General features: G+C 63.6%; 116 protein-coding genes, 1 pseudogene and 1 riboswitch (2 of these 118 running past the window's edge). Of the genes and pseudogenes, 70 read left to right on the top strand and 47 right to left on the bottom strand.

The features are described 5' to 3' along the window. From AC1DPX_RS15105 to sbmA, 3 genes are all read left to right on the top strand, one after another. On the top strand, positions 1-141 hold the 3' portion of the coding sequence (locus tag AC1DPX_RS15105; protein ID WP_202355368.1) for a hypothetical protein. It extends 84 nt beyond the left edge of the window; only the last 141 of its 225 coding nucleotides appear in the window; its start codon lies off the left edge, out of view; it ends in the stop codon at positions 139-141. Between the two features lie 116 nt (positions 142-257). Further along, a complete protein-coding gene (locus AC1DPX_RS15100; RefSeq protein WP_202355367.1) occupies positions 258-1,418 on the top strand; it encodes a YbfB/YjiJ family MFS transporter in 1,161 nt (386 codons plus the stop codon). Positions 1,419-1,532: 114 nt separating this feature from the next. Further along, entirely contained in the window at positions 1,533-2,792 is a 1,260-nt protein-coding gene (gene sbmA, locus AC1DPX_RS15095) for a peptide antibiotic transporter SbmA (protein ID WP_202355366.1), read from the top strand. Positions 2,793-2,822: 30 nt separating this feature from the next. Here sbmA and AC1DPX_RS15090 read toward each other — a convergent pair whose 3' ends face one another. Beyond that, a complete protein-coding gene (locus AC1DPX_RS15090; RefSeq protein WP_477237729.1) occupies positions 2,823-3,824 on the bottom strand; it encodes a polysaccharide deacetylase family protein in 1,002 nt (333 codons plus the stop codon). Positions 3,825-4,064: 240 nt separating this feature from the next. On the opposite strand from AC1DPX_RS15090, the gene AC1DPX_RS15085 reads away from it, so the two are divergent. After that, positions 4,065-4,730: a tetratricopeptide repeat protein gene (locus AC1DPX_RS15085; protein ID WP_202355364.1), complete on the top strand. Its 666-nt coding sequence runs from the start codon at positions 4,065-4,067 to the stop codon at positions 4,728-4,730. A 63-nt stretch (positions 4,731-4,793) separates the two neighbouring features. Next, the gene (der, locus tag AC1DPX_RS15080; RefSeq protein ID WP_477237727.1) at positions 4,794-6,233 is read left to right on the top strand and encodes a ribosome biogenesis GTPase Der; all 1,440 of its coding nucleotides are present in this window, start codon (positions 4,794-4,796) and stop codon (positions 6,231-6,233) included. An 18-nt stretch (positions 6,234-6,251) separates the two neighbouring features. Here the strand turns inward: der and AC1DPX_RS15075 are convergent, their stop codons facing one another. Continuing rightward, the gene (locus tag AC1DPX_RS15075) at positions 6,252-7,169 is read right to left on the bottom strand and encodes a LysR substrate-binding domain-containing protein (RefSeq protein WP_477237725.1); all 918 of its coding nucleotides are present in this window, start codon (positions 7,167-7,169) and stop codon (positions 6,252-6,254) included. Positions 7,170-7,288: 119 nt separating this feature from the next. Between AC1DPX_RS15075 and AC1DPX_RS15070 the strand changes: the two genes are divergently transcribed. The 7 genes from AC1DPX_RS15070 to AC1DPX_RS15040 all read left to right on the top strand — a co-directional run bounded on the left by AC1DPX_RS15070 (position 7,289) and on the right by AC1DPX_RS15040 (position 12,892). Then, positions 7,289-8,581, top strand: coding sequence for an MFS transporter (locus AC1DPX_RS15070; protein WP_477237723.1), 1,293 nt, complete (start codon positions 7,289-7,291; stop codon positions 8,579-8,581). A gap of 144 nt (positions 8,582-8,725) precedes the next feature. Then, entirely contained in the window at positions 8,726-9,910 is a 1,185-nt protein-coding gene (locus tag AC1DPX_RS15065) for a cell wall hydrolase (protein ID WP_477237721.1), read from the top strand. A 256-nt stretch (positions 9,911-10,166) separates the two neighbouring features. Beyond that, positions 10,167-10,574: an AtpZ/AtpI family protein gene (locus AC1DPX_RS15060; RefSeq protein ID WP_202355359.1), complete on the top strand. Its 408-nt coding sequence runs from the start codon at positions 10,167-10,169 to the stop codon at positions 10,572-10,574. Positions 10,575-10,658: 84 nt separating this feature from the next. Beyond that, a complete protein-coding gene (locus AC1DPX_RS15055) occupies positions 10,659-11,417 on the top strand; it encodes a F0F1 ATP synthase subunit A (protein WP_019856924.1) in 759 nt (252 codons plus the stop codon). An 84-nt stretch (positions 11,418-11,501) separates the two neighbouring features. Continuing rightward, positions 11,502-11,726: a F0F1 ATP synthase subunit C gene (locus tag AC1DPX_RS15050; RefSeq protein ID WP_013896722.1), complete on the top strand. Its 225-nt coding sequence runs from the start codon at positions 11,502-11,504 to the stop codon at positions 11,724-11,726. Positions 11,727-11,793: 67 nt separating this feature from the next. Next, on the top strand, positions 11,794-12,390 hold the full coding sequence (locus AC1DPX_RS15045) for a F0F1 ATP synthase subunit B (protein WP_202355358.1): 597 nt from the start codon (positions 11,794-11,796) through the stop codon (positions 12,388-12,390). A 10-nt stretch (positions 12,391-12,400) separates the two neighbouring features. Beyond that, positions 12,401-12,892, top strand: coding sequence for a F0F1 ATP synthase subunit B (locus AC1DPX_RS15040; RefSeq protein WP_019856926.1), 492 nt, complete (start codon positions 12,401-12,403; stop codon positions 12,890-12,892). Between the two features lie 344 nt (positions 12,893-13,236). Here the strand turns inward: AC1DPX_RS15040 and AC1DPX_RS15035 are convergent, their stop codons facing one another. Together AC1DPX_RS15035 and AC1DPX_RS15030 are read right to left on the bottom strand one after the other, a co-directional pair. Continuing rightward, entirely contained in the window at positions 13,237-13,932 is a 696-nt protein-coding gene (locus tag AC1DPX_RS15035; RefSeq protein ID WP_202355357.1) for a ribonuclease HII, read from the bottom strand. A gap of 152 nt (positions 13,933-14,084) precedes the next feature. Next, a complete protein-coding gene (locus AC1DPX_RS15030; protein WP_477238259.1) occupies positions 14,085-15,239 on the bottom strand; it encodes a PA0069 family radical SAM protein in 1,155 nt (384 codons plus the stop codon). A 150-nt stretch (positions 15,240-15,389) separates the two neighbouring features. Here AC1DPX_RS15030 and AC1DPX_RS15025 point away from each other — a divergent pair, with 150 nt between their 5' ends. Together AC1DPX_RS15025 and AC1DPX_RS15020 are read left to right on the top strand one after the other, a co-directional pair. After that, positions 15,390-15,917 (top strand): glycosyltransferase, encoded by a 528-nt coding sequence (locus tag AC1DPX_RS15025; protein WP_202355356.1) that lies wholly within the window; start codon positions 15,390-15,392, stop codon positions 15,915-15,917. Positions 15,918-16,060: 143 nt separating this feature from the next. Then, positions 16,061-17,035 (top strand): hypothetical protein, encoded by a 975-nt coding sequence (locus tag AC1DPX_RS15020; protein ID WP_477237719.1) that lies wholly within the window; start codon positions 16,061-16,063, stop codon positions 17,033-17,035. On the opposite strand, the gene AC1DPX_RS15015 is transcribed toward AC1DPX_RS15020, so the two are convergent. The 7 genes from AC1DPX_RS15015 to AC1DPX_RS14985 all read right to left on the bottom strand — a co-directional run bounded on the left by AC1DPX_RS15015 (position 17,025) and on the right by AC1DPX_RS14985 (position 21,378). Further along, positions 17,025-17,486 carry a GFA family protein gene (locus tag AC1DPX_RS15015; RefSeq protein WP_477237717.1) on the bottom strand — a complete coding sequence of 154 codons (462 nt, stop codon included), beginning with the start codon at positions 17,484-17,486 and terminating at the stop codon, positions 17,025-17,027. The genes AC1DPX_RS15020 and AC1DPX_RS15015 overlap by 11 nt on opposite strands. A 115-nt stretch (positions 17,487-17,601) precedes the next feature. Then, complete coding sequence (gene moaB / locus AC1DPX_RS15010) at positions 17,602-18,156, bottom strand: molybdenum cofactor biosynthesis protein B (protein WP_477237715.1); 555 nt, start codon at positions 18,154-18,156, stop codon at positions 17,602-17,604. Position 18,157: 1 nt separating this feature from the next. Beyond that, positions 18,158-19,045 carry a 4-(cytidine 5'-diphospho)-2-C-methyl-D-erythritol kinase gene (locus AC1DPX_RS15005; RefSeq protein ID WP_477237713.1) on the bottom strand — a complete coding sequence of 296 codons (888 nt, stop codon included), beginning with the start codon at positions 19,043-19,045 and terminating at the stop codon, positions 18,158-18,160. Positions 19,046-19,071: 26 nt separating this feature from the next. Further along, entirely contained in the window at positions 19,072-19,257 is a 186-nt protein-coding gene (locus AC1DPX_RS15000) for a membrane protein (RefSeq protein WP_013896713.1), read from the bottom strand. Positions 19,258-19,397: 140 nt separating this feature from the next. Beyond that, complete coding sequence (locus AC1DPX_RS14995) at positions 19,398-20,258, bottom strand: S49 family peptidase (RefSeq protein ID WP_477237711.1); 861 nt, start codon at positions 20,256-20,258, stop codon at positions 19,398-19,400. An 80-nt stretch (positions 20,259-20,338) separates the two neighbouring features. Then, positions 20,339-21,154, bottom strand: a complete 816-nt coding sequence (locus tag AC1DPX_RS14990) for a tRNA1(Val) (adenine(37)-N6)-methyltransferase (protein WP_477237709.1) — start codon at positions 21,152-21,154, stop codon at positions 20,339-20,341. Further along, the gene (locus tag AC1DPX_RS14985) at positions 21,154-21,378 is read right to left on the bottom strand and encodes a putative signal transducing protein (RefSeq protein WP_202355349.1); all 225 of its coding nucleotides are present in this window, start codon (positions 21,376-21,378) and stop codon (positions 21,154-21,156) included. Before AC1DPX_RS14985 ends, AC1DPX_RS14990 begins: the two co-directional genes overlap by 1 nt. Positions 21,379-21,579: 201 nt before the next feature. Between AC1DPX_RS14985 and AC1DPX_RS14980 the strand changes: the two genes are divergently transcribed. From AC1DPX_RS14980 to AC1DPX_RS14960, 5 genes are all read left to right on the top strand, one after another. Next, positions 21,580-22,596, top strand: a complete 1,017-nt coding sequence (locus AC1DPX_RS14980) for a polyprenyl synthetase family protein (protein WP_019856937.1) — start codon at positions 21,580-21,582, stop codon at positions 22,594-22,596. A 108-nt stretch (positions 22,597-22,704) separates the two neighbouring features. Next, on the top strand, positions 22,705-23,373 hold the full coding sequence (locus AC1DPX_RS14975; RefSeq protein WP_477237707.1) for a GntR family transcriptional regulator: 669 nt from the start codon (positions 22,705-22,707) through the stop codon (positions 23,371-23,373). Between the two features lie 192 nt (positions 23,374-23,565). Then, the gene (locus tag AC1DPX_RS14970) at positions 23,566-24,159 is read left to right on the top strand and encodes a biotin transporter BioY (RefSeq protein WP_477237705.1); all 594 of its coding nucleotides are present in this window, start codon (positions 23,566-23,568) and stop codon (positions 24,157-24,159) included. After that, positions 24,156-24,593 (top strand): DUF1284 domain-containing protein, encoded by a 438-nt coding sequence (locus tag AC1DPX_RS14965; RefSeq protein ID WP_477237703.1) that lies wholly within the window; start codon positions 24,156-24,158, stop codon positions 24,591-24,593. Before AC1DPX_RS14970 ends, AC1DPX_RS14965 begins: the two co-directional genes overlap by 4 nt. Positions 24,594-24,776: 183 nt before the next feature. Next, positions 24,777-26,552 (top strand): tetratricopeptide repeat protein, encoded by a 1,776-nt coding sequence (locus tag AC1DPX_RS14960; RefSeq protein ID WP_477237701.1) that lies wholly within the window; start codon positions 24,777-24,779, stop codon positions 26,550-26,552. Positions 26,553-26,616: 64 nt separating this feature from the next. Here the strand turns inward: AC1DPX_RS14960 and AC1DPX_RS14955 are convergent, their stop codons facing one another. Next, positions 26,617-27,078, bottom strand: a complete 462-nt coding sequence (locus AC1DPX_RS14955; RefSeq protein ID WP_202355344.1) for a GNAT family N-acetyltransferase — start codon at positions 27,076-27,078, stop codon at positions 26,617-26,619. A gap of 267 nt (positions 27,079-27,345) precedes the next feature. Here AC1DPX_RS14955 and AC1DPX_RS14950 point away from each other — a divergent pair, with 267 nt between their 5' ends. Beyond that, complete coding sequence (locus AC1DPX_RS14950; protein ID WP_202355343.1) at positions 27,346-28,290, top strand: glycine--tRNA ligase subunit alpha; 945 nt, start codon at positions 27,346-27,348, stop codon at positions 28,288-28,290. Here AC1DPX_RS14950 and AC1DPX_RS14945 read toward each other — a convergent pair. After that, the gene (locus tag AC1DPX_RS14945; RefSeq protein WP_477237699.1) at positions 28,287-28,466 is read right to left on the bottom strand and encodes a hypothetical protein; all 180 of its coding nucleotides are present in this window, start codon (positions 28,464-28,466) and stop codon (positions 28,287-28,289) included. The genes AC1DPX_RS14950 and AC1DPX_RS14945 overlap by 4 nt on opposite strands. Positions 28,467-28,655: 189 nt before the next feature. On the opposite strand from AC1DPX_RS14945, the gene glyS reads away from it, so the two are divergent. Together glyS and AC1DPX_RS14935 are read left to right on the top strand one after the other, a co-directional pair. After that, complete coding sequence (glyS, locus tag AC1DPX_RS14940; RefSeq protein WP_477237697.1) at positions 28,656-30,812, top strand: glycine--tRNA ligase subunit beta; 2,157 nt, start codon at positions 28,656-28,658, stop codon at positions 30,810-30,812. Between the two features lie 176 nt (positions 30,813-30,988). Continuing rightward, entirely contained in the window at positions 30,989-31,327 is a 339-nt protein-coding gene (locus AC1DPX_RS14935) for an ATPase (protein WP_477237695.1), read from the top strand. 73 nt (positions 31,328-31,400) lie between these two features. On the opposite strand, the gene AC1DPX_RS14930 is transcribed toward AC1DPX_RS14935, so the two are convergent. Next, on the bottom strand, positions 31,401-31,790 hold the full coding sequence (locus tag AC1DPX_RS14930; protein WP_202355339.1) for a hypothetical protein: 390 nt from the start codon (positions 31,788-31,790) through the stop codon (positions 31,401-31,403). Between the two features lie 175 nt (positions 31,791-31,965). Further along, positions 31,966-32,379: a hypothetical protein gene (locus AC1DPX_RS14925; protein ID WP_477237694.1), complete on the bottom strand. Its 414-nt coding sequence runs from the start codon at positions 32,377-32,379 to the stop codon at positions 31,966-31,968. 216 nt (positions 32,380-32,595) lie between these two features. Here AC1DPX_RS14925 and AC1DPX_RS14920 point away from each other — a divergent pair, with 216 nt between their 5' ends. The 3 genes from AC1DPX_RS14920 to AC1DPX_RS14910 all read left to right on the top strand — a co-directional run bounded on the left by AC1DPX_RS14920 (position 32,596) and on the right by AC1DPX_RS14910 (position 35,761). Beyond that, positions 32,596-33,570 carry an L-threonylcarbamoyladenylate synthase gene (locus AC1DPX_RS14920; protein ID WP_477237692.1) on the top strand — a complete coding sequence of 325 codons (975 nt, stop codon included), beginning with the start codon at positions 32,596-32,598 and terminating at the stop codon, positions 33,568-33,570. A 9-nt stretch (positions 33,571-33,579) separates the two neighbouring features. Continuing rightward, positions 33,580-35,010 carry an FAD-binding oxidoreductase gene (locus tag AC1DPX_RS14915; protein ID WP_477237690.1) on the top strand — a complete coding sequence of 477 codons (1,431 nt, stop codon included), beginning with the start codon at positions 33,580-33,582 and terminating at the stop codon, positions 35,008-35,010. A gap of 184 nt (positions 35,011-35,194) precedes the next feature. Next, positions 35,195-35,761 (top strand): DUF6101 family protein, encoded by a 567-nt coding sequence (locus tag AC1DPX_RS14910; protein WP_010914851.1) that lies wholly within the window; start codon positions 35,195-35,197, stop codon positions 35,759-35,761. Positions 35,762-36,009: 248 nt separating this feature from the next. Here AC1DPX_RS14910 and ubiA read toward each other — a convergent pair whose 3' ends face one another. After that, a complete protein-coding gene (gene ubiA, locus AC1DPX_RS14905; RefSeq protein ID WP_477237688.1) occupies positions 36,010-36,993 on the bottom strand; it encodes a 4-hydroxybenzoate octaprenyltransferase in 984 nt (327 codons plus the stop codon). 68 nt (positions 36,994-37,061) lie between these two features. After that, positions 37,062-37,973: a LysR family transcriptional regulator gene (locus AC1DPX_RS14900; protein ID WP_477237686.1), complete on the bottom strand. Its 912-nt coding sequence runs from the start codon at positions 37,971-37,973 to the stop codon at positions 37,062-37,064. Between the two features lie 89 nt (positions 37,974-38,062). Here AC1DPX_RS14900 and AC1DPX_RS14895 point away from each other — a divergent pair, with 89 nt between their 5' ends. Then, positions 38,063-38,884, top strand: a complete 822-nt coding sequence (locus AC1DPX_RS14895; RefSeq protein WP_202355333.1) for a phytanoyl-CoA dioxygenase family protein — start codon at positions 38,063-38,065, stop codon at positions 38,882-38,884. 155 nt (positions 38,885-39,039) lie between these two features. Then, complete coding sequence (purD, locus tag AC1DPX_RS14890; protein WP_477237684.1) at positions 39,040-40,317, top strand: phosphoribosylamine--glycine ligase; 1,278 nt, start codon at positions 39,040-39,042, stop codon at positions 40,315-40,317. Between the two features lie 9 nt (positions 40,318-40,326). On the opposite strand, the gene AC1DPX_RS14885 is transcribed toward purD, so the two are convergent. Then, a complete protein-coding gene (locus AC1DPX_RS14885) occupies positions 40,327-41,439 on the bottom strand; it encodes a glycoside hydrolase family 25 protein (protein WP_202359474.1) in 1,113 nt (370 codons plus the stop codon). Positions 41,440-41,568: 129 nt separating this feature from the next. Next, positions 41,569-41,805 carry a hypothetical protein gene (locus AC1DPX_RS14880; RefSeq protein ID WP_202355331.1) on the bottom strand — a complete coding sequence of 79 codons (237 nt, stop codon included), beginning with the start codon at positions 41,803-41,805 and terminating at the stop codon, positions 41,569-41,571. A gap of 212 nt (positions 41,806-42,017) precedes the next feature. Here AC1DPX_RS14880 and AC1DPX_RS14875 point away from each other — a divergent pair, with 212 nt between their 5' ends. After that, complete coding sequence (locus tag AC1DPX_RS14875) at positions 42,018-43,787, top strand: acyl-CoA dehydrogenase (protein WP_477237682.1); 1,770 nt, start codon at positions 42,018-42,020, stop codon at positions 43,785-43,787. A gap of 31 nt (positions 43,788-43,818) precedes the next feature. Beyond that, on the top strand, positions 43,819-44,568 hold the full coding sequence (locus tag AC1DPX_RS14870; protein ID WP_477237680.1) for a crotonase/enoyl-CoA hydratase family protein: 750 nt from the start codon (positions 43,819-43,821) through the stop codon (positions 44,566-44,568). A gap of 94 nt (positions 44,569-44,662) precedes the next feature. On the opposite strand, the gene pdxH is transcribed toward AC1DPX_RS14870, so the two are convergent. Continuing rightward, positions 44,663-45,280: a pyridoxamine 5'-phosphate oxidase gene (pdxH, locus tag AC1DPX_RS14865; protein ID WP_477237678.1), complete on the bottom strand. Its 618-nt coding sequence runs from the start codon at positions 45,278-45,280 to the stop codon at positions 44,663-44,665. A 40-nt stretch (positions 45,281-45,320) separates the two neighbouring features. Here pdxH and AC1DPX_RS14860 point away from each other — a divergent pair, with 40 nt between their 5' ends. From AC1DPX_RS14860 to AC1DPX_RS14845, 4 genes are all read left to right on the top strand, one after another. Beyond that, the gene (locus AC1DPX_RS14860; protein WP_199644985.1) at positions 45,321-45,782 is read left to right on the top strand and encodes an RT0821/Lpp0805 family surface protein; all 462 of its coding nucleotides are present in this window, start codon (positions 45,321-45,323) and stop codon (positions 45,780-45,782) included. 99 nt (positions 45,783-45,881) lie between these two features. Continuing rightward, positions 45,882-46,805, top strand: a complete 924-nt coding sequence (locus AC1DPX_RS14855) for a DnaJ C-terminal domain-containing protein (RefSeq protein ID WP_202355327.1) — start codon at positions 45,882-45,884, stop codon at positions 46,803-46,805. A 105-nt stretch (positions 46,806-46,910) separates the two neighbouring features. Then, on the top strand, positions 46,911-47,729 hold the full coding sequence (gene fabI, locus AC1DPX_RS14850; protein ID WP_202355326.1) for an enoyl-ACP reductase FabI: 819 nt from the start codon (positions 46,911-46,913) through the stop codon (positions 47,727-47,729). Positions 47,730-47,780: 51 nt separating this feature from the next. Continuing rightward, on the top strand, positions 47,781-48,368 hold the full coding sequence (locus tag AC1DPX_RS14845; protein WP_477237676.1) for a histidine phosphatase family protein: 588 nt from the start codon (positions 47,781-47,783) through the stop codon (positions 48,366-48,368). 27 nt (positions 48,369-48,395) lie between these two features. Here the strand turns inward: AC1DPX_RS14845 and AC1DPX_RS14840 are convergent, their stop codons facing one another. Continuing rightward, on the bottom strand, positions 48,396-48,656 hold the full coding sequence (locus AC1DPX_RS14840; RefSeq protein WP_095771047.1) for a DUF1344 domain-containing protein: 261 nt from the start codon (positions 48,654-48,656) through the stop codon (positions 48,396-48,398). A 184-nt stretch (positions 48,657-48,840) separates the two neighbouring features. Here AC1DPX_RS14840 and aroC point away from each other — a divergent pair, with 184 nt between their 5' ends. Continuing rightward, the gene (gene aroC, locus AC1DPX_RS14835) at positions 48,841-49,959 is read left to right on the top strand and encodes a chorismate synthase (RefSeq protein ID WP_477237674.1); all 1,119 of its coding nucleotides are present in this window, start codon (positions 48,841-48,843) and stop codon (positions 49,957-49,959) included. A 101-nt stretch (positions 49,960-50,060) separates the two neighbouring features. Continuing rightward, positions 50,061-51,161, top strand: a complete 1,101-nt coding sequence (gene ribB, locus AC1DPX_RS14830) for a 3,4-dihydroxy-2-butanone-4-phosphate synthase (protein ID WP_010914867.1) — start codon at positions 50,061-50,063, stop codon at positions 51,159-51,161. A gap of 60 nt (positions 51,162-51,221) precedes the next feature. Here ribB and AC1DPX_RS14825 read toward each other — a convergent pair whose 3' ends face one another. Next, positions 51,222-52,445 (bottom strand): MFS transporter, encoded by a 1,224-nt coding sequence (locus AC1DPX_RS14825; protein WP_477237672.1) that lies wholly within the window; start codon positions 52,443-52,445, stop codon positions 51,222-51,224. A gap of 120 nt (positions 52,446-52,565) precedes the next feature. On the opposite strand from AC1DPX_RS14825, the gene AC1DPX_RS14820 reads away from it, so the two are divergent. Together AC1DPX_RS14820 and AC1DPX_RS14815 are read left to right on the top strand one after the other, a co-directional pair. After that, positions 52,566-53,174 (top strand): TetR/AcrR family transcriptional regulator, encoded by a 609-nt coding sequence (locus AC1DPX_RS14820; protein WP_477237670.1) that lies wholly within the window; start codon positions 52,566-52,568, stop codon positions 53,172-53,174. 96 nt (positions 53,175-53,270) lie between these two features. Beyond that, positions 53,271-54,254, top strand: a complete 984-nt coding sequence (locus tag AC1DPX_RS14815) for a hypothetical protein (RefSeq protein ID WP_477237668.1) — start codon at positions 53,271-53,273, stop codon at positions 54,252-54,254. A 116-nt stretch (positions 54,255-54,370) separates the two neighbouring features. On the opposite strand, the pseudogene bluB reads toward AC1DPX_RS14815, so the two are convergent. After that, positions 54,371-54,955, bottom strand: a pseudogene (gene bluB / locus AC1DPX_RS14810) (5,6-dimethylbenzimidazole synthase); the annotation flags it as partial. Positions 54,956-55,048: 93 nt separating this feature from the next. Next, a riboswitch (cobalamin riboswitch) is annotated at positions 55,049-55,229 on the bottom strand. Positions 55,230-55,407: 178 nt separating this feature from the next. Between bluB and AC1DPX_RS14805 the strand changes: the two are divergent. The 6 genes from AC1DPX_RS14805 (at position 55,408) to AC1DPX_RS14780 (ending at position 60,455) form a co-directional block, all read left to right on the top strand. Next, complete coding sequence (locus tag AC1DPX_RS14805; RefSeq protein WP_202355321.1) at positions 55,408-56,334, top strand: histone deacetylase family protein; 927 nt, start codon at positions 55,408-55,410, stop codon at positions 56,332-56,334. Between the two features lie 3 nt (positions 56,335-56,337). Then, a complete protein-coding gene (locus tag AC1DPX_RS14800) occupies positions 56,338-56,589 on the top strand; it encodes an exodeoxyribonuclease VII small subunit (protein ID WP_013532792.1) in 252 nt (83 codons plus the stop codon). Between the two features lie 99 nt (positions 56,590-56,688). Next, positions 56,689-56,955: a DUF2277 domain-containing protein gene (locus AC1DPX_RS14795; protein ID WP_010914875.1), complete on the top strand. Its 267-nt coding sequence runs from the start codon at positions 56,689-56,691 to the stop codon at positions 56,953-56,955. A 40-nt stretch (positions 56,956-56,995) separates the two neighbouring features. Next, a complete protein-coding gene (locus AC1DPX_RS14790; protein ID WP_202355319.1) occupies positions 56,996-57,916 on the top strand; it encodes a pirin family protein in 921 nt (306 codons plus the stop codon). Positions 57,917-58,099: 183 nt separating this feature from the next. Continuing rightward, positions 58,100-60,013: a 1-deoxy-D-xylulose-5-phosphate synthase gene (gene dxs / locus AC1DPX_RS14785; RefSeq protein ID WP_477237666.1), complete on the top strand. Its 1,914-nt coding sequence runs from the start codon at positions 58,100-58,102 to the stop codon at positions 60,011-60,013. Between the two features lie 148 nt (positions 60,014-60,161). Beyond that, complete coding sequence (locus AC1DPX_RS14780; RefSeq protein WP_477237664.1) at positions 60,162-60,455, top strand: hypothetical protein; 294 nt, start codon at positions 60,162-60,164, stop codon at positions 60,453-60,455. Here AC1DPX_RS14780 and AC1DPX_RS14775 read toward each other — a convergent pair. Next, the gene (locus AC1DPX_RS14775) at positions 60,452-60,853 is read right to left on the bottom strand and encodes a GFA family protein (RefSeq protein ID WP_477237662.1); all 402 of its coding nucleotides are present in this window, start codon (positions 60,851-60,853) and stop codon (positions 60,452-60,454) included. The genes AC1DPX_RS14780 and AC1DPX_RS14775 overlap by 4 nt on opposite strands. Positions 60,854-61,015: 162 nt before the next feature. Here AC1DPX_RS14775 and AC1DPX_RS14770 point away from each other — a divergent pair, with 162 nt between their 5' ends. The 4 genes from AC1DPX_RS14770 (at position 61,016) to AC1DPX_RS14755 (ending at position 66,118) form a co-directional block, all read left to right on the top strand. Next, positions 61,016-61,780: a TlyA family RNA methyltransferase gene (locus AC1DPX_RS14770; RefSeq protein ID WP_477237660.1), complete on the top strand. Its 765-nt coding sequence runs from the start codon at positions 61,016-61,018 to the stop codon at positions 61,778-61,780. Then, complete coding sequence (locus tag AC1DPX_RS14765; RefSeq protein ID WP_477237658.1) at positions 61,777-63,015, top strand: class I SAM-dependent RNA methyltransferase; 1,239 nt, start codon at positions 61,777-61,779, stop codon at positions 63,013-63,015. Before AC1DPX_RS14770 ends, AC1DPX_RS14765 begins: the two co-directional genes overlap by 4 nt. Before the next feature lie 141 nt (positions 63,016-63,156). Continuing rightward, positions 63,157-65,715: a caspase family protein gene (locus AC1DPX_RS14760; RefSeq protein ID WP_477237656.1), complete on the top strand. Its 2,559-nt coding sequence runs from the start codon at positions 63,157-63,159 to the stop codon at positions 65,713-65,715. Between the two features lie 136 nt (positions 65,716-65,851). After that, positions 65,852-66,118 carry a PsiF family protein gene (locus AC1DPX_RS14755; protein ID WP_477237654.1) on the top strand — a complete coding sequence of 89 codons (267 nt, stop codon included), beginning with the start codon at positions 65,852-65,854 and terminating at the stop codon, positions 66,116-66,118. Positions 66,119-66,328: 210 nt separating this feature from the next. Here the strand turns inward: AC1DPX_RS14755 and AC1DPX_RS14750 are convergent, their stop codons facing one another. From AC1DPX_RS14750 to AC1DPX_RS14730, 5 genes are all read right to left on the bottom strand, one after another. After that, positions 66,329-67,045, bottom strand: a complete 717-nt coding sequence (locus AC1DPX_RS14750; protein ID WP_477238257.1) for a transglutaminase-like cysteine peptidase — start codon at positions 67,043-67,045, stop codon at positions 66,329-66,331. 192 nt (positions 67,046-67,237) lie between these two features. Further along, entirely contained in the window at positions 67,238-67,492 is a 255-nt protein-coding gene (locus AC1DPX_RS14745; RefSeq protein ID WP_477238255.1) for an AbrB/MazE/SpoVT family DNA-binding domain-containing protein, read from the bottom strand. 46 nt (positions 67,493-67,538) lie between these two features. Then, positions 67,539-68,951 carry a metalloprotease TldD gene (gene tldD / locus AC1DPX_RS14740; protein ID WP_183457445.1) on the bottom strand — a complete coding sequence of 471 codons (1,413 nt, stop codon included), beginning with the start codon at positions 68,949-68,951 and terminating at the stop codon, positions 67,539-67,541. 118 nt (positions 68,952-69,069) lie between these two features. Next, positions 69,070-69,537, bottom strand: a complete 468-nt coding sequence (locus AC1DPX_RS14735) for a YbjN domain-containing protein (RefSeq protein WP_202355311.1) — start codon at positions 69,535-69,537, stop codon at positions 69,070-69,072. Between the two features lie 74 nt (positions 69,538-69,611). After that, entirely contained in the window at positions 69,612-70,172 is a 561-nt protein-coding gene (locus tag AC1DPX_RS14730) for an invasion associated locus B family protein (RefSeq protein ID WP_477237652.1), read from the bottom strand. Between the two features lie 376 nt (positions 70,173-70,548). On the opposite strand from AC1DPX_RS14730, the gene coxB reads away from it, so the two are divergent. From coxB to AC1DPX_RS14665, 13 genes are all read left to right on the top strand, one after another. Continuing rightward, positions 70,549-71,433 (top strand): cytochrome c oxidase subunit II, encoded by an 885-nt coding sequence (gene coxB, locus AC1DPX_RS14725; protein WP_244730448.1) that lies wholly within the window; start codon positions 70,549-70,551, stop codon positions 71,431-71,433. Positions 71,434-71,471: 38 nt separating this feature from the next. After that, entirely contained in the window at positions 71,472-73,124 is a 1,653-nt protein-coding gene (ctaD, locus tag AC1DPX_RS14720; protein ID WP_202355308.1) for a cytochrome c oxidase subunit I, read from the top strand. A gap of 74 nt (positions 73,125-73,198) precedes the next feature. Then, a complete protein-coding gene (locus AC1DPX_RS14715; protein WP_477237650.1) occupies positions 73,199-74,143 on the top strand; it encodes a heme o synthase in 945 nt (314 codons plus the stop codon). A gap of 2 nt (positions 74,144-74,145) precedes the next feature. After that, positions 74,146-74,304 (top strand): hypothetical protein, encoded by a 159-nt coding sequence (locus AC1DPX_RS14710; protein WP_202359565.1) that lies wholly within the window; start codon positions 74,146-74,148, stop codon positions 74,302-74,304. Further along, positions 74,304-74,936 carry a cytochrome c oxidase assembly protein gene (locus tag AC1DPX_RS14705; RefSeq protein ID WP_202355306.1) on the top strand — a complete coding sequence of 211 codons (633 nt, stop codon included), beginning with the start codon at positions 74,304-74,306 and terminating at the stop codon, positions 74,934-74,936. Before AC1DPX_RS14710 ends, AC1DPX_RS14705 begins: the two co-directional genes overlap by 1 nt. A 1-nt stretch (position 74,937) precedes the next feature. Beyond that, complete coding sequence (locus AC1DPX_RS14700) at positions 74,938-75,816, top strand: cytochrome c oxidase subunit 3 (RefSeq protein WP_202355305.1); 879 nt, start codon at positions 74,938-74,940, stop codon at positions 75,814-75,816. Between the two features lie 92 nt (positions 75,817-75,908). Then, positions 75,909-76,400 carry a L,D-transpeptidase family protein gene (locus AC1DPX_RS14695; RefSeq protein ID WP_477237648.1) on the top strand — a complete coding sequence of 164 codons (492 nt, stop codon included), beginning with the start codon at positions 75,909-75,911 and terminating at the stop codon, positions 76,398-76,400. A 21-nt stretch (positions 76,401-76,421) separates the two neighbouring features. After that, positions 76,422-76,808, top strand: coding sequence for a DUF983 domain-containing protein (locus AC1DPX_RS14690; protein ID WP_095771026.1), 387 nt, complete (start codon positions 76,422-76,424; stop codon positions 76,806-76,808). Next, on the top strand, positions 76,805-77,560 hold the full coding sequence (locus AC1DPX_RS14685) for an SURF1 family protein (protein WP_477237646.1): 756 nt from the start codon (positions 76,805-76,807) through the stop codon (positions 77,558-77,560). Before AC1DPX_RS14690 ends, AC1DPX_RS14685 begins: the two co-directional genes overlap by 4 nt. A 105-nt stretch (positions 77,561-77,665) precedes the next feature. Further along, positions 77,666-78,676, top strand: a complete 1,011-nt coding sequence (gene ispH, locus AC1DPX_RS14680) for a 4-hydroxy-3-methylbut-2-enyl diphosphate reductase (RefSeq protein WP_202355302.1) — start codon at positions 77,666-77,668, stop codon at positions 78,674-78,676. Positions 78,677-78,681: 5 nt separating this feature from the next. Next, the gene (locus AC1DPX_RS14675) at positions 78,682-79,659 is read left to right on the top strand and encodes a homoserine kinase (RefSeq protein ID WP_477237644.1); all 978 of its coding nucleotides are present in this window, start codon (positions 78,682-78,684) and stop codon (positions 79,657-79,659) included. Further along, positions 79,656-80,189 (top strand): ribonuclease HI, encoded by a 534-nt coding sequence (gene rnhA / locus AC1DPX_RS14670; protein ID WP_202355300.1) that lies wholly within the window; start codon positions 79,656-79,658, stop codon positions 80,187-80,189. The genes AC1DPX_RS14675 and rnhA overlap by 4 nt, the downstream gene beginning before the upstream one ends. Positions 80,190-80,228: 39 nt before the next feature. Then, positions 80,229-80,813, top strand: a complete 585-nt coding sequence (locus AC1DPX_RS14665; protein WP_202355299.1) for a histidine phosphatase family protein — start codon at positions 80,229-80,231, stop codon at positions 80,811-80,813. Between the two features lie 4 nt (positions 80,814-80,817). On the opposite strand, the gene AC1DPX_RS14660 is transcribed toward AC1DPX_RS14665, so the two are convergent. The 3 genes from AC1DPX_RS14660 to AC1DPX_RS14650 all read right to left on the bottom strand — a co-directional run bounded on the left by AC1DPX_RS14660 (position 80,818) and on the right by AC1DPX_RS14650 (position 82,759). Continuing rightward, entirely contained in the window at positions 80,818-81,294 is a 477-nt protein-coding gene (locus AC1DPX_RS14660; protein WP_477237642.1) for a DUF2938 domain-containing protein, read from the bottom strand. Positions 81,295-81,386: 92 nt separating this feature from the next. Beyond that, positions 81,387-81,869, bottom strand: a complete 483-nt coding sequence (locus AC1DPX_RS14655) for a redoxin family protein (RefSeq protein ID WP_477237640.1) — start codon at positions 81,867-81,869, stop codon at positions 81,387-81,389. Positions 81,870-81,952: 83 nt separating this feature from the next. Further along, positions 81,953-82,759 carry a protein-disulfide reductase DsbD domain-containing protein gene (locus AC1DPX_RS14650; RefSeq protein ID WP_202355296.1) on the bottom strand — a complete coding sequence of 269 codons (807 nt, stop codon included), beginning with the start codon at positions 82,757-82,759 and terminating at the stop codon, positions 81,953-81,955. Between the two features lie 171 nt (positions 82,760-82,930). On the opposite strand from AC1DPX_RS14650, the gene AC1DPX_RS14645 reads away from it, so the two are divergent. After that, positions 82,931-83,539 (top strand): YqgE/AlgH family protein, encoded by a 609-nt coding sequence (locus AC1DPX_RS14645; RefSeq protein WP_477237638.1) that lies wholly within the window; start codon positions 82,931-82,933, stop codon positions 83,537-83,539. A gap of 24 nt (positions 83,540-83,563) precedes the next feature. Here the strand turns inward: AC1DPX_RS14645 and AC1DPX_RS14640 are convergent, their stop codons facing one another. From AC1DPX_RS14640 to thrC, 4 genes are read right to left on the bottom strand one after another with little or no spacing between them, the layout of a single operon-like run. After that, positions 83,564-86,452, bottom strand: a complete 2,889-nt coding sequence (locus tag AC1DPX_RS14640) for an EAL domain-containing protein (protein ID WP_477237636.1) — start codon at positions 86,450-86,452, stop codon at positions 83,564-83,566. A gap of 3 nt (positions 86,453-86,455) precedes the next feature. Beyond that, positions 86,456-87,052 carry a GNAT family N-acetyltransferase gene (locus tag AC1DPX_RS14635; RefSeq protein WP_202355295.1) on the bottom strand — a complete coding sequence of 199 codons (597 nt, stop codon included), beginning with the start codon at positions 87,050-87,052 and terminating at the stop codon, positions 86,456-86,458. 13 nt (positions 87,053-87,065) lie between these two features. Beyond that, positions 87,066-88,358, bottom strand: a complete 1,293-nt coding sequence (locus AC1DPX_RS14630; protein WP_202355294.1) for a M16 family metallopeptidase — start codon at positions 88,356-88,358, stop codon at positions 87,066-87,068. A 14-nt stretch (positions 88,359-88,372) separates the two neighbouring features. Then, on the bottom strand, positions 88,373-89,770 hold the full coding sequence (thrC, locus tag AC1DPX_RS14625) for a threonine synthase (RefSeq protein ID WP_477237634.1): 1,398 nt from the start codon (positions 89,768-89,770) through the stop codon (positions 88,373-88,375). A 130-nt stretch (positions 89,771-89,900) separates the two neighbouring features. On the opposite strand from thrC, the gene AC1DPX_RS14620 reads away from it, so the two are divergent. Continuing rightward, complete coding sequence (locus tag AC1DPX_RS14620) at positions 89,901-90,662, top strand: hypothetical protein (protein WP_477237632.1); 762 nt, start codon at positions 89,901-89,903, stop codon at positions 90,660-90,662. Between the two features lie 40 nt (positions 90,663-90,702). On the opposite strand, the gene AC1DPX_RS14615 is transcribed toward AC1DPX_RS14620, so the two are convergent. Next, entirely contained in the window at positions 90,703-91,392 is a 690-nt protein-coding gene (locus AC1DPX_RS14615; protein ID WP_477237630.1) for an HAD family hydrolase, read from the bottom strand. Positions 91,393-91,568: 176 nt separating this feature from the next. On the opposite strand from AC1DPX_RS14615, the gene AC1DPX_RS14610 reads away from it, so the two are divergent. After that, positions 91,569-92,702 (top strand): DNA methyltransferase, encoded by a 1,134-nt coding sequence (locus tag AC1DPX_RS14610; protein ID WP_477237628.1) that lies wholly within the window; start codon positions 91,569-91,571, stop codon positions 92,700-92,702. A 39-nt stretch (positions 92,703-92,741) separates the two neighbouring features. On the opposite strand, the gene AC1DPX_RS14605 is transcribed toward AC1DPX_RS14610, so the two are convergent. Then, complete coding sequence (locus AC1DPX_RS14605; RefSeq protein ID WP_477237626.1) at positions 92,742-93,380, bottom strand: HAD family hydrolase; 639 nt, start codon at positions 93,378-93,380, stop codon at positions 92,742-92,744. Between the two features lie 10 nt (positions 93,381-93,390). Beyond that, a complete protein-coding gene (mutY, locus tag AC1DPX_RS14600) occupies positions 93,391-94,464 on the bottom strand; it encodes an A/G-specific adenine glycosylase (RefSeq protein WP_477237624.1) in 1,074 nt (357 codons plus the stop codon). 115 nt (positions 94,465-94,579) lie between these two features. Between mutY and AC1DPX_RS14595 the strand changes: the two genes are divergently transcribed. From AC1DPX_RS14595 to smc, 3 genes are all read left to right on the top strand, one after another. Next, on the top strand, positions 94,580-95,089 hold the full coding sequence (locus AC1DPX_RS14595) for a DUF721 domain-containing protein (protein ID WP_477238253.1): 510 nt from the start codon (positions 94,580-94,582) through the stop codon (positions 95,087-95,089). 154 nt (positions 95,090-95,243) lie between these two features. Beyond that, positions 95,244-95,987, top strand: coding sequence for a DsbA family protein (locus AC1DPX_RS14590; RefSeq protein ID WP_027046623.1), 744 nt, complete (start codon positions 95,244-95,246; stop codon positions 95,985-95,987). A gap of 60 nt (positions 95,988-96,047) precedes the next feature. Next, entirely contained in the window at positions 96,048-99,506 is a 3,459-nt protein-coding gene (smc, locus tag AC1DPX_RS14585; RefSeq protein WP_477237622.1) for a chromosome segregation protein SMC, read from the top strand. Positions 99,507-99,555: 49 nt separating this feature from the next. Here smc and AC1DPX_RS14580 read toward each other — a convergent pair whose 3' ends face one another. Next, entirely contained in the window at positions 99,556-99,924 is a 369-nt protein-coding gene (locus tag AC1DPX_RS14580; protein ID WP_477237620.1) for a VanZ family protein, read from the bottom strand. Between the two features lie 396 nt (positions 99,925-100,320). Between AC1DPX_RS14580 and AC1DPX_RS14575 the strand changes: the two genes are divergently transcribed. Both AC1DPX_RS14575 and AC1DPX_RS14570 read left to right on the top strand, forming a co-directional pair. Further along, the gene (locus tag AC1DPX_RS14575; RefSeq protein ID WP_477237618.1) at positions 100,321-101,322 is read left to right on the top strand and encodes a class I SAM-dependent methyltransferase; all 1,002 of its coding nucleotides are present in this window, start codon (positions 100,321-100,323) and stop codon (positions 101,320-101,322) included. Beyond that, entirely contained in the window at positions 101,319-102,134 is an 816-nt protein-coding gene (locus tag AC1DPX_RS14570) for a phytanoyl-CoA dioxygenase family protein (RefSeq protein WP_477237616.1), read from the top strand. The genes AC1DPX_RS14575 and AC1DPX_RS14570 overlap by 4 nt, the downstream gene beginning before the upstream one ends. 19 nt (positions 102,135-102,153) lie before the next feature. On the opposite strand, the gene AC1DPX_RS14565 is transcribed toward AC1DPX_RS14570, so the two are convergent. Further along, on the bottom strand, positions 102,154-104,238 hold the full coding sequence (locus AC1DPX_RS14565; protein ID WP_477237614.1) for a hypothetical protein: 2,085 nt from the start codon (positions 104,236-104,238) through the stop codon (positions 102,154-102,156). Between the two features lie 208 nt (positions 104,239-104,446). On the opposite strand from AC1DPX_RS14565, the gene AC1DPX_RS14560 reads away from it, so the two are divergent. Then, on the top strand, positions 104,447-104,884 hold the full coding sequence (locus tag AC1DPX_RS14560; protein WP_477237612.1) for a DMT family transporter: 438 nt from the start codon (positions 104,447-104,449) through the stop codon (positions 104,882-104,884). Between the two features lie 84 nt (positions 104,885-104,968). On the opposite strand, the gene AC1DPX_RS14555 is transcribed toward AC1DPX_RS14560, so the two are convergent. The 6 genes from AC1DPX_RS14555 to AC1DPX_RS14530 all read right to left on the bottom strand — a co-directional run bounded on the left by AC1DPX_RS14555 (position 104,969) and on the right by AC1DPX_RS14530 (position 110,275). Continuing rightward, positions 104,969-105,724: a class I SAM-dependent methyltransferase gene (locus tag AC1DPX_RS14555; protein ID WP_477237610.1), complete on the bottom strand. Its 756-nt coding sequence runs from the start codon at positions 105,722-105,724 to the stop codon at positions 104,969-104,971. Between the two features lie 127 nt (positions 105,725-105,851). Further along, positions 105,852-106,682, bottom strand: a complete 831-nt coding sequence (locus AC1DPX_RS14550) for a glycoside hydrolase family protein (protein WP_477237608.1) — start codon at positions 106,680-106,682, stop codon at positions 105,852-105,854. 119 nt (positions 106,683-106,801) lie between these two features. Then, positions 106,802-107,728: a glycoside hydrolase family protein gene (locus AC1DPX_RS14545; protein ID WP_477237606.1), complete on the bottom strand. Its 927-nt coding sequence runs from the start codon at positions 107,726-107,728 to the stop codon at positions 106,802-106,804. Beyond that, complete coding sequence (locus tag AC1DPX_RS14540) at positions 107,725-108,390, bottom strand: acetyltransferase (protein WP_477237604.1); 666 nt, start codon at positions 108,388-108,390, stop codon at positions 107,725-107,727. Before AC1DPX_RS14540 ends, AC1DPX_RS14545 begins: the two co-directional genes overlap by 4 nt. After that, positions 108,387-109,070, bottom strand: a complete 684-nt coding sequence (locus AC1DPX_RS14535; RefSeq protein WP_477237602.1) for a class I SAM-dependent methyltransferase — start codon at positions 109,068-109,070, stop codon at positions 108,387-108,389. Before AC1DPX_RS14535 ends, AC1DPX_RS14540 begins: the two co-directional genes overlap by 4 nt. A 200-nt stretch (positions 109,071-109,270) precedes the next feature. After that, on the bottom strand, positions 109,271-110,275 hold the full coding sequence (locus AC1DPX_RS14530) for a glycosyltransferase family 2 protein (protein ID WP_477237600.1): 1,005 nt from the start codon (positions 110,273-110,275) through the stop codon (positions 109,271-109,273). 254 nt (positions 110,276-110,529) lie between these two features. On the opposite strand from AC1DPX_RS14530, the gene rffA reads away from it, so the two are divergent. Further along, positions 110,530-110,910, top strand: the 5' portion of a protein-coding gene (gene rffA / locus AC1DPX_RS14525; protein ID WP_477237598.1) for a dTDP-4-amino-4,6-dideoxygalactose transaminase. It continues 792 nt past the right edge of the window; only the first 381 of its 1,173 coding nucleotides appear in the window; the start codon lies at positions 110,530-110,532; the stop codon falls past the right edge of the window.

Here is a 110,910-nt window from a genome sequence, read left to right as displayed (position 1 = left end):
TGGCTGACCGATCCGCTGTCGCATCCCGTGCTGAACACCATGTCGGAACGTGAGCTTGGCGACGTGCCGTTCAGGCTGACGGCGCGGCGAACGGTGTACGAGACGGCTTCATTGCATGCCGGTTTCGGCGGGCGCTGCTGAGCCGAGCAGGCGCCTTCGGTTCCAGTATAAGTCGAACCTGTCGCGGGTCTCTGCGCTCCGCTGGCCCAACAGATAGCGGATTGTTTCAGCGACCCCCGCATTTATTGTGCGCTGCAATGAGATCCGCCACCTCAACAGCGCTGCGCTTCACCGTCGCCGGCATGATTGCGATGGCGGTGGCCATGGGCATCGGCCGCTTCGTCTACACGCCGATCCTGCCCGGCATGATGGAAGAACTGCATCTGTCGCCGGCCAATGCCGGATGGATCGCGTCGGCCAATTATCTCGGCTACCTCGTCGGCGCGTTTGCGGCGGCGGGCGGCTGGGCGCAGGGCCGCGAGCGTCTGCTGATGCTCACTGGACTTGGCGCCAGCACCATCCTTGCGGCGTTGATGGGGTTGACCGACGCCATGGTCGCCTTTCTCGTCATCCGCTTTCTGGCCGGCCTGGCCAGCGCTTTCGTCATGGTGTTCATGGCCAGCATCGTTTTCAGCCATATCAATGCCGCTGGTCGTGGCGACCTGCAGGCATGGCATTTCGGCGGTGTTGGTCTCGGTATCGCGATCTCCGCGGCGATGATGGCGGTGCTGGTGACCGAGCACGCCGGCTGGGCCGCGGGCTGGTTGTGGTCGGCGGCGATTTCGGCTTGTGGTTTCGCGGCTGTGGCGCTTCTGGCGAACGAAGGCCCGCTCGCCAATGGTCAAGCCGTCCGTGAGCCGGCCCTGCCGAAAGACCGGTCGCTGATGAAGATCATCATCGCCTACGGCCTGTTCGGCTTTGGCTATGTGGTGACGGCGACGTTCCTGGTCGCCATCGTTCGCCAGGGCGGCGGCAGCCGCGTTTTCGAGGCCATGGTCTGGTTGGTCGCTGGTCTTGCCGGTTTTCCCTCGACCTGGCTCTGGCAGAAGATCGCTGGGCGGATCGGGCTCCATGCCGCCTATGCGCTGGCATGTTTCATAGAGGTGATCGGCGTCACCGCCAGCGTGGCCCTTGGCGGATATCCGGGACCACTGCTTGGCGGTCTGCTGCTTGGCGGCACCTTCATCGCCATCACCGCGCTTGGCCTGCAGGCCGCCCGCCAGCAGGCGCCACAGGCGCCCCGGCGCATCTTTGCCTCGATGACGGCGTCGTTCGGCCTTGGCCAGATCATCGGCCCGATCGCCGCCGGCCTTCTGGCGCAGATGTCGGGCGATTTCTTCCTCGCTTCGATCGTCGCCGCGGCCATGCTGGTGGTCTCCGGCGTCATCACATGGTCGGCCGCGCCAAAATCGCCATGATTTGTGGTCTTGCTCTGCGCCGGGTGTCGGGCAGGCATTTTCTTTCCCCCTAATGTGTGACTTTATGCCCGCCGAAGTCAGCTGATTTGCCCATCGAGCAAGGAATTCGCCACAGTGTTCGTATCCTTCTTTCCGCAGCCGAAGCTCTTTTTCTCTTCGGCCGCCATCTGGAGCCTTGCGGCAATCCTGTTCTGGTTTTTCGGTGGCGAGCAACTGGGCGCCTTTTTCGGCCTGCCGGCCGCCGCCGCCGACGCGCCGCCGATCATCGGCATCGCCGTGCTGGTGTCGAAGCCGTTTCTCTGGTTCTACATCTACTTCGTGGCCTGCGTGGCCATCTTCTACGCATTCTGGAGTTGGTATTCGCCGCACCCGTGGCAGCGCTGGTCGATCCTGATGACGGCGGTGATCCTGTTCTTCATCTATTTCAATGTGCAGGTCAGCGTCGCCGTAAACGCCTGGTACGGGCCTTTCTTCGACTACGTGCAAGGCCTGATGTCAGGCACCGGAAAATCGACCAACGGCGAATTTTATACCGGGCTGGCCGACTTTTCCTGGCTGGCGCTGGTCGGCATGAATGTGCAGGTGGTCAATGCCTTCATCGTCAGCCACTGGATATTCCGCTGGCGCACGGCGATGAACAACTACTTCATCGAAAACTGGTCCAGGCTGCGCCATATCGAGGGCGCCTCGCAGCGTATCCAGGAAGACACGATGCGGTTCTCGCAGATCATGGAAGATCTCGGCTCCAGCTTCGTCCAGTCGATCATGACCCTGATCGCCTTCCTGCCGGTGATGATCCAACTGCAGGCTCATATCAGCGAGTTGCCGATCATCGGCGCGATCCCGCAGCCTCTGGTGGTCGCGGCACTCGCTTGGTGTCTGTTCGGAACGATCTCGGTGATGATTGCCGGCCTGAAGCTTCCGGGGCTGCAGTTCCGCAACCAGCGCGTCGAAGCCGCTTATCGCAAGGAGCTGGTTTACGGCGAAGACCATGCGGACAGGGCGCAACCCGCCACCACCGCCGAGTTGTTCGCCAATGTCCGCCACAATTATTTCAGGCTCTATTTCCACTACATCTATTTCAACGTCGTCCGGTACACCTACCTTCAGGCCGACAACATCTTCTCGCTGCTGATCCTGGGTCCGTCGCTGGTCGCGCACAAGATAACGTTCGGCGCGCTGAACCAGATCTCGAATGCCTTCGGCAAGGTGACGGGTTCGCTGCAGTTCCTGCTGACCTCGTGGTCGACCATTGTCGAACTGCAATCGGTCCACAAGCGCCTGCGCGCCTTCGAGGCGACGCTGCTGGGCGAGCCGCTGCCCGATATCGACCAGCGCTATCTGGCAAGGCAGGGCGCCGAAGATCCGGCATAGTAAGGGTTTGATGCGAAGCGCGTTGGCGGCTCAGCCGCCAACCGAGGCCTGTTTCTGAGCCTGTCGCGAAACATAATCGCGAAAACTGATGCATTCGACATCGGATTTGACGCAGACCTCGCCGGCGAAGCGCTCCAGCGCGTTCCAGTACGCGCCGTCATTCATCAGCGTGAAGTGGAAGCCGAGTTCCAGCGGAATGCGCTTGCCCCGATACTGCGCGTCGAAAGCGGCGCGGAACGCCTGATAGGTCCGGTCGGCGAATTCGCTGGCCTTGCTCGGCCGTTCGAAGCCGCCGGAATGCCTGACATAGAGATTGTAGTCCATGGCGATCACCGGCCGCGATTTCGGTCCTTCCGGGATCTGCGGCAGTGAAAAGCGGGTGATGCCGCCGACGAGCGGCGGCAGGGCGGGGCCTTGCGAAACGCCGCTGGCGTCGAACTGGTAGCCGGCGGCGGACAGTGCCTCGTAGAGCGCCTTGCCGGCCGACAGATAGGGCGCGCGGAAACCGATCACGGCATGCCGGGCGAAATCGCGCCAGCCGGCGGGTTCGGGCGCAATGCCGTTGATCGCATAGGCATTCTCGAGAATGTGCTCGAACGAGGCGAATTCGGTCAGCCAGTCGGCCTTGCTCCAGTCCTTGCCGTCGAAATGGCCGCAGGCGTGGCTGGCGATGTCGTGGCCTTCATGCGCGGCAAGGCCGATCTGCTCCAGCCGTTCGGCCACTTCCTGTTTGGAAGCGGCAAAGCCGATGTTGGATTTGCCTGATGTTTTGCCGGGCGCGGTGTATTCCTTGCGCGTCTCCGGCGACAGCAGGAAGACGCAGGAGAGAAAATAGGTGAAATGCGCGCCGGTGCGCTGCGCCAGCGCCCGGCTGCGCTTCCACTGCGAAATGTCGCGGGCGCTGTCGAACGAGATGATCACCACCTGCTTCGGCTTTGCCTGGATTGGCGGCGCGGGCGGATCGGCCACGGCCGCGCCGGCAGAGGCGAGGGAGGCAAGCGCGAACGCGGCAACGCGGGACAAACTAGGCATCGGCAAACTTACAGGCTCCGGGCGGTCACAAAGCCGGCTATCCCCGAAATGTGGCGTGGGTGCGATTGGGTTTTTTGCCGGTCTGCCCCGGGGGCAAACATCGGCTTGCCCCGGACAAACATCCGTTTGACCCGGGGGGAATGGGCGATTTTCCGGCCGAACCCCTTCCATGCCGACAAAATTTCGCTAAAACGCGGGCTCATGAACCGCCCCGGCCCGGGGCAAAAGTGGTTTTGATTGATGTCCGACGACAGTTTTATCCGTGAAGTCAACGACGAGATGCGTCGCGAGCAGGCGCAGAAGCTGTGGGACCGTTTCGGCCCGGCCTTGCTCGGCATCGCGATCCTCGTGGTGCTCGGCACCGCTGCCTTCGTCGGCTATCGCTATTGGGACGAGACGCGTGCCAACCGCTCCGGCGATGCCTTCTCGCAGGCGCTGAAGCTTGCCAATGACGGCAAGAATGACGAAGCGCTGGCCGCGCTCGACCAGCTGGAGAAGGACGGCTACGGCGCCTACCCGCTGCTTGCCCGCATGCGCGCCGCCACCGTCAAGGCGAGCAAGGGCGACACCAATGCCGCCGTCAAGGATTTCGACGATGTCGCAGCCGACACCGCCATCCCCCAGGGCATTCGCGACATGGCGCGGCTCAGGGCAGCGCTGCTGCTCGTCGATCACGGTTCCTTCGCCGACGTCTCCAGCCGCGTCGAGGCGTTGACATCGGACACCAACACGCTGCGCCACACGGCGCGCGAGGCGCTCGGCCTTGCCGCGTGGAAGGAAGGCAAGACGCAGGACGCGTTGAAGCTGTTCGACCAGATCGCCGCCGATGACGGTGCCCCGCGCAACACCCGCGAGCGGGCAACGCTGATGTCCGAGCTGATCCGCGGCTCGGGCAATGCCTCGTAAATGCATGTCGCCCAAAAGTGTGCAGCGGTTTTGGGACAACGACATGCATGATTGTAGGACCGTATGACCTTCAAAGTCGCCATTATCGGCAGACCTAACGTCGGCAAATCGACCCTTTTCAATCGGCTGGTGGGAAGGAAGCTGGCGCTTGTCGACGACACGCCGGGCGTCACCCGCGACCGTCGCGTTCATGCCGCCAAGCTTTACGACCTGCATTTCGACGTCATCGACACAGCCGGTTTCGAGGACGCGGGTGCCTCGACCTTGCCCGGCCGCATGCGGGCGCAGACCGAGATCGCCATCCGCGAAGCCGACCTGATCTTCTTTACCATCGACGCCAAGTCCGGTCTGCTGCCGGACGACAGGACCTTCGCCGAAATCGTGCGCAGGTCCGGCAAGCCGGTCGTGCTGGTCGCCAACAAGGCCGAGGCCAAGGGCGCGCAGGGCGGCATGCTGGAAGCCTGGGAACTGGGCCTTGGCGAGCCGATCCCGGTTTCCGCCGAACATGGCCAGGGCATGCCCGATCTGCGCGATGCGGTGATCGCGGCCCTTGGCGAGGCGCGCGCCTTCGGCGAGGACGAAGACGGCGAAGACGACGAGATCGCCACCACCGAGGTGCTGATCGGCGAGGATATCGCCGACCCTGACGCCGAGGATGCGCATAGCTACGACGATACCAAGCCGATGCGCATTGCCGTCGTCGGCCGCCCGAACGCCGGCAAGTCGACGCTGATCAACGCGTTGATCGGCGAGGAGCGGCTGCTGACCGGGCCGGAAGCCGGCATCACACGCGATTCGATCTCGGTCGACTGGGATTGGCATGGCCGTCGGCTGAAACTGTTCGACACGGCCGGCATGCGCCGCAAGGCCAGGATCCACGAGAAGCTGGAAGTGATGTCGGTGCAGGACGGCTTGCGCGCCATCCGTTTCGCCGAGATCGTCATTATCGTGCTCGACGCCACCATTCCTTTCGAGAAGCAGGACCTGCAGATCGCCGATTTGATCATCCGCGAGGGCAGGGCGCCGGTGATCGCTTTCAACAAATGGGACCTGATCGATCATCCGCAAGAGCTTCTGGCGGAACTGCGCGAGAAGACCGAGCGGCTGCTGCCGCAGGTGCGCGGCATCCAGGCCGTGCCGGTCTCGGCCGAGACCGGGCGCGGCCTCGACAAGTTGATGGATGCGGTGCTCAAGACCCACAAGGTGTGGAACAGCCGCGTCTCGACCGGCAAGCTCAACCGCTGGCTGGAAGCCATCCTCGCGCATCATCCGCCGCCCGCCGTCGCCGGGCGCCGTCTGAAGGTCAAATACGTCACGCAGGCCAAGACCCGACCGCCGGGTTTCGTGGTCCAGTGCTCGCGTCCGGATGCGATGCCGCAATCCTATGTGCGCTATCTCTCCAACAGCCTGCGCGAAGCCTTCGACATGCCGGGCGTGCCGATCCGCATCGCGCTGCGCACCTCGGACAATCCGTTCGCCGGCCGGGCCAAGAAGCGCGGCTGAGCGTTAGCGCTCGTCTGATCAGGCGACCGCACGCAAGCCGGCAGTCCGGGCATTGCCTGGCAAGGCCTGTCGTGCCGCTTCCAGCAATATGTCTCCCAGGCGGGCCGCCACCGGCTCGGGTTCGGCATCCCGGCGATGCAGAAAGAGCGCCATCTTGGGCAGCGCCGGCAAGCCGGCGATCTCCGGCGTCATCGCGCTGACGCTCGCCGGCAGACCGATATCGGTGCGGATCGTCAGCCCAAGTCCCGCAGCCACGGCCGCCCAGATGCCGCCAAGGCTCGGGCTGGAGAAGGCCATGCGCCAGGACAGGCCGGCGCGGTCGAGTGTTTCCGTCGCCACCGTGCGCAAAAGGCATGGCGCTTCGAGCGCCACCAGCGGCAGCGGTTCGCCGTCGCGCAGGCTGGTCTCGATCCGCTTTGCCGGGCCGATCCAGCGCATGGGAACATCCGCGACATGCTCGCTGTAGGGCAGCGTCTGGCCGCTGTGCCAGGCGAGCGCGATGTCGAGGCTGCCTGACATCACCCTTTCGGCAAGGTCGTGGCTGCGCGCGATCCTGGCCTCGATCTTGACCTTGGGGTGGGCGCGGGCGAAACGGCCGAGCACGTCGGGCAGCACCGCCTCGCCAAAATCCTCCTGCAGGCCAAGCCGCACCCAGCCTTCCAGTTCGACATCATGGATCGCCGCCGCGGCCTCGTCGTTCAGTTCGAGCAATCGCCGCGCATAGCCGAGCATGGTCTCGCCGGCCTCCGTCAAGGCCAGCCCGCGCCCCGATTTGCGGAAGATCGGCGTCGCTGCCTGGTCTTCCAGCTTCTTCAATTGCGCGCTGACCGCCGAGGTCGAGCGGCCCAACCGGTCGGCGGCCTTGGCAAAGCTGCCGAGCTCCATACCGGTGACGAAACTGCGCAGAACATCGAGGTCGAAGTTTACGCGTTGCATCAGAATGTCCTGTTTTTCAGGAGTGACAGTCAAAAAATTCCTGATTTTAAGGATGAAGTTATGGCGCTAGGGAGATGCCGTCAAGGTCCAGGCGACTGGACCACCACGGGAATGAAACGATGTCCGCCATTGTCGACTGCACCGACCCACAGCCAACACAAATCCTGAAGGACAGGGCTGGCGGTCCTGCCGAGAGGGTATTCAGTCCCGGCCACCGCTGGAAGGTCCTTGGCATCGGTGTTGCCGCCAACGCCAGTTTCTCGGCCACCTTCTCCGGCATACCGGCTACGGCGGTGGTGCTTCGCCAGGGCTATCATCTGAGCAATGCCGAGCTTGGCGTCGCGCTCGGCGTCCTCGGCCTGGGCGTTGCGCTCAGCGAATTGCCCTGGGGCCTGCTTACCGATCGCTGGGGCGATCGCCGCGTGCTGCTGATCGGGCTTGGTGCGACGGCCGCCTGGCTTCTTGCCATGGCCATGCTCGTCGTGCCGACAAGGTCGGGCATTCCCGATGTCGCGCTCCTGTCGGCAAGCCTGCTCGTCACCGGTCTGCTTGGCGGCAGCGTCAACGGCTCGAGCGGCCGCGCCATCATGGGCTGGTTTCGGGAAAACGAGCGCGGCTTTGCCATGAGCATAAGGCAAACGGCGGTGCCGCTCGGCGGCGGCCTCGGCGCGCTGGTCCTACCTTCGCTCGCCTTGGCTTTCGGCTTTTCCGCGGTGTTCGGGCTGCTGGCGGGCGCCTCCGCACTCTCCGCGCTGTTCGCCTGGCGTTGGCTGCACGAACCGCCGACGGCGGGCCACGTCGCTGCGTCCGCCGTGGCCGGACCGGCGCCGCTGCGCAACATCGAGGTCTGGCGCATCGCGACCGCCATCGGCCTGCTCTGCTTCCCGCAGGTGGCGGTGCTCACCTTCGCGTCGGTGTTCCTGCACGACTTCGCCGGGCTGGGGACGGCGGCGATCAGCGCGAGCCTTGCCGCGGTGCAGACCGGCGCCATGGTCATGCGTGTCTGGAGCGGCCGCTTCACCGACCGCCATGGCAATCGCCGCCAGTTTCTGCGCTGGTGCAGTGCGCTCAGCGGGTCGGCCTTTGTGGTGCTTTGGCTGTTGGTCCTGGCCAGTCCCGCAATGCCGGGCGACCAGTCCTTCCCGATCGCTGTGCTTCCCCTGGTGCTGATTGTCGCGGGCATCTCGGTGTCCGCCTGGCACGGCGTCGCCTATACCGAGCTTGCCACGCTTGCCGGCGCCGACCATGTCGGAACCGCGCTCAGCCTGGCCAACACCTTTGTCTTCGTAGGCTTCTTCCTTGTGCCGGTGGCCATTCCCGGGCTGCTGCATCTCTGGTCCTGGCCCGCCGTATGGCTGTCGGCCGCCATCTGCGCGCTGATCGCCTGGCCGATCTTCCTGCGACCGGCCTGAACGCCCGGCCGCAAAACCGCCCGACTTCCAAACCACGACCTTGAGCCGACTGAGAAAACCCGATCGATCCCGTTAACGTCCCATCAAGGTTAATGCATCATTTTGCTCTCCAGTGGGGTCAGTAGCGTTCCTGGAGAGAGTTCCGTGCATCGACGCGTGTTGAAGCGGCTTGCTGCCGCCGCCGGTGAGAAGAAACGCAGTTTTGTGTCTCCTTTCATCATCGGCCTCGGCATCTGGATCGGCTTCCCGACCGTTGCCGCCTACCAGGACATGACCAGCCTTGTGTCCGGCCTCGAATCGCCGACCGCGCGCTGGAATTCCTATGTCGAGAGATCCGTCGCCGGTTCGACCCATGCCGCCGAGATGCCCTTCGTCGATTCCGACGTCACCGGCTCGATCTCCGGATCGGGTATTCACCTGGCCGGCGTCGGCAACGTCTCGTTTCGCGGCAAGGGTGGCAAGGTCAGCGGCTCACCCGACGAGGATCGCGTGGTGCGCGCCGACAAGAAGGGCCGCATCGTCCAGGTGTCTCCCGTCGCGCCGCCAAAGAACTTCAACGCCGGTTCGATCTTCCAGCGCACCTCCTCCCTGATGCGGCCGAGCATGGACGGCGACCTCAAGATGGCTTTCGCCAAGCCGCAGATCAAAGGCAAGGAAATCCAGATCGCCGCGGAATTCCATGCGCGTGAGGAAAAGAAGCCGGATCCCGGCGTGCCGGCCATGCTTGCCGCTTTGGTCAACAACGATCATCCCGATGTGCTGGCGACGGCCTATGCGCAATCCGAGCCGGACTACGCCAAGGCCTCGCCCTTCGAGGCTCTGCTGCAGGACGAGCAGCCCAACAGCGGCCGCTTCATTCCACCGATGRCCAAGGGTGACCATTGGTGGATCCAGAACCCGCTGCCGGCCAGCGTCTTCTCCAAGCCCGAGCAAAAGTGCCTGGCCAATGGCATCTATTTCGAGGCGCGGAGCGAATCCGTGCGCGGCCAGGCGGCCGTTGCCCAGGTCATCCTCAACCGCGTCCGCAACCCCGCCTATCCCAATTCGATCTGCGGTGTCGTCTACCAGAACGACAGCTGGTTCAACCGTTGCCAATTCTCCTTCGCTTGCGACGGCAGGAAGAAACGCATCGACAGCCCGGCGGCCTACAAGACCGCGCAGGACATTGCCATGGCCGTCACCGCCGGCAAGATCTTCATCCCCGAGGTCGGATCGTCGACCCACTACTACGCCCAATATGTCCATCCGGGCTGGGCGCGCACGATGCAGAAGATGACCAAGATCGGCCTGCATATCTTCTACCGCACCTATGGCGGCGGCTGGAGCTGAGAGCTCGCCAGCCGCGGGTCTTTTCCACCAGCCACGGGCTCGATCAGGGAGCCATTGCCGGGGGGATTCGCGCAGCGCATCCCCATCATGGCGGCGGGCACGATGTCGCACCTCTCTAATTATTTGATTTTATTGCCTAAAATACATGGCAATGATCTTCCGCCCGTGGCTTGACGGGCGCAAACCCTCTAACTATGTTGCCGGCGACTTTAGAAGCGGACGGACGGTGACGGTCTGACCGGGCAGGGGGGTTGCGATGGCCGACAAGAATGGGCCAGACGGAACCGGAGAAACCGGCCGCGGCAAGCAGCATGAATCCGGCATCCGTGACGACGATCTTGAGCGACGTCGGCGTGAACTTGAAGCATCGCTTGCGACAAGGCTGCCGAACCGGCTCGAGGGGAAAGACGACGCGAAAGCGGGCAGTGCGGCCGGTTATGGCCAGGCGGTCAAACTCTCCAGTGAATTTATCGCTGGCGTGGTGGTGGGCGCCGGCATCGGCTGGATCATCGATCGTATGGCGGGGACATCGCCGTGGGGTCTGATCGTTTTCCTGCTGCTTGGTTTTGGCGCCGGCGTGCTCAATGTCATGCGTTCGGCAGGCGTTGTGGCAGAATTCGGACAGGGCGATAAATCGCGCTCTGGCCGGGATGACAGGAAATGACCGCCTTTCAGGCGGCATTTGGAAATAGCCGCCCTTACGCGGCAATGGTAATTTGGCCGTACGCGGCATTGACGGGGTTAGAACGTGGCAGCTGACAAGGTCGATCCGATCCACCAGTTCCATATCATCAAGCTGGTTCCGATTAACATCGGCGGCTACGACCTGTCCTTCACGAATTCGGCACTGTTCATGGTCGCGACCGTTGTTGTCGCCGCCGCGTTCCTGTTCCTGACGACGTCGAGCCGCAGCCTGGTTCCCGGCCGGCTGCAGTCGATCTCCGAAATGGCCTATGAATTCGTCGGCAACATGTTGCGCGATGCAGCCGGCACGCAGGGCATGAAGTTCTTCCCCTTCGTGTTCTCGCTGTTCATGTTCGTGCTTGTCGCCAACCTGCTCGGCCTGTTCCCCTATTTCTTTACTGTCACCAGCCACATCATCGTCACCTTCGGCCTCGCCGCCCTGGTGATCGGAACCGTGGTGGTCTACGGCTTCATGAAGCATGGTCTTGGTTTCCTGAAACTGTTCGTGCCGCATGGTGTGCCGGTGTTCCTGCTGCCGCTGGTGGTGCTGATCGAAGTCATCTCCTTCGTCTCGCGCCCGGTCAGCCTCTCGGTTCGTCTGTTCGCCAACATGCTCGCCGGCCACATCACGCTGAAGGTGTTTTCTGGCTTCGTCGTCAGCCTCTCGGCGCTGGGCGCGGTCGGCGTCGCGGGCTCGGTCCTGCCGCTGGCCATGGCGGTGGCGCTGACGGCGCTTGAATTGCTGGTCGCCTTCCTGCAGGCCTACGTCTTCGCGGTGTTGACCTGCATGTATCTCAACGACGCCCTGCATCCCGGGCACTAGGTCTAAGAGTTTTCGGCCCAAGGTTTCCAACATTGGCGCCGGATGGAATACCAACGGAATTTCAGATCCAAAGGAGTTGAACAAATGGACGCAGAAGCAGCAAAGTACATCGGCGCCGGCATCGCTTGCCTGGGCATGGGTGGCGCGGGCATTGGCCTGGGCAACATCTTCGGCAGCTACCTCTCGGGCGCGCTGCGCAACCCGTCGGCTGCTGATGGCCAGTTCGGCCGCCTGATCTTCGGCTTCGCCGTGACCGAAGCTCTGGGCATCTTCTCGCTTCTCATCGCGCTGCTGGCCCTGTTCGGCTGAGCCAGGCTTTGGGAAGATTGGACAGGCCGGCCGCGCGAGCGGCGGGCCTGATATCTGGGGATAGTCCATGTTCGTGACATCTGCCTTCGCGCAAGAGTCCGCGCCAGCAGCCGATACCAGCCATGCCGCGACCGGAGGCGACACGCACTCCGCCACCGGCGTGCCTGAGGCGCATGGCGCATTTCCGCCGTTCGATCCTGCGACCTTCCCGTCGCAGCTTCTGTGGCTGGCGATCACTTTCGGGCTGTTCTACCTCTTCCTGAAGCGGGTCGTGGTGCCGCGCGTCGGCGGCATCATCGATGTTCGCAACGATCGCATCAGCCAGGATCTCGATCAGGCGTCGAAGTTGAAGGGCGAGGCCGACGCCGCCGTTGCTGCTTACGAGCAGGAACTGGCCGAAGCCAAGAAGAACGCCAACTCGATCGGCCAGCAGGCCGCCGAAGCGGCCAAGGCGGAAGCCGAGACCGCACGCAAGAAGATCGAATCCGCTCTCGACGAGAAGCTTGGCGAGGCCGAGGCGCGCATTTCTTCCATCAAGGCCAACGCCATGAAGGAAGTCGGCAGCATTGCCGAGGACACCGCTTCGGCGATCGTCGAGGCCCTGGTCGGCGGCAAGGCCAGCAAGGCCGAGATCGCGGCCGCGGTCAAATCCGTGGCCCGGTGAGGAGCGCATCATGGACGCTACATCTCTCGCAACGCTCTGGGCCACGATTGCCCTGATCATCTTCCTGGGCGTCGCCATCTACATCAAGGTGCCCGGCCTGATCGCCAAGGCGCTCGACGCCCGCGCCGCCAGGATCAGCAGCGAGCTCGACGAGGCACGCAAGCTGCGTGACGAGGCCCAGCAGTTGCTTGGCCAGTACAAGAAGAAGCGCAAGGAAGCCGAGCAGGAGGCTGCCGACATCGTCGCGGCCGCCAAGCGCGAAGCCGAAATGCTCGCCACCGAAGCGCACAAGAAGACCGAGGACTACGTCGCCAGGCGCACCGCGCTTGCCGAGCAGAAGATCGGTCAGGCCGAGCGTGATGCGGTCGCCGAGGTGCGCGCCAGCGCCGTCGACATCGCCGTCGAAGCCGCCCGCGCGCTGCTCGCCGCCAAGGTCGACGTCAAGGCTGGAGCCGACCTGTTCAAGGCTTCGCTCGCTGATGTGAAGGCCAAGCTGAACTGAGCCCGCAACATTTGGAAATCAAAAAGCCGCCCGGGCAACCTGGCGGCTTTTTTGTTGGCGGTGCGCTGAAGCTGCCAACTTCCCCCCCCGTTGGGGGTTGAGGAGCGGACCGCGCAGCGGACGGAAAGCCAACTGCTTGGCTTTCCGAGCGACGAACGCCCGGCAGGGCAGAGGGGGCGTGAAGGAATGCCGGCCTTGGTTGCCTCTGGCTGGGCATGTTCAGAAAGTCGAGGCATCGATCGATACGCCGGCGGGACAGCGCCCCCCCCCCCCCTCTGGCGTGCCGGACATCTCCCCCACTGGGTTCCCACAAGGGGGAGAGCAGCTGTCATTGCTTGCCAATCTCAATCCAGGCCGTCGAAGCTCTCTTCCTCAGCCACTTCCGCACCGCCCAGCCTGAATGGCGCGAACGACACGCGGTGCAGTCTTGCGACCGGGCCATGCGTCTCGATCGCCGTGCGGTGGCGTGCGGTAGCGTAGCCCATATGGACTTCGAAGCCGTAGCGGTCGTGGTGGCTGCCGCAGCCGCACATCATGCGGTCGCGCATCACCTTGGCGACGATCGAGGCGGCGGCGATGGACTGCGAGCGCTGGTCGCCCTTGATCAGCGCGCGGCCGTCGCACGGCAACCCTGGCGGCACGTCGCGGCCGTCGGCAAGCGCGAGCTTTGGCCGAACCGACAGCCCGACCAGAGCGCGGCGCATTGCCTCGAGGCTGGCCTTCAGGATGTTGCTGCCGTCGATGCCTTCGGCGCTGATCGAGGCCATCGAAACCGCCTGCGCCGAGCCGAGAATGCGCAGGAACAACGCTTCGCGCTGCAAATGGCTGAGCCGTTTGGAATCATCTAGGCCTTCGGGGATGTTGGCGGGGTCGAGCACGACCGCCGCGGCGACCACAGGTCCGGCCAGCGGTCCGCGGCCGGCCTCGTCCATCCCGGCCACCGGCCACAGGCCGTCAGCCATCGCCTTCGTCTCGAAGGAGAAATCGGGTTTCTCGACGATTTCGAAGAGAAGCGGAGAATCGGAACGCGCGCGAGCCATGTTGCGGCGAGGTTCGCATCGGCTCCGATTCTCCGCAAGTCCCTCCGGGTCGGGTGGGGCGCCGGACCGGGAGGGCACCGTCTGCAGGCCGGGGCGGGCCGGACGGGATTTTGTGCGCCGTGGCAGGTCAAACCGCCGCGGCGAATTGCAATTCAGAGCAGCATCAGCTGCTCCTGGTCTTTTCCGGCAGCGACGAACTGGTCGGTGCGCAGCGTGCGCCGTTCGGCATTGAGGCCGAGCCGTTTGGCGGTGATCTCGAAGCGCCGGCCGATCTGCCAGGCGTAGGGACCGGCGCCCCTCATGCGCTTGCCCCATTCCGAATCGTAGTCCTTGCCGTCGCGCATCGACCGGATCAGCGACATCACGTGGCGGTAGCGGTCGGGATAGTGGCGCAGCAGCCAGTCCTTGAAGATCGGACTGACCTCCAGCGGCAGGCGCAGCACGACGTAGCCCGCCTCGCGCGCACCGGCGGCGTATGCCGAATCGAGGATCCGCTCCATCTTCTGGTCGGTGAGGCCGGGGATGATCGGCGCCACCATGACAGAAGCCGGAATGCCGGCATCCGATAGCTGCCGGATCGCCTCCAGCCGCTTGGTCGGCGTCGACGCGCGGGGCTCCATCGTCCTGGCCAGCATGCGGTCCATCGTCGTCACCGACAGCGCCACCTTGGCCAGTCCGCGTTCGGCCATGCGAGACAGGATGTCGATGTCGCGCGTCACCAGAGCCGATTTGGTGACGATGCCGACCGGATGGCCGCGCGCTTCCAGCACTTCGAGGATCTCGCGCATGATGCGGTACTGTTTTTCGATCGGCTGGTAGGGATCGGTGTTGGTGCCGATGGCGATGGTGCGCGGCTGGTAGCCGTCCTTCGACAGTTCCTTGTCGAGCAACCGCGCCGCATCCGGCTTGGCAAACAGCTTGGATTCGAAATCCAGCCCCGGCGACAGGCCCATGAATGCGTGTGTCGGCCGCGCGAAGCAATAGACGCAGCCATGTTCGCAGCCGCGGTACGGGTTGATCGAGCGGTCGAAGGAAATGTCGGGCGATTCGTTGCGGGTGATGATGGTGCGCGGCTTTTCCACCTGCACCTCGGTCTTGAACGGCGGCAGCTCCTCCAGCGAACTCCAGCCATCGTCGAAGACATGCCGGCTGATCGGCTCGAAGCGGCCGGACGGATTGATGCCCGCCGATCGGCCGCGGTTGCGGTCCGGACGGATGCGCATGCCGCTCTGCTCGATCATCGCATTGGCCATTTCGGCTCGTCCTGCTCCGAAAGCTGCAATGTCGGCTCGCACGATCGGTTCCATCTTGGCCCGCTCCCAGGGACTGTCCATGTTGTGTCGAATCGCTCTGTTCATGAAATTATTCCTATTTGGCGAATGAGAACAAAGCAAGAACTTTTTATGTTGCGCTGCAAAAACTGGCGCTGTGCGCGGCTTTCCGCTATTCGGCTAAACATGCTCAGTGTTCTTATCGAAACGCGCAATGACGAGGAGGCTCTCGCCCGCACGCTCGCCTCGCTGATTGGTGGCGCGGTGGAGGGCGTGGTGCGCGAGGTCGTCGTGTGCGACGCCGGCTCCACCGACCAGACGCATCATGTCGCCGAGCATGCCGGCTGCCACTATGTGGCGAGCGGCGGCATTGCCGCCGGGATCAGGCAGGCCAAGGGTGACTGGCTGCTGCTGCTGGAGCCGGGCGCGCGGCTGGTGGAAGGCTGGATCGAAGCGGTCGTCGCCCACACGGCTAGGCAAACCATGGCGGCGCGGTTTTCGCGCGCGCGCGGCAGCCGCACGCCGTTCCTGGCCCGGGTCTTTTCGGGAAATCGTGCGCTCGCCGACGGGCTGGTGATCAGCAAGCGCCAGGCCGCATCGCTGTCAAAGAGCGCCGGCAGCGCCGAGGCGCTGGCGCGCGGCCTGGCGACAAAGAAGCTCGAGGCCGAGATCTGGGTGGCGCCGCCGAAGCAGCAGCACCGCGCGCCGAAGTGATTTTTGCATCCGCTCTGCTTATTGTGCATTGCACAAGATCTGACGTGAGATTAGCTTTCGTTCGAAGCGGGTGAATTGGGTTGGGTCATGCGAGTGGTGGGCACCGATGCGGCATCGGTGTCACCCTCATGGACGAGGACCCGATGACCCTTTCAACGTCAGATAAATCCGGTGCCGCCAGTCTCGAGGCCATTGCGCGCAATGGCAGCCTGCTGCGGCGCATCGCCGTGCGCATTCCGACCTACCTCAAGGACTTGCGCGAAAACCCCGCCTGGTTACCTATGTTCATGCTGGCGCGCACTATGGCTGGGCGCCGGATGCATTGGCTGGGCGCAAAACGCGCCCGCCCCGCCGACAATGTCGGCGACACGATGTTTTCCGGTGTCGAGCGGGCGTCGGTTGTCGATGCACTGCGTTCCGACGGCCTGTTCTCAGGCCTGGTCCTGCCATCGGACATCCATGAAGAGATCGCGAATTTTACGTGGCGCACACCTTGCTTCGGCAATTTCGACCGGCGTCTCGAATTCATGCCGGGCGAGCATGCGCAGGCCGAGAAACGCCTGGGCCGCTCGCTGCTCAGCGGACACTATTTCGAACGCATCCTCGACTGCCCGGCCGCACTCGCCATACAGCGCGATCCGCTGCTTCTCGACATTGCCGCGCACTATCTCGGCGGCCAGGCCAAACTGATCACGACACGCGTCTGGTGGAGCTTTCCGACCGGCGACGCCTCGGACGCTGACAAGAACCTTGCCTCGCTCGGCAAGTATCATTTCGACCTCGACGACTGGCGCATGTTGAAATTCTTCTTCTACCTCAAGCCTGTCGACGCCGACACCGGTCCGCATGTCTATGTCAGGGGCAGCCACAAGCGCCGCGCCATCAAGCATCAGCTCACCCTGTTGGTCGGCCATCCCGCCCAGGAGGTGCTGGACGTCTATGGCGAGCAAAGCCCGGTGACGCTGACCGGCGAAGCCGGCCTCGGCTTCGTCGAGGACCCGTTCGGCTTCCACATGGGCACCGTGCCGGCGCGCACCCCGCGCCTCATGATGGAAGTCGGCTTCGGCGTCTCACGCCCCTCGCGCCGACGTTTTCATGGCGAGCCGGTCATCCGGTAAAGGCGGGCCGGATCTCCACCGGCATCCAGCGCGCCTGTCGCCGGGCAATGCGGCTTTCCCTGCACTCGGCATCATAGTCCACGGCGACGGGTTCGCGGCTGAACTGCAACCGGTCGTCCAGGGCATTGACGATGATGATCGCCCTTGGATCCCCGTCATCGGTGGTGACCGCCGCGACGTAGACACCGCAGCCCCGGCAGATCAAATACTCGGCTGTACGCAGGCCGAACCGGTATCTGTGCAATCGGGCTTCGTCCCCGACCGAGACGGTCAGCCTGCCGTCGGGATCGGCGACGGCGCGCGAGCCATGCTTGATGCAGAACGAACATTGGCAGGCGCGGACTTCGATCTGCGAAGGATCGAGCTTGGTTGAAAATCGAAGGCGTATGTTGCCGCAATGGCATCCGCCGGCATGCTCGTTCATCGCATCGTCCCCGTCGTGGTCGGCCATGGCCCTCCCACGAGAAGGTACTTTCTCCGGCATCCGGTTTGGAATGGCGTTTCGAAGGCGCAGACGCCGTTCCACCTGCCAAACACGGCGTGAAACCGGGGCTTGCCCTCGGCTTTTACGGAGCCGACTTCCCGCGCCGCAGATGTTCGTCCAGGCGCGGCATGATCTCGACGAAGTTGCAGGGCATGTGCCGGTAGTCGAGCTGCGCCTTGAGGATGCCGTCCCATGCGTCCTTGCAGGCGCCGGGCGAGCCCGGCAGCACGAAGACGAAGGTGGCGTTGACGACACCGCCGGTCGCCCGGCTCTGGATCGTCGATGTGCCGATCTTGTCATAGGAAATGCGGTGGAACACTTCGGAAAAGCCGTCCATGCGCTTTTCGAAGATCGGCTCCAGCGCCTCCGGCGTCACGTCGCGCCCGGTGAAGCCGGTGCCGCCGGTGGTGATGACGACATCGATGTTCTTGTCCCGCGACCACGCCAGAACCGTGTCGCGGATCTTGTCACGGTCATCGGTGACGATATCGCGGGCGGCCAGGATGTGGCCGGCCTCGGTGATGCGGTCGGCCAGCGTCTGGCCGGATTTGTCGTCGGCAAGGCCGCGCGTGTCGGAAACCGTCAGCACCGCGATGCGCACCGGAACGAACGAACGGCTCTCGTTGATCCCAGCCATCTCACTCAGCCTCCGAGGACATGCTGCGCGTCGCCGCGACGAACCAGTCGGGCTGGCGGCCGCGGATCTCGGCCGCCGCGCGCTTGGCGACATTGCCGGTCTCGAACAGGCCGAAACAGGTCGCGCCCGATCCCGACATGCGTGAAAACCCCGACCCGGCCTTATCGAGCCACGAAAGCGCCCGGCCTATGGCGGGCTGCAGCGCGAGTGCGGCCGGTTCGAGATCGTTGCGGGTGACCTCCAGCCAGTTGCGCAGGCTGTGAAAATCGATGCTGCGCGGCAGCGGCGGCAGGGGCTCGTTGTCGCGGCTGGACAGGGCCGCGAAGACATCCGCCGTCAAGACCGGCGTGCCAGGATTGACCAGCACCAGTCCCAGCGCCGAAAAGTCCGGCACCATCGACAGCTCGTCACCAATGCCGCGCGCCACCAGAGGCTTTGCCGCCAGGCACATCGGCACGTCGGCGCCAAGCGAGAGACCGATCCGCGCCAGCTCGGCGTCATCCATGTCCAAGGCCCATGTCCGCGCCAGTCCGCGCAGCACGGCCGCCGCGTCGCTCGACCCGCCGCCGACGCCGGAGGCGACCGGCAGGTTCTTTTCCAACTTTATCGAGACAGGCGGGGTCCGCGAAGGGCCGGCCTCCCGCCGCAAAGCATCGCGCGCCTTGAGCACAAGATTGCCGGCGTCGAGGGGAACCGCCGCCGCGTAGCGGCCGGACACGGTGAAGTCGTCACCGTCGGCGGGCGCGATCTCGACCCGGTCGCCAAAGCGCGTGAACACCGCCAGGCTTTCGATGAGGTGATAGCCGTCAGGGCGCCTGCCGGTGACATGCAGCGCCAGATTGATCTTGGCATGCGCGTGCCAGGTGCGCGAACCGATCTCGGTGTCCACGGCGTCAGTCGTAAGGGGGATGATGCTCAGTCCTTGGCCAGCCGATATTCGCCGGTCTTCGGATCCTTGACCAGCGTGCCCATCGCGCCATTGGCCGCCTGCTTTTCGGTGCGCCGCACCTTGGCGGTCACGCGCTCGGCCTCGCGCACGAAGGTGCGATAGCCGAAATAGGCGGCGACGCCAACGACGGTGAAGAAAATGATCTGCGGCATGTCACAACTCCTACCACGCTGGGCCGGCGAAGGCGGCCGGTCGGGTCGGTCAATGCGTGTCGCCCAAAACTGTGTCCGGTTTTGGGAAAACGGCATGCATAGGACTTCAAACCCTCATGCTAAACGGTTTTGCGCGGTTTTCAAAGCCCGAAGCGAGCCCACAGCGCGCGCTCTTCCGCCGCATCCATGACGCCGCTGGCGGCAGCGGCGGCGATATCGGGCGCTGAAAAGCCCTTGCTGGAGCCGAACAGGCCAAAGCGGCTGAGGAAACCGCGTGGCGCCGTGACCAATCTCAGCTGGGTCTTCGCCCCGAACCGGGTCTTCAGCACCGTGCGCATGTCGCCGAGCGCATCGACGAGGCCGAGCTCCAGCCCCTTTTTGCCCGTCCAGAACAGGCCCGTGAACAGATCCGGATCGTCCTTAAGCTTGCTGCCGCGCCGCTCCTTGACGAGATCGATGAAGGTGTCGTGCACCTCGAGTTGCAAAGCCTTCAGCCGCTCGACATCTTCCTTCTTCTCGGGCTTGAACGGATCGAGCACAGCCTTGTTCTGGCCGGCGGTGTGGACACGGCGCTCGACCCCGATCTTCTTCATCAGTTCCGGGAAACCGAACGAAGCCGAGACCACGCCGATCGAACCGACGATGGAGGACGGATCGGCAAAAATCTCGTCGCCGGCAACCGCGATCATGTAGCCGCCCGAGGCGGCGACATCCTCGACAAAGACCAGCACCTTTTTGTTCTTTTCAACCGCCAGGTCGCGGATGCGCTTGAAGATCAGCCGCGACTGTACTGGCGACCCGCCGGGCGAATTGATCGAAATGGCAACCGCCGGCGCGTCGAAGGAAAATGCCTTCTCGATGAGGCCTGCGGTGGAGGCCAGCGACAGGTTCTGCCGGAACTGGCCGCCCGACATGATCGTGCCGTGCAGCCGGATGACCGGAATGGTGACGACGGTGGAGCGCCAGGATTTCGGCAGCAGGCGGTTGAAAAGGCGTTTCACGAGGGCGCGGTCTCCGGTCGATTGCGTTGCAGGCATGTAGGGATTTCCCGGCCAACGGCAATGCGGCGGCCAGGAATAGCTCAATCTCCAAACAGCGAGGCGAGACCGTTGGCAATCATTTCGCTGCGCTCGTCGGGGCCGTTGCCCGATTGCGCGTGAAGCATCAAAGGCGGGCGGATGGCAAGTTTTCCGCGCGCACCGAGCGCTGCCCGCACGACAATGCGGATCGCCGCCGCGTCGGGGCGAGGGTGCACGGCCAGCATCTCGGCATCACCGAAACGGCCTGACATCGCATCGAGAATAGCGCCGAGCTGTTCGGGCCGCGCGATGACGGCAAGCCCGCCACGCGGCCTGACCACCGCCGCCGCGCTGCGGATCCAGCTTTCAAACAGCCCGTCCTCCATGACATGGGCTTCCTTTCGCAGCCTGTCCGGCGTGGCGCGGTCCCTGGCTGCGTTGAAGGGCGGATTCATGATGACATAGTCGAAGTCGTTGTCGGCCAGACCTGTCGCCACCCGGGCCTGGCCTGAGGCCGTGACGTCGGCGACGAGCACGGAGGCACGATCGCTGAGATGCGCATTGCCGGGGTGAGCAAGGGTGGCCGATGCGAAGGCGGCCATTTCGGGCGCGCGTTCGACCAGAACGGCCCTGGCGGCCGGGCAGCGCGACAGCACCGCCAGGCCGGCAGCACCGGCGCCGGCGCCGAAGTCGGTGAGACGTCCGGAAAAGACGGACGGCACCGACGCCGCCAGCATCATCGCATCCATGCCGGCGCGATGGCCGCCATGCTTGGGCTGCACGAGCCAGAACCGGCCGCGATGGAAGGCATCGACCGTATGGGCCGGCGTGTCCGGGCCAAGGGTGTCGAGGGCAGGGGCGGCTGGCGCGGCCGACATTATTCTGTGCGGATCTCGTTGGCGATGCCGGCATCCCTGAGGATGCGACGAGCGGCATCGGCCTGGTCGGCGTCGACCATGACGCGCTTCTGCAAAAGACCGATCGACCCTTCGAGAATGCTCATATTCTGATCGGCGACAAAGCAGGCGATGCCGGCGTCGCGCATCAGCGATTCGACGAAGGAGATGATCACGGCATCGTTGGTGCGGACAAGCTCTATCATCGCATGAAACTCGCAGTTTGCGCCATTGATGTAAACGGGCAGGGATTTCCGTGGCGGAGCCTCGGCCCCCGCGCTGGTTAACAGCCTGTCACCAACGCCGCGCCAATTCGCCACTTGCCGTGGCCGTGTCCGCCGCCCTAGAGTCCGTATCGGGATTAAGGGTGCCGTCGCACGCGTTATAACAAGACGGGAGTGATTGTCGTGGGTGTCGTTCTCAACATCGAAAACGGGAAGCGGGAACCCGCCTCCATCAAGGATCTGATCGATCTGACGGCGGCCGATATGGGACGCGTCAACGAATTGATCCTGTCCAAGGCCGGCTCCGACGTCGAGATGATCCCGGAAGTCGCCAACCATTTGATCTCGTCAGGCGGCAAACGGCTCAGGCCGATGCTGACGCTCGCCGCCGCGCAGATGTTCGGCTATGCCGGCGAAGGTCACGTCAAGCTCGCCACCTCGGTCGAGTTCATGCACACCGCGACTTTGCTGCACGACGACGTCGTCGACGAGAGCGGCATGCGCCGCGGCAAGAAGACCGCCCGCATGATCTGGGGCAACCAGGCGAGCGTGCTGGTCGGCGATTTCCTGCTCGGCCAGGCCTTCCGCATGATGGTCGATGTCGGCTCGCTCGAAGCGCTCGACATCCTGTCGAGCGCCGCCTCGATCATCGCCGAGGGCGAGGTCATGCAGCTTGCCGCCGCCAAGAACCTCGAAACCACCGAGGACGAGCACTTTGCGGTCATCAAGGCCAAGACCGCGGCCCTTTTTTCGGCGGCCGCCGAGGTCGGGCCCGTCATCGCCCAGGCGACGCGCAACGATCGCGCCGCACTGCGCTCCTACGGCATGAACCTCGGCCTTGCCTTCCAGCTTATCGACGATGCGCTGGACTATGGCGGCACCAGCAAGGATCTGGGCAAGAATGTCGGCGACGATTTCCGTGAGGGCAAGGTGACCTTGCCGGTCATCCTCGCCTACCGGCGCGGCACCAAGGCCGAGCGCACCTTCTGGAAGCGCGCCATCGAGGATAATGTCGTCGACGATGCCGGCCTGGAAAAGGCGATCGGCCTGATGACCCGCCACGGCGCCATCGCCGACACGATCGGCCGCGCCCGGCATTTCGGCGAGATCGCCCGCGACGCGCTGGCGCCGCTGGAAGAAACGCCGCAGAAATCGGCGCTGATCGACGTCATCGATTTCTGCATCAGCCGGGTGAACTGAGCAGGCCGACCTTTGTCGGAGTTTTCCCTCGCTTTGTACTGGGGAGAACGTTGGCGAACACCACCCGCCGTCTCGACAAGCTGCCTTGCCGCAAATTATCTATAAAACATGGCAAAGGGCACGGACGACACCATCGCGGTGCGCATCAGCAAGGCGCTGGCGGACCGCATCATCTCGGGCGCGATCGAGCCTGGTGCCCGGTTGCGCCAGGATCACGTCGCCGAGGAATTCAACACCAGTCATGTTCCGGTGCGCGAGGCCTTCCGCCGCCTGGAGGCGCAAGGCCTGGCCGTCAGCGAGCCGCGCCGTGGCGTGCGCGTCGCGGCTTTTGATCTCGGCGAGGTCAAGGAAGTCGCCGAAATGCGGGCCGCGCTCGAAGTGCTGGCGCTGCGCCATGCCGCGCCGCATCTGACGTCAGCCATTCTCGATCTCGCCGAGGAGGCGACCAAGGCCGGTGACAAATCCCGCGATGTCCGGTCCTGGGAGGAAGCCAACCGCGCCTTTCACCGGTTGATCCTGGCGCCGTGCGGCATGCCGCGCCTGCTCGCCACCATCGACGATCTGCACGCCGCCAGCGCCCGCTTCCTGTTCGCGGCGTGGCGCTCGGAGTGGGAAACGCGCACCGACCAGGATCATCGGGCAATCCTGACCGCCTTGCGGCAGGGAAACACCGAATCGGCCGCGGCAACGCTCGGGCGGCATGTCCAATGGATCGGCCGCAAGCCGGTCAAGACCGCGTCCGGCGCGACGCGTGAAGCCTTCGCGATCGTTGGCTGATATCTGTCGCCCGGAAGTGGCCCTCCGATTTTGGGCGCACGACATGCATGAAGCAACGATCTGAAGCACGTCGCGACGCAGTTCGGACGGCCTTTGACGTGGGAGGGCTTGCTATGTCGCGAGAAATATGGATTCGATAATAGATCGAAAGCAGAAATTATCTATAATTTTAAATCGACCGAAGGGATCCCTATGACCGATATCGCATTCACGTCCAGCAAGCCGTCCTTCAGCCCGCTCCGGCTGCAGGATCGCTCGCTCGCCTGGCAGGTCGGCGCCGTCGTGCTCGGCACGCTGTTCCTGGCGCTGTCCTCCTACATCGAAGTGCCGATGGTGCCGGTTCCCATCACCATGCAGACCTTTGCCGTGACGCTGATCGGCGCGCTCTATGGCTGGCGCCTTGGCGCGGTCACCATCGCCGCATGGCTGGTCGAAGGTGCGGTCGGCTTTCCGGTTCTGGCCGGCGGCGCGGCCGGTGCGTCCTATTTCGTCGGGCCGACCGGCGGTTATCTCTTCGCCTTCCCGGTTGTCGGCGCGCTCGTCGGCTGGCTGGCCGAACGCGGCTGGAACGGCAACAGGGTGGTGCTTGCCTTTGGCGCCATGCTGCTCGGCAATCTTGCCTGCCTGGTGCTCGGCACGGCATGGCTTGCCGTCATGATCGGCGCCGAACAAGCCATTACCTACGGCTTCCTGCCATTCATCGTCGGCGGCTTGCTGAAGTCGGCGCTTGGTGCCGCGACACTGATGGCGCTCCCCCGCGGCAAGGCAAAGCCGGCCAATCCGTGACGATCAGGCTGCGCGCCCATCACCTCCTTTGCCTGCTCACCTATGTGGGCAAGGGATACAGCCCCGCTTTCACCGCCAATTATGATGCGATCGCGGAGCGCCTGAGCCGGGGCGAGGACATCCTCCTCGTCTCCGGTCCGGACGATGTGTGCGCGCCGTTGCTCGACGGGCCGGAGCCGCATTGTCTGGGCGAGAGCGTCGCCGAACGGGACCGGCTTGCCGCGCGCGATGTCGCGGATCTGCTGGCCCTGCCAATCCAGCCCGGCGTCCGCGTCGATCTCGACGCGGCAATCCTGGCGCGGCTGCGGCAGGCGTTTTCCGTTGGTGGCGTACGGAAGGCTTGCGGCGGCTGCGAATGGAACGAGTTGTGCGGCGCGATAGCGGCCGGCGGCTTTGCCGAGACGAAGGTGCAGCGATCCGTCGTGCCGCGCTGACCTTGACGCCGGCCTTTCCTCGGTCGAAAATCCACTCCAGCCATGGTTTGTTAATCGGCTGACCCGATTGTGAATTTCAGGCGGATTGAAGCGCGACCCCAAAAAGGCCATGCTTTGCCCGGAAAGATCGAGTCTACGTCGATCCCGCTGACGCGGAGATGGCGCCTGGCTGAAAGGGATACGATGCAGCAAGGACGTGCGCGCTGGCTGACAAGGCTGGCAATTGTGACGGGCATGGCGATTTCGGCTCTGCCGGCCTATGCCAAGCAATCCACCGAACCGGTCAAGATCTCGTCGTTCTCTGGCGCCTATCTGGCAGCCCGGATCGCCGAAGGCGACAACGACCTCGACAGCGCCATCGCCTACTACAAGCAGGCCCTGGCCTTCGATCCGAGCGACACCGGCCTGCAGCAGAGCCTGATGCTGTCGCTGATCGCGCAGGGCCGATTCGACGAATCCCTGGTCTATGCCGACAAACTCAAGGAAGTGCCCGATGTCGAGCGCTTCTCGCGCCTGGCGCTGGCGGTCGATTCCTTCCACAAGAAGGATTTCACCAAGGCGCAGTACTGGCTCAAGCTGTCGCTGGAATCCGACCTCGACAGGCTGATCTCCGGCGTGATGTCGGGCTGGGCTGAACAGGGGGCTGGCCACGCAAGCGATGCAATGGCTTCGATCGACAAGCTGCAAGGACCGGACTGGTTCGGCCTGTTCAAATCCTTCCACCGCGCCCTGGTCGCCGATGCCTCCAACATGCCCGACAAGGCCGAGGCGATCTACGCCGCGACCATGCAGGATACCGCCGCCGGCGGTGCCGCGCCCGAAACCTGGATGCGCAATGCGCAGGCCTATGCCTCGTTCCTGGCCCGCAAGGGCGACAAGGCCAAGGCGATCTCGGTGCTCGACCAGGCCGAGGCGTTTTCGCCGGGTAAGCTCGAAATCGTCGCTTTGCGCGACAGGATCGCCAAGGGCGACAAGATCGCGCCCTTCGTTTCCGGTCCCTCCGACGGCGCATCCGAAATCCTGCTCGACCTCGCCACCGCGCTCAATCGGGGCGGCGGCGAGCCGTTCGTTCGCCTTTACCTGCAATATGCGCTGGCACTGCGGCCCGACAGCGACGCGGCCCTGGTGCAGCTCGCCGCCGTCGCCGAACAGCTGAAGGACGGCGAGGGCGCCATCGCGCTCTATCGGCGCATCCCCGATTCGTCGCCGCTGAAGGAGCTTTCGGACCTGCAGCTTGGCCTCAACCTTGCCGATCTCGACCGCCATGAAGAGGCGATCACGCATCTGAAGGCTTTCGTCGAGGCGCATCCCAACGACATGCGCGCCTATCTTGCGCTTGGCGGGGTCTATTCCTCCAAGGAGGATTTCCGCTCGGCCGCCAATCTCTACGACAAGGCCGTCGAAGTGCTGAAGACGCCGACCGCGGCCAACTGGAACATCTTCTACCAGCGCGGCATCGCCTATGAGCGGCTGAAGGAATGGCCGAAGGCCGAGCCGAATTTCCGCAAGGCGCTGGAACTGCAGCCGGACCAGCCGCAGGTGCTGAACTATCTCGGCTATTCCTGGGTCGACATGAACACCAACCTGAAGGAAGGCCTGGCGATGATCCAGAAGGCCGTCGATCTCAGGCCGAGCGATGGTTACATCGTCGATTCCCTGGGCTGGGCCTATTTCCGCCTCGGCCGCTTCGATGACGCGGTGCGCGAGATGGAGCGCGCCGTATCGCTGAAGCCGGAAGATCCGGTTCTCAACGACCATCTCGGCGACGCCTACTGGCGCGTCGGCCGCAAGCTGGAAGCCACCTTCCAGTGGAACCAGGCCCGCGACCTGAAGCCCGATCCCGATGTGCTGGCCACCTTGCAGCAGAAGCTGATGAAGGGCCTGCCGCCGATCGAGTCCAACACGGCGCAGGAGACCCCCAAGGTCAAGCCGGAGCCGGTCCCCGCCCCGAAGGGGTGAGATCTGCTATGTGAATACGAACGGGGCTCTTTTCAGGGCCCCGTTTTTGTTTGAAGTGGCGTCCTCAGAACAGTTTGCGATAGACGACGAAGCCGGAGCGCTCGCCGATCTTATCATAGAGCTTCATGGCGGTTTGGTTGGTTTCGTGCGTCAGCCAGTACACCCGGCCTGAGCCGGCGGCTTGGGCGCGCTCGTAGACGCCTTCGATCAGCGCCCGGCCGATGCCTTTTCCACGCGAAGCCTGGGTGGTGAAAAGATCCTGCAAATAGCAGTTCGGCGCGATCGCCGTCGTGCTGCGATGAAAGAGATAGTGCACGAGGCCGAGGAGCTGTCCCTCGCTTTCGGCCACCAGCGCATGGACCGGTTCGTAGGCGTCGAAGAAGCGCGACCATGTCATCGCGGTGATCTCGCTTGCCAGCGCCGTCTCGCCCGAGCGGCCATAAAACGCGTTGTAGCCATCCCAGAGCGGCAGCCACCGGTCGAAATCCTGCCGCGTGACCGGGCGGACGATGATGGAACTGGGCATGGCTGGACCTGTCGTCGTTGCTGTGGGCTATAGGGGACGAAACAGAACCCAGGCTCCCGAGGCCGGCAATAGGCCAGTCCTCGGCAAAGCCTTCAACACCGCGCGGCATACTCATGGCGATCCGCATCCGGCTCGCCCCTTGCTTGACGCTTCGCCGCCGTGTCTCTAGGACGTGCCGGCAAGAGCATGATCCCGAAAAGCGGATACCGGTTTTCGGAGAAGATCATGCTCAAGGACAGGCTCTAGCCTTTGCTGTCGAGGCCACCCGTGACGATTGAAATTCCCGCCCATATGCATCCCAGCCGCTCGTTCCAGGGGCTGATCCTGACCTTGCACAATTACTGGGCGGCCTATGGTTGCGTCATCCTCCAGCCCTACGACATGGAGGTCGGCGCCGGCACGTTTCATCCGGCAACGACGCTGCGCGCGCTTGGGCCGAAGCGCTGGAACGCCGCCTATGTCCAGCCCTCGCGCCGTCCCAAGGATGGCCGCTATGGCGAGAACCCGAACCGGCTGCAGCATTATTACCAGTACCAGGTGATCCTGAAGCCGAACCCGCCGAACCTGCAGGAGCTCTATCTCGGCTCGCTTCAGGCGATCGGCGTCGACCCGCTGCTGCATGACATCCGCTTCGTCGAGGACGACTGGGAAAGCCCGACGCTCGGCGCCTGGGGGCTTGGCTGGGAATGCTGGTGCGACGGCATGGAAGTCTCGCAATTCACCTATTTCCAGCAGGTCTGCGGCATCGAATGCGCGCCGGTGGCGGGCGAACTGACCTACGGGCTGGAGCGGCTAGCCATGTATGTGCAGGGCGTCGACAATGTCTACGACCTCAACTTCAACGGCCGCGAGGGCGCCGACAAGGTGACCTATGGCGATGTCTTCCTGCAGGCCGAGCAGGAATATTCGCGCCACAATTTCGAATACGCCAACACGGCGATGCTGCTCAGGCACTTCGAAGATGCCGAGGCCGAATGCAAGGCGCTGCTCGAGGCCGGCGCGCCGGCTTCGAACGACAATCTGCCGATGCACAAGATGGTCTTCCCGGCCTACGACCAGTGCATCAAGGCCAGCCATGTCTTCAACCTGCTCGACGCGCGCGGCGTGATCTCGGTGACCGAGCGGCAAAGCTACATCCTGCGCGTGCGTAATCTGGCGAAAGCCTGCGGCGAGGCGTTTTTGAAGACGCAGGCCGGTGGTTTGGCGGCCTAACCTGCTGCTTTCGAGAGGGCGGCGGACGCGCTGATCGGCGGAACGTGCTGACCGGTGGCACCGTCGATCGTCCTTAACGCCTGCCGCACGCCCGGCATTGAGAAGGCGCCATGGACCTGCGCGGTGAAGCAGGCGCTGAGCGCGAGGATCTGCAGAAGTCTGGATGCCGTTTCCATGGTCGTTCAGCCAATAGTTTCCTGCCTGAGCGTGGGTCGCTTCAGCGCCGCGTTCGGTTCATGGGAATCTTTGATCCAAGGACGGGCCGGATCGCCTTGTCCCGACAGGGCGGTCAAAATTTCTGGAAAGGGTGACAGCGGCCAGCCGAGTTGCTATGCCGCGCTCACCATTGCTGCGTGAGCCTCCATATGCCTGACCTGCTTCTAGAACTTCGCTCCGAGGAAATCCCCGCGCGCATGCAGCGCAAGGCGGCGGGTGATCTCAAGAAGATGCTGACCGACGGTCTGGTCGAGGCGGGTCTGACCTATGAGGCGGCGCGCGAATACTGGACGCCGCGGCGCCTGACGCTCGACATCAGGGGCCTGACGGCGCGCTCGAAGGATATACGCGAAGAGATCAAGGGGCCGTCGACGACGGCGCCCGAGCAAGCGGTCCAGGGGTTCCTGCGCAAGGCAGGGCTGTCCTCGGTCGCCGAGGCGCACGTCCATTCCGACCCGAAGAAGGGCGACTTCTATGTTGCCCATATTTCGAAGCCGGGCAGGGCGGCCGAAGAGATCATCGCCGACCTTGTGCCGGGCATCATCCGCAATTTCCCCTGGCCGAAATCGATGCGCTGGGGGCCGGCCTCGGCCAAGCCGGGCTCGCTGCGATGGGTGCGACCGCTGCAATCGATCCTGTGCACCTTCGGCCCGGAGACCGAGGAGCCTGTCGTGGTCGATTTCGCGATCGACGGCATTCGCTCCGGCAACACCACTTACGGCCACCGTTTCATGGCGCCGGGCGAAATCACCGTGCGCCGCTTCGACGACTATGTGAGCAAGCTGGAGGCGGCCAAGGTCGTGCTCGACGCCGACCGGCGCAAGGAGATCATCCTTGCCGATGCCCGCAACCTCGCTTTCGCCAACGGGCTCGATCTGGTCGAGGACGAAGGCTTGCTTGAAGAGGTATCAGGCCTGGTCGAATGGCCTGTCGTGCTGATGGGCGAGTTCGAGCAGGATTTCCTGGCCATTCCGGCCGAAGTGATCCGCCTGACCATCCGCGCCAACCAGAAGTGCTTTGTCACGCGCCCGCAAGGGGAAGGCGAGGCGCTTTACAACCGCTTCATCCTCACCTCCAACATCGAGGCCAGGGACGGCGGCAGGGAGATCGCGCACGGCAACGGCAAGGTGGTGCGCGCCCGTCTGTCCGACGCGCTCTATTTCTGGACGACTGACCAGGGCGATCTGCCCGATCTCGGCGAACTTGACGCATCGACGAAGAAGTTCGGGCTCGATCTGAAAAAGCCGCTCGACCAGCGCATGGCCCGCCTCGACCATCTCGGCGTCACCTTCCACGCCAAGCTAGGCACGCAGGGCGAGCGGGTGGGGCGGATCAGGCGGCTCGCAGAGGAACTGGCGCCGACCGTCGGTGCTGACCCGACGCTCGCCGCTCGCGCCGCCGTTCTCGCCAAGGCCGATCTCACCACTGAAGTCGTCGGCGAGTTTCCGGAACTGCAGGGCGCCATGGGCCGCAAATATGCGTTGCTCCAGGGCGAACACCCATCCGTGGCCGCGGCCATCGAGGAACATTACAAGCCGCAAGGCCCGTCCGATTATGTGCCGAGCGATCCGGTTTCGGTCGCGGTCGCGCTTGCCGACAAGCTGGATACGCTGGTCGGCTTCTGGGCCATCGATGAAAAGCCGACGGGGTCGAAGGATCCGTATGCGCTGCGTCGCGCTGCGCTCGGTGTAGTCAGAATCCTGGTTGAAGACCGAATTCAATTGCGGCTGTCTTCGCTCTTCGCGAGCGCCGGCGCGCGCTACGCAGGCAGTGGCGCGGACCAGATACGAGACCTCCTGGCGTTCTTCCACGACCGCCTGAAGGTCTACCTTCGCGACCAGGGCGCCCGCCACGATCTCATCGACGCCGTCATCACGCCGCAGTCCGACGACCTGCTGCAGATCGTGCGCCGCGTGGAAGCGCTCGGCTCCTTCCTTGACACCGAGGACGGCAAGAACCTGCTTGCCGGCACCAAGCGTGCGGCCAACATCCTGGCTGCCGAGGAGAAGAAGAAAACGGCGGTCGCCGAAACCGTTGAGCCGGCTTTGTTCAAGGAGAATGCCGAGAAATCGCTGTTTGCAGCGGTGAATCAGGCCGAGAAGCAAGCCGGCGAAGCGATTCAAAACGAAGACTTTTCCGCCGCCATGCTGGCGCTTAGCGCGTTGCGCGAACCCGTTGATTCATTCTTTGAAGGTGTTCTCGTGAATGATGAGGACTTGTCCGTACGTGCCAACCGTCTGGCGCTGCTCACGCGCATCCGCGCGGCCACGGGTCAGGTCGCGGATTTCTCGAAAATCGCCGGTTGAGCAGCATGATCCCGAAAAGTGGGCACCGGTTTTCGGATAAGATCATGCTCAGACAAAAGAGGCCGCAGGCCCAGGAAAAATATCTTCCAGCCGGCCGTTCGAGCCGGCTTACAGTCATATGACGATGATCTCTCCGTGGCAAAAGGGACATGTTCCCCAACCCAACGGAGGCTTCCATGAATTCCGATCACGACATCGAAGTGACTGAAGAAACCTCGGCCGCCGCCGAGGCGCTTGAATCCGCTTCCGAAACCGCCCTCGATCATGCCGCTGCCACGGCTGTCGAAGCCGCTGATCTGTCTGATGACGAAGAAGAAGGCGACGACGAAGACGGCGAAGAGTCCGACGAAGACGGCGCTGAAGCCGCCACGCTCTCGGGCGATGACGATGAAGACGAAGATGAGGACGAGGACGACGCCGATGAAGCCGTGAAGGCCGAAGGCGATGAGGGCGAAGAAGAATCCGAAGACGACGAGTCCGAGGAAAACGACGACGACAAGGAAGAAGCGGCCTGAGATTTTCGGTTCTGTCGAGAAGAGGGGGCGGCGCATCGGCGCCGCCCTTTTTGTTCATCTTCCCGGACGCTTGTCAGTTCTCCAGGATGCTGACGCGCACGCTGTTTTCGTAGACGTCGACCTGGATCAGCGGTTCGCCATTGACGATGGCGCGCTTGGTCGACGAACTCATCGCGCCGGGGCGCTCCAACATGCGCTGCAGGTCAGCGCGCTGGTCGTTGGTCCTGAACCAGGCATCACCCTCATCGTCGCTGTCGCGGCGATGGAATTTGTGCCAGTTGGCGCGGTCCTGCCGCACCATCTGCGCGGCGCTGTCCAACGCATAGCCGTCGCTCGCCTGATGATCCCGATCGGAAATGCGCGCGACATAGGATCCCAGCATGTCATCGGCTTGCGCTGCGCCGGCGCCCAGCAGCGACGCCAGCAGAAGCCCTGCCACGGTAACGGTCTTGGATAGTCTCATGATCAACCCCCTTTGAAACGACGAAGCTCGTCTGCCGTCTTTTGCCTCGATCGCTTGACCAAATTCAGGCGGCGGCATCCAGCGACCAGATACGCCAGGACGAACTCGCTCGGCAATGGTGCGCAGGGCGCCGTCAAGCTGTCAACGATCCGGCCAGCCCAGCAATTCGTGGCCGCTACTTGACCTTGCCGACCCCGGGAACGGGCGGCGATGCGGCTGCCGGTGCGGCAGGCTTCTTCTGCGTGCCCGACGCCGGAGCCGCCGAGGCGGTTGCCTGGGCCGGAGCGGGAGCGGGAGCGGGAGCGGCGGCGGTGGTCGCGGCTGGCGCCTTGGCTTGCGCCGGTGTCGAGAAGTCGCCGCCGACGACGCCGCCGCGAATGATCATCGGGCTTGACATGAAGCCGTGCCGCGCCTCGGACGCGTCGGGGATAGCCGCCACCTTCTCATAGGTGACGTCGGGCTCGCCGAGCGCGACGACGGACACCACATCGCTTGCCTTGATGTCGGCTGTCTTCAGGGTCAGGATGGAGGGCGTCGCGGCCGGCGCGCCGGGAAAGACCAGCGACGAGGCCTGAGCTCCGCTGGCCATCGTGGCCAGAGTTATTCCCAGCAATACGCGCACAGACACTGATATAGCTCCCCTTCGCCCAGAAGCTGCTCAATAGCAGGCCGGAATTGATGCCGGCTTTCCCACAAACATAGCATTTTAGGGATTGATAAATCGCCAAGACCCTCTCTTGCCGAACTGCCGCTTGCCCAACAGCCGCCATCGTACTACGCAGCCGGCATCTGCGAGGTGACGAGAGTGGCTGAGATACTTGCCGTCGGCGAGGCGTTGGAGCGGGCGCTGGCTTTGCTCGAGGGCGGCGATGTCGTCGCCATCCCGACCGAGACCGTCTACGGGCTTGCCGGCGACGCCACCAACGGGATTGGCGTGGCGCGCATCTTCGAAGCCAAGGGGCGGCCGCGCTTCAACCCGCTGATCGCCCATGTCGCCGACATGGCGATGGCCGAGCGCATCGCCGTGTTCGATCCGCTGTCGAAGAAACTCGCACAGGCGTTCTGGCCGGGTCCGCTGACCCTGGTGCTGCCGCAGCGGCCTGGCAACGGCATCCATCCGCTGGTCACGGCCGGGCTCGACACCATCGCCTTGCGCATGCCGAGGGGCTTTGGCGGCGACCTCATCGCAAAACTTGGCCGCCCGCTTGCCGCGCCCAGCGCCAATTCCTCCGGCAGGATCAGCGCGACGACGGCGGCAGCGGTGGCGGCCGATCTTGGCGCGCGCATCAAGCTGGTGGTCGATGGCGGCGCGACGCCCGTCGGGCTGGAATCGACCATCGTCAAGGCCGAAGGGGAAAGGCTGCGCCTGCTCCGGCCCGGTGGCATTGCCGCCGAGGAGATCGAGGCGGCGATCGGTATGGAGCTGTTGCGCGGTGGAGGGGCGGGCGTCGAGGCGCCGGGCATGCTTGCCTCGCACTATGCGCCGGGTGCCGCCATGCGGCTCAATGCCGGAAGGGTCGGCGAGGGCGAAGCGTTGCTCGGCTTCGGCGGCCAGCGGGCCGAAGGCTGGCGCCATGCGGCAGCCTTCCTGAACCTGTCCGCGTCTGGTGACCTGCGCGAAGCGGCGAGCAATCTTTTCGCCTACATGCAGGAACTCGATCGCAGCGGCGCGCGCACCATCGCCGTGGAGACCATTCCGTTCGTTGGGCTGGGGGAAGCCATCAACGACCGGCTCTCGCGTGCAGCCGCCCCCCGTGACAACGCACAGCCCACACCGTAGTTTTCCCGCATGACCGAAATCGCAACGACACTCGACCCCGCTATCATCGACCGCTTCGCGGCCATAGTCGGCGACAAATACGCGCTGCGCGACGAGCAGGACATCGCGCCTTACCTCGTCGAGCGGCGCGGGCTCTGGCACGGCGCGACGTCGCTGGTGCTGCGGCCGGGCAGTGTCGACGAGGTCAGCCGCATCATGCGGCTGGCGACCGAGACGGGAACGCCGGTCGTGCCGCAAAGCGGCAACACCGGGCTGGTCGGCGCCCAGGTGCCGGACAAGTCCGGCCGCGAGATCATCCTGTCGCTGTCGCGGCTGAACCGCGTCCGCGAAATCGACGTCCTGTCTAATACGGTAACGGCGGAGGCCGGCGTCATCCTGCAGACGCTGCAGGAAGCGGCCGATGCCGCCGACCGGCTGTTTCCGCTGTCGCTCGCAGCACAAGGCTCCTGCCAGATCGGCGGCAACCTGTCTTCCAACGCTGGCGGCACCGGCGTGCTGGCCTACGGCAATGCGCGTGAACTCTGTCTCGGCGTCGAGGTGGTGCTGCCGACGGGCGAGGTGTTCGACGACCTGCGCAAGCTGAAGAAGGACAACACCGGCTACGATCTGAAGGACCTGTTCGTCGGTGCCGAAGGCACGCTCGGGGTCATCACCGCCGCCGTGCTGAAACTGTTCCCGAAGCCGAAGGGGCGCGAGGTCGCGTTCGTCGGCCTGTCGTCTGCCGAAGCGGCACTGTCGCTGTTCAGCCTCGCGATGGACCGCGCCGGCGCTTCGCTCACCGCCTTCGAACTGATYGGCAAGAGACCCTACGATTTCACGCTGAGCCATGGTCAAGGTGTCGTGCGGCCGCTGGCCGATGACTGGCCCTGGTATGTCTTGATGCAGGTTTCCTCCGGCCGCTCGGAAGACGACGGCCGGGCGCTGATCGAAGAGGTGCTGGCGGATGGTCTCGAGCAAGGCATCGTTGGCGATGCGGTGGTCGCGGCAAGCCTTGCCCAGGGCGACGCTTTCTGGAATTTCCGCGAGACGCTGCCCGAATGCCAGAAGCCGGAGGGCGCTTCGATCAAGCACGACATTTCGGTGCCGATCGCATCGATCCCGCGCTTCATCGAAGAGGCGGCCGGCGCGGTGGCGTCGGTCAGTGCCGGTGCCCGCGTGGTCTGCTTCGGCCATATGGGCGACGGCAACCTCCACTATAACATCTCGCGGCCCGTCGATGGCGACGACGAGGCGTTTCTCGCCCTCTACCATCCCATGAACAAGGCCGTGCACGATGTCGTGCGCTCCTTCCACGGCTCGATCTCGGCCGAGCATGGCATCGGCCAGCTGAAGCGCGACGAACTGATCGCCACCGCGCCGCCGATGGCCATCGATCTGATGCGCCGGGTGAAAGCTGCCTTCGACCCCGCCGGCATCATGAATCCCGGTAAGGTTATCTGATCCTTTCAACATCTAGTGGTCAGTGGCATTCCGATAACCATCCCCGAGATCAGCAAAATTTAACCGACTTTCTTAAGCGCGGCGGTAAGGACCCCACGCTACTGTTTCCCCATAACGAGGCCGGGAAAACTGGCCCGGAGAGAACCGGACACCGGCTCTCAGGAGACAGACAGGAAGGCACTCTATGAACACCGGACTGAAGCCAGTCTGGGCGGGACGCAACATGCGCCTCGACCCATTCCGACTGCCCCAGATGGTCAGCTACGCCACGCGCGACGATTATGGCGACGTGACGTTCACCATCGACCACCGTGGCGCCGTGATCCGCCGCATGCTCGAGATGAGCGGCGTGCCGGCGATCATCGCCCTTCCGGCCAATGCGTTCCGCGGCGTTGCCGCCCGCGCAATGGAGGATCCGGAGGGCAATGTCACGGTGACCCTGGAACTCCTGCACAATGATCCGATGCTGTCGGTGCCGCTTTTGGTGGCCGACGATCTCGACGATGTCGCCGCCGACTGGCGCGCCTGGGCCGATGCCTACCGCCTGCCGATGYTGTTGATCGAATCGGACGGCGTCGCCCGCACGCTGGAAGAATCGCTCGGCGCCGCCATCAAGACGCTGCCGCCGCAGGATCGCCGCAAGGGCCGCGTTTCCAATACGCGCCGTCCGCGCTTCCTTGCCCGCCGCAGGGCCGGCAACCTCGGTCTCAGGCTGGTCATCGACGGCCAGGAGATCATTTCGCGCGATTAGCCTTCTTCTCCCCGTCACTATACGGGGAGTTGAGGAGCGGTCCGCGAAGCGGACCAAAAGCCAACTGCTTGGCTTTTCGAGTGACGAACGCCCGGCAGGGCGATGAGGGGCGGCGCTGACCTAAGTGTTCGGCCACCATCTTAATTGAGTGTGCGCTGGTTCGCCGCTGAACCTCGCTTCACGGTTGGCGCTGCCCCTCATCCGGCTGCCGCCACCTTCTCCCCGTATAGTGACGGGGAGAAGGAAGACTACACCAGCGGCTTCAGCGCCACCCATACTGCACCGCCGATCAGGCCGAGGAAGATCAGCCAGCCGACCTGGTTGTTCGACCGGAACAGCCGCAGGCATTGGTCCGGATCGTTGATATCCAGCACGGCGATCTGCCGGGCCATATGGGCGCCGGCGGCGATCAATCCGGCGAGCGCCACGACCGGCGCCTGCGCCGAGGCGAAGGCGATCGCGAAGCAGATCAGTGTGCCGCCGTAAAGCCCGGCCAGCCACGATTTGGTGTTGTCGCCGAACAGCCGCGCCGTCGAGCGCACGCCGACAATGGCGTCGTCTTCCTTGTCCTGATGCGCATAGATCGTGTCGTAGCCGATCACCCACAGGATCGAGCCGATATAGAGCATGATGGCGGGGCCATCGAGATCGCCGAACTCGACCGCCCATCCCATCAGCGCGCCCCAGGAAAAGGCAAGGCCGAGAAACAGTTGCGGCCAGTTGGTTATCCGCTTCATGAATGGATAGATGGCCACGACCACCAGCGAGCAGATGCCGAGCAGGATGGCGAAGCTGTTGAACTGCAGGAGCACGACAAGGCCGACCAGGGCCTGCAGGACAAGAAACACCCAGGCCCGCCGGCGCGTGGTCTGGCCCGACGGCAGCGGGCGCGAGCGGGTGCGCTCCACCTGGTTGTCGATGTTCTCGTCGACGATGTCGTTGTAGGTGCAGCCGGCTCCGCGCATGGCGATGGCGCCGACCAGGAACAGCACGAGATACAATGGCGCCGGCAGCAGCGAGAGCAGCGGGTCGCCGGGACGCGGATAGGCGCTCGCGGCAAGTGCTGCCGACCACCAGCACGGCCACAAAAGCAACTGCCAGCCGATAGGCCTGTCCCATCGCGCAAGCTGCGCATAAGGCCAAACCGCGCGCGGCAGCACGTGGTAGACCCAATGGCCGTTCGGCGCATCGGCAACACGGCCTTGGGCCGCTTTCGACTGGATGGTTTCCATACCTATGGAGTGGCAGCAGCCGCGGAAACCGTCAAGCGGGAAGCGGGCGACGGGCGGCCGTCAACCTGTCACGACGCGAAGATGTCGCGCGTCGAAAACCAGACCTTCGCCGTCTCGACGAATGCCAATACCGCATTCGACACGCGCTGGTGTGTGTCATAGGTGAGGATGATGCGCTGCATCGGCAGCGGATCCGACAGCGGCTTGCAGATCAAGGGCAGGCCGTCATAGCTGCGGTCGCCTTGCGGGCGGGTGTAGCTGACGGCGACACCAAAACCATTCGCCACCATGCTGCGCTGGAGTTCGAACGAACTTGTCGCCCTGTCGGCGACCGGCGAGAGGCCGCGACTGCGGAACAGGTCGAGCATGTGCTGCCAGCTTTGCGGTTGGTCCGTCGTGATCAGCGGATAGGCGGCCAGGTCCGCCAGGCTGACCTCGGCGCGGTCCGCCAGCTTATGGCCGGCCGGCAACAGCGCATGCGGCCGCAACTCGTGCAGCAGGATGCGGGCGAAATGCGCGGGCAGGCCGAGATCGTAGCTGAGGCCGAGATCGAGGGCGGCATCCGCCAGACGCCGCCCGAGCGTCTCGAACGTCTCGTCGCGAACGATGACATCGACATTTGGATGGCGTTCGGAGAAAGCGCGGATGAGACCCGGCGCGAAATACGGCGCCAGATCCTCGAAACATCCAAGCACCAGCTCGCCGCCGACAGCTGAATTGCCCGAGCCCAGGCTCATCAACTCATCCGTCTCGGCAAGAACCTGTTTTGCCTTGGCCACGACGACGCGGCCGAAGGAGGTCAGCGAAACGCCGCTTCCGCGCTGGCGCACGAACAGTTTCTGGCCGAAATTCTTTTCGATCGCGTCGATCGCCACCGAAATCGAGGGCTGGGAGATGTTCAGAGTTTTGGCCGCGCTGGTTACGCTGCCGTGGCGGGCGACGGCGACCAGGTAGCGCAGTTGAATGAGGGTGAGGTTCATAGTTTTGTTCTATGTGTCAGATGAGAAGTTATTATTTTACTGAATGAATTGATGTTGCGATAGTCGGTTCATCCCAAGAGGAGAACGCCATGGCTTCCCTGACTGCCGCCCGCGCCATCGACACCGGCCTGATCGATGCGGACACCATTGCCGACTACCAGCGTGACGGCGCCGTCTGCATCCGCGGCGCCTTCAAGGGCTGGGTCGATACGATTGCCGCCGGCATCGAGCGCAATATGCAGAACCGCAGCGCCACCGCGTCCGACATCGCCAATGGCCGTGGCAGTTTCTTCGACGATTACTGCAACTGGGAGCGCATTCCCGAATTCGTCGAGGTGGTGCGGAAGTCGCCGGCCGCCGAACTGGCGGCGGCGGTGATGCAGTCGCGCACCGCGCAGTTCTTCCACGATCATGTGCTGGTCAAGGAGCCGGGCACGCAGAAGCCGACGCCCTGGCATCAGGACATCCCCTATTATTTCGTCGATGGCCAGCAGACGGTCAGTTTCTGGATCCCCATCGATCCGGTGAAGGAGGCGACGCTGCGCCTGATCGCCGGCTCGCACAAATGGGACAAGATGATCCTGCCGGTGCGCTGGCTCGACGACAGCAATTTTTATGCCGGTGAGGGCGACTACCTGCCGGTGCCCGATCCCGACAACGATCCGTCGATGAAGGTGCTTGAATGGGAGATGGAGCCGGGCGACGCCATCCTGTTCGATTTCCGCACCGCGCACGGCGCGCGCGGCAATCTGACAGCGGCCCGGCGCCGGGCGCTGTCGCTGCGCTGGGTCGGCGACGATGCCCATTATGTCGAGCGGCCGGGCCGCACCTCGCCGCCCTATCACGGCCATGGCATGCAGCCGGGCCAGAAACTGCGTGAGGACTGGTTCCCGGTCGTTTTTCCCGGCTGAGTCGAATTGCCAGAAAATCGGCGGCGATGGCCGCCGCCGATTTTCTGCTGGATAACGTTCCCGTGCGCAATTCGGATCAAAACACCCTGATGCCTTGACCCGTCGCCCGGAGAGCAATAGCGGGTGCTCTCCAGGGTTTGCATCAAGAGGTGGCCATGAACGTTCTTCTTCTGGGCTCCGGCGGCCGCGAACATGCGCTTGCCTGGAAGATCGCCGCCTCGCCGCTGCTGACCAAGCTCTACGCGGCTCCCGGCAATCCCGGCATCGGCGCCGAGGCTGAACTGGTAAAGCTGGACGTTGCGGATCACGCCGCCGTCGCCGCCTTCTGCCGCGAGAAAAAGATCGACCTCGTCGTGGTCGGTCCGGAAGGGCCGCTGGTCGCCGGCATCGCGGACGATCTGCGCGCTGAAAACATCCGCGTCTTCGGCCCTTCGAAGGCCGCCGCGCGGCTAGAAGGGTCGAAGGGTTTCACCAAGGACCTTTGCGCCCGATACGACATCCCCACCGCCGCCTATGGCCGTTTCAACGATCTGGCCTCGGCCAAGGCCTATGTCGAAAAGACGGGCGCGCCGATCGTCATCAAGGCCGATGGGCTCGCCGCCGGCAAGGGTGTCACCGTCGCAATGACCCTGGACGAGGCGAGGGCGGCCCTCGATGCCTGTTTCGAGGGTTCCTTCGGCGCTGCCGGCGCGGAGGTGGTGGTCGAAGAATTCATGACTGGCGAGGAGGCGAGTTTCTTCTGCCTTTGCGACGGCACCACAGCGCTGCCCTTCGGCACCGCGCAGGACCACAAGCGTGTCGGCGACGGCGACACCGGCCCCAACACCGGCGGCATGGGCGCCTATTCGCCGGCTCCGGTGATGACGCCGGAGATGGTCGAGCGCACCATGCGCGAGATCGTCGAACCGACCATGCGCGGCATGGCCGAGCTTGGCGCGCCCTTCGCCGGCATCCTGTTCGCCGGGCTGATGATCACGGACAGGGGACCGAAGCTGATCGAATACAACACCCGCTTCGGCGACCCGGAATGCCAGGTGCTGATGATGCGGCTGAAGGACGACCTGCTTGTGCTGCTCAACGCCGCCGTCGACGGTCAGCTGGCGCACACGTCGATACGCTGGCGCGACGAGGCAGCGCTCACCGTGGTGATGGCGGCGCGGGGCTATCCCGGCACGCCGGAAAAAGGCTCGGTCATCCGCGGCGTCGAGGACGCGGCTGGCGACGGCGTCCAGATCTTCCACGCCGGCACCGCCATCAATGGCGGCGCGCTGGTTGCCAATGGCGGCCGTGTCCTCAATGTGACGGCGACCGGGACCACGGTCGGCGAGGCGCAGAAGCGGGCCTATGCCGCGCTCGACCGGATCGACTGGCCGGATGGCTTCTGCCGCCGCGACATCGGCTGGCAGGCCGTGGCGCGCGAGAGGGCGAGCTGAGATTTCGGTTTACGGCTGACCGCGATCGATTTCGGTCGAACCGGTGCTGACCGGGTCGGCCGCGGCGAAGGCTGCGTTCAACTGCTCGGGTGAGCGTTGTCCGGTCCGCTTCCAGGCGACATATTGGACGATGCCGAAACCCGGCCTGCGCGGCACCGTCTTCACGACCGGCATATGGAACCCCTCGCGGAATTTCGACCAGCGCGAGCCGAGCACCGAGACCATTTCCTCGAAGGTCGGCGGCGTTGCCACATCGGCGTAAATGAGGGTGGTCTTGCCGGCGAGCGCGGCTTCGCGCGAGAGCGGCACCGGCACGCTGGCAAGATAGTCGGATGGCACGTCGATCAGCCCGCCAAAGGGCCATTGCTGGCGCAGCGTAGCGGCATCCGTCGGCACGACGTTGACGTCGATATTGTTGGGCGTGCCGGCAACCCTGTAGGGGCAACGGAAGCGGCCGCAATTGGCCTGCGCCGAAAATTGCCAGAGCGCGTAGCCCTGCCAGTTGCCCATCGGGAAATGCACGTCGATATCAGGTTTGTAGCGTGCGTACCAAAGCGGCAGCCGCGACAGGAGCCGGTATTTGTAACGATTGTCGGCGATGTACTGCGCGGTCTTGCCGTTGGTGTAGAGCACCGGGAAACGGCCGACGCGCCGGTGCACCTGGCGCACGAACTCCTCCGCATCGTCAAGCGACATCCATTGCGAGGGATCGATGCCTTCGATGTCGAGCGCCATGAGATCGTCCGGCGCGGGATCGGCGAAATCGAGGAAATTATTGGCCTGCTCGACCGGATTGCCGGGCCGGGCAAGATGATAGGCCCCCCATTTCATGCCGAGCGCCTTGGCCACGACCCGGCGCGTCTGGAACAGTTCGCGCGTCACCGCATGGCGCTTCCACAGCGCCTTGCACAGCTTCACGTCGGTGTCGCTGCCGAAACAGAAATAGGGCGGCGGCATGCCGTCGGAGGCCTTGTTGATGAAGGCGGCGATGCGCTTGTCGGTGGCAAGCTGCCCCCAGTCGATGGGATTGTACTCGTAGGCGTCGATGACTAGAGCGCGGTCGGCGTTCTTCCATGGCTCGGAGAAGTCCGAGGCCGTTGCCGCCGATATCAGCGCCATCATCGCCGCAAGAGCGATCGCTGAGCGGCGAAGAAGATGCGCCGGCGTTTTCAAACAGGGGGTCCCCGTTGATCAAACACCGATGGTGAACCGCTATGGTTAAGGAATGCTTCTCTATGCAGGGGCGTAGGGCTAGCGCCGGCTGAACGGCTGGAATTCGAACGGGTCGGGCGCGGGCTCTTGCTGGAGCGTGCCTTCGGCGACGCGCTTGCGGTGGTGGGCGAGCGAACATTGCGGCGAGCACAATATGCCGCGATCCGACCAGTAGGCCGCGCCGTGCTCCAACTGGCCGCCGTGATGCCAGAATCCCGTCGCGCGGTAGGGCAAGCCGCATTCGATGCAGCGATAGGCGTCGGGTCTGGCGAGCATGGACGGTTCCGGTCGGCTGGTTCTGGTCTGTCGGGGGTCGGCTTGATACGGCGTCCGTTGAATTTAATACAGGCCGGCGCGATTGCAAAATCCACGTGACAAAATTTGACGTTTACGTAAAAAGAAACCGGGAGACCGCCCAAAGGCGGATGGTTTTACGGCCGCACCGGCTCTAGGTTGGCGAGGCCGATGCATCAGGAGGATCGAGCGGCATGTATCGGGCACCGGTCGAGGATATCGCGTTCACGCTGAAGCATGTGGCGGGTATGAAGTCCGCTCTCGATGCCGGCACGTTCGGCGATCTCGTTGAGGATCTGGTCGATGCCGTCCTTGGCGAGGCCGGCCGTTTCGCCACCGAGGAGGTGGCGCCCCTCTACAAGATCGGCGACGAACACGGTGCCGTGCTGAAAGACGCCGCCGTCACCACGCCGCCCGGCTGGAAGGACCTTTATCGCCGCTGGATCGATGGCGGCTGGAACGCGCTGTCCGGCCCTGAAGACTATGGCGGCCAGGCGCTGCCGACCATGCTGGGCGTCGCGGCGCTCGAAATGTGGAACTCCGCCGCCATGGCCTTCGGCATTGGCCCGACGCTGACCATGGGCGCGGTGGAAGCGCTCGACAAGCATGCCTCCGAGGCGCTCAAGGCGAAATATCTGGCAAAGCTCGTCTCCGGCGAGTGGATGGGCACGATGAACCTGACCGAACCGCAGGCGGGCTCGGATCTCGCCGCCTTGCGTTCGCGCGCCGAGCCCGCCGGCGACGGCACCTATCGCATCTTCGGCCAGAAGATATTCATCACCTATGGCGAGCACGATTTCACCGACAACATCATCCATCTGGTGCTGGCGCGGCTGCCGGACGCACCGGCCGGCACGCGCGGCATCTCGCTGTTCCTGGTGCCGAAATTCTTCGTCAACGATGATGGCTCGCTCGGCGGCCGCAACGACGTGTTCTGTTCCGGCCTCGAGCACAAGCTCGGCATCCATGCCTCGCCGACCTGCACCATGATCTATGGCGACGGGTTCCAGGGCGCCAGGCCCGGCGCCGTTGGCTGGCTGATCGGCGAGGAGGACAAGGGCCTCGCCTGCATGTTCACCATGATGAACAATGCGCGGCTTTGCGTCGGCATGCAGGGCGTCGCGGTCGCGGAAGCCGCGACGCAGAAGGCGATCGCCTATGCCAATGAGCGCCGCCAGGGCAAGGCGGCGGACTATGCCGGCGCCGGCATGGCGCCGATCGTCCATCACCCCGACGTGCAGCGCAATCTCCTGACCATGAAGGCGCTGACGCAGACGGCGCGGGCGATCAGCTATTCCTGCGCCCACGCCATCGACATGGCCCGGGTCTCGGATGGCGATCAAGCGGCACACTGGCGCGACCGCGCCAACCTGCTCACCCCGCTGGCCAAGGCATTTTCGACCGATGTCGGCGTCGAAGTGGCTTCGCTCGGTGTGCAGGTGCATGGCGGCATGGGCTTCATCGAGGAAACCGGCGCGGCGGCCTTCTACCGCGACGCGCGCATCGCGCCGATCTACGAGGGCACCAACGGCATCCAGGCGATCGACCTGGTGACTCGCAAGCTGCCGCTCGGCGGTGGCGAGCATGTCCATGGCTTCATCAGCGAACTGGCCGCCGTCTTCAATGCCGTGCGCACTTCCAACCTGCAAGGTTTCGGCCGCACCGCCGATGCGCTTGATGCTGCACTCAGCGACCTGACGCAGGCGACGCGCTTCCTGCAGAAACTGTCGACCGACGGCCGGCTGGAGGAGGCGCTGGCGGGCGCGACGCCGTATCTCAGGCTGTTTTCGCTTGCCGCCGGCGGTGCCTATCTGGCGCGCGGCGCTCTTGCCGACCAGGGCCGGATCGCGCTGTGCCGCTTCTTCGCTGAAAACCTGCTCGGCGAGGCGCGCACCTTGAAGGACCGTGTCATCGACGGCGCGGAGAGCCTCGCTGCCGCCGGCAAGACGCTGATATCAGCTTGAATTCTCACAGCGCTCACCAGGGAAAAAGACCGTGACAGACCATATCCTCGTCGAGCGCCAGGGCGCGATCCAGATCATCCGCATGAACCGCCCCGACAAGAAGAACGCCCTGACGCGTGCCATGTACGCGAAGATGTCGGCCGCCCTTGCCGAGGGCGACGCCGATCCGGCAATCCGTGTCCACGTCTTCCTCGGCGTGCCCGGCGCCTTCTCCTCCGGCAATGACCTTGCCGATTTCATGGTTGTCGCCACCGGCGGTGACGGCGGCACGGAAGTCTGGGATTTCCTGATGGCTCTGGCCAGGGTCGAAAAACCCATCGTCTCCGGCGTCGACGGCATCGCGGTCGGCATCGGCACCACGATCAACCTGCATTGCGATCTGACCTTCGCCACGCCGCGCACCGTGTTCAGGACGCCTTTCGTCGATCTTGGCTTGGTGCCCGAGGCGGGATCGAGCCTGCTGGCGCCGCGCATTCTGGGGCAGCAGGGCGCTTTTGCGCTGCTCGGCCTTGGCGAAGGGTTTTCCGCCGAGCGCGCGAAGGCCGCCGGCCTGATCTACGATGTGGTCGAGGAGGGCGCGTTGGAGGCCTCGGTCCTTGCGGCCGCCGGCCAGATCGCCGCCAAGCCGCCGCAGGCGCTGAAGATCGCACGCGATCTCATGCGCGGCTCGCGCGACGACCTCGTCGCCCGCATCGGTGAGGAAAGCGAACACTTCCGCGAGCGGTTGAAGTCGGACGAGGCGCGCGCCGCGCTCACCGCGTTCATGACCAGAAAGAAATAGCTCGACCTTCTACCTCCCCTCGATGGGGAGGTCGGCCCGCAGGGCCGGGTAGGTGAAGCGCCGATCTGTCCGGCTGAAATCTATTTTCACAACCTCAGGGATAAAGCCGCGCCTTGTCCCAGCCGCCTTTCGCGTTACGGGAAAAAACCACCCGATCGTGCAGCCGGAACGGACGGTCGTGCCAGAACTCGATCGTCTTCGGCATGATCCGGAACCCCGACCAGTGTTTCGGCCGCGGGATCTCGCCGATGGCGTAGCGCGCCGTGTATTCGGCGACAGCCTTCTCCAGCGCAAAGCGGCTTTCCAGCGGCCTCGATTGTTTCGACGCCCAGGCGCCGATGCGGCTGCCGCGTGGGCGTGTCGCGTAGTAGGCGTCGGCTTCGGCGTCGCTGACGATCTCGACCGGGCCGCGAATCCGCACCTGGCGGCGTAGCGATTTCCAGTGGAAACACATCGCCGCCTTCATGCTGCCAAGAATCTCCTGGCCCTTCGCGCTCTCGAAATTCGTGTAGAAAACAAAGCCGCCTTCATCGAACCCCTTCAGCAGCACCATCCGCACATCCGGCATGCCTTCGGCGTCAACGGTCGCCAGCGCCACGCCGTTGGCATCGTTGATCTCACTCTTGGTGGCGTCATCAAGCCATGCGGCAAAAAGGCGAAACGGCTCGGCCGCTTGGGTAAAGTCACCGGTTGTTAACTCTGTGTCACTCATAGTTTTTCTCAAATTGTCACGAAATCAGGGAGGTTGCCGATTGTCGCGTATCGCGCAAGCTTTTGACAGCAGGCAATGGGGCGTTATCGCTTCGGCCAGCGCGAAAGCGGCGATCGTGGCGGCGGCCTTGCCGCTTGCCGCCTGCGGCGCGGGTGGCTTCAGCCTGGAAAAAGCCGAAGTCGACCGCTCGATCCTGACCAGCAGCACGCAGGCTTCATCGGTGCCGGCCGATTCGGATCGCGACTCCGACCAGACGACGATCGGCAACGCGGTGTCATCCGCTGACATCGAACAGCTCGGCGGCCAGGCCGTGCCGTGGGCGAATGCCGGCACCGGCTCACGCGGCTCCATCACCGAACTGGCGGAATTGAAGGACAGGGGCCAGACCTGCCGCCGCTTCAAGGCTTCGCGAGAAAGCTTTGACGGCGTTGCCATGTTCGAGGGTGAACTCTGCCTTGCCAGCGCCGGCGGCTGGCGCATGCAGGGCTTCAAGGCGCTCTAATTTCCGCCTTTGATATGACGCTCCACTACTGGAATTTCTTCCTATGCGAGCGCATATAGGGGGCAAGTATGGACTCAACTCATTTCCAGGGCAGGAAGCATGCGCGACCCGTATGAGGTCCTGGGCGTTGCAAAGAACGCATCGGCCAAGGACATAAAATCGGCGTACCGGAAACTCGCCAAGAAACATCATCCGGACCAGAATCCGAATGATCCCAAGGCGAAGGACCGTTTTGCCGCGGCCAACCAGGCCTATGAGATCGTCGGCGACGAGAAGAATCGTGCCGCTTTCGATCGCGGCGAGATCGACGCCGACGGCAAGCCGCGCTTCCAGGGTTTTGAGGGTGCCGCCGGTGGCGGCGACCCCTTTGCCGGGTTTCGCCGCCAGCAAGGGGCCGGCGGTTCGCGATTCGAATTCCGTTCGGGGCGCCCGGGCGGCGATCCGTTCGACGGCAACAGCGATATTTTCAGCCAGATTTTCGGCGACGCCTTTTCCGGCGCGCGCGGCGCTGGCGACCGCCGCCAGCCGGCGACGGCGGCCGATCTGAACGTCACGCTCGACGTCACCATCGAGGAAGCGGCCACCGCCGAAAAGGTGACGGCGATGTTCCCGGATGGCCGCAAGGTGGCGGTCAAACTGCCGGCCTTTGTCGAGGATGGCCAGACCATCCGGTTGAAGGGGCAGGGCGAGCAGGGGCCGGGCCAGCCCGGCGACGCGCTGGTCAAGATCCATATCCGCCGGCATCCGCGCTACCGCATCGAGGGCCGCGACCTGCATGCCGATCTGCCGGTGTCGCTGGCGGATGCGGTGCTGGGCGCCAAGGTGCCGGTCGAGACGCCGACCGGCAGGCTCGCGGTCAACGTTCCCGCCTGGTCGAGTTCGGACAAGGTGCTGCGGCTCAAGGGCAGGGGTCTGCCGGAAAAGGCCGGCGGCCATGGCGACCTCTACGCCCATGTCCGCATCATGCTGCCGGAGGGCGGCGACAGCGCTCTCGAAGCGTTGATGCGTGGTCAAAAAGGCTGATCCAGCGCTCTTGTCCCCCGAACTGTCCGGTTTGAGCGCTTGAAGGGGCTGTGTGCCTGTGCGATAGGCACTCCACAAAGCACAAACCTTGCGGAGAGCGCTCACATGGCGGGTGGACAGGGCCTGATGGCCGGCAAGCGCGGCCTTATTCTTGGCGTCGCGAACAACAGGTCGATTGCCTATGGCATTGCCAAGGCATGCGTCGACCATGGCGCCGAGATCGCGCTGACCTATCAGGGCGAGGCGTTCAAGAAGCGCGTCGAGCCGTTGGCGGCTGAACTGGGCGCCTTTGTCGCCGGCCATTGCGATGTCACCGATCCGGCGAGCCTCGACGAAGTCTTCGCCAATGTCGCCAGGCACTGGGGCAAGCTCGACTTCCTCGTCCACGCCATCGCTTTCTCCGACAAGGACGAGCTGACCGGCCGCTACGTCGAGACGACGCGCGACAATTTCCTGCGCACCATGGACATTTCGGTGTTTTCCTTCACCACCATCGCCAAGCGCGCCGAGGCGCTGATGACCGATGGCGGCTCGCTGCTGACGCTGACCTATTATGGCGCCGAGAAGGTGATGCCGCACTACAACGTCATGGGTGTCGCCAAGGCCGCGCTCGAAGCCAGCGTGCGTTACCTCGCCGTCGATCTCGGCGGCAAGAAGATCCGCGTCAACGCCATCTCCGCCGGCCCGATCAAGACGCTGGCCGCCTCGGGTATTGGCGACTTCCGCTACATACTGAAGTGGAACGAATACAATTCGCCGCTGAAGCAGACGGTCACGCAGGAAGAGGTCGGCGATTCCGGCGTCTATTTCCTGTCCGACCTGTCGCGTGGCGTCACCGGTGAAGTGCACCATGTCGATTCCGGCTATCACGTGGTCGGCATGAAGGCGGTCGACGCGCCTGACATTTCGACCGTCAAGGAATAGCCCCTCCGTTCATCCTCCGCCCAGGCCCTGGCCCGACCTCCGGAAGACCTGATGTACCCGCTGGTTTATATCGTGCGCCACGGCCAGACCGCGTGGAACGCCGAATTCCGGCTTCAGGGCCAAGCCGACACCGACCTCAATGCCCTTGGCCGCGAGCAGGCGACCGGAAACGGGCGTCGGCTGGCCCAACTTGTCGGTGATCCCGAGGATTTCGATTTCGTCGCCAGCCCGATGCGGCGGACGCGCGAAACGATGGAACGTATCCGCGCCGCGATGAAGCTCGATCCGCTGGCCTATCGAACCGATGTCAGGCTGATCGAGGTCAATTTCGGCGACTGGCAGAGCTTTACCTTTGCCGAGCTCGAGACGCAGTCTCCCGGGGCAAGTCGGTCCCGCGCACTGGACAAATGGAATTTTCAGCCACCCGGCGAGGGGGCGGAGAGCTACCAGATGCTGCTCGAACGGGTGAAACCCTGCTTCGACGAGATCGACCGCAAGACGATCTGCGTGACGCATGGCGGCGTCATGCGCACCCTGTTCCGCATCGTGCTTGACATGGCCGAGGACGAGGCCGCGAACCTGGAGATACCGCAGGATCGCGTGCTCAAACTCGAAGGCCAGAGCCTGGAATGGCTTTAGGCCGGCCTGGGGCGGAACAAATATTCCCTAGTTCGTGTCGCTGTCAGGCAGCTGCATATCGGTCACGACATTCTCGCCATTGGTCACGTCGTAGGCGATGACGATGTCCATGCCCGGCTTCAGCGAGTCGAGATCGGTTTCGGCGTTCAGCTTGTAGGATTTGCCGTCGTCCAGCGTCAGGGTCAGCGCGTCCTTGTCGATCTTCTTGATCAGGCCTTCGGTCTGTCCGGCAAAGGCGGCGGTGGAATAGAGCAGGGCGGCGGCAACAGCGCCAATCAGGGTACGCATGATCGTCCTCTTTGGTCATTGCGCCGGCACTGTGGCGGCGGATCCTCAACGGCGGATGGAAGAAAGCAGAAACCAGCCGAATGTGTCAAAACTTAAACGGCGGGGATGACAGTTTGACCACCGCAAAAAACGCCAATAGAAGGCAGGCTTCAACCGGCTCCGCTGCCGGGCAGGGCACTTTTCCATGTCTCACAACACGTTCGGCCACCTTTTCCGCGTCACCACCTGGGGCGAAAGCCATGGCGCAGCGCTTGGCTGCGTGGTCGACGGCTGTCCGCCCGGCATCCGCTTCACGCGCGACGAAATCCAGGCAGAACTGGACAAGCGCCGGCCGGGACAGTCGCGCTTCGTCACGCAGCGCCGCGAGCCGGACGAGGTGAAGGTGCTGTCGGGTTTCGTCCTCGACGAGGACGGCGAGACGATGATCACCACCGGCACGCCGGTCTCGATGCTGATCGAGAATGTCGACCAGCGCTCGAAGGATTATGGCGAGATCGCCCGCCAGTACCGGCCGGGCCATGCCGACTACACCTATGACGTCAAATACGGCATACGCGACTATCGCGGCGGCGGCCGTTCCTCGGCCCGCGAGACGGCGGCACGGGTAGCGGCGGGTGCCTTGGCGCGCAAAGTGGTGCCGGGCATGGTGGTGCGCGGCGCGCTGGTGTCGATGGGCGAAAAATCGATCGACCGCGCCAACTGGAACTGGAATTTCATCGGCGACGCCGAAAATCCGTTCTTCACGCCCGATCCCGCTTCCGTTCCCGTCTTCACCCAGTATCTCGACGGCATCCGCAAGTCAGGCTCCTCGGTCGGCGCTGTGATCGAGATCGTCGCCGACGGCGTTCCGCCGGGGCTTGGCGCGCCGATCTATGCCAAGCTCGACCAGGACATTGCGTCGGGGCTGATGTCGATCAACGCCGTCAAGGGCGTCGAGATCGGCAATGGCTTCGAGGCCGCGCGCATCACCGGCGAACAGAATGCCGACGAGATGCGCATCGGCAATGACGGCAAGCCGGTGTTCCTGTCCAACAATGCCGGCGGCATCCTTGGCGGCATCTCGACCGGCCAGGCGATCATTGCGCGCTTCGCCGTCAAGCCGACATCGTCGATCCTGACGGCGCGAAAGTCGATCGACAAGGATGGCAACGACGTCGAGGTGATGACCAAAGGCCGGCACGACCCCTGCGTCGGCATCCGCGCCGTGCCGATCGGCGAGGCGATGGTTGCCTGCGCGATCGCCGATCACTATCTGCGGCATAGGGGACAGACGGGCCAGGGGAGTAGGGCAGTAGGGCAGTAGGGCGGCATGCTACCCCCAGCGCCCAGACAGCCAAATTTTTGCTTTCCCCTACTGCCTTACTGCCCTATTCCCCTACTGCCCTGCGAGCAAAGCGAGCGTCCATGCCTTACGACCAGAAAAAGATTGTCGAAGCCATCCGCGCTTTCGAACGCGGCGAGATCGTCGTCGTCATGGATGATGACGGGCGCGAGAACGAGGGTGACCTGATCGTCGCCGCGGTTCACTGCACGCCGGAAAAGATGGCCTTCATCGTGCGCAACACCTCCGGCATCGTCTGCACGCCGATGCCGCGCGAGGAAGCCAAGCGGCTCAATTTGCAGCCGATGGTCGCCGACAATGATTCAGCCCACACCACCGCTTTCACCGTCAGCGTCGATTTCAAGCATGGTACGACGACAGGCATTTCGGCCGACGACCGCACGCTCACCGTGCGCAACCTTGCCAATGGCAATGTCGGCGCTTCCGATTTCGTCCGTCCCGGTCACATCTTCCCGCTGATCGCGCGCGAGGGCGGCGTCCTGATGCGTTCGGGCCATACCGAAGCGGCGGTCGATCTCTGCAAGCTCGCCGGCCTGCCGCCGATCGGGGTCATTTCCGAACTGGTCAATGACGACGGCACCGTCAAGCGCGGCCCTCAGGTGCAGGCTTTCGCCGAAGAGCATGGCCTGAAGCAGGTGTCGGTCGCCGACCTCATCGCCTACCGCCAGCGCAAGGAGACGCTGGTCGAGCGCGTCGCATGCTCCGATATCGACACGCTCGGCGGCAAGGCGCAGGTCTTCACCTACACGCTGCCCTGGGACACGATGCATCACGTCGCTGTCGTCTTCGGCGACATCCGCGATGGCGAGGAGGTGCCGGTGCGGCTGCATTCCGAGGATGTAGTGACCGATGTCTTCGGCACCAGCCATCGGCTGGACGGCATCATGAAGGCGATGGGCGAACGCAAGCGTGGCGTCATCGTCTATCTCAGGGAGGGCTCCGTCGGCGTCGCGCACCAGGAGCGCAAGCGCCCGCTGAGCGGTGACCGCGAGGATCACGAAGAGGCCCGCCGCCGCGAGAACGAATGGCGCGAAATCGGCCTCGGCGCGCAGATACTGAAGGATCTCGGCATTTCCTCGATCAACCTGATCGCCTCGCGCGAGCGCCATTATGTCGGCCTCGAAGGCTTTGGCATCCACATCGCCAAGACCGAGATTCTCTAGGATATGTCGATATTGAGATGAGGCCGGTCGGCCTCATCTCAATTGCACATCTCCTGGCCGTCACTCTGCCGGAACGGCGGCGGCTTCGCACCCGTCCAGCTCGCATCTATGGGTGGCCAGGACGCGCTGGCCGGCGAGCACGGTGGCCAGCGCGATCGTGCCTGATGCCACGGAGACCCAGAACCCGTTCTGCGCGCCGAACGCATCCACCACCGCGCCGGCGGCGAAGGAGCCCAGCGCCATGCCGATGCCGATCCCGGTGGTCACCCAGGTGATGCCTTCGGTCAGCGTCGCTTCAGGCACATGCCGCTCGATCAGGCCAAAGGCCGTGATGAAGGTCGGCGAGATCGCCACGCCGCTGAGGAAGACAGTCAGCGCCAGAAGCGGCACGCTGCCGGCGGTGAGCGGCAGCAGCGTGCCGAGCGCAACCAGGGCGACCGCGATGGCGAGTTGGCGCTGCAGCGGTGCCTTCAGGTTGAGTGCGCCGACAATGATGCCGAGCACGAACGACCCCAGCGCGTAGACACCGATGACGAGGCTGGCGGCGCCGGGCTGGCCAAGCTCCTTGGTGATGGCCACGGTGCTCACTTCGGTCGTTGCGAAGGTGGCGCCGATGAAGATCAGGGCAAAGGTGATGATCTGCACTGGCCGCAGGCGGATCGCCGAGCCGCTCGAGCCATGGTCCACCGCTCGCACTTGCGGTTCGGTCGAGCGCTGCAGGATGAAGGCCGTCGAGCCCAGGGCAAGGAACAGCGTGCTCGCCAGCATGCCCGCCTCCGGAAACAGGGCGGCGCTCAGGCCGACCGACAGCGATGCGCCGGCGATATAGACCAGCTCATCCGCCGCCGATTCGAAGGCGAAGGCGGTGTTCATCTCGGGCCGTCCCCGGAAAAGCTCGGTCCAGCGCGCGCGCACCATGGCCGGCATGCTGGGCATGGCCGCCGCCAGCAGCGAAGACACGAACAGCGTCCAGACCGGCCAGTCCTGATTGGCGGCCGCAACCAGCGTGATGAAGGCGAGCACGGAGACGATTGTCGTGGGCACGACGATCCGCGTCTGGCCAAGGCGGTCGACCAGTCTTGATATCTGCGGCGCCAGGAATGCGTTGGCCAGCGCGAATGTCGCCGAGACCGCGCCCGCCAGCCAGTATTCGCCGCGCGTCTGCGACAGCATCRCCACGATGCCGATCGGCGCCATGGCGATCGGCAGGCGCGCCATGAAGCCGGCGGTTGCAAATCCCTTGGCTCCTGGGGCGCGGAAAATTTCCGAATAGGGGTTTTGCATGATGGTTCCTCGACAAAGACCGGTTTGACAATTACATACGAAGCGTATGAGAAATAGATAGAGCATACGCGGCGTATGTCAATTGGCATACGAAACGTATGTGAATAGGACCAGGCGGAAATGCACAGACCCCGCAAGGAAATGATCGCCGAGACGCGTGCAAAGCTGATCGCCGCGGCCCGCCAGGCCTTTGGCACGATCGGTTATGCCGAGGCGTCGATGGATGATTTCACCGCATCCGCCGGGCTGACCCGCGGCGCGCTCTATCACCACTTCGGCGACAAGAAGGGCCTGCTGCAGGCGGTTATCGCCGAAATCGACGGCGAGATGGCGGCTCGGGTGAATGAGGTCGCGTCGCGAGCGCCGAACCGCTGGCAGCAATTCGTCGACGAGTGCACGACCTATATCGAAATGGCGCTCGAGCCGGAAATCCAGCGCATCATGTTCCGCGACGGTCCGGCCGTGCTGGGTGATCCAGCACTTTGGTCGAATGCCAATGCCTGCGTTGGTTCAATGACCGATCATCTGACCGCGCTGCAGGGGGAAGGGGTAGTCGTCCCGGACGTCGACCCCGAGACCGCCGCGCGGCTGATCAATGGGGCGAGCAGCCAGGCGGCGCAGCGGATCGCCAATTCGAACGACCCAGAGGCGACGTCGAAGATGGTGGTTGCAGCGTTCAAGCAACTGCTCGAGGGACTGCTCAGGAAACCGGCTTCGCAGCAGGGCTAAATCCCCTTTGCGCGCGCCGCTGTCCACCGCCCGCGATTGACAATCCCCGGGTTGAGCGCATCCTCCCCAGCCATCTCTGGAGGGGAGATTCGGGACATGTGGGATTTCGATATCGGCAGGTCGGTGTCCATCATGATGCGGACCTGGCCTTTCATTGTCTTTCGCATGATCGTCTATTTCGGCATCACGCTGGCCTACATCGTGGCGACCGGCACCGGCGCGTCGGTCGGCTATGGCGTCGGCCATATCTCCACGGATCCCGACGGGCCGATGTCCTTTGCCCTGTGGGGCGGCGTGGTCGGCTTCGGCGTGGTTTCGATCGCCGTCTACTGGATCCGCGAATACATCCTCTACGTCGTCAAGGCCGGCCATATCGCCGTCATGGTCCATCTGATCGACGGCCGGGATGTCCCCGACGGCCAGAACCAGATCGCCTATGCCAGGCAGGTCGTGACCGAACGTTTCGCCGAGGCCAACATCCTTTTCGTCGTCGACCAGCTGGTCAAGGGCGCCATCCGCGCCATCACCGGCCTGCTCGGCGGCATCGCCGCCTTCCTGCCCATACCTGGCTTGAGCGGCCTGGTCTCCTTCATCAACACGGTGATCCGCCTGTCGCTGACCTATGTCGACGAGATCATCCTCGGCTACAACATCCGCATCAATTCGTCCTCGCCCTTCGAAACCGCCAGGCAAGGCGTCGTGCTCTACGCCCAGAACGGCAAGACCATGGTGAAGAACGCTGTCTGGCTGGCGGTCATCATGTGGGGCGTGTCCTTCGTGATCTTCCTTTTGATGCTGGCCCCGGCCGGCGCCATTCTCTTCATGATGCCCGGACAACTCGCCGGCTGGGCCTTCGTGCTCGCCATCGTTTTCGCCTGGGCCTTCAAGGCGGCCTTCATCGAACCCTTCGCAATCGCCTGCCTGATGCAGGTCTATTTCAAGACCATCGCCGGCCAGATGCCCGATCCGGCCTGGGATGCCCGTCTGGCCGAGGCGTCGTCGAAGTTCAGGGAGTTGAGGGACAAGGCGCTGGCCTCCTTCGGCGGCTCGCGCTGGGGCACGGCCGGCGCAACGCGCTGATCGGCGGCACATGTGGGCGCCCAGGCGGCGGTGTTTAGGTGTGCCACCGCTGACTTGAGCGATGCCTCGCCTTGCCCGCAAAACGTCTCGCTCATGATCAGTTCGGGCAGCGGCAGCCGCCGGCCCCAGCCATGCGTTTCAAGGTCGGGTTTGGGCGCGAACTCGGAAACCCGGCCGACGCAGAGATAGGCGATCGGCGTCACGTGCTCCGGAATGGACAGCAGGCTCTTCAACGCCTGCGGCTCGATGATGCTGACCCAGCCGACGCCGACGCCTTCGGCGCGCGCCGCCAGCCAGAAATTCTGCACCGCGCAGACCGTGCTGTAGAGATCCATCTCCGGATTGTGCCAGCGCCCCAGCGGCGAACCCTGCGAGCGCCGCCGATCGCAGGTGATGCAGATGTTGAGAGCGCTTTCGCAGATGCCCTCGAGCTTGAGCTTGCGGTAGAGCCCCTGTCTTTCCGCCTCGATTTCAGGCAGTTCCTGTTCGCGCGCGGCCAGGAACAGGTCGCGCACATCAGCCCGCCGTGCGGCGTCGCGGATGACGATGAAATTCCACGGCTGCATGAAGCCGACCGACGGTGCATGATGGGCGGCAAGCAGCAGTCGTGCCAGCACCTCGTCGTCGAGCCCTGTGGGCAGGAAATGGCTGCGCACATCGCGCCGCGTGAACATGGCGCGGTAGATGGCATCGCGCGCCATCTGGTCAAATCCATCGCCCATAGGAGCGGTCATGGTTTCCGGCATCGCTTGTCCCCTTGCGATTGCAATCAATGCCAGCCGCCTGACCATGCGGATGACGATGCCTGCCAGGCCGGCCTTCTGGCTCGGGATCAACCCACGTCCGGTGCCTTCCCGTCATCGACAGTGGCATTTACCGGCGCGGTCCCCCTTACAGCGTTGGGCACGCCACGGAATTCAACCGTGTTCCCGATTCTCCCGCCAGAGCATTTGCAGCCAAGTGGAATCACTTGGCGTCGCAGAATGCGACTAAACAAACAGACCGGCGGGCACCAGGCAGTGGCTGCGACCTTACGCCGAAGCCTTGGCGGCGCCAATCCCCGTAGCGACGCCAATGGACGCAGGCGCGATTTTCCCCAGTCATCAAGCCGCAATGCATGGCCATCGCGGCGCCGGGGCACTAGATAGGGGGCATGGCCACTCGTCTCTACACCCATCCGATCTTCCTGGATCACATCACGCCGCCCGGTCACCCCGAGCGGCCGGATCGCTTGCGCGCCATCGAGCGCGTGCTCGACGACGAGGCCTTCGCCGCGCTTGATCGCGTCAAGGCGCCGGAAGGCGACGAGGCCACCATCCTCTACGCGCACCCCGCCGATTTCGTCGCCCGCGTGCGCGCCGCAATCCCCGAAGAGGGCCTTGCCCGTATCGATGCCGACACCACCGCCAGCCCGAAGAGCTGGCAGGCGGTGATCACCGCGATCGGCGCCGCCAACGCCGCCGTCGACGATGTCTTTGCAGGCCGCGCCGACAATGTCTTCGTCGCCGCCCGCCCGCCCGGTCACCATGCCGAAAAGACTACCGCGATGGGTTTCTGCTTCTTCAACACGGCGGCGATCGCGGCCCGCTATGCGCAGAAGAAGCATGGCGCCGAGCGCGTCGCGGTCGTCGACTGGGACGTCCATCACGGCAATGGCACCCAGGATATCTTCTGGGACGATCCCTCGGTGCTCTATTGCTCGACGCACCAGATGCCGCTCTATCCCGGCACCGGCGCGAAGAGCGAGACCGGCGTCGGCAACATCGTCAACGCGCCCTTGGCGCCACGGACCGGCGGCGAGGTGTTTCGCGATGCTTTCCTGTCGCGCGTGCTGCCGGCGCTCGACAATTTCGCGCCCGATCTGATCATCATTTCGGCCGGTTTCGACGCGCATCACCGCGACCCGCTGGCCGAGATCAACCTGACCGAGGACGATTTCGACTGGGCGACCGGCCAGCTGATGCAGCGCGCCGCGCGCCACAGCGGCAACCGGCTCGTCAGCCTGCTCGAGGGCGGCTACGATCTGCAGGGACTGGCATTTTCGGTCGCCGCCCATGTCGGGCGACTGATGAAAGGGTGAATGATGGCTGGTGAAACCAATGAAGACGTCAAGGCGATGAGCTTCGAACAGGCGCTCGACGCTTTGGAGAAGATCGTCGATGATCTGGAGCGCGGCGACGTGCCGCTCGACCAGTCGATCCGCATCTACGAGCGCGGCGAGGCGCTGAAGGCGCATTGCGATCGGCTGCTGAAGGCCGCCGAGGACAAGGTCGAGAAGATCAGGCTGTCGCGCGACGGCAAGCCGGTCGGAACCGAGCCGCTCGACGCGGATTGAATGGCGGTCTTGCCTTACCGGTTTTTGGACACGATCATGGCTGAGGATTAAGCTCGTCCCGATTGAAACGGCTCCAGGACAAGAGGAGATACGGAAACGATGTGCAGAAACATCAAGACCCTGTTCAATTTTGACCCGCCCGCAACCAATGACGAAGTCCGCGACGCTGCCCTTCAGTTCGTCCGCAAGCTGAGCGGAACGACACGGCCGTCGAAACAGAACCAGCATGCGTTCGATCACGCCGTCGAAGCCATCGCGGCATCGGCGCGCGAACTTCTTGATTCACTCGAAACCAACCAGCATCCGCGCAATCGTGAAGAGGTGGCGGCCAAATTGCGGGCAAAGGCGGCGATCCGCTTCGCCTGATGCCGCCAAAATGGCCATCGCGCGCTGACAAGGAGAGTTCATGAGCTTCTTCCCGGGGAAAGACCCTGAAGCCGGCGACGCCTTTGCCAGCGATCAGATCGAGCTGATGGTTATCCCGAACGCCAAGGACATTGGYGGCTTTGAGGTCCGTCGCGCTTTGCCGACCGCCAGGAGGCGTCTGGTCGGGCCGTTCATCTTCTTCGACCGCATGGGGCCGGCAATCCTGCGGGCGGGCCAGGCGCTCGACGTCCGTCCCCACCCGCATATCGGCCTGTCGACGGTGACCTATCTGTTCGACGGCAAGATCAGGCATCGCGATTCCCTGGGCACCGAAATGGTGATCCAGCCCGGCGACGTGAACCTGATGACCGCCGGCCGCGGCATCGTGCATTCCGAGCGCACGCCGGAGGAATTGCGCGGCGCGCCGATGTCGGTCTCCGGCCTGCAGACATGGCTGGCACTGCCCGATGGCAAGGAGGAAGTGGCGCCTGTGTTCGAGAACACTGCCGCCTTGCGGCTGCCCGAGATCGATGCCGAAGGCGTCCGCGGCCGCATCGTCATTGGTGATTTCCAGGGACTGCGCTCCCCGGTGCGGGCCGATACCGAGACGCTCTACGCCGACCTCAGGCTGGCGCCCGGCGCCAGCATAAAGATCCCGGCCGATGCAGAAGAACGCGCCATCTACACGCTGGAAGGCGAGGTCGCGATTTCGGGCGACGTCTTTCCGGCCGAACGGCTGCTGGTTTTCCGGCCCGGTGACGAGATCATCGTATCGTCGCAAACCGGTGCGCATTTCATGCTGTTCGGTGGCGCCTCGCTCGGCTCGCAGCGCTACATCTGGTGGAATTTCGTCTCCTCGTCGAAGGAACGCATCGAACAGGCCAAGCAGGAATGGAAGACGGGCCGCTTCGATATAGTTCCTGGGGATGAGGAAGAGTTTATTCCGCTGCCGGAAAACTAAGGAATATCGCCCAAAAGCGGCCCGGTTTCGGGACCACGATATGCATGAAAACAAGGACTTGAAAGCGCGGGCAAAAGCTGTTTCGACGCGCTGTCCTTTTGGGAGCAGACCCGCGTCACAGACACGCATTTACTTTCGCAGGCCGGCGGCCTATCCCGCCGTTGAACAGAAAGCCTGAGCACCGTGAACGCAACGCCGCATACACCGCTTCTCGACAAGGTCCGCATTCCGGCGGATTTGCGCGCGCTTGACGAGAGCGAACTGCCGCAACTGGCGTCCGAGCTTCGCCTCGAATTGGTCGACGCGGTATCTCGCACCGGTGGCCATCTCGGCGCCGGCCTTGGCGTGGTCGAACTGACGGTGGCGCTGCACTATGTCTTCAACACCCCTGACGACCGGCTGATCTGGGATGTCGGCCACCAGGCCTATCCGCACAAGATCCTGACCGGCCGCCGCGACCGCATCCGCACATTGCGCCAGGAAGGCGGTCTGTCTGGCTTCACCCGCCGCGCCGAGAGCGAATACGATCCCTTCGGCGCCGCGCACTCCTCGACATCGATCTCCGCCGGCCTCGGCATGGCCGCCGCCCGCGACCTCTCCGGCGGCCGCAACAATGTCATCGCCGTCATCGGCGACGGCGCCATGTCGGCCGGCATGGCTTATGAGGCGATGAACAATGCCGGCGCGCTCGATGCCCGGCTCATCGTCATCCTCAACGACAACGACATGTCGATCGCGCCGCCCACCGGCGCCATGAGCGCCTATCTGGCGCGTCTGGCCTCGGGCAAGGCCTATGCCGGCCTGCGCGACTTCGGCAAGAAGCTGACATCCTATCTCGGCAAGCGCGCCGACCGCGCGATTACAAGAGCGGTCGAGCATGCACGTGGCTATGTCACCGGCGGCACGCTGTTCGAGGAGCTCGGCTTCTACCACATCGGCCCGATCGACGGTCACAATCTCGAGCATCTGATCCCGGTGCTGAAGAACGTCCGCGACAATGGCGAAGGCCCGGTGCTGATCCATGTCGTCACTCAGAAGGGCAAGGGCTACGCGCCGGCGGAAGCCGCCGCCGACAAATATCACGGCGTCAACAAGTTCGACGTCATCACCGGCGCGCAGGCCAAGGCGCCGGCCAACGCACCGGCCTACACCAAGGTGTTTGCCGAAAGCCTGATCAGGGAAGCCCGCGAGGATGAGCGCATCGTCGCCGTCACCGCCGCCATGCCGAGCGGCACGGGGCTGGACCTGTTCGGCGAAGTGTTCCCGTCAAGGACCTTCGATGTCGGCATTGCCGAACAGCATGCTGTGACCTTCGCCGCCGGTCTTGCGACCGAAGGCTACAAGCCGTTCGCGGCAATCTATTCGACTTTCCTGCAGCGCGCCTACGACCAGGTCGTCCATGACGTCGCGATCCAGAAACTGCCGGTGCGTTTCCCGATCGATCGCGCCGGTTTCGTCGGCGCTGATGGCGCCACCCATTGCGGCGCGTTCGATACCACCTTCCTGGCGAGCCTGCCGGGCTTCGTCGTGATGGCGGCGGCCGACGAGGCGGAACTGCGCCACATGGTGCGCACCGCGGCAAGCTATGATGGCGGCCCGATTGCCTTCCGCTATCCGCGCGGCAATGGCGTCGGCGTCGACATGCCGGAGCGCGGTTCGGTTCTCGAACTCGGCAAGGGCCGCATCGTCAGGGAAGGCACCAAGGTGGCGCTGCTGTCCTTCGGCACGCGCCTGCAGGATTGCCTGATCGCAGCCGAGGAACTCGGCGCGGCGGGGCTTTCCACCACCGTTGCCGATGCCCGCTTCGCCAAGCCGCTCGACGAGGATCTGATCCGCCGGCTCGCCCGCTCGCACGAGGTTCTGGTCACAGTGGAGGAGGGCGCCATTGGCGGCTTCGCCAGCCACGTGCTGCAGTTCCTCGCTCATGAGGGACTGCTGGAAAGCGGCCTGAAGGTGCGCCCGCTGGTGCTGCCCGACGTGTTCGCCGACCACGCCAAGCCGGAAAAGATGTATGCCGATGCAGGGCTCGACGCCGCCGGCATCGTACGCACCGTTTTCACCGCGCTCGGTCATACGGCCCGCGCCCAGCGTGCCTGATTCAAAACCTCAAGCGCTTGAATCAGTTTGCCGTCTTGATTTTGTAACGCATTGTTAACACTGCCGTTTGGCGTTTTGCTTACCGTATCCCTTGGCCGTTTTTCAACGGCACCCTGCTAGACCGGCATCAGGCAGGGAGACAAAAACAATGAAGACGCTTCTGTGCGGCGTGGCTTTTCTGACCATGATCGCTGCACCCGCCGCCGCCGAGACGCGCTATGACCGCAATCTCGAAAAGGCGGCGCTGGGCATCGTCGCCAGCAAGATGGGTGATATCCGCGGCGGCTTTTCTTACAGGCAGGTGCCGCAGCTCGTGGTCCTGCCGGATCCCGTTACGCCGCCCGCCATCGCCACCGAGCATCCTGCCGTGCAGGCATCGGGGGATCGGGACGACGGTTTGTCTCCGGCCGTCGAGCGCCAGGTGTCGCGGACCATCTTCTAGAACCACATATCGCGCACGCAGCGGCCATCGCGCGGCAGGTCGTCGTAGGTGTCGAGGCCATCGAAATGGTCGATCGGCAGATCGGCGACGGCCTCGGGCGGCGCCAGCCTGACGTTGACGGCGATGCGCGTTCGGCCGGAGGTGCCGGCGCGCAGGCCGCGCCAAGCGAGCACGCAGGCGCAGGTCGGGCAGAATAGGATTTCGAGCGAAGGCGCATCCTTTCCGGCGCGCGTATAGCTGCCCGTCAGCCCCGAAACGCGAATGCGCTCATTGACATAGTCATAGGCCCAGAGCGTGCCATAGCGACGGCAAAGCGTGCAGTTGCAAGCTGTCACCGGCCCGGGATCGCCTTCCAGCGTCCAGTGGGCTGCGCCGCAGTGGCAGGTTCCCGTCAGCATTCGTTCTCCCCCGAGTTGCGACGATGAAGGTTCTCCTATTACCCATTTTCCGGACCCGATGCGATGCACGCAAGCCGCCACGCGGCCCGATGCTTTCGCCGCTCTTTCCTTCGTCCGCCCCAATGTCCTTGCCTTCGCTGCCGGCTTTCGCCATGAAGGCCGATGAACTTGCCTCTGCCAGCCAACACCCGCCAGCGGCTCGACGACCTGCTCGTCCAGCGCGGCCTGTTTGCCAGCCGCTCGCGTGCCCGCGACGCGGTCGAACGCGGCACGGTGACGGTTGACGGCACCGTTGCCCGCAAGCCCGGCCAGAACGTTTCACCGCAATGCCTTGTTGCCATCGACGATCCGGCGCAAGGCTATGTCTCGCGCGCGGCGCTTAAGCTCATCGGCGGGCTCGATCACTTCAGCCTCGATCCGGCTGGTCGCGAAGCGCTCGACATCGGCGCCTCGACCGGCGGGTTCACCCAGGTGCTGCTGGAGCGTGGTGCTGCCCATGTCACCGCGATCGATGTCGGGCACGGCCAGATGCATCCCGATGTCGGCAAGGACCCGCGTGTGACGGTCATCGAGGGCCTGAACGCCCGCGATCTCACCATCGCCGATCTTGCCGGCCGTGTCCCGGGGTTCATTGTCTCGGACGTCAGCTTCATCTCGCTGAGACTGGCGCTGCCTCCGGCGCTCGCGATTGCCAAGGCTGGCGCCGCCGCGATCTTCCTGGTCAAGCCGCAGTTCGAGGCGGGGCGTGAGGCGATCGGCAAAGGCGGGCTCTTGAAAGACCCCTTCGATGCCGCCCGTGTCGCCGGCCTGCTGCAGGACTGGCTGGACGCCGTTCCCGGCTGGCGCTCGCTCGGCTTGCACCTGTCGCCGATCGAAGGCGGCGACGGCAATCGCGAATTCCTGCTCGGTGGGATCAAGGATCGATGAGCGCGCGCTTCACCATCAAAAAGCTTGGCGCCCAGGGCGACGGCATCGCCGAAACCGAAAGCGGCGACCTGTTCATTCCCTTCACCCTGCCTGGCGAGATCGTCACCGCCGCACGCGAACGGGATCGCGCCACGCTGATGGCGGTGCTGGAGGCCTCGCCGCTGCGCATCGAACCCGCCTGCCGCCATTTCACCGAATGCGGCGGCTGCGCCCTCCAGCATTTCGAGGCCGAAGCCTATCACCAGTGGAAACGCGACAAGGTGGTGCACGCGCTGAAGGGCATTGATTGCGGCATCGACGCGCTGGTCGCCTGCGCGCCGCACACGCGCCGCCGTGTCGTTCTCGCCGCGCGGCGCACCGAGACAGGCATGCTGCTCGGTTTCAACCGTCATCTGTCGCCGGAAATCATTTCCATCTCCGAATGCCCGATCTCGCTGCCCGAGATCGTCGCGGCACTCGACCGGTTGCGGGCGCTGGCAGACTTGATATGCGCAACCACCAAATCGTTCCGCATGGCCGTCACCGCGACGGGCTCCGGCCTCGATGTCGCGGTGCATGAGTCCGGCAAGCTCGGCGAACACCAGCGCCGCATCGCTTCCAATTTCGTCCTGGCGCAGGGCTTTGCCAGGCTGTCCATCGATGACGAGATCATCATCGAACCGCGCAAGCCCGTGGTGATGTTCGGCAGCGTTGCGGTCGCCGTGCCGCCCGGCGCCTTCCTGCAGGCGACCGAGGCTGCCGAACGGACCATGGCCGACATTGTCGGTGGACATCTGAAGCGCGCCAAGAAGGTCGCCGATCTTTTCGCCGGTTGCGGCAGCTTTGCCTTGCGGCTGGCCGAGAAGTCGGAAGTGCACGCGGTGGAAGGCGATGCCGCGGCCCTCGCCGCGCTCGATCGGGCGGCACGTTTCGCGACCGGTTTGAAGCGGGTGACGGCCGAACGCCGCGACCTGTTCCGCCGGCCGCTGACATTCAAGGAGTTGAACGCCTTTGATGGACTAGTCTTTGATCCGCCGCGCGCGGGTGCCGAGGACCAGTCCAAGCAGATCGCCCGCTCGGATGTTCCCTTCGTCGCCGCAGTGTCCTGCAATCCGGTGACGCTGGCGCGCGACCTGCGCATCCTCATCGACGGCGGCTATAAACTGAAAGGCGTGACGCCGATCGACCAGTTCCTGTGGTCACCCCATGTCGAAGCGGTCGCCCTGCTGGAAAAGCCGAGAAAAAGGCGCGGCTGAGCCGGCTGATGATCACGTTTGGTTGAGACCGGGCACTTCAGCCTCTCTCGGCCCAAAGCGGCCGGATTGACGCCGCAAAGCCGCCTTTTTGCCCCGGCCTAGTCCGGCCGGGGCGGAAACATCGGTACTCTCACCTGACGGATGATCGTAATGCGGACGGTCTCGAAACTCCTCGCTTTTTTCCTTGCCCTCTCCATTTTCGCGTTCGGGCCGACAGCCCTGGCGCTGGCGCAGAGTCAAAAACGTCTCGCCTTCGTCATCGGCAACGCCGCCTACCCCTCGGGCGCGCTGGCGACGCCCGCCAACGACGCTGGCCTCATCGCCCAGACATTGCAGGCGGCGGGGTTCGACGTGGTCGGCGCGCGCGATGTTGACCAGGAATCGCTGCGTGGCGCCTATCGCGATTTCCTCGCCAAGGTGACGGCTGCCGGTCCCGACGCGGTAGTGTTCGTCTATCTGGCCGGCCAGGGCCTGCAGTTCGAGGGTGAGAACTATTTCGTGCCCGTCGATGCGCAGATCGCCAACGCCGCCGACGTTCCGATGGCCGCTGTGCGGGTCTCCGACCTCACCAAGCCGCTTGCAGCACTGCCGACCAAGGTCAACATCGTCGTGCTCGACGCGGCGCGGCCAAATTCCTTCGCCAGGTCGAACCAGCCGCTGGCCGGCGGCCTTGCGCTGGTCGATCCAGACCCGAACATGCTGATCGCCTTCAACGCCGCCCCCGGCACGGTCGCGCCGGAGGGCAAGGGTCCTTATGGCGCTTATGCGCAGGCGCTCGCCGAGATGATCAGGGATGGCGGCTTGCAACTGGGCGATGTGTTCGATCGCACGCGCCTGCGCGTCAACGAGGTGACGCAAGGCGCGGAACTGCCCTGGGACGAGTCGAAGATCACGCAGCCCTTCCTCTTCTTCGACCGTGGCCCGGATGCCCCGCCGCCGCAGGTTTCATCGGCCGAGATCCGCACGATGCGGACCAAGGAAATCCGCGACTTCGACGCGCATGACGCCTATATCGCCGCTCTCGATCGCGACACGATGCGCAGCTACGAGGACTTTCTGGTCGCCTATCCCCACGATCCCCTGGCCAGGCGCGTGCGCGCCATCCTGGCGGCGCGGCGCGAGGCGATCACCTGGCGCCAGACCTGGCTGAGGGACACGCCCGAAGCCTACTGGTCCTATCTCGATCGCTATCCGCATGGCCCGCACGCCTGGGATGCCCGCCGCCGGCTAGAACATTTCGATGCTGCGCTCGAACCGCCGCAGGGTTTTGCGGTCTACGCCTACGACGTGCCGCCGCCACCACCCGATGAGATCGTCTATGTCGACCGGCCCGTGCTCTATTTCGACGACCCGGAATTCGATTTCGCACCACCGCCGCCCGTGACGGTGATCTTCCTGCCGCCACGGCCGCGCGACTTCATCGAACTGCCGCCACCGCCGCCGCCTGCCGGCATCTTCCTGCTGCCGACGCCCGTCTTCGTGCCTGTGCCGGCCTGGGTGAACCCGCCGCATGACATCCTCCCGCCACCGAACGACGTCATCTTCAACAACATCCACAACACCACCATCGTCAACAACACGACGATCAACGAGAACAATAACCAGGGCGGTGGCCTCACCACCGGTCAGAAGCTGACTGCTGGCGCCGTGGGCCTGGGTGCGGCCGCGCTGGCAACGAAGGTGGCGTTGCCGGCCTTCCTGCAGAAAAAGGAAACCGTGCTGTCCAAGCAGAACCCGGGTGGCCTCCCGCTGAAGCCGGGGCAGGGTGGCCAGCAGCCGGGCGGTGTCACGCCGCCATCGAAGACATTGCCCGCCGACAAGCTGACAGGTCATGCCTTGCCCGGCGCCGACGGCAAGGTGCTGCCGCTCGTCAATGGCAAGCCGGTGCTGAATGGACAGAACCTGCCCAACACCCCGAACCTGCCTAAGCAGAACCCGGGCGGCCTCCCGCAGAAGCCCGGGCAGGGTGGCCAGCAGCCGGGCGGTGTCACGCCGCTATCGAAGACATTGCCCGCCGACAAGCTGACAGGTCATGCCTTGCCCGGTGCCGACGGCAAGGTGCTGCCGCTCGTCAATGGCAAGCCGGTGCTGAATGGACAGAACCTGCCCAACAACCCAAATCTGCCAAAGAACAACTCCACGAAGCTCCTGAACAAGCAGGCCACGGCAAGTGGAAACGCCGTGACCGGCAACCCGGCGGTGAATGGACAAAACGGCGCCAATGGCCAGGGTGACGGGCAGGCCCAGAATGGTATCGGCAAGACCGGCAAGGATGCCAAGTTGCGCAAGATCCCGGGCGCCAACGGCACGCCAGCGGCGAATGGCGTGAACAACCCATCGGCGGCCAATGGCCAGAATTCAGGCCAGAACCCGCCCAACGGCAAGCTCAAGAAACTTCACAATCAGGGCTTCGGCCAGGCCAATGGGCAAGGCAATGGGCCCCTGGGCGACGGCAACGGTCCCAAATTCCACAAGTTTGCTGCCAACGGAAGCGGTGGCGGCAATGTCCAGCAGAAATTCAAAGTCAGCAATGGCAACCCTCAGCTGAAGGTGCTGGGTCAGCCCAAGCCGCAGAGGCCGGAGTTCCATGCCCAGCCGAAGCAGCAGGTGCAGCGGCAGGCACAACCAAGGCCGCCGCAGCCGCCGGCCGGCAAGAAGCCGTCTTGCGGGCACCCCAATGAGCCCGCTTGCAAGAAATAGCGTGTGGGACCGCGAAGATGCCGCGCGACACACGATGCCATCACAACTTCGTGGTTGCCCAAGGCCAAGATTGCGCGCCGCTTTGGCGCGCTGTTACGAGTCCATATTGGGTGGGGCGCCCAAGGGAGTAACCACAATGCGGATTGCAAGCGTTCTGACATCCATCGCCGTGGCCGGGTTCATTGCGACGGGAGCTGCCACGGCAGCCACCACGGCGCCCGCCACCACCACCACAGCCCCGGTCGCCGCTCCCGCGAAAAAGGCAAAGACGACTGTCATGACGCCAGAGAAAACCGCGATTTCGAAGCAATGTTCGGCACTCGCCGATGCCCAGAAGCTGCACGGCAAGGCACGCGAGAAATTCCGGGCGGACTGCAAGAAGAACGGTGGCAAGGCCACCTGATCAGCGCCTGTTCCCGGCTATCGTTGCCAGCCTTCCCCGCCGGGGGAGGCTGGCGGCAGTTCCGGAAAACATGAATAGGGTTCTGCTCTGAAGCCGGGTTCTTTGGGCTCGGTCAAGGGCGCATGACACGGTCGCCGAATATTCCATCCCGAGCGCTGGAAAGGCACCGGCTATCCGCGGCGCCTGCACCACTGCGGCCTGAAAGGTCGCTCAGTCCACGAGCTTGGCAACGTTGGTGAGGGTCTTCGGCGTACCGCCCCGCCGGTTGATCGACACCCAGATATTCGGGTTCTGCTGCGACTGGCGTTTGACGAAGTAGTAGCCGGTCGCGTTCCAGGGCCGGATTTCGTCGACCAGATTGTCGAGGACCAGGTCGCCCTTGTCGGTCTTCACCGTCAGGATGGTGTGTCCTTCATTGTCGAGGTCGTGGACCACGGTCATCAGCAGTGCCTGCCGGGGGAATCCGGCCTCCTGAAGAAGCTTGCGCTTGTAGAGCGCGTAGATCTTGCAGTCGCCCTTGCCGTCGACCGGGTAGTCCCAGTGGTCGGCCATCGTGCCCCAGTGGTCGAAATTGCTGACGGGCTTGATGGAACTGTTCGCCTTCTGGTTTATCCGCTTCAGGGTGCGCAGGTTCTGCGCCGTCAGCTTGACACTGACGGCCGGTAGAGCGGGCACCTTGCACTCTTTTGGCCGGCGATGACAGAAATCGACCCACCCGTAGGGAATGCTGGTGGGGCCGCCAACCGCGGCAAAGCGTGAGGCATCCGAGGACGATTGCGTCTTCCCGAACAATGTCGACTGCTGGGGCAAGGTGGATTGCGCTGACGCCGAACTGACATCCAGCGACGTTGCGCCAATCAGCGAAACACAGCCAAGCAGGAACGAGGAAGTCAGGACGCCGAGGGAACGCAGCACTGGCAACACCATCGCACGAGAGGATCGATCAAAGCTAATGTGGCGATCGTGCGCGATCAATTAAACATTTAAGAAGGCGTTAACATGTTCGTGTTCGGGCCACGCAACGCGGGGTGACGCACTCCGCCAAGCCGTCATCGCGCTATGCTTCTTTCACATCCCCAAACCCAGCGGCTTGCCAGGCACCGAAAGACGACATTGGTATCAATCGCTGGCTTGCCGCCGCCGTGCCTCGGCGAGAACGCCGCCGTCCATCTCCTCAAGCGTCTTCGGCCTGCAGCTGTGGGGCAGGGAACCAAAGACGTCTTGAGGCCGGGTTGCGGCGAAGGGAGGTGCTTGCTTCAAAAGAACGCCCTCCGGCGTATCTTCGACCTCCAGGCCGGTACCAACGCCCCATTTCCTGCGCTTGCGGATCGCGCTGGGCAGGACCACTTGCCCCTCGGTCGAGACAGTGGTGATGGGTTTTTCGGGCTAGCCATCAGAGCTTACCTCTATGCAGTCTCGATCAAACCCTGGTGCCGCCCACCGTCATCTGGTTCATGCGCAAATGCGGTTGGCCGACGCCGACCGGCACGCCCTGTCCGGCCTTGCCGCACATGCCGATGCCATTGTCGAGCTTCATGTCGTTGCCGACCATCGAGACGCGGTGCATGGCGTCAGGCCCATTACCGATCAGCATGGCGCCCTTGATCGGTTGCGTCACCTTGCCGTTCTCGATCATGTAGGCCTCGGTGCAGCCGAAGACGAATTTGCCCGAGGTGATGTCCACCTGGCCCCCGCCGAAGGAGACGGCGTAAATGCCGTTCTTGACCGAGGCGATGATCTCGTCCGGCTCCATGTCGCCTGAAGTCATGTAGGTGTTGGTCATGCGCGGCATCGGCTGGTGCGCATAGCCTTCGCGCCTTCCGTTGCCGGTTGCTTTCATGCCCATCAGCCGTGCGTTCTGCCGGTCCTGCATGTAGCCGACCAGCTTGCCGTCCTCGATCAGCACGTTGCGGGCCGAAGGCGTGCCTTCATCATCAACGGTGAGCGAGCCGCGCCGCTCGGGGATGGTGCCGTCGTCGACGACAGTGACGCCCTTGGCGGCGACCTGCTGGCCCAGCAGGCCGGCGAAGGCCGAGGTCTTCTTGCGGTTGAAGTCGCCTTCCAGCCCGTGCCCGACGGCCTCGTGCAGCATGACGCCCGGCCAGCCGCTGGACAGCACGATGTCGAAGGTGCCTGCGGGGGCGGGGATGGCCTCGAGATTGACCAGCGCCTGCCTCAGCGCTTCCTTGGCGGCGTGCTTCCAGCTGTCCTCGATCAGGAAGTCGCCGAACGCCTTGCGTCCGCCCATGCCGTAGGAGCCGCTTTCCTGGCGGTCGCCGTCGCCGACCACGACGGAGACGTTAATGCGGACCAGCGGCCTGATATCGCGCACCACCTGGCCGTCGGCGCGCACGATCTCGACATGCTGCCAGGACGCCGCGAGCGAGGCCGTCACCTGGCGCACACGTGGATCCTCGGCGCGCAGCCAGGCATCGATTTCCTGCAGCAGCTTTGCCTTGGCCTCGAAGGAAGGCGAGGGGATCGGGTTCTCGTCGCCGTAGAGATGGCGGTTGGTGCGAGCGGGCGCGGCGGCAAGCGTACCGGAATAGCCGCCCTTGACGGTCGAAACGGCAGCCGCGGCGCGCAGCAGCGAGGCCTCGGACAAGTCGCTCGAATGGGCGTAGCCGCTGGCCTCACCGGCGACGGCACGCAGGCCAAAGCCCTGGTCGGTGTTGAAATTGGCGGTCTTCAGCCGGCCATTGTCGAACATCAGCGCCTCGCTCTCGCTGTATTCGAGAAACAGTTCGCCGTCGTCGGCGCCGTTGATGGTGTCGGCAACGATCTGCTTGATGCGATCGTCGGAAATATCGAATTGGCCGATCAGGCTGTTCATGGCGCATCCATTCGTCGGAAGAGAGCTTGTTTCCCCCGATGTAGGCGCGAAGCCGCGCCGAGACAATCGTCCCGACGCGCCGCAAGGGCAAATGCGCTTCGCCGACAGACCGCCGGCGTCACTTCTGGTTGATGAAATCCTTGATGTTGGTGGTCATCGAATCCCAGTTCGAGAATTGTTCCTCGAGATTGGCCTTGGTGATGCCGCCGATGAAGGAGACATCCATCTTGAAGTTGGATCCGTCGCCGGAAAACGCCTTCACCCAGCGGTACTTCTTGTTCCACGCATTGGCCTGCTCGGCCGTGAAGGCGTCGGTGTAGCCCGAGGAAAACTGGATCGATTTGCACTTCTCGTGGTTTTCGCAACCATAGAAGTAGATCACGTACTTCATGCCTTCGAGCCGGCCGGAGACCATCGGGTCGCCGCCATCGTCCTTGTCCAGCTTGGCGGAACCGTAACCCTTGGCGATTTCGAGAATTGCCGCCGGATCAGGCGCCGTGATGATTTCGGTATCTTCAGCCCAGGCAACGGAACCGGCGCCGGTAAAAATCAGACCTGCGGAGAAAAGCAAGGAAAACGAACGCATGATGACCCCCACCGCCAAACCCCATCCCATGGGAATTCTGCGTCAGGGTCAGGTTTTTCGCAAGCGCCCGGCTGTCAGGGAAGCGCGGCGAAGCCGTCGGCAAAACCCTTGAGGTCGACAGGAATGCCGATGCCTTCTTCCGGCGTCTGGAAGACGATGAATGTCGCCGACGTGCCGGTCTTCAGCGTGTCGAGCAGCGGCTTTTCGAGGATGACCTCGGCATAGCAGCCGTCCTGGAAGCAGCGCACGAAATAGGCGCGGCCGATGTCCTTGCCGTCGACATTGAGGCCGAGCCCGTTCGGCAAAAGCACGCCGAGCGGCGCCAGCACGCGCAGGATCTCGGCCTTGTTGTCGGCGGTGCGCAGCACGACCACCGACAGCCCCATCTCCGGACGATCCTCGGCGACGACATTCTGCATCATCACGCATTGTTCGGAGGTGGCGCCCGCCGGCGTGTCACAGATGATCGACCAGGCGCCATGCGTCGAGCGCACCGTGCCGCTTGGCTGGGCGGCATTGGCTTGACCGGCGACGAACAGACCGGCCGCGGATAAAGCGGCAAGAAACATGGCCCTGACCAGGATGCTCGAAAGCCCCGGTCTCGTATGCCCCAGTTCCGAAAGCCAAGAGTTCATGACGGCTCCATTGCGAATCACGGCACTTTAAGCCGCGCTTATGCCAAGTAAAGGACGAGACCGCTGCCGAACTGTCCTGAAACAGGCAATACAGCGCTTTTCCCTGCCAAATTCGCCTGAATTACGACGCTTCGCGCACGTCGCCGGTGTGAGGCGGGCTGCCTGTCGAACATAGGCGATTCGCCGCCATGGACGCTGCCCCACAAGAGCCATCTCAGCCTGCGCGCAAAAATGCCGCACAGTTTCCTCCGCTCCTTTCTTGCGGAGGGAAAAAGAGTATGGTTTGAACCACCTTGAGACTGTCGGGATTCCCGTCCCGGCATTGTTCGTTATTCTCGTTGGCACGGCCGCGAGGAACTGGGAGACGAAGAGGGCGATGAGAAATTTCCTAGCAGACGCCAAGTTTCTAGCCAGTGCTGGGGCTGCCACCGCGCTTTTCGCCGGCACGTCCGCCCATGCCGACCAGCCCGTGGCGTGGGAGACGACTTTCCAGGCGCCGGCGACCGACATGATGCGGCAGATCGAATGGTTCGGAAATTACACGATGTGGTTCATCGTCCCGATCACCATTCTGGTGCTGCTTCTCCTCGCCTACTGCATCGTCAGGTTCCGCGCGAGCGCAAACCCGGTTCCCTCCAAGACCAGCCACAACACGCTGATCGAGGTGATCTGGACCGTCGGCCCTGTCGTGATCCTGCTCTGCCTCGCCATCCCCTCGTTCCAGCTCCTGACCGCGCAGTACACGCCGCCGGAAGAAGCCAAGCTGACCGTCAAGGCGACCGGCAATCAGTGGAACTGGGACTACGAATACCAGACCGACAGCACGCTCTCCTTCAATTCGGCCATCCTCCAGGATGGTGATCGCGCCAAGGCCGGCAAGGAGGATCGCAAGGTCTATCCGCGCCTGCTCGCCGTCGACAATGAACTGGTGGTGCCGGTCAACACGATGACGCGCGTGCTCGTCACCGCGACCGACGTGATCCACTCCTTCGCCATGCCGTCCTTCGGCATCAAGATCGACGCCATTCCGGGGCGCACCAACGAGACCTGGTTCAAGGCGGAGAAGGAAGGCATCTTTTACGGCCAGTGCTCGCAGCTTTGCGGCAAGGACCACGCCTTCATGCCGATCGCCATTCGCGTCGTCTCCGACGCGCAGTTCAAGACCTGGCTGGCTGCGGCCAAGACCGATCTGCCCGGCGCCAACAAGACGCTGATGGCCGAGGTCGATGGCCAGAACAAGGTAGCGGCCGCCGGCAATTGATGCCGCGGGTTAGCAAGATTTAGGGAACGGAGCGGAACATGGCAGACGCTGCAGCTCACGACAGCCACGACCACAAGCCTTATCATGGCTGGGTGCGCTGGGTCTATTCGACCAACCACAAGGACATCGGCACGCTTTACCTGATCTTCGCGATCATGGCCGGCATCATTGGCGGCGCCCTGTCGGTTGCCATCCGCATGGAGCTGCAGGAGCCGGGCATCCAGATCTTCAGCGGTCTGGCGCAGATGGTCTACGGCATGAACGGTGACGCCGCGGTCGACGGCGGCAAGAGCATGTACAATGCCTTCGCCACCGCGCATGCGCTGATCATGATCTTCTTCATGGTCATGCCGGCCCTGATCGGCGGCTTCGCCAACTGGATGGTGCCGATCATGATCGGTGCGCCCGACATGGCGTTCCCGCGCATGAACAACATCTCCTTCTGGCTGCTGCCGCCGGCCTTCATCCTGCTGCTCACCTCGATGTTCGTGCCGAGCGCGCCGGGCGCCTACGGTGTCGGTGGTGGCTGGACGCTCTATCCGCCGTTGTCGACCTCGGGTCAGCCCGGGCCAGCCATGGATCTGGCGATCCTGTCGATCCACATCGCCGGTGCCTCGTCGATCCTCGGCGCCATCAACTTCATCACCACCATCTTCAACATGCGCGCTCCGGGCATGACGCTGCACAAGATGCCGCTGTTCGCCTGGTCGGTGCTGGTCACCGCCTTCCTGCTGCTGTTGTCCCTGCCGGTCCTGGCCGGCGGCATCACCATGCTGCTCACCGACCGCAATTTCGGCACCACTTTCTTCGCGCCCGATGGCGGTGGCGATCCCCTGCTGTTCCAGCACCTGTTCTGGTTCTTCGGCCATCCGGAAGTGTACATCCTGATCCTGCCGGGCTTCGGCATTATCAGCCATATCGTCTCGACCTTCTCGAAGAAGCCGGTGTTCGGTTATCTCGGCATGGCCTACGCCATGGTCGCGATCGGCGCCGTTGGCTTCATCGTCTGGGCGCACCACATGTACACGACCGGCCTGTCGCTCGACACGCAGCGCTACTTCGTCTTCGCCACCATGGTCATCGCGGTGCCGACGGGCGTGAAGATCTTCTCCTGGATCGCGACGATGTGGGGCGGGTCGATCTCGTTCAAGACGCCGATGCTGTGGGCGCTGGGCTTCATCTTCCTGTTCACCATCGGTGGCGTCACCGGCGTCCAGCTGGCCAATGCCGGCCTCGACCGCTCGCTGCATGACACCTATTTCGTCATCGCCCACTTCCACTATGTGCTGTCGCTGGGTGCGGTGTTCGCGATCTTCGCCGGCTGGTACTACTGGTTCCCCAAGATGACCGGCTACATGTACTCGCCCGTCATCGCCAACACCCACTTCTGGGTCACCTTCGTCGGCGTCAACCTGATCTTCTTCCCGCAGCATTTCCTTGGCCTCGCCGGCATGCCGCGCCGTACCATCGACTATCCGGACGCGTTTGCCGGCTGGAACTACGTGTCGTCGATCGGCTCCTACATCTCGGCCGTCGGTGTCCTGATCTTCCTCTACGGCGTGTTCGAAGCCTTCCAGAAGAAGCGGATCGCCGGCGCCAACCCATGGGGCGAGGGCGCCACCACGCTCGAATGGCAGCTGCCTTCGCCGCCGCCGTTCCACCAGTGGGAGCAGCTGCCGAAGATCAAGTAAGGCGGCACCCGCCCGAATACGAAACCGCCGGCCCGCCGGCGGTTTTGGCCAACGGAATGATGGACTGAGTACGCATGGCCCTAGTTGACGAAACCAGCATTGACGAAGCGGGCTTCCGCATGTCGGAAGCGACGGCGGGCGATTTCTTTGCCCTGCTGAAGCCGCGCGTCATGTCGCTGGTGGTGTTCACGGCCTTTGTCGGGCTGGTCGCCGCTCCGGTGACCATCAACCCGCTGCTGGCAGTGATCGCCATTCTGTCTATCGCCATCGGTGCAGGCGCCTCGGGCGCGCTCAACATGTGGTACGACGCCGACATCGACGCGGTGATGACCAGGACAGCAAGCCGCCCGGTGCCGTCCGGCCGCATCCAGCCGCACGAGGCGCTGAGCTTCGGCCTGGTGCTGTCGGTGCTGTCGGTGATGACGCTTGGCGTGCTGGTCAATTGGCTGTCCGCGACGCTGCTGGCATTCACCATCTTCTTCTATGCCGTCGTCTACACGATGTGGCTGAAGCGCTGGACGCCGCAGAACATCGTCATTGGCGGCGCGGCCGGCGCCATTCCTCCGGTGATCGGCTGGGCCGCGGTCACCGGCTCGGTCGGCCTCGAAAGCATCGTCCTGTTCCTGATCATCTTCCTGTGGACACCGCCGCATTTCTGGGCGCTCGCGCTGTTCAAGTCCGAGGACTATGAGCGTGCCGGCATCCCGATGATGCCCAATGTCGCCGGCCAGGCCTCGACCCGCCGCCAGATTTTCGCCTATGCGCTGGTGCTGGCCCCGGTCGGCGTGGCGCCATGGCTGCTCGGCTACACCACGCCCTTCTATGGCGTGGCCGCCATGCTGCTCGGGCTCGGTTTTGTCTGGTATGCGTGGAAAGTGCTCCGCATGGCCGACGACGACCGCGTCATGAAGCCGGCCAAGGCGCTGTTTGCCTATTCGCTGCTTTATCTCTTCGCCATCTTCGCTGCCTACCTGGCCGACAGCGTCGTCGAACGCGCGCTTGCCATGGGTGGAGCATGATCATGGTCGAGGAAAAGCTTGAGACGGTCACCTTGACCGATCGCCAGAGGAAGGCCCAGCGCAGCCGATCCATCGCCATAGGCGTGGCGCTGGCGGTGCTGGTCGTGATTTTCTACATCGCCACGATCGTCAAGTTCGGCCACAATCTGGGCACGATGTGATGAGCGTCGAGATGTCCAAGAAGCCGGTCGGCAAAAACAGCAACCGCGTCGTCGCGGCTGTCTGCCTTGCCTTCTTCACCGGCATGATCGGCATGGCCTATGCAGCCGTGCCGCTCTACAAGATGTTCTGCCAGGCGACCGGTTATGGCGGCACGACGCAACGTGTCGAGAAGCAATATGCCGGCCGCGTGCTCGACCGCGAGATCACCGTGCGCTTCGACGCCAACATCGCCGGCGTACCGTGGGAGTTCCAGCCGGTCCAGCGCTCGATGACCATGAAGATCGGCGAGACGGTGCAGGCGCATTATCAGGCGACCAACAAGTTCGATCGCCCCGTCACCGGCCGCGCCACCTTCAACGTGCAGCCGGAACTGGCGGGGCCCTACTTCAACAAAGTCGAGTGTTTCTGCTTCACCGATACGTCGCTGAAGCCTGGCGAGACGCTGGACATGCCGGTCCTGTTCTATGTGGACCCCGATATCGTGAATGTGCCGGAACTGAAGGACGTGAAGACGATCACGCTGTCCTATACGATGTTCCCGGTCGAGAAGAACAAGCCGGTTGCCTCTTCGGAGCCGGTCCAGGGCACCAGCAAGACAGTTTCAGATACCGAAGCAAATCTCGGGGGTTGATATGGCAGACGCGCACGCAAAACATCACGACTATCATCTCGTCGACCCAAGCCCGTGGCCTTTCCTGGGATCGGTAGGCGCACTCGTCATGGCCTTCGGCGGCGTCTGCCTCATGGAGTATTTGAAGGGCGGCTCCTTCCCGATCTTCGGCTACAACATCGCCAACCCGTGGCTGTTCTTCATCGGCCTGGTGATCGTCCTCTACACCATGTTCGCCTGGTGGTCGGACACGATCAAGGAAGCGCATGAGGGACATCACACGCGGGTCGTGTCGCTGCATCTGCGCTACGGCATGATCATGTTCATCGCCTCGGAGGTGATGTTCTTCGTCGCCTGGTTCTGGGCCTATTTCGACGCCAGCCTTTTTGCCGGTGAGGTTCAGAACTACGCGCGCCACACATTTACCGGTGGTGTCTGGCCGCCGAAGGGCATGGAAGTTCTCGATCCCTTCCACCTGCCGCTTTACAACACCATCATCCTGCTCCTGTCGGGCACCACGGTCACCTGGGCGCACCATTCGCTCATCCATGGCGACCGCAAGGGCCTGATCAACGGCCTGGTGCTGACCGTCGGCCTCGGCATGCTGTTCACCATGGTCCAGGCCTATGAGTACATGCACGCTCCGTTCGGCTTCAAGGATTCCATCTACGGCGCCACCTTCTTCATGGCGACCGGCTTCCATGGGTTCCATGTCATCATCGGCACCATCTTCCTGCTGGTCTGCCTGATCCGGGCGATGAAGGGCGATTTCACGCCCAAGCAGCATTTCGGCTTCGAGGCCGCCGCCTGGTACTGGCACTTCGTCGACGTGGTCTGGCTGTTCCTGTTCGCCTCGATCTATGTCTGGGGATCGGTCGGCGCGGTGATTGAAGGCCACTGATCCGGTCCTTAGCATTTCGATTTTCGTGAAGGCGGCCGCGGCGACGTGGCCGCCTTCTTCTTTTCGGCGCAATGATTGCCGATCGATTGCCAATGCGGCTGACAATTCCCTGGGCGATCTGCGCCTTCATCCTCCTGGCTTTCCCGGCTCTGGGGGCCGAGAAGGTCGATCTGGTGCGTGTCCACAAGGCGGAGCGGCGGCTGGAACTGATCGGTGACGGCAAGGTCCTGCGCAGCTATGGCATCGCGCTTGGCGGCGATCCCGTTGGCCACAAGCACCAGGAGGGCGACCAGCGCACGCCCGAGGGGCGCTATATGCTCGACTGGCGCAACCCCAACAGCATCGCGCACAGGTCGATCCACATCTCCTACCCCGATGCCGACGATCTGGCGGCGGCAAAGGCGCGCAATATCGACGCCGGTGGCATGATCATGATCCACGGCCAGCCGAATGGGTTCGGCTGGTGGGGCTGGCTGCTTCAATTGGTCGACTGGACTGATGGCTGCATTGCCGTTACGGACTCCGACATGGACGAAATCTGGGCAATGGTGGCCGATGGGACACCGATCGAGATCGAGCAATAGCGATGAGTGGCGGCCCTACCCATGAGTGAAGACAAGGCGATCTGGCCTCCGATCGAACCGATATCGGCCGGCCTGCACGGCCGCTGCCCGCGCTGCGGCGAAGGGCGGCTGTTTTCGGGCTTCCTCACCGTCGGCAAACGCTGCGTCAATTGCGGCCTCGACTATTCCTTCGCCGATGCCGGCGACGGACCGGCGGTCTTCGTCATCCTGATCATCGGCTTCATCATCGTCGGCCTGGCGCTCTGGGTCGAGGTGACGCTGAGCCCGCCGCTCTGGCTGCATCTGCTGGTCTGGATCCCGCTGGCCCTGGTGCTGTGCCTGACGGCGCTGCGGCTGATCAAGGGCGTGCTGCTCACTCTCCAATATGCCAACAAGGCGGCTGAAGGCCGGCTGGACCGCGGCGAATGAGCGAGGCATCCGTCAAAAGTACCGGCCGTTCGCGGCCTCGATCGGCATTGCTGCTTGGTCTTGGCCTTGTGCTGCTGCTGATCCTGCTGGCGCTCGGCACCTGGCAGGTCCAGCGCCTGCACTGGAAGGAAGGTCTCCTGCAGACCATCGACCAGCGCACCCATTCGGCGCCGCGGCCGCTGGCCGAGGTCGAGAAGCAATTCGCCTCGACCGGCGACGTCGACTACACGCCGGTCACCGTCTCCGGCACGTTCCTGCATTCGGGCGAACGGCATTTCTATGCGACCTGGGATGGTGACGCCGGCTTCAACGTCTACACGCCGCTTGCGCTCGACGATGGCCGCTTCGTGCTGATCAATCGTGGTTTCATACCCTATGATCTGAAAGACCCCGCCAAGCGCGCCAAGGGGCAGGTGACAGGCAAGGTTACCATCACCGGGCTTGCCCGCAATCCGCTGCCGGCAAAGCCGTCGATGATGCTTCCCGACAATGACGTGGCCAAGAACATCTTCTACTGGAAGGACCGCGACGTCATGGCAGCAAGTGCCGGCCTGCCAGCCGGGTTCACCCTGGTGCCGATCTTCATCGATGCCGACAAGACGCCCAATCCCGGCGGTCTGCCGATCGGCGGCGTCACCATCATCGACCTGCCGAACAGCCATCTGCAGTATGCGATGACCTGGTATGGACTTGCAGCGGCACTCGCCGCTGTGCTCATCCTGCGGCTTCGCCGTCCCGCGAAAGAGGAATGAACGCAAGCAGCGCTTCCCTTTCTACCGACACCCTCGACAGGGCCCGCTCTTGACAGAACAGGGGTAGGCACCTCATTTCGGCGCTGACGAACCGGCCAGGATTTAATGCTTCAGACAACCAACAAGCCTCCGCTGACGATCCGGCTCTGCCAGCCGCGAGGTTTTTGCGCCGGCGTCGACCGCGCCATCCAGATCGTCGTGCTGGCGCTGAAGAAATACGGCGCGCCGGTCTATGTCCGCCACGAGATCGTGCACAACCGTTACGTTGTCGAAGGGCTGCAAAGCCTTGGCGCCGTCTTCATAGAGGAACTCTCCGAGATCCCGGCCGAGCACCGGCAGTCGCCGGTCGTCTTCTCGGCGCATGGCGTGCCGAAATCGGTGCCGGCGGATGCCCAGGCGCGCAACCTCTTCTATCTCGACGCCACCTGTCCGCTGGTCTCCAAGGTCCACAAGCAGGCGATGCGCCATCAGCGGCTTGGCCGCCATGTGCTGTTGATCGGCCATGCCGGACACCCCGAGGTGATCGGCACGATGGGGCAATTGCCTGAGGGCGCGGTCACGCTGGTCGAGACCGAAGCAGATGCCGCGAAGCTCGTGCCTGCCGATCCGAAGGCGCTTGGCTTCGTCACCCAGACCACATTGTCGGTCGAGGACACTGCCGGCATCATCCGTGCGCTGAAGGACCGCTTTCCCGATCTGCAGGCGCCTGCGGCGGAATCGATCTGTTACGCCACCACCAACCGCCAGGAAGCGGTCAAGGACACCGCCCCGGGCGCTGATCTCTATCTGATCGTCGGCGCCCCCAACTCCTCCAATTCGCGCCGCCTTGTCGAAGTGGCGGAGCGTGCCGGCGCCACGATGTCGCTTCTCGTGCAGCGCGCCGCCGAGATTCCGTGGAATGACATCGGCAATATTTCGACGCTCGGCCTGTCGGCAGGGGCATCGGCGCCGGAGATCATCGTCGACGAGATCATCGACGCGTTCCGCCAGCGCTTTGATGTCACCATCGACCTCGCCATCACGGCCACCGAAACAGAGGATTTTCCGGTCATGCGGGTACTGCGCGATGTCGAACTGACACCGGCCGACATGGCCTTCGTCAATGGAGCCGCGTAAGGCACATGGCGGTCTACACCGACGTTGCGGAGGGCGAACTCGGCGCTTTCCTGAAGCATTATCCGGTCGGCGAACTCCTGTCCTACAAGGGCATCGCCGAAGGTACGGAGAACTCCAACTTCCTGCTGCACACCTCCAGCGGCTCCTACATCCTGACGCTCTATGAGAAGCGCGTCGACAAGGCGGATCTGCCGTTTTTTCTCGGGCTGATGGGCCATCTCGCCAACAAGGGCGTGTCCTGCCCGCTGCCGGTGACCGCGCATGACGGCAGCGTCATCGGCACGCTGGCCGGCAGGCCGGCGGTCATCATCACCTTCCTCGAAGGGCTTTCGCTGCGGCGGCCGACGGCGACGCATTGCGCCGAGGTCGGCAAGGCGCTGGCCGCCTTGCATCTGGCCGGGGCCGATTTTCCGATGAACCGTCCGAATGCGCTCGCCATCGACGGCTGGCGCAAGCTTTGGAACGCGGCCCGCGACCGCGCCGACGAGGTCGAGCCGGGTCTCGCGGCCGAGGTCGATGCCGATTTCGCCGATTTCGAGCGCAACTGGCCGAAGGGCCTTCCGGCGGGCATCATCCACGCCGATCTGTTTCCGGACAACGTCTTCTTCCTCGGCGAAAAGCTCTCCGGCCTGATCGACTTCTATTTCGCCTGCGACGACCTCTATGCCTATGATGTCGCCACCTGCCTCAACGCCTGGTGTTTCGAGAAGGATTTCTCCTTCAACCTCACCAAGGGCAAGGCCCTGCTCGCCGGCTATCAGAGCGTGCGCCCGCTGAGCGCAGAGGAAAAGGCGGCGCTGCCGATGCTGTCGCGCGGTTCGGCGTTGCGTTTCATGCTGACCCGGCTCTACGACTGGTTGACCGTTCCCGATGGCGGCCTGGTGATGAAGCGCGACCCGACCGAATATATCAGGCGGATGCGGTTTCATCGGGCAATCAAATCGGCTTCGGAATATGGATTGGCCGAACACGGGGTATCATGAGCAAACAGGTTGAAATCTTCACCGACGGTGCCTGTTCGGGCAATCCCGGCCCTGGCGGCTGGGGCGCCATCCTGCGCTTCAACGGCACCACCAGGGAGCTTTCCGGTGGCGAGGCTGAAACGACCAACAACCGCATGGAGCTGCTGGCCGCCATCTCGGCGCTGAATGCGCTGAAGGAGCCTTGCACGGTCGAGCTGCACACCGACAGCAAATATGTCATGGACGGCATTTCCAAGTGGATCCATGGCTGGAAGAAGAACGGCTGGAAGACCGCCGACAAGAAGCCGGTCAAGAACGGCGAACTGTGGCAGGCGCTGGATGAAGCCAACCGGCGCCACAAGGTCACCTGGAACTGGGTCAAGGGCCATGCCGGCCACACCGAGAACGAGCGCGCCGACGAGCTCGCGCGGGAAGGTATGGCGCCGTTCAAGAAGGGCTCTTTCAAGCCGGCGGTTTCAGCGCCGAAGCCGGATGTCCAGGCAAAGCAGCCATTGGCTACGAAGGCGCGTCGTTCGACCCAGAGCTATTGAGTTCCCGCGGCCGGTCCGCTTCAGCCAGGAATCTCGATCGTGCCGATCCTCTACTATGTCACGCATCCCCAGGTGCGGATCGATGCCGCCATTCCCGTGCCGGAATGGGGGCTGTCCGATATCGGACGGGCGAGGGCTGTCGCCATGCTCGATCAGCCATGGGTCGGATCGATCCGGCGCATCGTTTCGTCGGGTGAGCGCAAGGCGATAGAAACGGGCGAAATCCTGGCACGCCATCTCGGCCTTGCGGTCGAGGTGAGGGAACGGATGCATGAGAACGACCGGTCCGCGACCGGCTTCCTGCCGCCGCCGGAGTTCGAAGCGGTCGCCGACCAGTTCTTCGCCAGTCCGCACAAGAGCATTCGGGGGTGGGAGCGCGCCAGCGATGCGCAGCAACGCATTGTGAGCGAGGTCGAGGCCGTGCTTGATGAGGGCGGGACCGGAGACATGGCCTTTGTCGGCCATGGAGGCGTGGGAACGCTCCTGCTGCTGTCTCTCAGCGGGCAGAAAATCAGCCGCGAAGCGGACCAACCGGCAGGCGGCGGCAACTATTTTGCCTATGATATCGGCGCCCGCCGCGTCATCCATGGATGGCGGCCGATCGACAGGCTGGAGCAGGTCTAAACCCTCAACGGATCAGCAGCGCGGTGCCCCAAAGCCCGAGCGCGAAGACCGTGTGCGAGACCAGGTTGAGCGCGCGGATCTGCATCGGATTGGGCCGCTTCGAGGCTGCCCATCCCGCACCCATGCCCGGCGCCAGCAGGAACCAGCCGGCGCCGACGGTGACGATGCCGAGGATGAAGGCCGGCAGGAAGGTCGGCGCGGCGAGCCAGCCGGTTCCGGCCAGCGCGACCAGGATGATGCCGTAGACTATGCCGACGAAATAGTGAAACGCCCAGCCCAGCGCCATTTCATGCGCGTAAGGCTCCGCCTCGCCGATATCATCGTGAAAGACCTTGTCTCCAAGGTGCCAGACCCAGCGGCCGACCGGTCCCCAGTTCGGCCGTGGCTGGCCGAACGCCTTGTGAAGCACCATCGCCCAGAGATCCATCAGCACCGTGGCGCCGATGCCGATCGCGACAGCGCGCCAGAAGATGTCAAACATCGTTGGATCCCCCGAAAGCCGGCAGTTCTGGAATACAAGCGGTTATCGGGCAAGACCGGCCGTGCCGCCTCGCCCGATGCGACCGTTGAAGCTCAGAGCTGCCCGAGAATGTGAGCCGCGCCGGACTCGTCTACTCCGGGCTTGGTCTCGACATTGAGCGCGGTGACCTTGCCGTCGTCGACGATCATCGAAAACCGCTTGGAGCGCAGGCCCATGCCGGCTGCGGAGAGGTCGTTGTCGAGCCCAACCGCCTTGGCGAAATCACCACTGCCGTCGGCGAGGAACAGGATCTTGCCTTCGCCGCCGGTGAAGTGCGCCCAGGCGCCCATGACATGAACRTCGTTGACCGAAACGACGGCGATGGTGTCGACGCCGCGGGCCAGGATGGCGTCATGGTTTTCGAGATAGCCGGGCAGATGGTTGTTGCTGCAGGTCGGCGTGAAGGCGCCGGGAACACCGAACAGAACCACTTTCTTGCCCGAGAAAATCTCGGCCGAGGTGATCGCCTTGGCGCCGTCGGCGGTCATCGTCTTGAAGGTCACCTCGGGCAGCTTGTCGCCAACGGAAATGGTCATGAGTTCCTCGCTTGGGGAATGGGAAGGATGCATGCTTGCGTAGCGAACTCAGCGGCGTCCTGCAACCGTTCGGGCAGACTGGATCAAGGGAAAGGCAACAGCCCTTCGACCGCGCCCGTCGAACTCGTCAGCGTGTAGTGAAGCCCGCCATCCGTCGGCGTCGTCGAAGGGCGGTCGAGGATCGGCACGGTGAAGATCAGCTTGCCGTCCTTCTCGCTGCGGGAAGGGGCGCCGAACATGTAGTCGCGCTCGCCGGCGACGAAGAAATCCGCCGCCTCGGAGGCACCGGGAAAACTCGCCTCGACAACCAGCGTCTCGTGATCGCCCGGCAGGACGTTGATGCCGAAATCCGATCTCGCGGGCGCCGGCAACGCCGCGAAACTCGCCTTCACCAGGGCTGCATCGTCCGCATTATCGGGGTCGGAACCGGGGTCGACCGTCAACCGCGTCTGCACCGGTATGCAGATCGTTTCGCAAATGCCGAGGAAGACGTCGGCGTCAATGACGGCCGGATCCTTCGCTTCCGACAGCGTGAACACCACCGGCAGAGAGACGGGATAATTATAGCCTGCCCATTTGCCATAACCATCGTCGTGGCGTTGGGGTGCCGGAAACGAGATTGTGGCATCGGCAATATTGGTGCTGGCCGAAACACCGAGCTGCGGCGGCACACCGGCGTCGCCCGGATCACGCCAATAGGTCTTCCAGCCCGGCTTGAGCGCGATGTCGAGAACGCCCTGGATGCGGCCGGCCTCGTCGGGCTTGCCTGATGTCACCAGCCGCACCTTGCCGCCTTCGCTGTTATACCAGGCTGACGAGGAGGCGGAGGCGGGGAGAGCGCTCGCCGATCCGATGGCGGCTCCGAGCAGCAGGATTTTCAAGCTTTGCATGGCAGTGATTTGATCGTCCGTTCGTGGCCGCGCAATGTTCTCACGGCTTTGTTGATATCATATTTGCGTGACCTTCGCGGGCAAGCCATGACGGCCTGGCATCATGGGCTTTGGTCGAATCAGGCGCGGCGCATCTTTTCGGCGTCGGGGAAACACGGTACCTTCCCTGTCATGGATTTGTTGCGCCACAAGAAGACGGCTGCTGGACGCGGCTTTCTCGATGATCAGTTCCTGATTGCCATGCCCGGCATGAAGGACGATCGTTTCACGCGCTCGGTCATCTACATCTGCGCGCACAGCGACGAAGGCGCGATGGGCCTGATCATCAACCAGACACAGCAGATGCTGTTTCCCGACCTTCTGGTGCAACTCGGCATCATGAACGAGCAGGAGGCAATCCGCCTGCCGGCGCAGGCCCGCGATTTCGTCGTGCGCAATGGCGGGCCTGTCGATCGCAGCCGCGGCTTCGTCCTGCATTCGGGCGATTACCGCGTGGAATCGTCGCTGACCGTGTCCGACGACATCTGCCTGACCGCGACGGTCGACATTTTGCGCGCCATATCGTCGGGCCGCGGCCCGCGTCACGCGCTGATGGCGCTCGGATATTCCGGCTGGGGCGCCGGCCAGCTGGAAACCGAGATCGCCGAGAATGGCTGGCTCACCTGCCCGGCCAGTCCCGAGCTTCTCTTCGACGCCGACATCGAGCGCAAATACGATCGCATCCTCGCTGCGATCGRCATCGACCTGGCGCATTTGAGCCTGGCTGCCGGGCACGCCTGACCCATAACGCCGACGCAGAGGCCTCTAAGCCTGCGTCAGCGGATACTGTTCCTTCAGCGTCTTCAGCACCTGGTCGCCCGGCATCGGCGCGCCGAACATGAAGCTCTGCACATATTCGCAGCCCATCTGGCGCAGTTCCAGCGCATCGCGTTCGTCCGAGATGCCCTCGGCGACCACCGAGAGGCCGAGCTCGTGCGCCATGTTGACCATGGATTTGAGCAGCACGGCGCGCTTCGGCGTGCTGTCGTCGACAAAGCTCTTGTCGATCTTGATCGTATCGAACGGGAACCGCGTCAGATAGGCGAGCGAGGAATAGCCCGTGCCGAAATCGTCCAGCGACAGGCCGATGCCGAGCTGCTTGAGCTTGGTCAGCACGTGCGCCGTCTGCTCGGGATTGTCCATGACCAGGGACTCGGTGAGCTCGAGCCGGAAACAGCGCGGCTTCAGATTGGCCCGCGCAATGACCGAGCGGACATCGCTGACCAGGTCGCGGCGGATCAACTGGCGGCTGGACAGATTGACCGAGACCGACAGGGGCGCATCGCCGATCTGCTTTTGCCATCCGGCCAGGTCCTCGGCTGCCTGCTGCATGGCGAACAGCCCAAGCTGCACGATCAGCCCGCAGCTTTCGGCGACCGGGATGAAATCCGCCGGCGGGATCATACCGCGGCGCGGATGGTCCCAGCGCAGCAAAGCCTCGAAGCCGGCGACGCTGCCGTCCTCCAGCCGAACGATCGGCTGGTAGGCAAGGGTGAATTCGCGCCGCTCGATGGCGCGCCGCAAGTCGGATTCGAACTGCAGCCGGTCGGTGCCGACGGTGCGGAAGGCCGGGCGGAACGGCTCGATCCTGTCACCGCCGAAACGCTTGGCCTGATGCATGGCAAGCTCGGCGTCCTTGACCATGTCCTCGGCCGAGGTCTGCGCCGAGGTCCAGGTGATCAGGCCGATCGAGGCGGTCAGCACGATCTCGCGCTTGGCGAAGGTGATCGGGTTGTTGATCGCATGCTTGATGGCATCCGCCACGCCGGCGATGCGGGCAGGGTCCTGTTCGGACAACAGCATCAGCGCGAATTGGTCGCCGGCAAAGCGCGACAGCGAATCCTTCGGCTTGAGCAACCGGTGCAGGCGGCGCGCGATGGTCAGCAGGATGGTGTCGCCGGCCGAGATGCCGAGCCCGTCATTGACCTGCTTGAAGCGGTCTATGTCGATGACGAAGACGGTCGGTCGCACCTTCTCTTCGGTGCGGGCGATCGAGATGATCGCTTCCAGCCGGTTCATGAACAATTCGCGGTTCGGCAGGCCGGTCAGATTGTCGTGCACGGCGTCGTGCAGCAGCCGTTCCTCGGACTTCTTCTGCTCGGTGACGTCGACCATGGTGCCGACGCAGCGTATGACCTCGCCGTCCGATCCGATGACCGGCCGCGCCCGCAAGGCGAACCAGTGGTAGTGCCCGTCGGCGCCGCGCAGGCGGAAATTCTGCGCCACCCGGCCGCGCCGGTGCTCCAGCACCACGTCGAGCGTCGTGCGGAACGTGTCGCGGTCGTCGGCATGCAGCACCGGCAGCCAGTTGCGCGCCGCACCCCCAAGACTGTTGGGCGCCAGGCCGAGCTGGATGCTGACGTCGGGCTTGGTCACGACGCGGTCGCGCAGAACGTCCCAGTCCCACACCGTGTCGCCCGACCCGGCAACCGCCAGCGCCTGGCGTTCGAGGTCGGAGAACAGCCCCTGATGCAGCGCGCCGCCGGCAAAGGCGTGCTGCATGACGGTAAAGCCGATGAGCAGGATGATCAGGATCAGACCGCCGCCGAGCGCCGGCTGGGCGATATCATTGTCGAGCATGCCGGTGATCGCCATCCACGACCCGCACAGCCACAACAGCACCATGACCCAACTGGGCACCAGCATGATGGCGCGGTCATAGCCGCGAATGCCGAGAAAGATGATCAGGCCGAGCCCGGTCAAAGCGGTTGCCGCAAAGGAGATGCGGGCGATGCCGGCGGCTACCGCCGGATCGACGATGGCGACGCCTGCAATCAGCACCAGCCCGAGGATCCAGACCAGGGCGCCATAGCTGAAATGCCCATGCCAGCGGTTGAGGTTGAGATAGGCGAACAGGAAGACCACGAATGTCGCTGCAAGCGCCACCTCCGTTCCCGCCCGCCACATCTGCTCGTTACCGGGCGAGATCTCGATGACTTTGTTGAGGAAGCCGAAATCGACGCAGATATAGGCAAGCACCGCCCAGGCTAGGGCCGCGGTCGCCGGGAACATCKAGGTGCCCTTGACGACGAAGAGGATGGTCAGGAACAGTGCCAGAAGGCCTGCAATGCCGATGACGATGCCGCGAAACAGCGTGTAGGAGTTGACCGAGTCCTTATAGGCTTCCGGCTCCCACAGATAGACCTGCGGCAGCTTGGGCGAGGCAAGTTCGGCGATGAAGGTGATCACCGTTCCCGGGTTCAGCGTCACCCGGAACACGTCGGCGTCGGGGCTGGTCTGGCGGTCGAGCGCGAAGCCCTCGCTGGGCGTGATAGCTGCAATGCGGGTGGCGCCGAGATCGGGCCAGAAGATGCCGGAATTGACCAGCCGGAAATGCGGCGCCACGATCAGCCTGTCGAGCTGCTGGTCGGTGGTGTTGGCCAGCGCGAACACGGCCCAGTCTCCGGTCGAGCGTGCGTCATTGGCCTCGACCTCGATGCGCCGCACGATGCCGTCCGGCCCGGGCGCGGTCGACACCTGAAAGTTCTCACCCTGGTTGCGGTAGATCTCGAAGGCGCGCGACAGGTCGAGCGCGACATCGTCGCGGGCAATCTTGATCGGTTCGACGGCAAAGGCCGACGAAGCCGCGCACAGCGTCAGGATTGCCGCGAGGACAAAGGCGAACAGCGGCCCGTTTCGCAGGAAATTCGTCAAAAATCAGTCCTTCGTTCCTGCGTCCAGCGGATCGTCCGCGATCCGGGCGTAGAGATAGTGGTCCTGCCAGATGCCGTTGATCCTGAGATAGGATCGTAACAGTCCTTCGCGCCGGAATCCGGCTTTTTCAAGCACGCGGATCGACCGGATGTTGTCGGGAATACAGGCCGCCTCGATCCGGTGCAACCTCAGCGTATCGAAGGCGAAGCGGGCCACCACCTTGACCGCGTCGGTCATCAGCCCGCGGCCACCGAAGCGCTCGCCGATCCAGTAGCCGACATGGCCGCTTTGCGAGACACCGTGGCGTATGTTGCCGAGCGTGATGCCGCCCGCCAGCTTGCCGCTCGACTTCTCGAAGATGAAGAAGGCGATCGCGGTTCCCTGCGCATAATCTTCGCGGTAGCGGCTGATGCGCAGGCGCCATGCCGTGCGGTCGAGCTCGTCGGGGGTCCAGCGCGGCTCCCATGGCTCCAGGAAGGCCCGGCTTTCGCCGCGCAGCACCGACCATTCCCGATAGTCGTTGGTGTACGGCACGCGCAGCGTGACGAGATTGCCCTTCAGCGCCGGCAGGTCACGGCGAAAGAAAGGGAGCGCGAACACGACGCCTGGGGACTTAGACGGCGAGCCTGCGGGCCGTGGTCTGCGTGCCCGGAAGCGAATCGAGGATCGCCTCATATGGTGCCAGCGTACCCACGGGCCCGACAGCGGTAAGCGTCGGCTTGGTCGAGAACATCCGCGACGACAGGTCGGTCAGCCGTTCGACCGTCAGCGCCGACAGGCGCTCCATCAATTCCTCCTTGGCGATCGGCCTGCCGAACAAAAGCAATTGCCTTGCGATCTGCGAGGCGCGGCTGGCCGGGCTTTCGGCGGACATGATCAGCCCGGCGCGATACTGCGCACGCGCGCGATCGAGTTCTTCCTGCAGGATGTTCTCGCCGGCCTTCTGCAACTCGTCGATGATGACAGGTACGAGTTCGGCGATGTCGCTCTGGCCCGTCGCGGCGTGGACGCCGAAAATGCCGGTGTCTGAAAAGCCCCAGTGGAAGGCATAGACCGAGTAGCACAAGCCGCGTTTCTCGCGGACTTCCTGGAACAGGCGCGACGACATGCCGCCGCCGAGGATCATCGACAGCACCTGCGAGGCGTAGAAGTCGCGCACATGGTAGGCGCGGCCCTCGAAGCCCAGCACGATCTGCGCGTCCATCAGGTCGCGGTCCTCGCGGAAATCGCCGCCGACATATTGCGCATATTGCGGGATGGTGCTGTCGGCCTTGCTGCGGAAGCCGCCGAGCTGCTTCTCCACCTCGCGCACGAAATTGTCGTGCTTGATGTCCCCGGCAGCCACGATCACCATCCGCTCGGCGCCATATTGGCGTTCGATGAAATCGTGCAACTGCTTGGACGTGAAGGATTTGACGGTTTCCGGCGTGCCCAGGATCGAGCGGCCGATGGTCTGGTGGCGAAAGGCCGTCTCGGTGAAACGGTCGAAGACAATGTCGTCTGGCGTATCGTGCGCAGCGCCGATCTCCTGCAGGATGACGTGCTGCTCGCGCTCGAGCTCCTGCGGGTCGAATTCGGACTCCTGCAGGATGTCGGCAAGGATGTCGACGGCCAGCGGCACGTCATCGCTGAGCACCCTGGCGTAGTAGGAGGTGGTCTCGACGCTCGTGGCGGCGTTGATCTCGCCTCCGACATCCTCGATTTCCGAGGCGATTTCGAAGGCGCTTCGCCGCTTCGTGCCCTTGAACGCCATGTGCTCGAGCAGATGGGCCATGCCATGCTCGTCGTCACGTTCATTGCGGGCGCCCGATTTGACCCAGGCACCAAGAGCAACCGATTCGATACTTGGAAGGGTTTCGGTGGCGACTGTCAGGCCGTTCGACAGACGGCTTACCTCAACACCCATATGGTTCGTACTCCCTAACGCGCCGCCCGCGCGCGGCGGCTGACGTAATCTTCCACCATTTTCAGGTCGGATGGAAGTACCGTGTATTTTTCCTCAAATGTCATCAATCCGCCTAGCCATGCGGGCAGGGCGGGTGAGACACCGCTGGCGGCCTCGACGGCGCCCGGGAATTTTGCCGGATGGGCAGTGCCCAGCACCACCATCGGCACGGCGCCCGATGCCTTGCCGGCCGCGACATGCATGGCCGCGGCGGTATGCGGATCGAGCAGGTAGTTGCTGGCCGCGAGCGTCGAGCGGATGGTGGCGGCGACCTCGTCCATGGTGGCGCGGCCGGCATCGAATTCGGAGCGCATCCCATTGATTTCGCCGGCTTCTATGGTGAAGGCGCCGGACTGCTTCAGGCCGTCCATGTAACGCCGCACGGTCGCCGCGTCGCGGTTGGAGGCTTCGAACAGCAGGCGTTCGAAATTCGACGACACCTGGATGTCCATCGATGGCGAGGTGGTCGCAAAGACACCCTTGGTGCGGTATTCGCCGGTGGCGAAGGTGCGCGCCAATATGTCGTTGTCGTTGGTAGCGATGACCAGCCGTTCGATCGGCAGGCCCATCTTCTTGGCGGCATAGCCGGCGAAGATATCGCCGAAATTGCCGGTCGGCACGGTGAAGGACACCGGCCTGTCCGGCGCGCCGAGCGACAGGGCCGAGGAGAAATAATAGACGATCTGGGCCATGATGCGGGCCCAGTTGATCGAATTGACCCCTGACAGCGCCACCCTGTCACGGAAGGCGTGGTCGTTGAACATGTCCTTAAGCAGGCCCTGGCAGTCGTCGAAATTGCCTTCGATCGCCAGCGCGTGGACGTTTTCAGCCTTCGACGTCGTCATCTGTCGCTGCTGCACCGGCGAGACACGGCCATGCGGGAACAGGATGAAGATGTCGGTGCGGCTGCGCCCGGCAAAGGCGTCGATCGCAGCACCGCCTGTGTCGCCTGACGTGGCGCCGACGATGGTGGCATGCTGGTCGCGTTCGGCAAGCACATGGTCCATCAGCCGGGCGAGCAGCTGCATCGCCACGTCCTTGAACGCCAGCGTCGGCCCATGGAAGAGTTCGAGGACAAAAGTGTTGGAGCCGGTCTGCACCAGCGGGCAGACGGCCTCATGCCGGAAGGTGGCATAGGCTTCACGCACCAGGCGTTCGAAGACCGGCGCCGGGATTTCGCCGCCAAGGAACGGCGACAGCACGCGGATGGCGAGGTCGGGATAGGCAAGGCCGCGCATGGCGCGGATCTCTGAAGCCGAAAACTGCGGCCATTCGCGCGGCACGTAAAGCCCGCCATCGCGCGCCAGCCCCGCCAGCACGGCATCGGAAAATCCAAGCGCGGGTGCTTCCCCGCGCGTACTCACATATTGCATGTCTCAGTCCCGTTGCCGCTTGGCTTTTCCGTTCACCACAAGGTGGTTAATTTCTGTGCCGGCTCCAGTCGCATTTTTGCCGCGCCGTTGATATACGTCACCAGCTTTACGAGAGGGAAGTGGGAGTTTCATGGCGTTTCGTACATCAAGTGGCCGCTTTTTGGCGGGTCTTGCGCTCACTGGCTTTATGCTCGCCGCCGCCGGCTGCCAATCGGGCGACAATGGCATCCTGAACCTCGGCTTGGGCGGCAAGAAGGATCCAGCCGCGCCGCCACCTCCGCAGGATCCCAAGATTCTGGCCAGCCAGTTGAATGCCTATTGCCCGCGCGTGACGGTGCGCGACGGCACGGCCTTCTTCAACACCTACTCCAAGGACGTACAGAAGCCGAAGCCGAAGTCCAAGCCCATGCGCAAGCCGAGGAACCAGGCCGAAGCCGACCAGCAGGCGCAGGAGGCGCAGGCACAGGCCGCTGCCGACGCCGCCGCCGCTGCGGCCGCACCCGACGATTCTCAGAGGATCATCTATCAGGCCTCGATTGCCGACGTGACCCGCGATTGCAGCCGCGCCGACGGACAACTGACGATGAAGATCGCGGTCGCCGGCAAGATCGTGCCGGGACCGAAGTTCTCGCCCGGCACCATCACCATGCCGATCCGCACCGCAGTGATGCACGGCACAGACGTGCTCTACTCGCAGATCCACCAGTATCAGGTTCAGGTCACCGATCCCTCGGTCGCCACCCAGTTCGTCTTCACCGATTCCAATATCGTGGTGCCGGCGCCGACGGCGCAGGATTATCAGGCCTATGCCGGCTATGATGAAACCGCGCCGAAGGCGACGACCGACAAGACGAAGAAAAACCACAGGAAGAGGGCCGCGGCGACGAACTGAGCGGTCATCGGCATAGCGTGCGCTCAGCGCGGCGCGCGCCTCAGGCGTCGGCTGACCATTCCGACAGCGCCGCGATCACGCTTTTCAGCTCTGCCCAGCGGCGGATCACCGTTTCGGCGCCGGCCTCGGTCAGCGCGTCGGCGTGGCCGGGATAGCTGTGGCTGGCGCCGGTGAAGCCGATCACCCGCATACCGGCTGCCCTGGCGCCGGTGACGCCGTGCACGGAATCCTCGATAACGAAAGTGTTCGCTGGGTTCGCGCCGAGCTTTTCCGCCGCGAGCAGGAACACGTCCGGCGCCGGCTTGGTCTTTTTGCTCGGTATTTCCAGCGCCGAGAAGATGCGGCCGGCGAAGAACGGCAGCAGATGCACCTTCTCCAGCATGAATTCTATCCGCTCCGAGCGTGAGTTGGAGCAGATGCAGCGCTGCGTGGTGACCGAGGCGACCGCTTCGCGCACGCCGTCGATGGCGCGCACTTCGCTGCGCAGCTTGCGGTCGACGAGCTCTTCGGCGCGGTCGATCAGCGACGCCTGGAACGGGATTTTGGACTTCTCCTCGATCCGCAGAAGGATGTCCTTGAACGTCAGGCCCGCATAGCTCTCGGCAATCTCCTCGGCCGTGATTTCATATCCGGCGAGCGTTATCAACTCGGCCTCGATCCGCGCGGCGATGATTTCGGAATCGACGAGCACGCCGTCGCAATCGAAGATGACAAGGTCTGGCTGGGGCATGGCGATCCGGACAAAGTGAGGGTGAGGCGGCCTTGAGGGCCTCAGGCGGCGCGGCATACACCAATGGCCCGGCCTTCGCAAACCTGGCAGGCTTATCCGCGAGCCTTCACCGAATATTTACGCTGATCGGTAACCATAACGGGGAGTAAACAGTAACGCGTGCCTTGGGTGTAAAAATGTCTGCCGTGCGTCTTCTCCACGAGTTGTCCCACGCTCCCCAGCAATCCGAATGGCTGGACACGATCCTCAAGGGCGACTGCGTCGCGGCCCTCGACCGCCTGCCCGAAAAATCGATCGACGTCATTTTCGCCGATCCGCCCTACAATCTGCAGCTCGACGGCGACCTGCACCGGCCCGACCAGTCCAAGGTCGACGCGGTCGACGATCACTGGGRCCAGTTCGAGAATTTCGAAGCCTACGATGCCTTCACCCGCGCCTGGCTTTTGGCGGCGCGCCGCGTGCTGAAGCCCAACGGCACCATCTGGGTCATCGGCTCCTATCACAACATCTTCCGGGTCGGCGCTAAGATGCAGGATCTGGGCTTCTGGATCCTCAACGACGTGGTCTGGCGCAAGACCAATCCGATGCCGAATTTCCGCGGCCGGCGTTTCCAGAACGCGCATGAGACGATGATCTGGGCTTCCCGCGACCAGAAGGGCAAGGGTTACACCTTCAATTATGAGGCGCTGAAGGCATCGAACGACGACATCCAGATGCGTTCGGACTGGCTGTTCCCGATCTGCACCGGTGGCGAGCGGCTGAAGAACGAAAATGGCGACAAATTGCATCCGACACAGAAGCCGGAAGCGTTGCTCGCCCGCATCATGATGGCCTCGACCAAGCCGGGCGATATCGTGCTCGACCCCTTCTTCGGCTCCGGCACGACGGGCGCCGTGGCCAAGCGTCTCGGCCGCCATTTCGTCGGCATCGAGCGCGAGCAGGCCTATATCGACGCCGCCAACGAGCGTATCGATGCGGTGCGGCCGCTGGAAGATGCCGATTTGACGGTGCTGACCGGCAAGCGCGCCGAGCCGCGCGTCGCCTTCGTCAGCCTGATCGACACCGGGCTGATGACGCCGGGCGCCACGCTCTACGACGCCAAGAAGCGCTGGGCGGCCAAGGTGCGCGCCGACGGCACGGTGGCGATCGGCGACAGCGCCGGCTCGATCCACAAGATCGGCGCCGAAGTGCAGGGACTGGACGCCTGCAATGGATGGACCTTCTGGCATTATGAGCGCAGCGGCGGGCTGACCCCGATCGACGAACTGCGCCGCATCGCCCGTCTCGGCATGGAGCGGGCAGGGGGCTGACCCCGCCCGAACTATCACGCATCGCGTTGAATCAGAATCTCAGCGGATCGCCGCAAGCGATTCAGATCGCGCCTCGATTCCGAAGCGTTCAAGATCTGCTTGAAGCGTCCTGGCATCGGTGAACAGCACGGCATGCCAGCCCGCGGCCTTGGCGCCGTCGACATTCTTCTGGCTGTCGTCGATGAACAGTGTCGCCGATGGTTCGAGCCCGAACGCAGCCACGTGGTGGTCGTAAATTTCGCGGTCCGGTTTGATCAGGCCAATCTCGCCGGAGATGGTTACACCACGTGGGCGATTGAGGAAATCGAAGCGTTTGCGTGCTTCGGCAAGCGTGTCGGAGGCAAAATTGGTCAGCATGGTCACATCGTGGCCGCTTTCGATCAGGCCGAGCATGATGGCGACGCTGTCATCATAGGCGTGCGGTACCATGTCGTGCCAGAGGCGGCGGAAATTGCGGATGTTTTCCGCATGGTCGGGGTAGTCCGCAATCAGCAGCGCCTCTGCCTCTTCCCATGTCCGGCCGCGATCCTGCTCGATGTTCCAGTCATGCGTGCAGACGTTGTCGAAGAACCACTTTCTCTCTTCGGCATCGGGGATGAGGCGGCTGAACAGAATGTTCGGGTCGTAGTGGATCAACACGCGGCCGATGTCGAAAACGATGTGGCGGATCTCGGTCATGAAGCCTCTTTCAATGCGGGCGTTGCTTTTTCGTCGCGCCGGGTATCGCAGCCTCGATTGCCTTTTTCATGACAGTGGGCAGGGCCTCCCCGGAAATCTCGTGGGCGTGCGACCAGAAATGCCCGGCCGGCGCATCACCTTTGATGTGGGCGTGAAAGACTTCGAGCTCGAGCGCGAAATGGGTGAAGACATGCGTGATTGTCCCGGCACGCCGCCAGTCGCCGGGAAAGGGCGCCGCCGCGTGCGTGGTGGCGCCGTCCACCCGCGCCGTCCAGCCAGTTGTCGGCACCTCGGTCATGCCGCCGAGCAGACCTTTTTCGGGCCGCTTGCGCAGAAGGATGGCGCCGTCCGAACGCACCGCGACGAAAGCAGCGCCGCGCCGCTGCGGCTTGTCGGCTTTGGGCAGCCGCACCGGGAAATTTTCCGGATCGCCTGAAACGACGGCGCTGCAGCCCTCGCGCAGCGGGCACAGCATGCAGCGCGGCCGGCGCGGCGTGCAGATTGTGGCGCCGAGATCCATCATCGCCTGGGCGAAATCGCCCGGCCTTGCCGCCGGCACCATGGCCTCGACATGGGCGCGGATCTCGGGCTTGGCTTCGCTGAGCGGCGTCGTGATTGAAAACAGCCGCGATATGACGCGTTCGACATTGCCGTCGACCACGGCGGCGGGGCGGTCGAAAGCGATCGCGGTGATCGCCGCCGAAGTGTAGGCGCCGATGCCGGGCAGGTCTCTCAAACCGGCCTCGGTGTCGGGAAACCGGCCGCCGCGTGCCGCCACCAGATCGGCGCAGGCCTTGAGATTGCGCGCGCGGGAATAGTAACCCAGCCCCGCCCAGGCCTTCATCACGTCCTCGGTCGGCGCTGCGGCCAGCGCTTCGACATCGGGCCATTTCTCGACAAAGGCGCGGAAATAGGATTTCACCGCCTCGACGGTGGTCTGTTGCAGCATGACTTCGGACAGCCAGATGCGGTAGGGATCGGGCCGCACGCCGCGGGCATGGTCGCGCGGGCTCACCCGCCAGGGCAGCTCGCGATGATGCACGTCGTACCAGGTGAGCAGGCGCGACGCGGTGTCGTCCGGCATTGCCCTGGGTTTTTGGGCCTCGCGTGTCTGGGCCTTGCGGGTCTGGTCTGCTGGTGCCATTGATCGTGTATTGGCCTGGCCGGTAATCTGCTGGGGTCGTGGCTGGAGAACGTACATGGCAGGGAGAACGCCCTACGGCAATCCCGTCCCGGTGAGCGATCTCGCCACCAAAATCCTCGATCCGGTGCTGCGCAAGCGCGCAGGCATCTCGATTGGTCTCGTCCAGTCTTGGGAAGAGATCGCCGGCCCGCGCCTGGCCAGCCGCTCGCGTCCCGAAAAGATCCAGTGGCCGCGCCGGCTGCATGAGGATGATCCGTTCGAGCCGGCGGTGCTGGTCATTGCCTGCGAGGGCATGGCCGCCCTTCACCTGCAGCACGAGACCGGCGAGATCATCAACCGGGTCAACGCTTTCCTCGGCTTTACGGCAATAGGCCGCATCAGGATCGTGCAAAAACCGGTGACGGCGGACAAAGGACGGCCTAAACCGACCTTCAGGCCCTTGACGGCGGCGGAGCAAACCAGATTGTCCACTACGGTCGGACGGATCGAGGATGACGGTCTGCGCGCCTCGCTGGAAAGGCTTGGCGCAACCATTTTGGGTGAAAGGAAGTCAAAAACCCCTTGAAGACAGTCATGGATTTGTCGTCAACATCTCGCATTCGTGATCGCCTCTGTCAGGTTTCACGATTGGATTGGGGATGGAGATGCCTTAATTCGCGCCAACTCTCGCCTTTTCGTGCCTTTGCATTGCACAATTCAACCCTTGTCAGGTGATTCGTATGAACCGTCCTCCGTTCGGCAAAAGTCTGTCTCGCAGAAACGTCCTGTCTTCGCTGGCCGCCATTCCGGCGGTGGCTCTGCTCGCCGCATGCAGCGACTCCGGCGAACAGGCCAAGGCGGCGGATGTGAAGCCCGCGGATCCGGCCGCTCCCGCAAAGCCGGCCACGCCGGCTGCCGCCAAGGTTCCCGAGTCCCAGGGCAATGTCGACATGGCGGAACTGCTGAAGCCCGGCGCACTGCCCGACAAGCAGCTCGGCAAGGATGACGCCAAGGTCACCATCGTCGAATACGCCTCGATGACCTGCCCGCATTGCGCGCATTTCGCCGAAACCACCTTCCCGGACCTGAAGACGAAGTACATCGACACCGGCAAGGCGCGCTATATCCTGCGCGAATTCCCGTTCGACCCGAGTGCGGAAGCCGGTTTCATGCTGGCGCGCTGCGCCAAGGATAACTATTTCCCGATGGTCGACGTTCTGTTCCGGCAGCAGGCGAACTGGGTTGGCGTGTCGAACACCAAGGATGCGCTGCTGCAAATCTCGAAGCTCGCCGGTTTTACACAGGAGTCCTTCGAGGCCTGCTTGACGGACCAGAAACTTCTGGACGATGTGAGATCGGTCCAGAAGCGCGGCGCCAATGAATTCAAGGTCGACTCGACACCGACCTTCTTCATCAACGGTAAGACCTACAAAGGGGCGATGTCGATTGAGGAAATGTCGGCCATCATCGACCCTCTGCTCTGACATCAGCTCAGCGCTGAGGCGGCAGCGCTTCGGCGTGCCCATCTCTATGGGGCGGCGTGAATGAAATTTTCGCGCCTCCGCCTCCTTGGTTTCAAGTCTTTCGTCGAGCCCGGCGAGTTCGTCATCGAACGCGGCCTGACCGGTATTGTCGGGCCGAACGGCTGCGGCAAGTCGAACCTTGTCGAGGCGTTGCGCTGGGTGATGGGCGAAAGCTCCTACAAGAACATGCGCGCGTCCGGCATGGACGACGTCATCTTTTCCGGTTCAGGCACGCGGCCCGCCCGCAACACCGCCGAAGTCACGCTTTTCCTCGATAACAGTGACCGTTCGGCGCCTGCGGCCTTCAACGACGCCGACGAGTTGCAGGTGTCGCGCCGCATCGAGCGCGAGGCTGGCTCGCTCTACCGCATCAACGGCAAGGAAGCGCGCGCCAAGGATGTGCAGCTTCTGTTCGCCGACCAGTCGACCGGCGCGCGCTCTCCCTCGATGGTCGGGCAGGGCCGTATCGGCGAACTGATCCAGGCCAAGCCGCAGGCGCGCCGCGCCCTGCTCGAAGAGGCGGCCGGCATTTCCGGCCTGCACACCCGCCGCCACGAGGCGGAACTTCGGCTGAAGGCGGCCGAACAGAATTTGGAACGCCTCGACGACGTCGTCGGCGAACTGGAAAGCCAGATCGAAAGCCTGAAGCGCCAGGCGCGCCAGGCCTCGCGCTTCAAGAACCTGTCGGCCGATATCCGCAAGGCCGAAGCGACATTGCTGCATTTGCGCTGGACATTGGCCAAGACGCAGGAAGGCGAGGCACGTTCCGCGCTGGCTGTTGCCACGGCACTGGTCGGCGATCGCGCCGCCGCGCAGATGAACGCGGCCAAGGAACAGGGCATCAGTGCTCATCGCCTGCCCGATCTGCGCGACGCGGAAGCCGCCGCCGCGGCCGCCTTCCAACGCCTGTCGATCGCCAGGTCGCAGATCGAGGAGGAGGCCGGGCGCATCCGCAACCGCCAGGCTGAAATCGAGCGCCGCTTGCAGCAGCTCGACGGCGACATCGCCCGCGAGGAGCGGATGGTGCGCGACAATGCCGATGTTCTAGAACGCCTGCGCACCGAAGAAGCCACGCTCAATTCCGAGAACGCCGGTGCGGCCGAGCGCGAGGCCACCACGCGCGCGGCGTTCGAACAGGCGGCATCGACGCTTGCGCAAAGCGAAGCCCGGCTCGCCGCGCTGACCGCCGAACGGGCCGAAGCCGCCGCGTCGCGCCACCAGATTGAACGCACCTTGCGCGAAACCGCCGAGCGCCGCGACCGCTTCGCCCGCCAGCTCGCCGAGGTCGACCGCGAACTGTCTGATATTCTCTCCAAGGTCGCCGGCCTGCCGGACCCGGCCGAGAAGCGGATACTTGTCGAACAGGCCATGGCGCTTCTGGAAGAATCCGAGGTCGCCGTGGCGCAGGCCGAGCAGTCGGTCATCGATGCCCGCGCCGCCGAAAGCGCTGCCCGTCCGCCGCTTCAGGACGCCAAGGCGGAGCTGGCGCGGATCGAGACCGAAGCGCGCACGCTGGCCAAGATCCTCAATGCCGCCAGCGGCGATCTCTTTCCTTCGGTGCTGGAGCAGATCAGCGTCGAGCGCGGTTTCGAGACGGCGCTGGGTGCGGCCCTTGGCGAAGATCTCGACGTGCCGCTTGACCGCAGCGCGCCCGCGCATTGGGGCGAGAGCCAGATCCAGCCCGGCGACGCCGCCCTGCCGGAAGGCATCAAGAGCCTTGCCAGCGTGGTGCGTGCCCCGGCGCAGCTCGCCCGCCGCCTTGCGCAGATCGGCATTGTCGAGGCCGCCGACGGCCGCCGGCTGCAGGCGCTGCTCGCACCCGGCCAGCGGCTGGTCAGCCGCGAAGGCGCGCTCTGGCGCTGGGACGGCCTGACCGCCAGCGCCGATGCACCGACGGCCGCGGCGCAAAGGCTGGCGCAGAAGAACCGGCTTGCCGAACTTGATGCCGAAGCGGTGCAGGCGACACTTGTGCTGCGTCACGCCGAGGAGGCGCTGGCGCAGGCCGAGCAGGCGCTTCGCCACGCAAGCGAGGCCGAACGCAACACGCGCCAGGCCGGGCGCGACGCCCAGCACCGGCTGGACGCGGCCCGCAATGCGCTGGCCGAGGCCGAAAAGGCCGGTGGCGAACTGGCGAGCCGGCGCGCGGCGCTCGATGAGGCCCGCGCGCGCATCGTCGACAGCCATGAGGAAACCTCGGCGGCTTTCGTCGAGGCCGAAATGCTGCTGCAGGACGCGCCGGATCTCGGCGACCTGCAATTGCAGCTCGAACAGTCCTCGGCCAATGTCTCCCGCGACCGCGCCGCGCTTGCCGATGCGCGTGCCGTCCATGAAGGGCTGCGGCGCGAGGCCGAGGCGCGTACGCGCCGGCTCGATGCCATCGGCGCCGAGCGCAGCAACTGGCTGGTCCGCGCCGAAAACGCCTCGACGCAGATCGCCTCGCTTGGCGAACGCAAGGCCGAGGCCGAGGCCGAGCGCGAACGGCTGGCCGATGCGCCCGACGAGATCGACGCCAAGCGGCGCGCGCTGCTGTCGCAGCTCACCGAGGCCGAGACCTTGCGCAAGGCGGCAGCCGACCGGCTGCAGGAAGCGGAAAACCGGCAGGCCGAACTGGACAAGGGGGCCACATCAGCCATCCAGTCGCTCGCCGAGGCGCGCGAGACCCGTGCCCGCGCCGAGGAAAGGCTGACGGCGGCCGACGAGCGCCGGCTTGAGGTCGAAGCGCGCATCCAGGAAACGCTGAACACGCCGCCGCATCTGGTTATCCGCCATACCGGCCTGGAAGCCGACGACCCGATGCCCGAAATGGCCGAGATCGAACGCCAGCTCGACCGGCTGAAGATCGAGCGCGAACGGCTCGGCGCCGTCAATCTGCGCGCCGAGGAAGAACAGAAAGAGCTCTCCGATCGGCTGGAGACCATCGTCTCCGAGCGCGAGGACATCATCGAGGCGATCCGCAAGCTGCGGCAGGCGATCCAGAGCCTCAACCGCGAAGGCCGCGAGCGGCTGCTCGCCGCCTTCGACGTGGTCAACAGCCACTTCCAGCGGCTGTTCTCGCATCTGTTCGGTGGCGGCACGGCGGAATTGCAGCTGATCGAATCCGACGATCCGCTTGAGGCGGGGCTCGAAATCCTGGCCCGCCCGCCCGGCAAGAAGCCGCAGACCATGACGCTGCTGTCCGGCGGCGAGCAGGCGCTGACGGCCATGTCGCTGATCTTTGCCGTCTTCCTGACCAACCCGGCGCCGATCTGCGTGCTCGACGAAGTCGATGCGCCGCTCGACGATCACAATGTCGAGCGCTTCTGCAATCTCATGGACGAGATGGCCAAGACCACAGAGACGCGCTTCGTCATAATCACCCACAACCCGATCACCATGGCGCGCATGGACCGGCTGTTCGGCGTGACGATGGCCGAGCAGGGCGTCAGCCAGCTCGTTTCGGTCGACCTGCAGGCCGCCGAGGCGATGCGCGAGGCGAGCTGAAGCGTTCGGGTTGGCGCTTCCAGCCCATAGGGCAGGGTGCGATTGGCCATCAGCCCTTGCGGTGCATGACCCAGTTTACACACATCGCCACCGCGAGGCCGCACGCTATGCCGATGCAATCGGCAACCCAATCGAACACGTCGAGGTCGCGGTCAATCAGCGGGGTGCCCTGAAGGACCTCGATCACCGCCCCGACCAGAGCCAGGAAAATGGCCAGCCTGACCTTGCGCCCGGGCCACCCAAGACCGCCAAGAACAGCCAGGGTGGCGAATGCGCTGGCATGATTGAGCTTGTCATTGTCGAAACCGATGTCGAGCCCGAATTCCTGAAGCTCGGGCACGGGCAAAAGGGCGAGCACCAGAACCGCAACGAGCGTGACGATGAAGGCGGCCCATAAGACGGCTGAACAGGATGTCATTATGATCCAACAATGATTTCGACCGCCAAGGTCGAAGCCTGCCGGTGGTTCCTATGCACGAAGCAGGGCAGCGCAGAGCGCCACGATTGCATCGCATGGTCAGAAAAGCAACGAACCTTCGCCCGCGCGGGCAGGGCGAGACCTCGAGGCGCGTTGGGGGATTTACGCCGCATGGCCATTGGCCGAATATGGAATTGGCGGAGGGGCGACAGTTTGAGTGAATCCGTTTGTCCTGCTTGCGGGGCCGGCGCACCGATGAGGCTGGCGCTACCCCATCCATCGCTTTCCATGACGAGCGATGGCACAATTCTCAGCCGCCCCCTTGAGAAGGCCTCATGCCTGAGATGCGGGCATGGCTTTCATCTCACCCCACTGAAGCCTGAAGATCGGGATGCTGTGTACAGCGACGGATACAATCTCGGCCTGGTTGACCCGGCCGCCGATGCCGCCCGAGCCGAAGCCTATGCCGGTTGCATGGACGAAGCCGCGGTCGCGCTGTTCGGCCATGCTCTTCGCCCCCGAAACGTCGTCGAGTTCGGGGCGGGGACCGGTGCCCTGCTCGAAGAGCTGGCGCGGCGATGGCAATTGACGGAAGCGCTGGGCTTCGAGGCGGCATCTCAATTGGTCGCTGCAGCGCAGCGTCGGGATCACGCGCGCGCGACAATCCGGCAGGGCTATGCCGAAGAAGCCCTCGGTGCGATTGCCGGGCGGTACGACCTCTGCCTTTCGGTGAACGTCCTTGAGCACGCTCTCAGCCCGCAGGCCTTCCTTTCCGTGTCGAGCCAGGCCCTCTCGGATAAAGGCCACGTGGCGGTGATCTGCCCGGACGGTGATAGTGCCGACACGGAGCTGTTGTTCCTCGATCATGTCTCGAGTTTCTCCGAACTGTCCCTGCGGATGGTTGCTGCGGCAGCAGGACTGCACGTCATTGGAAGCATGGCGCTGCGTGGACAGCAAAAGGGCTTTCGACTGACCGTCCTGAAACCCAACACGAGCGCAGCGCAGGATCCCGGGGATCTCCGGTACCTGTCGCTGGCACGGGCGCGATCGGATTTCCTGAAGGGTTGGTCGGAAATTGATGCTGGCGCGTCGGAGTGGCTGGACAACAGGCCCTACGCGATCTTTGGAGCCGGGGAGTTCCGGAATCTGCTGCGGGCCTATGCTCCCCGGCTCGTCAAGGGAGCCGAAGCATTCCTGACGGATGAGCCCCTCGCTGCAACTCTCGACGGCCGGCCGTGGCTGAGAGCCGACGAGTATGCTTCCACGCATCCCCTGACTATCATGGTGGCGGCTGTCAATCCGCGAAGCTGGCCGGCGGTGGCCGGAAGGTTTCGAGGCAGCGGCGCGCAGATCGTCCATCCCTACCTCTTTTCCAGCCTTCTCAAGGAGCAGCTGTGACCGAGATCGATCGCTACGGGGTCAGGGAAACCGCGGTCGCGCGCGACGAGATCGATGTCCTAATCGAGGATCTCCGGCTTACCGGCCATACAACCCTCGACGCAGGGTTGACGGGCGACCAACTGGACGCGCTGTCCAGTGACTTTGACGCCGCTGAAGTGAAATACGCCGAACAAGCCGCAAGCGCCGGCTACGACCTGTCGACGATCGGCGAGCGCGACACGATCCGCGTCCTCCCCAAATACGCTCCAGCGTTCATGGCCATCGCCTTCAACGAGCGCCTGGCGCAATTGCTCTCAAGGATGCTCGGTGGCTACTACATCCTCAATCACGTCAATGGGCTGATCAATCGTGCCAACGGGAGCAAATACGGACAGGCGTCCTTTCATCGCGATCTCCCCTACCAGCACTTCGTCAGTTCACGGCCGCTTGCCATCAATGCGCTGTTTGCGCTTGACGATTTCACAGCCGAAAATGGCGCCACCCGGGTCATACCCGCCAGCCATCATCGCGAGGATTTTCCCTCGGACGAGACGGTGCGGCGGCGTCAGGTTCAGATAGCCGTGCCGCGGGGCACATTCATCATCCTGGACAGCATGCTCTACCACGCCGGATCGACCAACCACACCGACAGGAACCGGCGCGGCGTGAACCACGTCTTCACCATCCCGATGCTGCGGCAGCAGCTTCATTTGCCGTCGATCTTGTCCGATTTCCCGGGATTGAGCGCTGATCAGAAGAAGATTCTGGGATTCGGTCTGGACGAGTATCGCTCGGTGAACGCGTGGTTCAGCGCGCGAGCGAAGAAATAGATTCTACGAGCTTCCATCGCTACGGACTTGTGCGCTCGATGGTGACCGATTTGAACGTCACCTCGCCATTGCCCAAAGCCCAGACGCGAAATTCCATGATCGATGTGTGGTCGAGCGAGAAGAGCAGCTGTTGGGGGCCATGACTTTCCGTCAGCTCTTTCTGCGCCAGGACCATGCCGCCCGGCGACGTGGCCGCGTCAAGGCGCAGCGTGGCAGCCGGATCGCTGCCGGCTTCGACGTCAAAGGTGAGGCGATACGTGCCGGGAACGACCTTCACAAATGGCCCATAGTACAGCGCACCCGGCGATTTCGAGGGCGCCACCAGCACCTTCTCACCTCCGTGTTGCTCCAGTGAACCCACCTGGGTAAGCGCGCCGGCATCGGCATGAAATGTCATCGGCTGCTTGAATTCAACGTCCCAGCCCGCGACCTTGGTGGCAATGTTGTCTGCGAATACAAAGATGCCGAGATTGCCGAATTGAAGTTTCCGCGAAATCGGCAAGCCAAGTTCCGCCAGCCGTTTCCAGTCGACCTTGTTTGCTTCGTCCTGAGTCAGGAGAAGAAATGTTTCGCCCTTCCAGGTCTCGGTATTGTACCAGCGGTCCGCTGACAGGAAACGCAAGGGCATTGGCAAAGCGCCGTCCAGCGTGATCTGCCGAACCAGGACATGTTCGTCGGACAACACGCTGACCGTGCCGGCGTTCCAATAGGTGGCATAGCCATAGTTCAGCCCATTGGCCTGGAGGTAGCGCGCCAAGTCCGAAAAATTGACGGCAGGGGATTTCCGCTGCCCCGAGGTCAAAGGCGACCACGCATCCGACCTGACAAAAGTCGGGTAGGCACTTGTCAGCAATGCGGCAAAGACGACCACCACGCTGAGGAACTCGATGGGCCTCAGTCGCATGTCGAGAGGCGTGGCCAACGCCACGATGGTCATCGTGACGAGCGACGGTACCAGGTAACGGGAACTGCCGATCGGATCGGAAAGGTCCGGAATGGTCGTTGCCACTTGCAGAAAGCACACCAGCAGAAGCGCCACCGATCCAAAGATGGCCAGCGGCCTGACCTCGTCGCCCGGCCTCGCCGATGTTGCCACCGAACGCACGATCAACGCCACCAATATGACCGCGACAATCAACCGTAGGGCGCCGTAGAGGCCGATCACGGTCAGAAGTCCGCTGTCTCCGGGCGGAGATCCGCCGAAAACCGCCAGCACCGCCTTGCCCAGGACCGCAAGGTTGCTGACGATCGCATCGTATGGCAGCCATTTGACGGAGGACGCGGCGCGCGCGGCATTGTTTACATGAGCAAAGGTCACTCCATAGAGGATGCTTCCGCCACCTATCGCTGCGCACATCGAAGCGGCCGCGCCCACCAGGGATGCTCGCCCCACACCTGCGGGATGCAGTCCCAGCCTGTGGATGGACCACAGCGTGGCGACGATGAGCGGCATCCCTACGGTAACGATCGCGCGCTGAGGATTACCCCAAAACTCGGCCGTGATCAGCGCACACAGCAGAACGCTCCATATGACGACGTTCTTCGCCGATTTCTCTCTCATCAACCGCACGAGGCAGTATATCGAATACAGCGACATGTAGAGAATTGTGCCGTATGACGCCTGTCCGTAGAGATTTTCGGCCAAGACTCCGGACATTCCCGCCGCTACCGATGCTGTTATCAGCGTCCGCCGTGTTCTGCCGATCGGCGCCAGGCCGGCAGCCAGCCAGACGCTGTGCAGCACGAGTATCGATGTGACAAGGCCCGAGATCGCATGGGCTGTGAAGCCGGCAGGAAGAAAAGCCAGGATCGGTATGATGAAGAGATGGCCAAAAACAACGACAATGTCGTTGTTTCCATAATACCAATCCGGCGGGAAGAAACTATGACTGTTGACGATTTCTCGCGCCAGCAACACCTTCATCGCGCTGTCGGCGTGAAAAAGCCTTCTGTATTCAACGAAAACGTAGAATAGGAGGAAGCAGAAATTGATCACCAGAATGAATGCAGCCGCAGGAAACCAAGTGGACCTGGCTTTGGGCAATCCTTCTGCTTGCAGATTCTGCTCAGCCAGAATTGTCCGGGACTGCTCCTGGATTGTCATGATTCGGTTGAGCTCCCCTTGAATCGTGCACACCGCTCGAAATCGGGGCCGGACACGACAACCGCCTAGATGGACCGTTTGGCTTCGCCTTTGTCAACCTGTGCGGGACAATCCAAGCTGGTATCAACAACGGTTCTTGCCGGATGGAGAGGTTGCCGGAGGTGCCCCGTGCTTGCAGCGGCAACCGCAGCCCAAACGGACAGCCGGCATGCTACAGTCCAAACGCCAAAGCGCCGGCGATTCGAGCGAATGGAGAAGCAAACTGGATAACCGTGCCACCGGCATTGCCCTCATTGTTTCGGCCGTTATTTTGCTCACCGTGGCCCAAATCATCATCAAGTCTCGCCTGACTGAACATGGGACGGTGCCGTTCAGCTTTGAGGCGGGCTGGCCCTATCTGCTTGGCCTGCTCGCCGACTGGAAGGTTTGGATAGGCGGCCTTGGCCTCGTGGCCTCCAGTCTTTTCTGGTACGCAGGGGTATCGAGAATTCCCCTCTCGGTGGCCTTCCCGTTTGGAGCCTTGTCCTATCCCCTGATTTTCGCCGGTTCGATCGTGTTCTTGCACGAACGGTTCAGCTGGCAGTCCCTTGCGGGCAATGGCTTGATTGTCCTCGGTGTGATGCTGGCCGCGACCCGGTTGCCATAAGGTGCGCACCGAAGCCGGCGGGAAACCCAAAAGGCCACTTTGTCGGGTGCGGTGATACGCGAAGCGCCGCCTTTGCCGCAGCAGTCACGGGCGCCTTGCCACCACCAGCCGGGATCCGCCGACGGGAAAGGTAAGGCCCGTCGCCAGGATCAGGCTTTCGAAGCGCATCACGGCCCGCAAAGACGCATTTGTGGCCCGTCCAAGGCGCAATTCCCTGCCGGCGTCCAACTCCGGGCTCTCGCTGTTGCGCCGCCGTGACAGGAACATCAGCGGCAGCAGAAGCGATACGAACGACGTGCTGTAGACGATCTCAAGTCCCACGCCTTCGATCTTTTCATGCAGGTCCCGCCTTTCGTAACGCCGGAAGTGAAACGACTGCTTGTCGATCTCACTCCACAGCCATTTATGCTGCGGCACTGAAATGATCACGCCGCCTCCAGGCTTCACGGCGCGTTTCAGGTTCTCCAATGCGTCGACATCTTCCTCGATGTGCTCGATCACGTCGAACGCACCGACCACGTCGAATTCCGCAGTGTAGGGCAATCGCCTTGCGTCCATCTGGGCAAAGCTTGCCGACGGCACGCGGGCGGCGGCAAAGGGCAGCCCCGCAATGAAGATTTCAGTCCCGGCCAGCCGAACGTCGGGAAACGCGTGGGCGATGCCGCTCAGCACAAAGCCCGTGCCGCAGCCGATCTCGAGGAACGACCGGAACTGCGGAAAGAACCGCCTCAGCGTCCGAACGATGATGGCATTGCGGGCCTCGAACCAGAAATTTCCCGCCTCGAGCCTGGCGAGTTCGGGAAAGAAGCTCTCGTGGAACCCCCCGCCTTCGTCTGCCATTTCGGGCGCCCAGGCGGGGAAGCCGTCCTGGCTGGCTGGGGCAAACCCGCAGCCCGGGCAACTCGGGTCCTGGACCGCATGTTCTAGACTGCACCGCGGGCAAACGATCATGTCGGCTCAGGCCTTGCTAGACGAGCACGGCCAGGCCGAAGCCGCTCTTCCCGTAGCCATTGCCGTTGTAAAGCATGTAGCGCTGCCCTCCGTGATCGAACACAAACGGATACTCGATCATTTCGCAATCCCAGCCCGACTCCGAGCGCGCGATGCCCACAGCGTGATCGAGCCGGGTCCAGTTCAGTCCATCGGCTGACTCGGCATAGCCGATGCGATAGCTCTCTCCGCGACAGGCATACCACATGCGCCACAGCTCGCCGTCTCGCTTAACCGACGGCCGAGATATCGCATATTCCTGTTCGGTTGCGAAATCGATGGCGACCCGTCCGTCACGGTGCCAATGGATACCGTCGTCGGAACGCGCATATTTGATGTGGTAGCGGTGGATCGGGCCGTTCGCCGATGGGCTCCAATCAAGGCAGGACGTGTACCACATATGCCAGAGGCCGCCCTCACGCAGCACGCAGCAACTGCCGACAAAATGCGGCTCAGTCATCGTGCGATCAAGCAGCGGACCCGCCGCGAAACGTGAAAACGAACAGTCGGCCGGCGCCGTGGCGAGGCCGATAGCGTTGCGGAAGGGAACGGTCACGCCCAGATTCCAGCCGACATAGTAGAGATACCGCGTCGGACCGGCGACCGTGAGCCAACTCGCCAGGGCGCCGCTGTCATCGAATTCGCCGAGATTGCCCGGCATCAGCACGGGCGACTGAGCGACCTCGAGGATGCGCGCCGGCGACGACAGGTCGACGATGACATGGCCGGTATGCGAGCGTTGCGATGCATCCCGAGAGCCGAAATAGATTTTGAACAGATCGCCCGATACGTGCTCGGCGATCGGCATGGTGGCGTGCGAGCGCATCCACTCGATATCACCGGTCGGGCAAAACAGCCGGCCGAGCTTCTCCCATCGCACCGGTCATATCCCTCTGAGACGCGAACTCGGCGCCGTCGACCGCTCCGTCACGATTCCAGGATGGCGACACCGACCCCATCCCTCCCATAACCATTGCCGTTGTAGAGCAGGAAGCTGGCCTTGGCCGTGTGCAGCAGGCTGGCGTAGCAGACCATCTCGCAATCCCATCCGCTGGCGCTGGTGTCGAGCAGTGGCACCCTGTCGCGCTCCCAGTGAATCCCGTCGACGGATGTGGCGCGGTACACGCGGTACGTTTCGCCTAGACGCCTAGCGCAATAGAGCATTTCGTAGCCGGCATCGGTCCTCTGGACGACCGGTCGGGCGATGGCGTGCTCTCCCTCGTGGAAGGGCAGGCAGACATGCTCGTTGGTTATCCAATTCATGCCGTCGCGGCTCGTCGCGTGTTTGACGGTGTAGTAGTGGATAGGAGCAGTCTTCCCTTCCGGGTCGACCTCCCATCGCAGTCCCGACACATACCACATACGGAAATTGCCGTCTTCGACGAGCACCCAGGGCGCCCCCGCAAGCAGGGGATCGTAGTGGTTGCGACCGAGTACCGGCGCTTCGGACAGGCGGTCGAAATGACGGCCCCCGTCGCGCGATTGCGCGATCCCGATGGCGAAGGTGAATGGCACCGTGCGGGTGAGCGACCATCCCGTGTAGTAAAGCAACAAGCGGCCTTCGTGATCGACGAGACAGCCGGGCATGGCGCCGGAATCATCGAATGTTCCCGGCTGGCCAATATCGAGCGACGGGCGCTCCGAGCGGGCGGTCTGGGTCAGTCCATCAGCCGTCGCGGTGACCTCGGCCCAGCCGCCTCGCGAGCGATTGCTGTCATCGCGACTTGCGAAATGAATGCGGTATTTCTCGTTGCCCAGCCTCTGGGCAAAGGGGTTCTGGCAATGCGACCGCTCCCAGGGCGAGCCGCCCGGCCGGCATACCAACCCGACGCGCTTGAAACGGGATCGCGTCATATCTTTCTCAGCCGCGAACTCGGCACTTTCGAGCGCTCCGTCGCGTTGCCGAGATAGACGCCGTCGGGCTCCGCATCCGCCAGGATCAGCGCCCCGGCGCCGATCACGCAACGCTCGCCCACACGGATATGATCGCGCAGCGTCGCGTTGACACCCAGGAAGCAGGCCTCGCCGATATCGACCCCGCCCGAGACCACGATATGCGAGGCAAGAAAGCAATGATCGGCAATGCGGGAGTGGTGCCCGATGTGATTGCCGCTCCACAGCGTCACATTGTTGCCGATCCATGCGAAAGGCTGAATGACGTTGTGCTCGAGAATGAAGCAGTTTTCGCCGATCTTGCCGTCGTTGAGGACGGTGGCCCTGGAGCTGATGTAGCTCACGAAATCGTACCCCAATGCCTTGAGCGCCAGATATTTTTCGCGGCGAACTTCATTCAATTTGCTGTAGCTGAGCGCCACGAACGCACCATGGCTGCTCGGCGGATAGTCCCGGGCCAACGTCTCGAAGGGCACGACAGGAAGACCCGCCAGCCGGTCCTGGGTCAGGAATGCACTGTCCACGGTGAAGGCGACGACCTCGTAAGAGGAATCGTGCGCGAAATAGTAGTGGGCGAGTTCAGCGATATCGCCTGCTCCGAATATGACGATGGGCCGCTTCATGACTTCCTGACCAGGATGGTGAATTCATAGAGACCGTAGTCGTGCAGCAGTGCCACGCGCTGCGCGTATTTTTTCTTGCACATGTCGAAAAGCCGCGTTGGATCGGCATAGAAGAGATCGGCTCTTCTCTTGTCCGGATCCGAATAGGAGGTAAGGCAATTGAAGGCGAAGCCACGCCGGCTGGTGGCATGGAGGACGTCCAGCGTTGCCTCCAGATAGGCTGCCCATTGATCGTCCGGGCGTGTCAGCCTGACGTTGAAGATACCGCTCGCGAAGCCGAAATCGGCAGTCTGCGCCGGCACGGATCCGACGGCGAATTGTGCCTGGGGATTGTCCCCAAAGAGTACGGCCGCGGCTTCGATCATCTCTGCAGCCACATCGCAGCCATAGTATCGCACGCCGGGAAAGCGATCGGTGAGGAACGGCAGCAAGGCGCCGTAGCCGCACCCCAGATCGTTGACCGTGAAGTCGCCCGGCAGGTCGATCAACGATGCCAATTGTCTGAAGCGAAGGATCTGGCCTTCTTCCGTATTCCAATCCACGCCCTTGGGGCTGGGGCCGTGCGCTTGCACCTTGTCGCCGTAGTAGCGGGCGATTTCAAGCAACATTGCCCCGCTCTTGTCTGTTGCCGGGGCGTCAATAGACGTCATGGGCATAACCATCGGTGGGTTGTCGCGCACAGAATCGTATATCCTGATTGATAGTAAGTGGACAGAGCCGCGAATGATACGGGCATCGGGCTTTGCTTCCCCTTCGACCAGGTCCCCGAATTGCGCGACCAAGTGCCGGATGCCGCGGCCAAGGGGATATCCGTGGTTGCCAAGCTGGAACGTTTGGCAGGGCCGTGCAGAATGCCCCGTGTGATGGCGCCGACGACCAGCTAGTCGCGAACCCTCTCCGACCCAAGGGACGACCGATCTTCGGCGGTGGCAACATCATCGGCGTGCCCCTCGATGCCCGTCGCGCCGCCGCGATGAATATCTCGAATGATCGTGTAGGGACGGCGTTTGGTTTCGGACAGTATGTTGGCGATGTAGACGCTGAGAAGGCCAAGGACAAGCATCGTCATGCCGCCAAAGAACCAAATCGAAATGATTATGGAAGTAAACCCGCTAACGCCTACGCCGTGGATCGCATATCTTATAAGATAAAAAGCCATGGTAAGCACGGATAGAATTGAAATGGTCAACCCGAAATATAGTATCAGGTAAAGAATTTTGGTTGACGTCGTCATCAAATAGCGAATCGCCATTTGAATGCGGCGGCTGATCGAATAGGTCGTGGGCGACAAAGCGTGCTTGACGACGAGTTGTGAATCCTGCCGGAAACCGGTGAGCTGGAACAGATGAGCGATGATAAACTCGTGATCCTGGTGGCTGACGAGCGCAGCGACATAGGCGCGCGACATGAGCCGCGCGATCACCAGATTGCGCGGCAGATGGAAATCGCTCAGCCAATTATTGATTGAGAAGAATATCGCGCCGGTCCACCGTTCAAAGGTGCCGCCACGGCGAGATTCCTGCACCCCATAGACCACATCGAGCTTACGGTCCGACATCTGGTCGGCAAAGGGCAGCAGCCACTCGGGCTCTTCCTCGAGATCGCTGTCGATGAGGAACACCCGATCGCCGCTGGCATGCGCCAGCCCGGTCATGATCGCCTTGTGGTGGCCGAAGTTCCGCGACAGGTCGATAACGGTCACGTGCCGGTCAATCGCGCTGCGCGCGACGGCCAGATCCAGGCTGCCATCGGGGGAACCATCGTTGACGAGGATGATCTCGAAGTCGTCCCCGACCAGGCGGCGCGCCGCGGCAGAGACCCGGTCGCAAAATTCGGCGATATGGGGCTCTGACTTGTAAAGCGTGCTGACGATGGAAAGCTTCATGAGGGGAATGAATCCGTTGCTGCGCCGGGCGCTTCCTCCCGACGTCTCATTTCAGCTATCGTTGCCCCAGGAAAAGCAACACCGTCAACCTGGCTTCCTTCGTTCTACGCCCTCGGCACCCGGATCGGATGTTCTAGCGCCCAATTTCCCAAGTTGGCTTGCTCAAGCCGGCAATTAATGGAACTGTCCCGGTTGAAGTGCAGGAGGTACTTTCTTTCGGCTCTACCAGTAGCGCCGTTTGACAGGGGATGACAGTGTCCGATTCTTTGAACAAGCCTTTGCGGACTGCAGGGTCGCTGCCTGTTGCATTCAATCGCCTGCACTTGACCGGGCGGGAGATGCTCTACATCGCGGAGGCGCGGGTCGCCCAGCACATGTCCGGTGACGGGGCGTTCACCAAGCGCTGCCATGCCTGGATCGAGGAGCATGTCGGGTGTGCCAAGGCGCTTCTGACCCATTCATGTACGGCGGCGCTGGAGATGTCGGCTCTCCTCCTGGATATCGCTCCCGGCGACGAAATCATCATGCCGTCCTACACCTTCACATCGACGGCAAACGCGTTTGTGCTGCGGGGCGGCGTACCCGTATTCGTCGACATAAGGGAAGATACGCTCAATCTCGACGAGCGCCTGATA

It is taken from the genome of Mesorhizobium sp. 01N446 (assembly GCF_056399285.1).
The sequence above is the reverse complement of the archived record's forward strand: the minus strand, read 5'-3'. Positions and strand labels throughout refer to the sequence as shown.

Bases quoted from the DNA above. Each gene is read 5' to 3' on its own strand.
- AC1DPX_RS14715 (WP_477237650.1), top strand. From the start codon at position 73,199: ATGGCCCTAGTTGACGAAACCAGCATTGACGAAGCGGGCTTCCGCATG.
- AC1DPX_RS14615 (WP_477237630.1), bottom strand. From the start codon at position 91,392: ATGCCCCAGCCAGACCTTGTCATCTTCGATTGCGACGGCGTGCTCGTC.
- AC1DPX_RS15075 (WP_477237725.1), bottom strand. From the start codon at position 7,169: ATGCAACGCGTAAACTTCGACCTCGATGTTCTGCGCAGTTTCGTCACC.
- AC1DPX_RS14855 (WP_202355327.1), top strand. From the start codon at position 45,882: ATGCGCGACCCGTATGAGGTCCTGGGCGTTGCAAAGAACGCATCGGCC.
- AC1DPX_RS14925 (WP_477237694.1), bottom strand. From the start codon at position 32,379: ATGGCCAGCGGAGCTCAGGCCTCGTCGCTGGTCTTTCCCGGCGCGCCG.
- AC1DPX_RS14735 (WP_202355311.1), bottom strand. From the start codon at position 69,537: ATGCGTTCGTTTTCCTTGCTTTTCTCCGCAGGTCTGATTTTTACCGGC.
- aroC (WP_477237674.1), top strand. From the start codon at position 48,841: ATGTCTCACAACACGTTCGGCCACCTTTTCCGCGTCACCACCTGGGGC.
- AC1DPX_RS14770 (WP_477237660.1), top strand. From the start codon at position 61,016: ATGAACTTGCCTCTGCCAGCCAACACCCGCCAGCGGCTCGACGACCTG.
- coxB (WP_244730448.1), top strand. From the start codon at position 70,549: ATGAGAAATTTCCTAGCAGACGCCAAGTTTCTAGCCAGTGCTGGGGCT.
- AC1DPX_RS14580 (WP_477237620.1), bottom strand. From the start codon at position 99,924: ATGACATCCTGTTCAGCCGTCTTATGGGCCGCCTTCATCGTCACGCTC.
- AC1DPX_RS14930 (WP_202355339.1), bottom strand. From the start codon at position 31,790: ATGAGACTATCCAAGACCGTTACCGTGGCAGGGCTTCTGCTGGCGTCG.
- AC1DPX_RS14595 (WP_477238253.1), top strand. From the start codon at position 94,580: ATGGCAGGGAGAACGCCCTACGGCAATCCCGTCCCGGTGAGCGATCTC.
- AC1DPX_RS14875 (WP_477237682.1), top strand. From the start codon at position 42,018: ATGTATCGGGCACCGGTCGAGGATATCGCGTTCACGCTGAAGCATGTG.
- AC1DPX_RS15050 (WP_013896722.1), top strand. From the start codon at position 11,502: ATGGACGCAGAAGCAGCAAAGTACATCGGCGCCGGCATCGCTTGCCTG.
- AC1DPX_RS14675 (WP_477237644.1), top strand. From the start codon at position 78,682: ATGGCGGTCTACACCGACGTTGCGGAGGGCGAACTCGGCGCTTTCCTG.
- AC1DPX_RS14710 (WP_202359565.1), top strand. From the start codon at position 74,146: ATGGTCGAGGAAAAGCTTGAGACGGTCACCTTGACCGATCGCCAGAGG.
- AC1DPX_RS14650 (WP_202355296.1), bottom strand. From the start codon at position 82,759: ATGCAAAGCTTGAAAATCCTGCTGCTCGGAGCCGCCATCGGATCGGCG.
- AC1DPX_RS15100 (WP_202355367.1), top strand. From the start codon at position 258: ATGAGATCCGCCACCTCAACAGCGCTGCGCTTCACCGTCGCCGGCATG.
- smc (WP_477237622.1), top strand. From the start codon at position 96,048: ATGAAATTTTCGCGCCTCCGCCTCCTTGGTTTCAAGTCTTTCGTCGAG.
- AC1DPX_RS15090 (WP_477237729.1), bottom strand. From the start codon at position 3,824: ATGCCTAGTTTGTCCCGCGTTGCCGCGTTCGCGCTTGCCTCCCTCGCC.
- AC1DPX_RS14795 (WP_010914875.1), top strand. From the start codon at position 56,689: ATGTGCAGAAACATCAAGACCCTGTTCAATTTTGACCCGCCCGCAACC.
- AC1DPX_RS14605 (WP_477237626.1), bottom strand. From the start codon at position 93,380: ATGACCGAGATCCGCCACATCGTTTTCGACATCGGCCGCGTGTTGATC.
- AC1DPX_RS14885 (WP_202359474.1), bottom strand. From the start codon at position 41,439: ATGATGGCGCTGATATCGGCGGCAACGGCCTCGGACTTCTCCGAGCCA.
- AC1DPX_RS15020 (WP_477237719.1), top strand. From the start codon at position 16,061: ATGACCCTTTCAACGTCAGATAAATCCGGTGCCGCCAGTCTCGAGGCC.
- AC1DPX_RS14620 (WP_477237632.1), top strand. From the start codon at position 89,901: ATGGCGTTTCGTACATCAAGTGGCCGCTTTTTGGCGGGTCTTGCGCTC.
- AC1DPX_RS14760 (WP_477237656.1), top strand. From the start codon at position 63,157: ATGATCGTAATGCGGACGGTCTCGAAACTCCTCGCTTTTTTCCTTGCC.
- AC1DPX_RS14550 (WP_477237608.1), bottom strand. From the start codon at position 106,682: ATGCCGATCGCCGAGCACGTATCGGGCGATCTGTTCAAAATCTATTTC.
- AC1DPX_RS15025 (WP_202355356.1), top strand. From the start codon at position 15,390: ATGCTCAGTGTTCTTATCGAAACGCGCAATGACGAGGAGGCTCTCGCC.
- AC1DPX_RS14730 (WP_477237652.1), bottom strand. From the start codon at position 70,172: ATGAACTCTTGGCTTTCGGAACTGGGGCATACGAGACCGGGGCTTTCG.
- AC1DPX_RS14845 (WP_477237676.1), top strand. From the start codon at position 47,781: ATGTACCCGCTGGTTTATATCGTGCGCCACGGCCAGACCGCGTGGAAC.
- thrC (WP_477237634.1), bottom strand. From the start codon at position 89,770: ATGCAATATGTGAGTACGCGCGGGGAAGCACCCGCGCTTGGATTTTCC.
- AC1DPX_RS14630 (WP_202355294.1), bottom strand. From the start codon at position 88,358: ATGGGTGTTGAGGTAAGCCGTCTGTCGAACGGCCTGACAGTCGCCACC.
- AC1DPX_RS15070 (WP_477237723.1), top strand. From the start codon at position 7,289: ATGTCCGCCATTGTCGACTGCACCGACCCACAGCCAACACAAATCCTG.
- AC1DPX_RS14970 (WP_477237705.1), top strand. From the start codon at position 23,566: ATGACCGATATCGCATTCACGTCCAGCAAGCCGTCCTTCAGCCCGCTC.
- AC1DPX_RS14960 (WP_477237701.1), top strand. From the start codon at position 24,777: ATGCAGCAAGGACGTGCGCGCTGGCTGACAAGGCTGGCAATTGTGACG.
- AC1DPX_RS15035 (WP_202355357.1), bottom strand. From the start codon at position 13,932: ATGGCTCGCGCGCGTTCCGATTCTCCGCTTCTCTTCGAAATCGTCGAG.
- AC1DPX_RS14945 (WP_477237699.1), bottom strand. From the start codon at position 28,466: ATGGAAACGGCATCCAGACTTCTGCAGATCCTCGCGCTCAGCGCCTGC.
- AC1DPX_RS14990 (WP_477237709.1), bottom strand. From the start codon at position 21,154: ATGTCGGCCGCGCCAGCCGCCCCTGCCCTCGACACCCTTGGCCCGGAC.
- ribB (WP_010914867.1), top strand. From the start codon at position 50,061: ATGCCTTACGACCAGAAAAAGATTGTCGAAGCCATCCGCGCTTTCGAA.
- AC1DPX_RS14765 (WP_477237658.1), top strand. From the start codon at position 61,777: ATGAGCGCGCGCTTCACCATCAAAAAGCTTGGCGCCCAGGGCGACGGC.
- AC1DPX_RS14895 (WP_202355333.1), top strand. From the start codon at position 38,063: ATGGCTTCCCTGACTGCCGCCCGCGCCATCGACACCGGCCTGATCGAT.
- AC1DPX_RS15060 (WP_202355359.1), top strand. From the start codon at position 10,167: ATGGCCGACAAGAATGGGCCAGACGGAACCGGAGAAACCGGCCGCGGC.
- AC1DPX_RS14555 (WP_477237610.1), bottom strand. From the start codon at position 105,724: ATGGCAGACGAAGGCGGGGGGTTCCACGAGAGCTTCTTTCCCGAACTC.
- AC1DPX_RS14540 (WP_477237604.1), bottom strand. From the start codon at position 108,390: ATGAAGCGGCCCATCGTCATATTCGGAGCAGGCGATATCGCTGAACTC.
- AC1DPX_RS14545 (WP_477237606.1), bottom strand. From the start codon at position 107,728: ATGACGCGATCCCGTTTCAAGCGCGTCGGGTTGGTATGCCGGCCGGGC.
- AC1DPX_RS14840 (WP_095771047.1), bottom strand. From the start codon at position 48,656: ATGCGTACCCTGATTGGCGCTGTTGCCGCCGCCCTGCTCTATTCCACC.
- AC1DPX_RS14750 (WP_477238257.1), bottom strand. From the start codon at position 67,045: ATGGTGTTGCCAGTGCTGCGTTCCCTCGGCGTCCTGACTTCCTCGTTC.
- AC1DPX_RS14705 (WP_202355306.1), top strand. From the start codon at position 74,304: ATGAGCGTCGAGATGTCCAAGAAGCCGGTCGGCAAAAACAGCAACCGC.
- AC1DPX_RS14660 (WP_477237642.1), bottom strand. From the start codon at position 81,294: ATGTTTGACATCTTCTGGCGCGCTGTCGCGATCGGCATCGGCGCCACG.
- moaB (WP_477237715.1), bottom strand. From the start codon at position 18,156: ATGGCTGGGATCAACGAGAGCCGTTCGTTCGTTCCGGTGCGCATCGCG.
- mutY (WP_477237624.1), bottom strand. From the start codon at position 94,464: ATGCCGGACGACACCGCGTCGCGCCTGCTCACCTGGTACGACGTGCAT.
- AC1DPX_RS15030 (WP_477238259.1), bottom strand. From the start codon at position 15,239: ATGGAACCGATCGTGCGAGCCGACATTGCAGCTTTCGGAGCAGGACGA.
- AC1DPX_RS14690 (WP_095771026.1), top strand. From the start codon at position 76,422: ATGAGTGAAGACAAGGCGATCTGGCCTCCGATCGAACCGATATCGGCC.
- purD (WP_477237684.1), top strand. From the start codon at position 39,040: ATGAACGTTCTTCTTCTGGGCTCCGGCGGCCGCGAACATGCGCTTGCC.
- AC1DPX_RS14590 (WP_027046623.1), top strand. From the start codon at position 95,244: ATGAACCGTCCTCCGTTCGGCAAAAGTCTGTCTCGCAGAAACGTCCTG.
- AC1DPX_RS14755 (WP_477237654.1), top strand. From the start codon at position 65,852: ATGCGGATTGCAAGCGTTCTGACATCCATCGCCGTGGCCGGGTTCATT.
- AC1DPX_RS14560 (WP_477237612.1), top strand. From the start codon at position 104,447: ATGCTACAGTCCAAACGCCAAAGCGCCGGCGATTCGAGCGAATGGAGA.
- AC1DPX_RS14695 (WP_477237648.1), top strand. From the start codon at position 75,909: ATGCGGCTGACAATTCCCTGGGCGATCTGCGCCTTCATCCTCCTGGCT.
- ubiA (WP_477237688.1), bottom strand. From the start codon at position 36,993: ATGGAAACCATCCAGTCGAAAGCGGCCCAAGGCCGTGTTGCCGATGCG.
- rnhA (WP_202355300.1), top strand. From the start codon at position 79,656: ATGAGCAAACAGGTTGAAATCTTCACCGACGGTGCCTGTTCGGGCAAT.
- AC1DPX_RS14565 (WP_477237614.1), bottom strand. From the start codon at position 104,238: ATGACAATCCAGGAGCAGTCCCGGACAATTCTGGCTGAGCAGAATCTG.
- AC1DPX_RS14880 (WP_202355331.1), bottom strand. From the start codon at position 41,805: ATGCTCGCCAGACCCGACGCCTATCGCTGCATCGAATGCGGCTTGCCC.
- ctaD (WP_202355308.1), top strand. From the start codon at position 71,472: ATGGCAGACGCTGCAGCTCACGACAGCCACGACCACAAGCCTTATCAT.
- AC1DPX_RS14820 (WP_477237670.1), top strand. From the start codon at position 52,566: ATGCACAGACCCCGCAAGGAAATGATCGCCGAGACGCGTGCAAAGCTG.
- pdxH (WP_477237678.1), bottom strand. From the start codon at position 45,280: ATGAGTGACACAGAGTTAACAACCGGTGACTTTACCCAAGCGGCCGAG.
- AC1DPX_RS15000 (WP_013896713.1), bottom strand. From the start codon at position 19,257: ATGCCGCAGATCATTTTCTTCACCGTCGTTGGCGTCGCCGCCTATTTC.
- AC1DPX_RS15085 (WP_202355364.1), top strand. From the start codon at position 4,065: ATGTCCGACGACAGTTTTATCCGTGAAGTCAACGACGAGATGCGTCGC.
- AC1DPX_RS14780 (WP_477237664.1), top strand. From the start codon at position 60,162: ATGAAGACGCTTCTGTGCGGCGTGGCTTTTCTGACCATGATCGCTGCA.
- AC1DPX_RS14955 (WP_202355344.1), bottom strand. From the start codon at position 27,078: ATGCCCAGTTCCATCATCGTCCGCCCGGTCACGCGGCAGGATTTCGAC.
- AC1DPX_RS14985 (WP_202355349.1), bottom strand. From the start codon at position 21,378: ATGATAGAGCTTGTCCGCACCAACGATGCCGTGATCATCTCCTTCGTC.
- tldD (WP_183457445.1), bottom strand. From the start codon at position 68,951: ATGAACAGCCTGATCGGCCAATTCGATATTTCCGACGATCGCATCAAG.
- AC1DPX_RS14815 (WP_477237668.1), top strand. From the start codon at position 53,271: ATGTGGGATTTCGATATCGGCAGGTCGGTGTCCATCATGATGCGGACC.
- AC1DPX_RS14975 (WP_477237707.1), top strand. From the start codon at position 22,705: ATGGCAAAGGGCACGGACGACACCATCGCGGTGCGCATCAGCAAGGCG.
- AC1DPX_RS14775 (WP_477237662.1), bottom strand. From the start codon at position 60,853: ATGCTGACGGGAACCTGCCACTGCGGCGCAGCCCACTGGACGCTGGAA.
- AC1DPX_RS14805 (WP_202355321.1), top strand. From the start codon at position 55,408: ATGGCCACTCGTCTCTACACCCATCCGATCTTCCTGGATCACATCACG.
- AC1DPX_RS15045 (WP_202355358.1), top strand. From the start codon at position 11,794: ATGTTCGTGACATCTGCCTTCGCGCAAGAGTCCGCGCCAGCAGCCGAT.
- AC1DPX_RS14800 (WP_013532792.1), top strand. From the start codon at position 56,338: ATGGCTGGTGAAACCAATGAAGACGTCAAGGCGATGAGCTTCGAACAG.
- AC1DPX_RS14530 (WP_477237600.1), bottom strand. From the start codon at position 110,275: ATGAAGCTTTCCATCGTCAGCACGCTTTACAAGTCAGAGCCCCATATC.
- AC1DPX_RS14935 (WP_477237695.1), top strand. From the start codon at position 30,989: ATGAATTCCGATCACGACATCGAAGTGACTGAAGAAACCTCGGCCGCC.
- der (WP_477237727.1), top strand. From the start codon at position 4,794: ATGACCTTCAAAGTCGCCATTATCGGCAGACCTAACGTCGGCAAATCG.
- glyS (WP_477237697.1), top strand. From the start codon at position 28,656: ATGCCTGACCTGCTTCTAGAACTTCGCTCCGAGGAAATCCCCGCGCGC.
- AC1DPX_RS14685 (WP_477237646.1), top strand. From the start codon at position 76,805: ATGAGCGAGGCATCCGTCAAAAGTACCGGCCGTTCGCGGCCTCGATCG.
- ispH (WP_202355302.1), top strand. From the start codon at position 77,666: ATGCTTCAGACAACCAACAAGCCTCCGCTGACGATCCGGCTCTGCCAG.
- AC1DPX_RS14900 (WP_477237686.1), bottom strand. From the start codon at position 37,973: ATGAACCTCACCCTCATTCAACTGCGCTACCTGGTCGCCGTCGCCCGC.
- AC1DPX_RS14700 (WP_202355305.1), top strand. From the start codon at position 74,938: ATGGCAGACGCGCACGCAAAACATCACGACTATCATCTCGTCGACCCA.
- AC1DPX_RS15015 (WP_477237717.1), bottom strand. From the start codon at position 17,486: ATGGCCGACCACGACGGGGACGATGCGATGAACGAGCATGCCGGCGGA.
- fabI (WP_202355326.1), top strand. From the start codon at position 46,911: ATGGCGGGTGGACAGGGCCTGATGGCCGGCAAGCGCGGCCTTATTCTT.
- AC1DPX_RS15040 (WP_019856926.1), top strand. From the start codon at position 12,401: ATGGACGCTACATCTCTCGCAACGCTCTGGGCCACGATTGCCCTGATC.